Consider the following 111,750-nt stretch of genomic DNA (forward strand, 5'->3'; position numbering starts at 1 on the left):
CCCTTCCTCCCAACTTAAAGTGCTTTACAATCCGAAGACCTTCTTCACACACGCGGCATGGCTGGATCAGGCTTTCGCCCATTGTCCAATATTCCCCACTGCTGCCTCCCGTAGGAGTCTGGACCGTGTCTCAGTTCCAGTGTGACTGATCATCCTCTCAGACCAGTTACGGATCGTCGCCTTGGTGAGCCATTACCTCACCAACTAGCTAATCCGACCTAGGCTCATCTGATAGCGCAAGGCCCGAAGGTCCCCTGCTTTCTCCCGTAGGACGTATGCGGTATTAGCGTTCCTTTCGAAACGTTGTCCCCCACTACCAGGCAGATTCCTAGGCATTACTCACCCGTCCGCCGCTGAATTCAGGAGCAAGCTCCTGTCATCCGCTCGACTTGCATGTGTTAGGCCTGCCGCCAGCGTTCAATCTGAGCCATGATCAAACTCTTCAGTTCAAACATCTTTGGGTTTTGAGAAAACCCTAAACTTGGCTCAGCAATCGTTGGTTACATCTTTGATTTCTCGCGGAGTAACTTGTGATGCTGATAATCTGTTGACTAGCAGTCTGACTCCACAAGCACCCACACGAATTGCTTGATTCAGTTGTTAAAGAGCGGTTGGTTAAGATCTTTCGTCTCAACCGAGGCGCGCATTCTACAGCAGCCTCATTTGCTGTCAAGTGATTATTTTCAGAAGCTTTCAAAGTTTCCTTTGTAACTTCAACCACTTGCGCTTCAGATCTCTCATCAGCGGGAGGCGAATTCTACAGCGTTACACGCTGCTGTCAACACCTCTTTTTCAACTCCCTTTGCGCTTCGATGAACTGAAGCAACCTGCTGCCGAAAACTGCGTAACTCTTTGTTTACCAAGGAGTTTTCCGTTTCGACTGCGCCGGAAGTGGGGCGAATTATAGACACCTGGAATCTGCCGTCAAGCACTGATTTAGGTTTTCTATCAATAAGCTGCAGAAAGCAGCAAAACGCCCTAAAGGGCGCCTATATAGAGGAGCCGAAACACCCTCTATATAGAAGAGACCTATCAGAGAACGCCAGAAGCCTTGAATGCGGACACCGCCCCGGCATCCAGACCCAACACACGCTGCAAAACTTCAAGCGTGTGCTCACCCAGCAGAGGAGGTGCAAAACGATACTCCACCGGCGTCTCCGACAGTCGAATCGGGCTCGCCACCTGAGGCACCATCCCGGCCAGCGCATGCGGCAGCTCGATAGCCAGCCCACGCGCCTTGACCTGAGGATCGGCAAACATCTGGGCTACGTCATTGATAGGCCCGCATGGCACGCCAGCCTGTTCCAGTTGCGCCACCCATTCAGCGGTAGTCTTGAACACCGTCGCCTGGCGGATCAGCGGAATCAGTAATGCCCTGTTTGCCACCCGCAGCTTGTTAGTGGCAAAACGCGGATCGTCCGCCCACTGCGGCTGCCCGGCCACTTCCGCAAACTTGCGGAACTGACCATCGTTCCCGACGGTAAGGATGAAATCGCCATCCGCCGTAGGAAAATCCTGATAAGGCACGATGTTCGGGTGAGCATTACCCAAGCGTTTAGGCGCATTGCCTGTCGTCAGGTAGTTCATTGCCTGATTGGCCAGACAAGCCACCTGTACGTCCAACAGTGCCATATCGATATGCTGACCACCGCCGTCGTGATCCCGATGCGCAAGCGCAGCCAGGATCGCGACAGTCGAATACAGCCCGGTCAGGATGTCCGTCAGCGCCACGCCAACCTTCACCGGCCCCGCACCCTCTTCGCCTTCAGGTCGCCCCGTCAGACTCATGAGGCCGCCGAGCCCCTGGATCATGAAGTCATAACCCGCACGCTTGGCATAAGGACCGGTCTGGCCGAACCCGGTGATCGAGCAATAGATCAGATCCGGATTGATCGTCTTCAGCGTTTCATAGTCCAGGCCATAAGCCGCCAGACCGCCGACCTTGAAGTTCTCGATCAAGATGTCCGACTTGGCCGCCAGTTCACGCACCAGCTTCTGCCCTTCAGGGCGAGTGAAGTCGATGGTGACAGATTGCTTGTTGCGATTGGCCGACAAGTAATAAGCAGCCTCGCTGGTATTCTCGCCATAAGCGTCTTTAAGGAACGGCGGTCCCCAGGCGCGCGTGTCATCGCCGTTACCCGGACGCTCGACCTTGATCACTTCAGCGCCAAGGTCGGCCAGGATCTGCCCGGCCCAAGGCCCGGCCAGCACCCGCGATAAATCCAGTACCCGTAGATGCGATAGCGCGCCCATGGACGTTCTCCTTAATAGAACGCCTGGAGGCCGGTTTGCGCACGACCGAGGATCAGTGCATGGACGTCGTGAGTACCTTCATAGGTGTTCACCACTTCCAGGTTGACCAGGTGACGCGCCACACCGAATTCATCGGAGATGCCGTTGCCGCCCAACATATCGCGAGCCATGCGCGCGATGTCCAGGGACTTGCCGCAAGAGTTGCGCTTCATCATCGAGGTAATTTCGACCGCAGCGGTACCTTCGTCCTTCATACGACCCAGACGCAGGCAGCCTTGCAGCGCCATAGTGATTTCAGTCTGCATGTCGGCCAGCTTCTTCTGGATCAACTGGGTAGCGGCCAGTGGGCGACCGAACTGTTGACGATCCAGGGTGTACTGGCGAGCGGTGTGCCAGCAGAACTCGGCTGCACCCAGCGCACCCCAGGAGATGCCGTAACGTGCCGAGTTGAGGCAAGTGAAAGGACCTTTCAGACCACGGACGTCCGGGAAGATGTTCTCTTCCGGAACGAACACGTTGTCCATCACGATTTCACCGGTGATCGATGCCCGCAGGCCCACCTTGCCATGAATCGCTGGAGCGCTCAGACCTTTCCAGCCTTTCTCCAGAACGAAGCCGCGAATGTCACCGGCATCGTCCTTGGCCCAGACCACGAACACATCGGCGATCGGGCTGTTGGTGATCCACATCTTGCTGCCGGTAAGGCTGTAGCCGCCTTCCACTTTGCGCGCACGACTGATCATCGCGCCCGGGTCGGAGCCGTGGTTAGGCTCGGTCAGGCCGAAGCAGCCGATCCACTCTCCCGACGCCAGTTTCGGCAGGTACTTCTGCTTCTGCGCTTCGGTACCGAATTCATTGATTGGCACCATCACCAGCGAGGACTGCACGCTCATCATCGAGCGATAGCCGGAGTCGATGCGCTCGACTTCACGGGCGATCAGGCCATAGCTGACATAGTTCAGGCCGCTGCCACCGTATTGCTCGGGGATGGTTGCGCCCAACAGGCCGACTTCGCCCATTTCGCGGAAGATCGCCGGATCGGTCTTCTCATGACGGAAAGCTTCGAGGATGCGCGGCGCAAGGCTTTGCTGAGCGAATTGCGCAGCCGTGTCGCGAATCATTCGTTCTTCTTCAGTGAGCTGTTGATCCAGCAGCAGGGGATCGATCCAGTTGAAGCTAGCTTTACCGCCCATGAGTGTGTCCTCTCGAATCGGGTCAAATAACGTAGGCTGATCCTAGGCCCGGATCGGCGCGACGGCAAACGAGGATTTTGCATACTGTTGTGCTAATTTCTCACTCCGAAACGTCGCAAAAGAGCTTTTATGCGATGTATTAGTGAGGTTGACGTACATGCGCAGAAAGATACCCAGCACCACCGCCCTGATCAGCTTCGAGGCCGCGGCGCGCCACGAGAGCTTCACCAAGGCCGCCCAGGAGCTTTCGCTGACCCAGGGAGCGATTTGCCGACAGATTGCCAGCCTTGAAGAGTTCCTCAGTGTGGAACTGTTCCGACGCTCGCGGCGCGGGGTCAAGCTGACGGAAGCCGGACTCTCCTACAGCCGTCGGGTGGCCACTCAGCTCGATGCCGTTGAGCGCGACACCTTGTCCGTGATGGGCCAGCAGGGCACCAACGTGATCGAACTGGCCGTAGTTCCGACCTTCGGCACCCAATGGCTGCTGCCGCGACTCAAGGATTTCCAGCAGAAACACCCGGAAGTGACGGTCAACCTGACCAACCGCACGCGGCCGTTCCTGTTCGCCGACACGGATTTTGATGCCGCCATCTACTTCGGCGACGCGGATTGGTCGGGTACAGAATCCCACAGGCTGATGGGTGAAAATCCGATGCCCGTTTGCAGCCCCAACCTGCTCGGAAACAAGACCAGTCTGACGCCCGGGGAAATCGCCGACTTGCCTCTTCTGCAACAAACCACTCGCCCCTATGCCTGGCGCCAATGGTTCGACTCCCAACACCTGAATGTCCCGCGAGACATGACGGGCCCCCGCTACGAGCTATTCTCCATGCTCGCCCAGGCAGCCATGCACGACATGGGCATTGCCCTGATTCCACCGTTCCTGATTCAAAGGGAGCTGAAAGAGAAACGCCTGGTGATCGCCAACCCCCAAGCACTGTCCAGTATCAAGGCTTACTACCTGATGATTCCTGAGCGAAAGGTCGAATCCGCGTCTTTAAAGGCATTTCGTGACTGGCTGGTAAATCAGGCGTACAGCTACAGCCTAGAGGGATAAAGGCTCTACGAGGTTACTTGACCCCGTAGTCAGCAAAACAAAAGCCCTACAGATATACGTATTTGTCGCATGACAGCAAACTGTATCGACAAGTCGTACAAACGTCCCACAAGCGCCTGATGACGCGGCTTTGCGCCACTATTTCGAGGCAATGCCGCATCATTCATACGGCCGATGTGTAAATTCTTCAATTTCGGCCAGAATCCTTGAAAAGCACGGTCTGCAAGGGATTGAGCCGGTTGGTTGCGACATTCGGTCACGGGGTGACTTGTAGTTAATTTTCCGTCACCCGTCATAATCCCTTGAAGGGCACAAAGTTCGCCTGCAAAATGCCGCGCCCCGCCCTGATTTGGCGGGATCGTGCTGATCGGCCGCCCCAGCCGCACCATCCGTAGTGCATGGGTTTACTCAATAAGATCACGCAGGAGATTTGACGTGCACATTGGTGTTCCTCTCGAAACCCAGACCGGTGAAACACGGGTTGCTGCAACCCCGGAAACCATCAAGAAGCTGATCGGCCAGGGCCATAAGGTCACTGTACAAAGCGGCGCCGGCATTAACGCCAGCGTTGTCGACAGTGCCTATGAAGCGGCAGGCGCAAGCATTGGCAGCGCCAACGATGCGTTTGCTGCCGAGCTGATTCTGAAGGTGGTCGCGCCCAGCGACAGCGAGCTCGCCCTGATCAAGAGCGGCACCGTAGTGGTGGGCATGCTCAATCCGTTCAGCAATGAAACCATCGCCAAAATGGCCGAATGCGGCATTACCGCCTTTGCCCTGGAAGCCGCGCCGCGCACCTCCCGCGCCCAGAGCCTGGACGTACTGTCGTCGCAAGCCAACATCGCCGGCTATAAAGCCGTGTTGCTGGCCGCGCACTACTACCCGCGTTTCATGCCGATGCTGATGACCGCTGCGGGCACCGTGAAAGCGGCGCGCGTGCTGATTCTGGGTGCCGGTGTGGCCGGTTTGCAGGCCATCGCTACCGCCAAGCGCCTGGGGGCGGTGATCGAAGCGTCTGACGTGCGTCCTGCGGTAAAAGAGCAGATCGAATCCCTCGGCGCCAAGTTCGTCGACGTGCCCTACGAGACCGATGAAGAGCGCGAATGCGCCGTCGGTGTCGGCGGTTACGCTCGCCCGATGCCGGCCAGCTGGATGCAGCGCCAGGCCGCGGCCGTGCACGAACGCGCCAAGCAGGCGGACATCGTTATCACCACCGCGCTGATTCCCGGCCGCAAGGCACCGACGCTGCTCAGCGCGCAAACCGTGGCCCAGATGAAACCGGGTTCGGTGGTCATCGATCTCGCGGCCGCCCAGGGCGGCAACTGCCCGCTGACCGTGGCCGACCAGGTGGTCGTCGAAAATGGCGTGACCATCGTGGGCCCGACCAACCTGGCCAGCGCCGTGGCGGCTGACGCTTCGGCGCTGTACGCCCGCAACCTGCTGGACTTCATGAAACTGTTGTTCGATAAAGAAGGACAACTGGTGATCAACCTTGAAGACGATATCGTCGCCGCGTGCCTGATGTGCCGCGACGGCCAGATCGTGCGCAAGAACGGCTGAGGATAAAAACAATGGAAGACATGCTGATCTCTGACGGTATCTACAACCTGATCATCTTCGTGCTGGCGATCTATGTCGGTTACCACGTGGTCTGGAACGTCACGCCTGCGCTGCACACCCCGTTGATGGCGGTGACCAACGCGATCTCGGCAATCGTGATCGTCGGTGCCATGCTGGCAGCGGCCCTCACCGTGACGCCACTGGGCAAGACCATGGGCACCCTGGCCGTGGCCCTGGCCGCGGTCAACGTATTCGGTGGCTTTTTGGTCACCCGCCGCATGCTGGAAATGTTCAAGAAGAAAGCGCCGGCAAAAGCTCCGGCCGCCAAAGCTGAAGCAGTCAAGGCCGAGGTGCAGCAAGCATGAGCATGAACCTGGTTACTTCCCTGTATTTGATCGCCTCGGTCTGCTTCATCCAGGCGCTCAAGGGCCTCTCGCACCCCACCACGTCGCGCCGCGGCAACCTGTTCGGCATGCTCGGCATGGGCCTGGCGATCCTCACCACGGTCGGCCTGATCTATAAGTTGGGCTCCGAACTGGCCCAGGACGGTATCGTCTACGTGATCGTCGGCCTGCTGATCGGCGGCACCGCCGGTTCGATCATGGCCAAACGCGTTGAAATGACCAAGATGCCGGAGCTGGTCGCCTTCATGCACAGCATGATCGGCCTGGCCGCGGTGTTCATCGCCGTGGCTGCCGTGGTCGAGCCGCAGTCGCTGGGCATCGTCAAGCAACTCGGTGACGCGATCCCGGCCGGCAACCGCCTGGAACTGTTCCTCGGTGCCGCCATCGGTGCAATCACCTTCTCCGGCTCGGTGATCGCCTTCGGCAAGCTGTCCGGCAAGTACAAGTTCCGCCTGTTCCAGGGCGCACCGGTACAGTTCAGTGGCCAGCACAAGCTGAACCTGCTGCTGGGCCTGGCCACACTGGGCCTGGGCGTGACGTTCATGCTCACCGGCGACTACACCGCTTTCGGCGTGATGCTGGCGTTGGCCTTCGTGCTCGGCGTGCTGATCATCATCCCGATCGGCGGCGCGGACATGCCCGTGGTCGTGTCGATGCTCAACAGCTACTCCGGCTGGGCAGCGGCGGGCATCGGCTTCTCGCTGAACAACTCGATGCTGATCATCGCCGGTTCGCTGGTAGGTTCGTCCGGTGCAATCCTCTCGTACATCATGTGCAAGGCGATGAACCGCTCCTTCTTTAATGTGCTGCTCGGGGGCTTCGGCAATACGGCGGACGCGGCCGGCCCGGCGGGTTCGAAGGAAGCCCGTCCGGTGAAGTCCGGTTCGGCCGACGACGCGACCTTCCTGCTGACCAACGCCGACACCGTGATCATCGTGCCGGGCTACGGTCTGGCGGTGGCACGTGCGCAGCACGCGCTGAAAGAGCTGACCGAGAAGCTGACCCATCGCGGCGTGACCGTGAAGTATGCGATCCACCCGGTTGCCGGTCGTATGCCCGGCCACATGAACGTGTTGCTGGCCGAGGCCGAAGTGCCTTACGACCAGGTGTTCGAGATGGACGACATCAACTCCGAGTTCGGCCAGGCCGACGTGGTACTGGTGTTGGGCGCCAACGACGTGGTCAACCCGGCCGCGAAGAACGATCCGAAATCGCCGATTGCCGGCATGCCGATCCTCGAAGCGTTCAAGGCCAAGACCATCATCGTCAACAAGCGCTCGATGGCCAGCGGCTACGCCGGCCTGGACAACGAACTGTTCTACCTGGACAAGACCATGATGGTGTTCGGCGACGCTAAAAAGGTCATCGAAGACATGGTCAAAGCCGTCGAGTAACCCTCTGCGGCAAACAAAAACGCCCCGACTCGTCGGGGCGTTTTTGTTTGCGCAAATCGTCGGACAAACTATCCTTTTGTTACCGATCCGGTAACGGTGTTTTGCTTGAAAGGCCCGGAATAGACGCCTTGATTGCGACCTTGGTAGCGGGACAGAAGCCGGCACAATTCACTAGACTGCACGTCCTGCTACCTGTTGCCCGAGATAACAATCCATGTACCGTGACCGTATTCGCCTGCCTTCGTTGTTGGACAAAGTGATGAGCGCTGCCGACGCTGCCGCTCTGATTGAGGACGGCATGACCGTCGGCATGAGTGGCTTTACTCGCGCAGGCGAAGCCAAGGCCGTCCCCCAGGCGTTGGCCGAGCGTGCCAAGGTCACGCCGCTCAAGATCAGCCTGATGACCGGCGCAAGCCTGGGCAACGACCTCGACAAGCAGTTGACCGAAGCTGGCGTGCTGTCGCGACGCATGCCGTTTCAGGTCGACAGCACTCTGCGCAAGGCGATCAATGCCGGCGAAGTCATGTTCATCGACCAGCACTTGTCGGAAACCGTGGAGCAATTGCGCAACCAGCAATTGAAGCTGCCGGACATTGCCGTGATTGAAGCCGTGGCGATCACCGAGCAAGGGCATATCGTGCCAACCACCTCGGTCGGCAACTCGGCCAGCTTCGCGATTTTCGCCAAGCACGTGATCGTCGAAATCAACATGGCGCACAACCCGAATCTCGAAGGTCTGCACGACATCTACATTCCGACCTACCGTCCGACCCGTACACCGATTCCGCTGGTCAAGGTCGACGATCGCATTGGCAGCACCGCCATCCCGATTCCACCGGAAAAAATCGTCGCCATCGTGGTCACCAACCAGGCTGACTCGCCCTCCACTGTGCTGGCGCCGGACGTCGAGACCCAAGCCATTGCCGACCACCTGATCGACTTCTTCAAACAGGAAGTGGCAGCCGGGCGCATGACCAACAAGCTCGGCCCGCTACAAGCCGGTATCGGCACCATCGCCAACTCGGTGATGTGTGGCCTGATCGACTCGCCGTTCGAAGACCTGACAATGTATTCCGAGGTGCTGCAGGACTCGACCTTCGACCTGATCGACGCGGGCAAGCTGAGTTTTGCCTCGGGCAGTTCGATCACCCTGTCGAGCCGGCGCAATGCCGACGTGTTCGGCAATCTGGAGCGCTACAAGGACAAACTGGTTCTGCGTCCGCAGGAGATCTCCAACCACCCTGAAGTCGTGCGTCGCCTTGGCATCATCGGCATCAACACGGCACTGGAGTTCGACATCTATGGCAACGTCAACTCCACTCACGTCTGCGGCACGCGGATGATGAACGGCATCGGCGGCTCGGGCGACTTCGCGCGCAACGCGCACCTGTCCGTGTTCGTGACCAAGTCGATCGCCAAGGGCGGTGCGATCTCCAGCGTGGTGCCGATGGTCAGCCATGTTGACCACACCGAACATGACGTCGACATCCTCGTGACCGAAGTGGGCCTGGCAGACTTGCGAGGCCTGGCGCCTCGGGAGCGTGCCCGGGTCATCATCGACAAGTGCGTGCACCCGGATTACCGCCAGGCGCTGAATGATTACTTCACCACCGCGTGCGGCATCGGCGGGCACACCCCGCACATCCTGCGTGATGCCCTGAGCTGGCACATCAACCTGGAAGAAACCGGGCAAATGCTGAAGAAGTAATTGGTACAGATAGCAGCTGGCGCAAACACAGTTTCGTCAGCTTGCTCTTACTACTTCACACTCTGAAAAAAACTGTACTACTGTACCGGTAATTTCCTAGGGGAAATTCCTACCTTATCGAGTCAAAACAGCAATTTTGCACCTTAACAGTGCAGATAGGTACAGTTGCCTCAAATTCGACCAGTACACCCCCTATAAACAGTTAACTGAGCTCGCACAATACAGATGAACTGTATCTACAGAGACTAGGCAAACGAGAGGATCATGGGCACCAGTTAAGCCACTACCTAATCCCGCCATAAGCGGAAGGATGAAAACCATGGAACGTACACTCAGTTCCGAACTGTTCTTCGAAGACACCGCTGCAAAAACCCAGGCTTCCCTGCCTCTGCGCGTTATCGCCAACTTGATGCTGTGGCAGCGCCGCATCACCAGCCGCCATCAACTGGCTCGTCTGGATTCGCGCCTGCTGGCTGACGCCGGGATTAGCGAAGCACAACGCTACGAAGAGCTGAGCAAGCCGTTCTGGCGCTAAGTTAGCGTCGCTGGCTCTGACCTGAAGGTCCACCGCCAGCAACCCGAATTGAAAAAACAAAACCCGTCGTGGGAAGCCACGACGGGTTTTGTCGTTTTGGCCTGTCAAATCCGCTTTTACAGTAGGGAACCCTGAACACCAGTACAGTTTGCAAAAACTACAAACTGAATGAGTACAATATCGTCGCAGTGTGTCTGCAACGGAGATTCGACCGGTGTCAGCATGGAGCCCTCCACTTATCAGGACAGGGAACGCGCCATGAGTTCTTTACAGGATGTTTCGACCCCATCATTTCGATCAAGACCTTGCCTGCACTGGGTCAGAGATCTGCTGACAGGATTCTTCGCTAGCCTGGAAAGGGCGAGAACACGACGTTTACTGGCTCAACTCGATGATCGTCAGCTATCGGATCTTGGCATCAGCGACGCTGAGCGCATCAATGAACTGGATAAACCGTTCTGGCGCTGACTGCCTGTTTGCATGACGGGCTGTTCGAACTGACACACTCAGGCCTAATATCAAGTCAGAACGTGGCGAGCGCCAAGCGCCTGGCGTCTGACTTTGCAGACACTGCGCCATTTTTCAACTGGTTTACCCAAAGGAGTTACCCATGTCCCGTCTCCGCCTGCTCAGCGCTGCAGCCCTGTTTGCCGTGGCAGCCAATGCCAGCGCAACCAGCTTCATCGTGACCACCGACGCTGTAGTTAACGCGCTCAAAGCCACATCCGATGCGACCTCCGACGTCATATCGTCGTCCTTCAAGGATGACAAGATCGTCCTCGCGGCCCGTGATGACGCCGCCAGTTTCGTCGCCAGCGAAGGTTCCATTCGCGGAGTGAAACTGGAAAGCGCCATCGACCACATTCACCGCCAGGCGCCACAGCTGAACGCAACCGACGCACAACTGGCGCAGGCGATCCTGACGATCTAAACGACTGCACAAGGCATGGGGCACGCCCGACGTGCCCCAATGTTTCGGCGCTGGCTCTAGAACGGGCCTTGCGCTAGCCTTGGGACTCACTCTCAACTGTCGAGTCTCATGCGTTTTCCTTCAAGTTTCTTGATCGCTCCAGCCTTTCTTACCCTTGGTTACTGCGGATCGGCCCACGCTTATGACGCCTTCAACCTGTCCACCCAAGGCATCGTCGCCAGCGGTTACGCCACAAGTTTGGTGACCTCCGCCCCCTTCGACCATAAACTGCTGCTCGCTGCCCATGATGACGCCGCGGCATTCATTGCCAGTGACGGCCAACTGAGAGGCGCACGACTGGAGTCTGCCTTGCGGTATCTGCGTCGGACCCAGGCAAAACTTCGTGCCAACGACCTTGAACTGGCACAAGCAATTCTCGTCCAATAGTTATCCCTGTTTTTTCTGGAGTCATTCCATGCGTAACCCGCTGATTGCTGCCACCTTAGGTCTGCTGCTGTTGGCCGATGTGGCCCAGGCACATACTCTGGTTGCCACGAGTAATATTCTGATCCGTGCTACCCAGCGCACCCTCGATTTCACCTCCGACACCACTACGTCCATTCGCGATTCGAAAATCGTGCGCGAAGCCCAGGACGATGCCGCCAGTTTCGTTGCCAGCAATGGCGACATTCGTGGCGCTCACTTGGAATCCGCCTTCGATTTACTGCGTACCCGTGTGCCGGAAGCTCGTGACGCCAGTGACCAGGATCTCGCCGAAGCCATCCTCGCACTGTGAAGCGTCAAGGTGCCTGGCTGCTGGCCGGGGCCATGTTGCTGCTCGGCAACACGGCCCACGCTGGCCTTCAATTACAGCTCAAGACCGAAGGTCTGACTCCCGCGCAACAGCAAGCCAGCCAGGCGTTGCTCGATGAAGCCATGCAGGCACTGCCGCCACGCTTTATCGAGCAACTCGATCGACGCATCGACGTCGACTGGACGGATGACATGCCGGGCAACGCCTACGGTCAGGCGTCACTGGTGTCCGAACTCGATCTGAACCGCAACCTGCTGGCCAGCCTCACCGATGGCAGCGCCGCGACCAAGAAAACCCTTCGCCCCCATGGCACCGTGCGCCGGGAAATGCTGGCCACGGTGGTGCACGAGCTGACTCACATCTACGATCGCTCGCGCCTGTGGTCGGATGCCGAACGCAAGCTGATTCAGCGCTGCACCCAGCGCAACAACAGCTCAGGGCTGGTTGGCATTCCCGACCAGTGCCGGGGCCAGTCCGATCGGCGTTTTACCCTCAGTGACGATCCGCGTCTGCTCGACCTCGCCGGCTGGCAGCAATACGTAGGCCGTCGCGGTGAACGCGAACAGCACAATCGCCAGATTGCCCGCAGCCCGGACATCTACGAGACCAGCAGTCCAAAGGAGTTCGTCGCGGTCAACATGGAGTATTTCCTCCTCGACCCGAGCTACGCCTGCCGCCGTCCCTCGCTGTATCGCTACTACCAGGAACATTTCGGCTGGGCGCCTGCCGCCAAAGACACCTGTAGCAAGACCTTCGCGTTCCTCAATGCCGGCAGCGACTTCGCCAAGACACCTTTGGGCCAGGTCGATCCGGAGCGAGTCTATGCCGTTGACTATCTGCTGGCCGAGGCCAACCAGAACCTGTTCAGCCGCTGGGGTCACAGCATGTTGCGCCTGGTGATCTGCGCGCCAGGCCGACCACGCGGACCGGATTGCCGATTGGATCTGGACCAGCATCTGGTGCTGTCTTACCGCGCCTTCGTCGGCGACGTGCAGCTGTCGAGCTGGGATGGCCTGGTCGGTAAATACCCGTCGCGACTGTTTATCCTGCCGCTATCCCAGGTCATCGACGAATACACCAAGACCGAACTGCGCAGCCTGGCCTCCGTGCCCCTGAACCTGTCGCGCAGAGAGATTGAAGACGTGGTCGGACGTGCCGCCGAGATGCACTGGAGCTACGACGGCAACTACTTCTTCCTGTCGAACAACTGCGCGGTGGAAGAGCTGAAGTTACTGCGTGGCGGCACCAATAACCCGCAATTGGTGGGACTCGACAACATCATGCCCAACGGTTTGCTCGAAGTGCTGAAGGGCCGCGGACTGGCGGACGCCAGTGTGCTGGACGACCCACGAGAAGCCTTGCGCCTGGGTTATCGTTTCGACTCCTTTCGCGAGCGTTATCAGGCGATGTTCGAGATCCTGAAAAAGCACTTGCCGATCAAACAGGAAACCGTCGAAGACTGGCTCGAATTGAAAGCGGCAGAGCGTCGGCAATGGTTCGAGCAGGCCGATTTGCGCACCAGCGCGGCGTTGTTGCTATTGGAACAAGCCAGCTTCCGTCAGCAGTTGCTGCTGGCCCAGGATGAAGTGAAGCAGCGCTATCTTGGCGCCCGAGAACTAAAGAATGGCGGCATGGACAAGGCCAACGAGACGCTCAAGGACATTCTGGCCAACAGTGGTTTCCTCAGCCGACCGGCAGAACTGCTGGGCACCAAGGGTTATGGCCTGCCGCAACCGAGCGAGTGGGAGCATCTGGAATCGGAAAGCAGCCAGCGCCAGAAGCAGCTCCTGGCGCTGTCCGGGGATCTGGACAAGGAAGTGAGGGCATTGCTTGAACCAGGCCGCGCCGCCGAAATGGCCGCCAACGAGGCCAACGTGAAGCAGATTGGTGAACACCTGCGCAAACTGCACAAGGCATCAGGCGGGATAGAGTTGCCTTGATACCGCAACCTGTGGGAACGGGCTCGCTCCCACAAGATTTACAGCGTTTAGCCACACATAGCAAAAAGGGCTTCAGAACTCAGTCCTGAAGCCCTTTTTGCTGTTCAGCCTGTGCCGCGCGGCTCTAATTCCACTGTCTCAGGCACTTTACCCTCAGCTGACGCGAGCTTTACGCACGCCGTCCGCCAGTGCCGAGCACAGGCTCAGCACGCCATCCACGGCTTGTTCCGGGGAGGTGGCATTGGCGATGTGATCGATCAACGCCGAGCCCACCACAACACCGTCGGCCAGACGCGCGATGGACGCCGCCTGTTCCGGAGTCCGGATACCGAAACCGATGCTGATCGGCAGGTCGGTATGGCGACGCAGACGGGCGACCGCTTCCTCGACGTGTTCCAGCGTGGCAGCGCCGGCGCCGGTCACACCGGCCACCGATACGTAGTAGACGAAGCCGGAGCTGCCGTTGAGAACGGTCGGCAGGCGCACATCGTCGGTGGTTGGCGTGGTCAGGCGAATGAAGTCCAGGCCCGCGGCCTGCGCCGGGTCGCACAGTTCGCCATTATGCTCTGGCGGCAGGTCGACCACGATCAGGCCGTCAACGCCGGCTTCCTTGGCTTCGGCGATGAAGCGCGGTACGCCGTACATGTGGATCGGGTTGAAGTACCCCATCAGCACCAGCGGTGTTTCGTTGTTGTCCTGGCGGAACTCGCGAACCATTTGCAGAGTTTTCGCCAGATTCTGCTTGGCACCCAACGCACGGATGTTGGCGAGCTGGATTGCCGGGCCGTCAGCCATCGGATCGGTGAAGGGCATGCCCAGCTCGATCACATCGGCGCCAGCCGCCGGCAAGCCCTTGAGGATAGCCAGGGACGTGTCATAGCCCGGGTCACCGGCGGTCACGAAGGTCACCAGGGCGGCACGGTTTTGTTCCTTGAGTTCGGCAAAACGCGTTTGCAGGCGGCTCATCAGTGTTTCTCCTGCTTGGATTGTTCCATGTGGTGCATCACGGTCTGCATGTCTTTATCGCCACGGCCGGACAGGTTGACCACCATCAGGTGATCCTTTGGCAGGGTCGGGGCGCGCTTGAATACTTCAGCCAGGGCATGGGCGCTTTCCAGGGCAGGGATGATCCCTTCCAGGCGGCAGCACTGGTGGAACGCAGCGAGGGCTTCGTCGTCGGTCACCGAGGTGTACTGAACGCGGCCGATGTCATGCAACCAGGCGTGTTCCGGGCCGATGCCCGGGTAGTCCAGGCCGGCGGAGATCGAGTGGGCATCGATGATCTGGCCATCGTCGTCCTGCAGCAGGAAGGTGCGGTTGCCGTGCAACACACCGGGTACGCCGCCGTTCAGACTGGCCGCATGCTTGCCGGTCTCGATGCCATAGCCGGCGGCTTCAACGCCGATGATCTCGACACTCTTGTCGTCGAGGAACGGGTGGAACAGGCCCATGGCGTTGGAACCACCGCCGATGCACGCCACCAGGCTGTCCGGCAGGCGACCTTCCTGGGCTTGCAGCTGCTCGCGGGTTTCCTTGCCGATCACGGCCTGGAAGTCGCGAACCATCGCCGGGTAAGGGTGCGGACCAGCCACGGTGCCGATCAGGTAGAAGGTGCTGTCGACGTTGGTCACCCAGTCACGCAGGGCTTCGTTCATCGCGTCTTTCAGCGTGCCGGTACCGGCTACCACCGGGATCACTTCGGCACCCAGCAGCTTCATGCGGAACACGTTGGCCTGCTGACGCTCGATGTCAGTGGTGCCCATGTAGATCACGCAATCCAGACCGAAACGCGCAGCAACAGTGGCCGTGGCCACACCATGCATGCCGGCGCCAGTCTCGGCGATGATGCGCTTCTTGCCCATGCGCCGCGCCAGCAGGATCTGGCCGATGCAGTTGTTGATCTTGTGCGCGCCGGTGTGGTTCAGCTCTTCACGCTTGAGGTAGATCTTCGCGCCGCCGCAGAACTCGGTCAGACGCTCGGCGAAGTACAGCGGGCTTGGACGTCCGACGTAGTCGCGCTGGAAGTAGGCCAGTTCTTCCTTGAATGCAGGATCTTCCTTGGCCAACTCATATTCGCGGGCCAGGTCGAGGATCAACGGCATCAGGGTTTCGGCAACGTAGCGGCCGCCGAACGCGCCAAACAGGCCGTTGGCATCAGGGCCGTTGCGCAGATTAGTCTGGGTCATGGGGCGCTCCAGTTGAATGCATGAAGTGATGCATAAAGAGATAGTGGGCTTCACTCTACCCCTGACGCCCCGGCCTGAAAACCGATAAGATCGCCACAACCTGTCAGGAAAACTCACAGATCAAATGAGCCATGACCTTCCTCCGCTGAACGCGCTTCGCGCCTTCGAAGCCACCGCCCGCTTGAACAGCGTCAGTCAGGCGGCCGAACAGCTGCACGTCACCCACGGCGCAGTCAGTCGGCAACTCAAGTTACTTGAAGAACACCTCGGCGTAAGCCTGTTCATCAAGGACGGTCGCGGCCTGAAACTCACAGATGCCGGGTTACGCCTGCGTGACGCCAGCAGCGAAGCCTTCGAGCGCCTGCGCGGCGTCTGCGCCGAACTCACACAAAGCTCCGCCGATGCGCCATTCGTGCTCGGTTGCTCTGGAAGTCTGCTGGCGCGCTGGTTTATTCCAAGACTGGGGAGACTCAATGCCGACCTGCCGGACTTGCGCTTGCACCTGTCGGCCGGAGAAGGCGATCTGGATCCGCGAAGACCGGGGCTGGATGCCTTGCTCGTATTTGCCGAGCCACCCTGGCCGGCGGACATGCAGGTTTTTGAGCTGGCCAGCGAACGTATCGGCCCGGTCATGAGCCCGCGGTTCGCCGGCTATGAACGGCTCAAGAAGGCGCCGGAAACTGCACTGCTGAACGAACCCTTGCTGCACACCACGTCACGCCCGCAAGCCTGGCCGAACTGGGCGCAACCACGCGGGCTCGACGCCAGGGCGCTGAAGTACGGTCAGGGATTTGAACATTTGTATTACTTGCTGGAAGCCGCCGTCGCAGGTCTGGGCGTGGCGATTGCCCCCGAACCCTTGGTGACGGAGGACTTGAAGGCCGGCCGCCTGGTTGCGCCTTGGGGCTTCAGTGAAACCCCGGCGCAACTGGCGTTGTGGCTACCCAAGCGCGCCGCGGACGGACGCGCCCGGCAACTGGCGCAGTGGCTCAAGAACGAGCTGCGTCGCGCGGATTAATCACGCTTGCACAACAGATAAGCGGCCAGCAAGCCTAATGCACCCACGGCGACACCAGCTGTTGTCCAAGGATGTTCCTGGGCGTAGTCCCGGGTGGCAATCCCGGTTTCACGGGTTTTGACCTTGACCTCTTCATAGGCATCGCCAAGCAAATGGCGCGAGTGCTTCAAGGCATTCTCGGCGTTGCTTTTCAAGGTCTTGAGGGTTTTACGCGACTCGTCCGAGGCGTCGTCCTTCAGGCTTTCCAAAGACTTGAGCAGACTCTCGATCTCGGCTTCCATGCTTTGCAATGAGGCTTTGCGTAACGAGGTGTTGGCCATGGTGGCTCTCCTGCATTGGTGATGAGTGGCGTGTGTTGGTTGGGACTTCATGGGTTCGAGAAAGTGCAGAAAATCTGAACTTCACCCTCAGAGCGACCAACAGAAGAAATAGGAAAAATCACTGCTAGTCTGTAATTCACACGCCGAGGAGAACGCCATGTCTGACCATCACACCTACAAGAAAATCGAGCTGATCGGCTCGTCCACCAGCAGTATCGAAGATGCGATCAACAACGCGCTGGCCGAAGCCAGCAAAAGCATCAAGTACATGGAATGGTTTGAAGTGACCGAGACCCGTGGGCACATAAGGGACGGCAAGGCTGCGCACTTTCAAGTGACCTTGAAAGTCGGGTTCCGGATTGCCAGCAGCTGACTTTGGGCTAGTCTTCTGAACTTGCACGCCGGTCGAATGCCATAGGGAATGGCAAAGCACTACATGAGTGCGTCCGGCTGACGGCTGGTTACCCCCTATGATCCGACCAGGGAATGCAACCGATGAAGAAGTTTATGTTGGCAGTAGGTTTGTTGAGCCTTGCGGGGAGCGCGTTGGCGGGCGGCAAGCCATGCGAAGAACTGAAAGCCGAAATCGCAGCGAAACTTGATGCCAAGGGCGTTTCCGGTTACTCGCTGGAGATTGTCGACAAAGGTGCCGCTGCCGGCGGGAAAGTTGTTGGCAAATGCGAAGCGGGTGCCAAAGTGATCGTCTATAAAAAGTAGGCAGAATTCCGCCTGAAAAAAAGCCGACACCACGGTGTCGGCTTTTTTACGCCTGCCGTTTGAGTATCAGCCTCGCATGACCTGCGCAAGCAACTCGTAGGAATGCACGCGATCAGCATGTTCGTACAGGTCACAGGTGAAAATCAGCTCGTCAGCCTGGGTCTGTTCGATCAGGACCTCGAGTTTGGCGCGGATTTTCTGCGGGCTGCCGATCATCGCCAGGCCAAGGAAATCGTGCACGGCATCTTTCTCATGGGGCAGCCACAGGCCGTCCATGGTCTTCACCGGCGGACGCTGTACCAGGCTTTGGCCACGCATCAGGGCGAGAATCCGCTGGAACACCGAGGTCGCCAGGTAATCGGCCTGCTCGTCGGTATCGGCTGCCACCAATGGTACGCCGAGCATCACGTAGGGCTTGTCTAAAACGGCTGACGGCTTGAAGTGATTGCGGTAGACCCGAATCGCTTCATGCATGTAGCGCGGTGCGAAATGCGATGCGAAGGCGTAGGGCAAACCGCGCTCACCGGCCAGTTGCGCACTGAACAGGCTCGATCCCAACAACCAGACCGGTACATTGGTCCCGGTCCCCGGCATGGCGATGATGCGTTGGTCCGGGGTACGTGGCCCAAGGTAGCGCACCAGTTCCGCCACGTCTTCCGGGAAATCGTCGGCGCTGCCGGAGCGTTCGCGGCGCAGCGCACGTGCGGTCATCTGGTCGGAACCGGGAGCACGCCCCAGGCCCAGATCGATCCGGCCCGGATAAAGGCTTTCCAGGGTGCCGAACTGTTCGGCGATCACCAACGGTGCGTGGTTGGGCAACATTACCCCGCCCGAACCGACTCGAATGGTCGACGTGCCACCAGCCAGGTACCCAAGTAGCACCGAAGTCGCGGAGCTGGCGATGCCATCCATGTTGTGGTGCTCAGCCACCCAGAAGCGGTTGTAACCGAACTTCTCGACATGCTGCGCCAGGTCCAGCGAGTTGCGCAGCGATTGGGCCGCGCTGCCGTTCTCGCGCACGGGCACCAGATCGAGGGTCGAGAACTTGATATCGGACAGTCGTTTCATAAACCTGCTTCTCCAATTGAGGGCGCAGGTTCGTTCTTGCGAACGCAAACCTGCCGAATCCAAAAGCGTATTCATGCAATGTGGGCATATACCCGAGTTTCAATAGCCCGGTAAAAAATCCCGCGAAAAAAGCAGACTGATCGGGCGAGATGAACTTTGCGCCACTGTCTATCCTCACAACCCTGGCAAGTGAAAACCACGAAGGCGCGACGTTTCGCGCCAATCTTGAGGAGACAGGCATGGCTATCGTTAAGAAAGCATCGGCCCATTGGGAAGGTGATCTGAAAACCGGCATCGGCTCGATTTCCACAGAAACCGGCGTGCTCCGGGAAGCTCCCTATGGCTTCAAGGCGCGTTTCGAGGGCGGTCGGGGCACCAACCCGGAAGAGTTGATCGGCGCGGCCCACGCCGGCTGTTTCTCCATGGCGTTTTCCATGATTCTCGGTGATGCCGGCCTGAAGGCCGATAGCATCGACACCCAGGCAGAAGTCACTCTGGATCAAGTGGACGGCGGTTTTGCGATCACCGCAGTGAAATTGATTCTGAAAGCGAAAATCCCCGGGGCGACGCAGGCGCAGTTCGAAGAACTCAGCAACAAGGCCAAAGAGGGCTGCCCGGTATCCAAAGTGCTGAATGCGAAGATCAGCCTGGAGGCAACATTGGTCGGCTAGATTTTAATTGAAACGAAAAGATCGCAGCCTTGCGCAACCTGCCGGGATTATTTGGCAAAAGGTGCTCAAGGCTGCGATCTTTTTTGCGTCGCGACAGACTCGCCCGCTAAAACTGTGGTCGAATAAATGACAGCAGCGAAAACCACGATTGTGCGTGCTGCCTCAAAGGAGCTTCAACCATGAAACGTTTTGCCTTGGCGGTTATCTGTTGCGCACTGGCCACTTCGGCCTTGGCGGCACCGAAACCCTGCGAAGAGCTCAAGACCGAGATCGAAGCCAAGATCCAGGCCAGCGGCGTATCTTCCTACACGCTTGAAATCGTCACCAACGACGAGGTCCATGACCAGAACATGGTTGTGGGTTCGTGCGAAAACGGCACCAAGAAAATCATCTACCAGAAAAACGACCGCTGACCGCTCACATCAGGCAGTAGGATTCCCGGTCTTCAGCAACGATTTCGCGCTTGGCATTGTACAGCCGGGCACCGGGGGTAAAGGCGATGGAACGGCCTTCGAGCACATAACGCTGACCGGCTTCGAAATGATCGTAATTGATGGTCAGGTAGCACAGCCGTTCCGAGGGGCCGCCCATCATCCCCAATCCGCCACCGGGTACTTCAAAGTCGAAACGCACGATCAGTTCATGGCTTCCCGGCGTGACCTCGAAAAAACGCCCGTCGCGCAGGCGTTGTTTATCCAGTCGTTCGGCCATCAACAACTTGTCGTTAGGGAAGGGCGTCGAGAATTCGACCCAGGCCATCTGTGGATTGGGTGTCGGCATCGGGCTTTGGCAGCCCGCGACAACACCGACGGCGAGTAACAGCATCAACCTGCGCATGATGGATGTCCCAAGGGATATGCATCCAGCATAACGCCGATCAGGTGTGTTGACAGCCTGCCGGTGTGCCTTGGCCAATCACTTTGCGCTGTTGATCGTAGAGTTTCGCCCAAGGCCGAAAACCGATGTTCCCCGCCTGTAGTTGATAACGCTCACCCGCGTTGAAGTCGCTGAATTTCACGCTCAACTGACAATCGCGCCACAACGGCTCGGCGTCCGGGCCGATATTGGTGGGCTGGACTGCGAATTGGTAGCGGACCGTCAACTCATGGCTACCGGGATGAACCTGGAAATAGCGTTTATCGTCAGTGATTTTGTCATCGACCTCCAGCGCCTGCAGCGCCGTATCTTCCTGCTTCGAATCAAGGTCGATCCAGGCTTGCGCAGGATCATGGCGGGGTATTCCGAAACCAGCACAGCCGGCCAGCATCAGCAGGCCTCCTGACAGTATCAACATGCGCATAGCGGAGCTCCAGTCTGGCGGGATAGTCTTGTGGAAAGACTCTCCAAGGAAGAATTATTGTGATCAGGCCGCTTCCTAGCCTTGGGTTACTTGATCGCGTTTTTCGCGTTTTGTTTCCGAGCCTGCTGTTTTTGTTGCTCAACGGTTGCACCAGCACCAGCTATTACAGCCAACTGGCCAGCGGCCAACTGCAGTTGCTGCGGGCGAGGGAGCCTGTTTCCAGCGTGATTGCCGACCCGGCGCGCGATCAAAAACTGCGTACACACCTGGAGCAATCGCAAAAGGCCCGAACCTTCGCCAGCCAGCAATTGCACCTGCCGGACAACCAGAGCTACCGCCTGTACGCGGACATTGGGCGTCCCTTCGTCGTCTGGAATGTCTTCGCCACACCGGAATTTTCCCTCAAGCCCGTAAACCACTGCTTCCCCATCGCCGGTTGTGTTGCTTATCGCGGTTACTACAGCCAGAGCGCAGCCCGCGGTGCAGCGGCTTTGCAACGCTTGCAAGGCATGGACGTGTCGATTGGCGGCGTCGAGGCCTATTCGACACTTGGCTGGTTCAACGACCCGATCATCAGTTCGATGATGGGCTGGGGGGATGAGCGACTGGCCACGCTGATCTTTCACGAGCTCGCCCATCAGCGCTTCTATGTGAAGGACGACACGGAGTTCAACGAATCCTTCGCCACCTTCGTCGAGCAGGAAGGTACTCGCCAATGGCGCGCCTACCGCCACATGCCACCGGATAACAATGCGCAGGCACGTCAGCGCGACCAGTTCACTGAGTTGGTACTCAAGACCCGCACCCGACTGGAAAAGCTCTACACCTTGCCGTTGCCAACCGAACAAATGCGCCAGCGCAAGGCGGCCGAGTTCGAACGCTTGCGCAGCGAATACCGGCAATTGCGTGACAGTCAGTGGGCCGCAGACAAACGCTACGACGCGTGGATCCATGCCCCCATGAACAACGCCCGGTTATTGCCGTTTGGTTTGTACGACCAATGGGTGCCGGCTTTTGCCGCGCTGTTCCATCAGGAGGGTGGCGACTGGCTCAAATTTTACACCGCCGTGGAAAAGCTAGGCGCCTTGCCGACGGGCGAGCGCAAGGCCGCGCTGAAAGTGTTGGCTGGCGGGGCCGATCAACCAAAGAACCAGTAGCAAACCCCGATAGCCCCCAGCACCCCGGCAAGCTCCGCCAGCAATGCGCAGCCAACCGCATGGCGTGCGCGCTGGATGCCCACGGCACCGAAGTACACCGCCAGCACATAGAACGTCGTTTCGGTACTGCCCTGGATTGTTGCTGCCACCAGCGCCGGGAAGCTGTCCACGCCCGAGGTCTTCATGGTTTCAATCAGCATCGCCCGGGCGGCGCTTCCCGAGAAGGGTTTGACCATCGCCGTCGGCAGCGCATCGACGAAACGCGTGTCCCAACCGGCCCATTCCACCAGATGACGGATCCCGTCCAGACCGAAGTCCAGTGCCCCGGATGCCCGCAGGACACCCACCGCGCAGAGCATCGCCACCAGGTAGGGCAGCAAGTTCTTGGCGACATCGAAACCCTCTTTGGCACCTTCAACGAAGGCCTCGTAGACCTTCACTTGGCGCAGCGCGCCGATCACTAAAAACAGCATGATCAGGCCAAACAGCGTCAGGTTGCCGAGGATCGATGACAGGCCGGCCAGAGCGGTCGCCGAAAGGGTCGCCAGCAACGCCATGAAGCCACCGAGGGCGAGGGCGCCGGGGATCAGGTAGGCCAGCACCACGGGGTCCCAGACGCGCAGGCGCTGCATGAACGCCACCGACAGGAAGCCGACAATGGTCGAGCAACTGGTCGCCAGCAGGATCGGCAGGAACACCAGCGTCGGGTCCGGCGCACCTTGCTGGGCGCGATACATGAAGATGGTCACCGGCAGCAGGGTCAGCGAGGAGGCGTTGAGCACCAGGAACAGGATCTGTGCATTGCTGGCGACGGTAGCGCTGGGATTGAGTTCCTGCAGTGCCTTCATGGCCTTGAGGCCGATCGGCGTGGCGGCGTTGTCCAGGCCCAAGCCGTTGGCCGCGAAGTTAAGGGTGATCAGGCCGATGGCTGGATGACCCGGCGGGACTTCAGGCATCAGGCGCAAAAACAGTGGCCCCAGGGCCCTTGCCAGCCATTCGACGATCCCGGCTTTCTCGGCGATGCGCAGAAAACCCAGCCAGAGGGTGAGGGTGCCGAACAGCAGCACCATGACTTCGACCGACAGCTTGGCCATGGCAAAAATGCTTTCCACCATCGCCGCGAATATCCCGGCGTTGCCACCGATCAGCCACTGGGCCAGCGCCGATACAGCTGCCACGATGAAGAAGCCAAGCCACAGGCCATTGAGCATCAGTCAAATCCCCCCAAAAGATCCGCGAATGATAGCGGGGTAGCCAGAAACGACAAACCCCGGATTTCTCCGGGGTTTGTTGTAGGAGCGAGCTTGCTCGCGATGGACGTCAATGATGATGCGGGCATTCTGGATAAGCCCGGTGCTCCTGCCACCATCGCGAGCAGGCTCGCTCCCACAGGTTTTGCATCAATTGCTGGAGGTTTCACCCGCCGGCAGTTTTTCCTTGCTGCGCCAGTGCGGCAGGGAGTTCCAGTAGCGCTGGCCCTTGGCGTCGTCGTACATGCCTTCCCAACGAGCGATAACCAGAACGGCCAGGGCGTTGCCGATCACGTTCAGTGCGGTACGAGCCATGTCCATGACGCGGTCGACACCAGCGATGAACGCCAGGCCTTCCAGTGGAATACCGACGCTGCCCAAGGTGGCCAGCAGTACCACGAAGGACACGCCCGGTACGCCGGCGATGCCTTTGGAGGTGACCATCAACGTCAGTACCAGCAGCAGTTGCTGGCTGATCGACAGGTCGATGCCATACAGCTGGGCAATGAAGATCGCCGCGATGCTTTGGTACAGGGTCGAACCGTCGAGGTTGAACGAGTAACCGGTCGGCACCACGAAACTGCAAATGGCTTTCGGCGCGCCGTAGGCTTCCATCTTCTCGATCACGCGCGGCAGCACGGTTTCGGAGCTCGCGGTGGAGTAGGCCAGTACCAGCTCATCCTTGAAGATGCGCATCAGCTTGATCACCGAGAAGCCGAACAGGCGAGCGATCAGGCCCAGGATCACGAAAGCGAAGAAGGCGATGGCGACGTAAACCAGGATCACCAGTTTGGCCAGCGGTATCAGCGACGCGAAGCCGAAGTTGGCAACGGTCACCGCGATCAGTGCGAACACGCCGATCGGGGCGTAGTTCATGATCATGTGAGTGACCTTGAACATGCTTTCCGATACGCCCTGGAACATCTTCACCAGCGGCTCGCGCAGGTCCGCCTGCAGGCTCGACAAACCGAGACCGAACAATACAGAGAAGAAGATGATCGGCAGCATTTCGCCGCGAACCATGGCCGCGAAGATGTTCGACGGGATCAGGTTGAGGATGGTTTCGATGAACGCATGTTCATGCTGAACCTCGGCCGCCGTGGCCTGGTACTTGGAAATGTCCACAGTGCCCAGGGTGCTCATGTCGATGCCGGCACCCGGATGGAACAGGTTGGCCAGCAGCAGACCGACCACGATGGCGATGGTGGTGACGATTTCGAAGTAGATGATGGTCTTGAAGCCGATGCGCCCCAGCTTCTTGGCGTCACCGACGCCGGCAATGCCGACGATCAAAGAGGAAATGACGATCGGGATCACGATCATCTTGATCAGACGGATAAAGATATCGCCTGCCGGTTGCAGGACGTTGCTGATCCACCAGGCTTTTTCGGCACTGAAATGGTTGAGCAGCGCACCGATTGCAATCCCCAATACCAGACCGATGAGGATCTGCCAGGCGAGGCTAAGCTTTGCCTTCTTCATATCTTTACCCTTACTTGTTGTTTGACTCAGGGAGATGCGCGAACTGGAACGCTTGTGGCGAAAAAGTCCAGTGCATCTGCCCCCCGTATAAGGTGCCCCGGAGCGCGTGTTTACGGCTCTCTGGCAGGCGAAAAAAGGCGCAACTATTCCGATGCAAGGAAGCGCCGTCTAATGCCGTAAACGCCTACCCTATGCCGAATCGGCATGAGGTTTTTTTACCGAAACGCGCGTCCCAACCGGTTCGAATACGACATTTCGGCAGGCATAAGTGCCGTGAACCGGCCATCACAGAGCAGATTGAGTATTTTTCGAGCAGTGGCCGAGCGTTGATTTTTCAGCAAAATCCCGCAGGACGAAGGGAAAAATCGCGGCCAAAGAAAGGTGATTTTTCTCGATATACGGTCGCAGATGAAACACCGGGAAAAGTATTTTCCGACGTAACACGGACAAGGACGGGATAACACTGATGAAATCGAGACGAGCGCTCTATTTCAATGTGTTGCTTGATCAAGCCCTTGGCAAGTCCGTCGAGCCTTGGCGGTCCGACGAACTTGCGCAGCAGCTTTTCCTGACCCGGCCCTTGCGCAGGTACTCCCTGTACCCGTAGGTCACTCCGCCCCTGAAACAGGCAGAACGTCCCGACCCCTTGGTCATGCGCCGGCCTTCCTCAGGTGGCGCAGGTAGAAAGAGGCGCTGGCCTCCTTCGTGTACAAATTCTGTTCTATCGGCAGGCCCTGAATGGGCCTCAGGCATGTCGGGAAAACGCCAGCCCGCATGCCATGGCACTACCGCCCAACAGCAGGGCGGCTGCCAGTGCCTTGAACAACGCTCTCATATCAACCTCGACCGCGACGGCCCAAGAAGAAGGAGACAATGAACATCACCAGGAACACGACAAACAAAATCTTGGCGATACCCGTGGCGGTGCCCGCGATACCACCGAAGCCCAGTACAGCAGCGATGATGGCGATGATCAGGAATGTGATTGCCCAGCTCAACATGGTGATTCTCCTTACGCTTCTGTTTAAAGGTGCTGCGTTTCCCGGCGCATGGGGTGCGGCGGAAGTTTTGCCTAGAACACCCAACGCTCTTGATGACGTATCTCACCCACAGGCCCGGCCTGGTCGACATCCATCATGCGCATCGGGGGGCTATCGGCCTGACCGCTGCTGACAGCGCTGAAATGGGTTTGGGTCGGATGCGGAATCGACAAACGTGGCGCTTCCGGCTGCTGGCTCTGCTCCCAGCGCAGAAACTGCTGGCCGCCGATCAGGGTGATCAACAGTGCCAGAACGGCAAACAACCCTTGCTGGATAGACACAGGCGAGAGGTGCAGGTGGGCGGCACGTTGACGGTTCATCCTGGAGCTCCTACCACTGGGGTCGGTATTCGATTGCGGGCGTTTGTTTTTGAATGCCCTGGTTAACCAGACAATTGCAGCCTGCATGCCAGCTTTTATTTTGAATAATTTCTTTTTATATCAATGCTTTACGAACATAAAAAAATTAACTTCGCACGCATCCTGCACGATGCCTCTTGTTCAGTCGTGCGTATTGCACGATTGGTTTGAAGGAAGACGTAAATTTTTTGAATTGAGAGAAGGGCGCGGATGTCAGAAATACACGCTGGCCTTTGCAGGAAACCGGGCATCCATTTAAGACCCACGAAATTAGCCGGCTAAGCGATACATGGGATGAAAGCTACCCTGCCATGACAGGAATGGCTCAGAATCAATCATGCAACTTGCCCGATTTCTCCGAGACTAAATAACGATCATTCATTAAGGAGCGTAGGAAAATGGAGTCCGCCACTGAGCATCAAGGCCGCATTCTGCTGGTGGATGACGAATCCGCCATCCTGCGTACTTTCCGTTATTGCCTCGAAGACGAAGGCTACAGCGTGGCCACCGCCACCAGCGCCGCGCAGGCAGAAGCCCTGTTGCAACGGCAGGTTTTCGACCTGTGCTTCCTCGACTTGCGCCTGGGTGAAGACAACGGCCTCGATGTGCTGGCCCAGATGCGTATCCAGGCGCCCTGGATGCGGGTGGTGATCGTCACTGCGCACTCTGCCGTCGACACGGCGGTGGATGCGATTCAGGCTGGCGCCGCCGACTATCTGGTCAAACCGTGCAGCCCCGATCAATTGCGGCTGGCAACCGCCAAGCAACTGGAGGTGCGGCAATTGTCGGCGCGACTGGAAGCCCTGGAAGGCGAGGTACGCAAGCCCATGGATGGTCTGGACTCCCACAGCCCGGCCATGAAAGTGGTACTCGAAACCGCCCGCCAGGTTGCCACGACCGATGCCAATATCCTGATTCTGGGTGAATCCGGTACCGGCAAGGGCGAACTGTCCCAAGCCATTCACGGCTGGAGCAAACGCGCGAAGAAATCCTGCGTCACGATCAACTGCCCGTCGCTGACCGCCGAGCTCATGGAAAGCGAACTCTTCGGCCACAGCCGCGGCGCCTTCACCGGCGCCAGCGAAAGCACCTTGGGCCGAGTCAACCAAGCTGACGGCGGAACGCTGTTTCTCGACGAGATCGGCGACTTTCCCCTGACATTGCAGCCGAAGTTGCTGCGTTTTATTCAGGACAAGGAATATGAGCGCGTCGGTGATCCGGTGACCCGCCGTGCCGATGTGCGCATCCTTGCGGCCACCAACCTCAACCTTGAGGACATGGTGCGCGACGGTCGTTTCCGTGAAGACCTGCTCTATCGCCTGAATGTCATTACCTTGCACCTGCCACCGCTACGCGAACGCCGCGAAGATATTCTCAACCTGGCCGACCGTTTCCTGGCACGCTTCGTCAAGGAGTACGCCCGTCCCGCGCGCGTCTTCAGCGACGAGGCCCGGGAAGCACTGCTGGGCTATCGCTGGCCGGGCAACATCCGTGAACTGCGCAACGTGATCGAACGGGCGAGCATCATCTGTCCGCAGGAGCGGGTCGAGATCAGTCATCTGGGCATGGCTGAAACCCCGGTCAACAATGCACCGCGCATCGGCGCGGCACTGAGCCTGGATGAGCTGGAGAAGGCCCACATCGGCGCGGTCCTCGCCACCGCCGATACCCTGGATCAAGCGGCGAAAACCCTGGGCATCGACGCCTCGACGCTGTACCGCAAACGCAAGCAGTACAACTTGTGAGCAATCGCCGATGAAACTGGCGATGAAATTGCGGACCCGGCTTTTCCTGAGCATCTCCGCACTGATCACCGTCGCGTTGCTCGGGCTCTTGCTCGGGCTGGTCAGCGTGATGCAGATGGCCGGCAGCCAGGAAGCACTGATTCGCAGTAACTTCATCACCCTGGACCTGGGGCTCAAGCTGCGTCAGACCCTGGGTGATCAACTGATCATCATGCTCAGCGAGAAGCCTGACTCCGCCGCTTTCGCTGCCTCGAAGCAGCGTTACTTCGAACTGCTGGAGGAGGGCATCGCCCAGGAACCGGAGGAAACTGGAAGCGAGCACGGTTTCAGAAAAGCCAAGGCCGACTACGAGCGTTTTATCCAGGCTTATGAAGCGTCCCCGGACCCTTCGAAGGTGCTCAGCAGCCACGACAACCTGACGGAAAAATTCAATGCGCTACGCAATGGCCTGATCGCCGAGCACAAGCGCGCGCTTGATAACATCAGCGATACCGAGCGCCAGGCCCGGGAGCAGGCGCTGCTGTTTGCCGGGTTGCTTGGCCTGGTGGGGCTGGCGGTGCTGATCATCGGCTTCGTGACCGCACAAGCCATCGCCCGGCGTTTCGGGGAGCCCATCGAGGCCTTGGCCAAGGCGGCGGACAATATCGGCCAAGGCAATTTCGATGTCACCCTGCCGATTTCTTCGGCGGTGGAACTGAACCAGCTGACCCGGCGTTTCGGGATCATGGCCCAGGCGCTGCGTGAACATCAGGCCACCAACGTAGATGAGCTGCTGGCCGGTCAGCAGCGCTTGCAGGCCGTGCTCGACAGCATCGACGACGGACTGCTGATGATCGACCGTCAGGGCCATCTGGAACACCTTAACCCTGTAGCCCAGCGTCAGTTGGGCTGGGAGTCCGATCGTCTGGGTCAGGGGCTGGGTACGGCGCTGGAGCGCCCCGAGCTCGATGAGCAGCTGCAACTGGTGCTGCGCGGCGGCACGCTGGAGCGGGCTCCGGAAGACTTGAGTGTCGAAGTCGATGGCGAGTCGAGACTGCTCACCTACAGCCTGACCCCGGTCAGCCATACCCAGGGCCATATTCTGGGTGCCGTGATGGTGCTGCATGACGTCACGGAGCAACGAGCGTTCGAACGGGTACGCAGCGAATTCGTATTGCGAGCCTCCCATGAATTGCGCACACCGGTCACCGGCATGCACATGGCCTTCGGATTGTTCCGTGAGCGCGCTCACTTTGCCCCGGATTCCCGGGAAGCCGACCTGCTCGATACCGTTAACGAAGAGATGCAGCGGCTGATGCAGTTGATCAATGACCTGCTGAATTTCTCCCGTTACCAGAACGGTTTGCAGAAACTCACCCTGACGCTGTGTTCCATCGAGGCGTTGCTGGAACAGGCTCGGTCACGTTTTGCCACATCGGCCGAAGAGAAGGAAATCAATCTGCTCGTGGAAGTGCAGGGGCCTTTGCCGCGGTTGCAGGCCGACCAGCCACAACTGGAGCGGGTACTCGACAATTTGCTCGACAACGCCTTGCGTCACACCGGCTCCGGCGGGCGGATACGCTTGCAGGCCCGGCGTCACGGTGACCGGGTCATCATCAGTGTCGAAGACAACGGCGAAGGTATTGCCTACGGTCAGCAGGGGCGGATCTTCGAGCCCTTCGTGCAGGTTGGACGCAAGAAGGGCGGGGCCGGGCTCGGACTGGCCTTGTGCAAGGAAATCGTGCAATTGCATGGCGGACGGATGGGTGTCTATTCACGGCCGGGGCAAGGTACTCAGTTCTACATGACGCTGACCGTTTAGGTCACCCTCACGCTTCGTCATCCAGGCGCCGGCCGGCCCGACGCCGGCCCCGGGTAATCAATTCCGTGAACTGCACTGCGCTCAACGCGCGGGCGAACAGCCAGCCCTGGCCGAACTTCACGCCTTCACTGCACAGGAACGCGGCCTGGGCCTCATGTTCGATGCCCTCGGCAATCACCTTCAGGTGCAGCGACTGGGCCATGTGAATGATATGCGGGGCCACGCCGCTGCTGGCGGCGTCATGGCCCAGCGCATCAATGAACGCCTTGTCGATTTTCAGGCAATCGACCGGCAGGGTTTGCAAATAGGCGAGGCTGCAATAACCCGTGCCAAAATCATCGATCAACACCTGATGCCCGACATCCCGTAGCGCTTGCAGGTTTTCCCGGGCCACCACCACATCGACCAGCCCGCGCTCGGTGACTTCAAAAGCAATTTGCCGCGCAGCGACGCGATGCAGGGTCAGCAGCCGCGCCATCACCTGACCAATCCGCGGAACCATCACATCACACGCCGCGAGATTGACCGAGATGTACAGTTGCGGGTTCGCACGCAGCAACTGGCCGAGTTGCTCGAGCAGGCGCTGCAAGACGAAGTCCGTCATCTGGCGAATCTGCCCGGTGTTTTCCGCCATCGGAATGAACAGATCGGGACTGGTCAGGGTACCGTCCGGCCTGCGCCAGCGCAGCAGCGCTTCAGCCCCGACACAGTTGCGGCTATCGAGGTCGAAGATCGGTTGGTACAGCACCTGCAACTCGCCACGGCGAATCGCGCCGGCCAGTTCGGCGTCCAGCGACTGCCGTTGGCGCACCAGCAGAAACACCAGGAACCCAACGCATATGCCCAGCGCGAGGCTGGCCGGCAGCAACCACCACCAGACCGCCGGAATATGCATGCCGGTGCGTGGGCTGATCAACACCAATTGATATTCCGGGTTGTCGGTGGGCATCCGGTATATCAGGCGTGCCTGGGTGATCTGCAGCGCATCACGGTTTTTCGGTGGCCAGGCCTCGGCCGGCGGCCAGACCTGAGAAGCGCCCAGCACCGGAATCGCGCGCGCGCCATGGTCCAGAACTACCAGCAGGCTGCTGCCCGGCGACAGGTCGACCATATCGGTCAAATGCCCGCGAGAGGTCGCCACCCGGAAATTCCCGCGCCCGAGCATCAGCGCGGCGCGGTTTTCATCGGGTTCGGTGGTGGTGTTGAGCCAATAGCTGTAGGTCGGGCCTTTGATGTCTGGCGATCGACTCAGCGACAGCCCTTCCTGACGAGGGCGATTGGAGCAGATTCGCGAGGAGTCCATGTAGGCGGCTTCGTAGACGAAGCGATAATTGAACGTAACCTGTTGCAAGGTCGCGATCATTTCAGCATCGCAGCCGCGCAACGGTTGCGCTTCAAGGTCATCAAGGCTTTCACGCAGTTGCCCGAAGAGCTGTTCGAGGCGGGCGAGGAAGCGTTCGCCCTGAGCATTCATTTCTTCGCTTTCGCTTTGCTCGACCTGGTGTATGGCGACGAACAGGCTGCCGGCCATCAATAACGTTGCGCTCAAGACAGTAGACATCAGCCCCAGGAACCAGGGGCGATGGAACCAACTACGGAAGGTCTCTCGAGCAGCAGTCATTGTGCAATATCCGATGTATTACCAATGAGTTATAGCTGCTGATTGGAAAAAAGCCCTGACCGTCGGGCGGGCGTCATTATTTTGTCTGGTTCAACACCCACAGTAGCGCGGCGGTTTGCGCATCCGGAGTGCCATCGAAACGCGCCGGACGGAAATGCATCTGAAATGCCGCTATCACATGTCGTGTCGCGACATCGAGCTCGCCGGTCTGTGGCGAGGCATAACCCAGGCGGGCCAACTGCGCCTGAAACCAACTGATGCTCGGCAACTGCTCGGCGAACAACATTTGCTGGCGCGCCACCGACTGTTCATTCGGCCAGATGCCCAAGCCTTCGGCGGCCAGACGCTTCCAGGGGAACAGCGGCCCCGGGTCCAGCTTGCGCAAGGGTGCAATATCACTATGGCCAATGATCTCGCGAGGTTTTATGCCGTGACGTTTGCTAATGTCCTTGAGCAATACGATCAGCGACTGGACCTGGTCTTCGGTGTAGGGATACCACACGCGTCCGGTCGGGGTGTCCTCGAAGCCCGGGTTGACGATTTCGATACCGATGGAACTGGAATTCAGCCAGGTGCGGCCATTCCACTCACTCTCCCCGGCGTGCCAGGCCCGCACATTTTCATCCATCAGCTTGTAGATGGTGGCACCCTTGTCGTCGCCGATCAGGTAATGGCTGCTGACCTCACCGTGGGTCAGCAATTGCAACGAACGCTCCAGCGAGGCATTGGTGTAATGCACCACCACAAATTGCACGCGGCTGTCGTAATTGGCCGAAGAGTGGCTGGTGTTGAAACGGGGGCCGCTGGCACAGCCGGCAAGCACAATCAGCGATAAGATCAGAGCAAAATATTTCATGGCGAAAGGCAGTACACGCAAGACAATAATGCAACAGTGTAACGTAATGCCTTGCGGGCGAACGGCAATCCCATCGAATTAAACAAAATGGAACAGATCACCGTCAGCTCGGTTCCACTCGGTTGCGGCCGGCATTTTTTGCGCGATACAGCGCCTGATCGGCTCTTTTAAGTACCTGATCGCTATGTTCACCCGGCCTGAACGCCGTCATTCCGATAGACACGGTGATGGTCACCGGCTCTCCCTTGAAGTGGAACGGACAGGCTTCAATGGAGGCCCGCAAGTTTTCCAGCATCTTCAGCCCCGCCGCCGGCACCGTGGATGGCATTAACAGCACAAACTCCTCGCCGCCGAACCGGGCAATGAAATCCGTTCCGCGCAGCCGCTTGCGCAACACGCTGGCGATGATTTTCAGCACTTTGTCACCGGCCAGGTGCCCGTAGTTGTCATTGATGCGCTTGAAATGATCGAGGTCGAGCATGGCCAGCAACAGCGTGTTGCCATGTTGTTGCCATTGTGTGACTTCATGACCCAGGCGCTCGCTCCAGGCCGCGCGGTTGGGCAGCCCGGTCAACGGGTCGACCAATGCCTTCTGTCGTTGCTCTTCAAGGTGCTCGCGGTAACCCTGGGCCTCCTGCTCCATATGGGCGACCCGCTCGGCCAGGCTGTGCAGGCGCGCAGCGACCTCCTGCTCGCGCTCATCGCGCTGTTTCTGGTGCTGGTCCATGGTGCCCAGCAAGCCTTCGAGATGGTTTTCCAGTACGTGCTTGAGATCTTCCAGGTCCGCGGCTTCCTGCATGCTGCTTTGCAGGCCATCGACCTGTTCGCGGATCTGCGTGTCCATCTGTCGCGCAGCCGAACGGTTGTCGGCGTGTCCCGCGGTGGCGGCCTGCAAGTTGCTCTGGAACGATTCGAGACGCTCGTTCAGTCGTTGCAGATAGGCTTCGAACTCATGCTGGCCGCTGTCGGTAATGGCCAGCATCAATGTGGCGAAGTCGTCGAGAATCGGCAGCAATTCGTACCAGTTCAGACCGTTTTTCAGACGATCGCGCATGGATTCCGCTTGCGGACGATGACGCTCGGGCAGTGTCAGGTCGTCGAGCAGCCCCAGCAACGTGTCTTCGATGTGGCTGGCCACCGAGCTGTAGGAGGGCTCGGGGGAATCCGGAAGTGCGTAGAGAATGTCGTGTTCGGATGGCGTCTGATCGGCGACGGCCACGTCCTGCATCGGAATCGGAGGTAAGGGCAAGCTATCGGGCGATGCTTGCGCGGTCAGCTCGTCGGGGTTCGCTTGCGACTCAGGAGATGTCGCGATGGTTTCCGGGATCGGTTTCTCGGCCGATTCGATTTCCGCCGCGGCTGCACTGGCTGGTTGAGGCTCCGCAGCCGGAGGTGCAAAAGCCACGGCTGGCTCGGTTGGCGCGAACTCGTCTTCGACTCGCTCAACAGCGGGTACCTCGCAGCTTGCCGCAGGGCTCTCGGCTACAGGGGCAGCCAGCGCAGGAGCAGCGGCCGTTGATGCCTCCGTCTCCTGCGCTTCACGACCGCCGAACAACCGCTGTAGCAAGCCCGGCCGGCCGTTCTCCGCTGGGGTCTCCAGCTGGCTCAGGGCCTTGCCCTGCAAGCCACTCAGCTCGCTGAGCAGCAAGGGCATCTCGCGCGCCTGACTGACCCGCGCATCCAGGTGCTTGGCGAAATTCTTGAGTGGCCGACTCACATCCCGTGGCAATGGCAATGTTTGCAGTTGCGTGACCAGCGCAGTCAAGGCGGCACTGGTCTGGTTGACTCGGGTTTCCCGACGCTGTTCGGAGTCGAGCACGGCTTTTTCCAGGCGTGGAATCAGCGCAGCCAGGCCGGCGTCCATGTCATCGGTACGCACGACTTCGCGCATTTCCTTCATGCATTGGTCAACGGCGCGGTCCGTACCTTCCGCTGCCAGGGTGCTGCGCACCAGCCCGCGACGCAGCAAGTCGAGCCGCGCGTCCCAGCGACGTTCGAGCTTTTCCTGTTGTTCGATGCTTTTGAGGTATTTCTCTTTCCAGCGCTGTGCTTCGTCGCTCATTCATGGGATCCGCGAGGGGCAGGACTCAACGCGGGCAATGCATCGGCCGTGAGCGAACCCGGCAAACGAATCTCTACCGCGACCGGCAGGTGATCGGAAATGGGCTGTGCCAGCACCTCAACCTTTTCCAGGGTCAGGCTCGGGCTCAGCAGGATATGGTCCAGGCAGCGCTGTGGGCGCCAGCTGGGAAACGTCGCTTCCAGTTGCGGCGCAAGCAGGCCGAGATCGCGCAACGGGGAATGTTGCAGCAGGTCACTGGCATGGGTGTTCATGTCGCCCATCAGCACCTGATGCTTGTAGTCGCCGATCAACTCGCGGATGTAGGCCAATTGCAGACTGCGTGCCCGGGCGCCCAACGCCAGGTGCATCATGACCACCACCAGCGCTTCCGGGCCTTCGCCGAACCGTACCAGAATGGCTCCGCGACCCTTTGGTCCCGGCAACGGATGATCCTCAATTGCCCACGGACGCAATCGGCTGAGCACGCCATTGCTGTGCTGGGCCAGGCGACCGAGATTACGATTGAGTTGTTGATACCAGTAGGGAAAGGCGCCGAGCTGGGCCAGGTGTTCGACCTGATTGACGTAGCCTGATCGCAGGCTGCCGCCATCGGCCTCTTGCAAGGCGACCAGATCGAAGTCGCCTAGCAGATTGCCGATTTTCTGCAGGTTATCGGCACGCCCCGTGTGCGGCAGCAAGTGCTGCCAGCCCCGGGTCAGGTAATGCCGATAGCGCTCGGTACTGATGCCGACCTGGATATTGAAACTGAGCAAGCGCAGACGACTGTCTGCGGGCAGGCCCGTGGACTCCAGATGATGCTCGTTGACCCGCGGATCATGCAGGCCAACGATGCGTTCAGTACCCCATCGGCGCATGGCAGTGACTGCCCTTAGTTGGCGGCAGCCTTGTTAGCCGCTCGCTCTTTGTCGATCAGTTTGTCGGCCAGTTGCAGGGCCTGTTCGGCACCGCCGGCAGAACCCACGTCGAAGCGATACTTGCCGTTGACGACCAGGGTTGGAACGCCGGAGATTTCATACTTCTTGGCCAGCTCACGGGCTTGAACAACCTGGCCCTTGATAGCAAAGGAGTCGAAGGTGGCCAGGAATTTATCCTTGTCTACGCCCTGGGTAGCCAGGAAGTCAGCCATGTCATTCTTGTCGATCAGCTTCATTTTTTTGTTCTGGATCGCGTCGAATACCGCGGCATGAACCTTTTGCTCAACCCCCATGGACTCAAGGGTCAAGAACATTTGGCCATGAGCATCCCAAGCTCCGCCGAACATGGCTGGAATACGCTTGAAATTCACATCGGATGGCAGTTTTTCAGCCCAAGGATTGATTGTCGGTTCAAAATGATAGCAATGCGGGCAGCCGTACCAGAACAGCTCCACCACTTCGATCTTGCCAGGCACGGCAACCGGAACCGGATTGGTCAGCTCGACATAAGGGGCGGCTGGGGCGTCGGCGGCCTGGGCAGTCATGCCAAACAGGCTGGCAGCGGCAAAAACGGCACTGATGATCAGATTACGCATGCTTTACTCCTGGACAAATTTTTTCGCCGCGCGCGATTGTTTTCAGACAGATCCTGGCGGGCTTGAGTTCTGTAGTGTAACGGCAGCGGCCACAAAAAAGGGCGGCCAAGGCCACCCTTTTTATACTTGCCGAGACGGATTAATCGAGCGTTAACGTTGCAGGCGATCAGCACGCCGTTCAACGCCCGATCCACCGGCCTTAGTGCAGGCCTTGAATGTAGCTGGACACCGCGGCGATGTCTTCGTCGCTCAGCTTCTTGGCAATGCTCTGCATCGGTTTGGTATCGCCGTCGTTGGTGCGGCCACCTTCTTCCTTGCGGAAATCGACCAGTTGCTTGCCGACGTATTGAGCGTGCTGGCCACCCAGGTGCGGGAAACCGGCAGCCGCGTTACCTGCGCCATTTGGCGAATGGCAACCGGTGCAGGCTGGCAGGCCCTTGGCCAGGTCACCACCACGGAACAGGGCCTCACCGCGAGCGACGATCTTCGGATCGGCGGCACCGACGCTGCCTTTCTGGCTGGCGAAGTAGGCAGAGATGTCCGCCAGGTCCTGATCGCTCAGGTTGGTCAGCAGGCCGGTCATTTCCAGAACGGTGCGCTTGCCCGACTTGATGTCGTGCAATTGCTTGGTCAGGTAGCGTTCACCCTGACCTGCCAGTTTCGGAAAGTTTGGCGCCATGCTGTTGCCATCCGGGCCGTGGCAGGCGCCACAGACGGCGGCTTTGGCCTGGCCGGCTTTTGCATCACCCGGTTGTACTGCCTCACCTGCAGCATGGGCCATGCCGGAGATGCCCACGGTCAACAGCAGACTCACGATCAATTTCTTCATCAGCTAATCCAACTACGGCTAAGGGTTAAGAGTTATGGACCGGGCTTACTCGCTCATCCAAAGGATGATGGCTTGGTAATCCTCGGCACTGCAGTCCATGCACAAACCACGCGGCGGCATCGCCTTGAAACCCTGGGTCACGTGTTGCACCAGCGTCTCCATACCTTTCGCCAACCTCGGCGTCCAAGCTTCCTGATCGCCTTTTTTCGGCGCCATGGGGAGTTGGCCGGAATGACAGGCACCACAAACACGGTTGTACACAGCTTCCGGATCCTGTGTAGCCTGAGCGCTGTAAAGCGGCATCAATACACCGGCAGCTAGCAGCCATTTCGTCATAAAACGACCTTTTCAGGGTTGAGAGCGAGCTGCGTTCTAGTGCGCAATCAAGGTCTGTCGCTCTCGTGAACTTCGTCCTACGCTGGGACAAAGCGCACACAAAATCTGCGGCATTATATACTGGCGTCACTGAAACGGAAGCGACACTGCTTGCCGCACCCATTCCTGGCGCCGCCCACATCGGAAATCCCATGCAACTCAAGAATCCCATCCTCGGTCTGTGCCAACAGTCCACCTTCATGCTCAGCGCCGCCAAAGTCGATCAATGTCCGGATGACGAGGGCTTCGAAGTCGCCTTCGCCGGGCGTTCCAACGCCGGCAAGTCGAGTGCCTTGAACACCCTGACCCACGCCAGCCTGGCGCGCACCTCGAAAACCCCGGGACGCACGCAGCTGTTGAACTTCTTCAAGCTAGACGATGAACGCCGTCTGGTCGACCTGCCGGGCTACGGTTATGCAAAAGTACCGATCCCGCTCAAGCAACACTGGCAGCGTCACCTGGAGGCATATCTGGGTGGTCGCGAGAGTTTGAAGGGTCTGATCCTGATGATGGACATCCGCCATCCGATGACCGATTTCGACCTGCTGATGCTCGACTGGGCCGTGGCTGCCGGGATGCCGATGCACATTCTGCTGACCAAAGCGGACAAGCTGACCTATGGCGCGGCCAAGAACACCCTGCTCAAGGTTCAGGCGGAAATCCGCAAGGGTTGGGGCGATCTGGTGACAATCCAGCTGTTTTCGGCCCCCAAACGCATGGGCCTGGAAGATGCCTACACCGTACTGGCTGGCTGGATGGAGCTGGCGGACAAGGGTGCTGAAGCAGAAGCTCAGTAAGTGCCGAAAACTGCCTGCGGCGCACGCAGGCAGTTTTCTCGGGGCAAAAAAAACCCCGGGCTTCATATGGGGAGGGAGAAGTTCCGGGGTTGAAGCTCTAGACCGCTAGGGCGGGGTCCAGATATCTGCCAACACTTAACACAACATAGGAGCATCGAAGGGCTTCACCAGCCATTCAGTAACTCTGAGTGGTGGTGTGCAAGATTAGTTCAGATTTTTTTCAGAGAGCTTTGAAATAACTCTGATAGCCCTCCGGCCCAAGCTGTTTTTTTACGCCCTTCTGCCGCGGCACTATGCCGCAGCAGAACTCGACAATTTTCTGTAGGAGCGAGCTTGCTCGCGATGGAGTGTCAGACACATCGATTTCGACTGAAATTCCATCGCGAGCAAGCTCGCTCCTACAAGAAGGCTCAGTGAGCCTCATCCCAGTTATTTCCAACACCCACTTCGACCAGCAACGGCACATCCAGCTTCGCCGCCTCGCTCATGTGTACGCGAATTTCATCGCGAACCTGGTCGACCAGGTCTTCACGCACCTCGAGCACCAGTTCATCGTGCACCTGCAGGATGACTTTGGCGTCGAGGCCCGACGCGGTCAGCCAGTTATCCACCGCGACCATGGCTTTCTTGATGATGTCCGCAGCGGTGCCTTGCATCGGTGCGTTGATTGCCGTGCGTTCGGCAGCGGCGCGCTCTTGCGGCTTGTTGGAGTTGATGTCCGGCAGGTACAGGCGACGGCCGAAGAACGTCTCGACATAACCTTGCTCGGCGGCCTGGGCACGCGTGCGGTCCATGTACTGGCGAACGCCGGGGTACCGGGCGAAGTAGGTATCGATGTAGGCCTTGGCAGTCTTGGTGTCGACGCCGATGTCCTTGCCGAGCTTCTGCGCGCCCATGCCGTAGATCAGGCCGAAATTGATCGCCTTGGCACTGCGGCGCTGGTCGGAGGTCACTTCGGCCAGTTCGACCTTGAACACTTCGGCGGCGGTCGCGGTGTGTACGTCCAGATTGTGGCGGAAGGCGTTCATCAGCCCTTCATCCCGGGACAGGTGCGCCATGATCCGCAGTTCGATCTGCGAATAGTCCGCAGCCAGCAGCTTGTAACCGACCGGGGCCACGAAGGCCTGGCGGATGCGACGCCCTTCGGCGGTGCGCACCGGGATGTTCTGCAGGTTCGGATCGCTGGAGGACAGCCGCCCGGTGGACGCCACCGCCTGGTGATACGAGGTATGGATCCGCCCGGTACGCGGGTTGATCTGCTCCGGCAGACGGTCGGTATAGGTGCTTTTCAGCTTGCTCATGGAGCGATATTCCATGAGCACTTTCGGCAATCGATAGTCGTCTTCTGCCAGTTTGGCCAGCACTTCTTCGGCGGTCGATGGCTGGCCCTTGGCGGTTTTCTTCAGTACCGGCAGGCCGAGCTTCTCGTATAGGATCACACCAAGTTGCTTGGGCGAACCGAGGTTGAATTCCTCGCCGGCAATCTCGAAGGCTTCACGCTCCAGCGCCACCATCTTGTCGCCCAGTTCGATGCTTTGCACGCCCAGCAAGGCGGCGTCGACCAATGCGCCCTGGCGCTCGATACGCGCCAATACCGGCACCAACGGGATTTCGATGTCGGTCAGTACGCTGGCCAGGCTCGGAATAGCCGAGAGTTTTTCGAACAGGGCATGGTGCAGACGCAAGGTGATATCTGCATCTTCGGCGGCGTAAGGCCCGGCCTGCTCCAGGGCGATCTGGTCGAACGTCAGCTGTTTCACGCCTTTGCCGGCGATGTCTTGGAAACTTACCGTGGTGTGGTCCAGATACTTCTGCGCCAGGCTGTCCATGTCATGGCGGGTGGCCGTGGAGTTGAGCACGTAGGACTCAAGCATGGTGTCGAAGGCGATGCCACGCACGGTAATGCCGTTGTCCTGATCGCCGCCGATGGCGCAGTTGGCCAGGATGTTCATGTCGAACTTGGCGTGTTGGCCGACCTTGAGCTTGTTCGGATCTTCCAGAATCGGCTTGAGCGCGCGCAGGACCGTGTCACGATCCAGCTGCTGTGGCACGCCGATGTAGGAATGAGTCAACGGGATGTAGGCCGCTTCGTTAGCCTGAACCGCGAACGACAGGCCCACCAGTTGCGCCTGCTGCGCATCGATGCCGGTGGTTTCGGTGTCGAAGGCAAACAGTCTGGCGTTGTTCAGTTTTTCCAGCCAGGCATCGAACCGCGCTTGATCGAGGATGGTTTCATAGGCGGCTTCAGCAGCGACGACCGGTGCTTCGGCCTCTGGTTCGCTGAACAGGTCGGCGGCCGGTGCTGGCTCGGTAGCAGCGCTCAGTTCCAGGCGTTTGGCGTCGCGATCAAGGTCGTTCAGCCAGCTCTTGAACTCCAGCAGGGAGTACAACTCGTAGAGTTTCGCAGGATCTTCCGCGCCCATTTTCAGGTCGTCGAGGCCAACGTCCAGTGGCACGTCAACCTTGATGGTCGCCAGCTGATAGGACAGGAAGGCCATTTCCTTGTGCTCTTCGAGCTTGGCCGGCAGGGTCTTGGCGCCGCGAATCGGCAGGGTCGGCACGATGTCGAGTTGCGCATAGAGCTCGGTCAGACCGCCGTTCACACCGACCAGCAGGCCGGAAGCCGTCTTCGGACCGATGCCTGGAACACCCGGAATGTTGTCGGAAGAATCGCCCATGAGCGCCAGATAATCGATGATCTGCTCCGGAGCGACGCCGAATTTCTCCTTCACGCCCTCCACGTCCATGCTGCTACCGGTCATGGTGTTGACCAAGGTAATGTGACCGTCGACCAGTTGCGCCATGTCCTTGTCACCGGTGGAGATGATCACCGGACGATCCGCCGCCGCGCTGCTGCGGGCCAGGGTGCCGATCACGTCATCGGCCTCGACGCCTTCGACGCACAGCAGCGGGAAGCCCAGGGCGATCACGCTCTGGTGCAGCGGCTCGATCTGCACGCGCATATCGTCGGGCATGCTCGGACGGTTGGCCTTGTATTCGGCGAACATCTCATCGCGAAAAGTCCCACCCTTGGCGTCGAACACCACGGCGAACGGACTGTCCGGATATTGCTTGCGCAGGCTCTTGAGCATGTTGAGCACGCCCTTGACCGCGCCGGTCGGCAGGCCTTTGGACGTGGTCAGCGGTGGCAGCGCGTGAAAGGCGCGGTACAGGTAAGACGAACCGTCCACCAGGACGAGGGGGGCTTGGCTCATGAGCAGGATCAACCTTTTCGGCGGGTCCGGCGCTAGAATAGCGGGACCGTTGACGACAAAGGGACAAGGTTATCATGCGCACACTAAATCGCCTGTTGCTGGCTGGCTTGTTTGCAATCGCACCATCGGCCGTGATGGCGGCGGACGATGCGCCATCGGCGGACCCGGATGTCACCATTCGCACGGAAGGCGATAAACTCATTCAGGAATACCGGCAAAACGGCTTTTTGTACGCCATCAAGGTCACCCCAAAGGTTGGCAAACCGTATTTCCTGGTGCGCGCGGATGGCTCGGAGGGAAACTTCGTCCGTTCCGACTACCCGGATATGCTGATTCCGGCGTGGGAAATTTTTAAGTGGTAAGTCGTCCTTAACTTTAATCGGCGCCGGCTCAACAGCGGCGCCCGTACTGGCAGCTTAAACATGTCTGTGTTCACCCCCCTGGCTCGGCCCGAGCTGGAAGCTTTTCTCGCCCCTTATGGCCTCGGCCGCCTGCTTGATTTCCAGGGGATTGCCGCCGGTAGCGAAAATACCAATTTCTTTATCAGCCTGGAGCAGGGCGAATTTGTCCTGACCTTGGTCGAGCGCGGTCCGGTTCAGGAGATGCCATTCTTCATTGAACTGCTCGACGTACTGCACGGCGCCGACCTGCCGGTGCCTTATGCCTTGCGCACCACAGACGGCGTGGCCTTGCGCGAACTGGCGGGCAAACCTGCGTTGCTGCAACCGCGCCTGGCCGGCAAGCACATCAAGCAAGCCAACGCGCAACATTGCGCGCAGGTGGGTGAATTGCTCGGCCATCTGCACCTGGCAACCCAGGCCAATATGATCAAGCGCAAAACCGATCGCGGCCTGGACTGGATGCTGGAGGAGGGCACGCAATTCCTGTCGCACCTCGGTGCCGAACAGAAAGACCTGCTGCAACGGGCGCTGGAAGAAATCACCCGGCAGAAAGAAAAAATCCTGGCACTGCCGCGGGCGAATATTCACGCCGACCTGTTCCGCGACAACGCGATGTTCGAAGGCACGCACCTGACCGGGCTGATCGACTTCTACAACGCCTGCTCCGGGCCGATGCTCTACGACGTGGCGATTGCCTTGAACGACTGGTGCTCGGACGACGTTGGCGTAATCGATGGACCGCGAGCGCGGGCCTTGCTGGGCGCTTACGCGGCCTTGCGACCGTTCACCGCCGCCGAAGCCGAGTTGTGGCCAACCATGCTGCGGGTGGCTTGCGTACGGTTCTGGTTGTCACGCCTGATCGCAGCGGAGTCGTTTGCCGGACAGGATGTGTTGATTCACGATCCGATGGAATTTCAATTGCGATTGGCACAGCGACAGACAGTCAACACGCCTTTGCCTTTCGCCCTTTAAAGGCTTTGACCTGTGGGAGCGAGCTTGCTCGCGATAGCGTCGGGTCAGTCAACATTGATGTTGATGTAATGCCGCCTTCGCGAGCAAGCTCGCTCCCACAGGGTCTGGTGTCGGTTACAGTGACTCCAGGCACCCCGCCAGATCATTCCCCAATTTCTCCAACACCTGCTCATAGCCCTGGCCAGTCGCCGGCGTGTACCCGCCCAGCGCATCCAGTTCAGCCAGTTTCACCGGCAAACCCGCCACCAGTGTTTCCGCCAGACGGGGCCGCAGCGGCGGTTCGCTGAACACGCAGGTCTTGCCGACTTCCTGCAATCGCGCGCGCATCGCCGCGACATGCTGGGCACCGGGTTGCACTTCGGCCGCGACGCTGAACACACCCACGTGCTTGAGGCCGTAGGCGTCTTCGAAGTAGTCGAAGGCTTCGTGGAAAACGAAGTAGGGCTTGCCCTGAACATCGGCCAGGCGCTTCTTCAGGCGCGCATCCAGTGCATCGAGACGCTCGTCGAAGGCTTTCAGATTGCTCTGATAGCGCGCGGCATTTGCAGGATCGGCGGCACTCAGGTCAGCCGCCATTTTCGTGGCGATGACCCGGGCATTGACCGGCGACAGCCACAAGTGCGCATCCAGGCTGCCCGGACGGTGATCGTGGTCGTGTTCGTCGGCTTCTTCAGCGTGGGAGTGGTTATCTTCGGCAAAGTGACGCAGTTTCATGCCCGGCAAATCCTGCACGGCGACGTTGGGCAACGTACGACCATTGAGCACCCGTGGCAGGAAGCCCTCCATGTCCGGGCCGATCCAGTACAGCAGGTCCACCGATTGCACCTTGCGTACGTCGGAAGGACGCAACGCATAGTTATGTGGTGAGGCACCCGGTGGCAGCAAAACCTCGGGGATCGCCACGCCATCCTGCACCGCCGCGGCGATCAGTTGCAGAGGCTTGATGCTGGTAAGGACCTTGACCTCGGCCTGCGCCGAACCGATCAGCAGAAAACTTGCGATAAATGCGACAAAAACAGAAAAAAGTCGGGACACGATGACCACTCGAAGAGGCGAGAACGGGTAACATAATAACGTCTCTCACAAACCTCGTCGCCGCTCATGCTAAAAACACCGATCGCCAGCCGTCCCCACGACCACTCACATTGCGTTCACAGCGCTTTGTCCGAGGCCGATGCCCTGTGCGCACGTCAAGGTCTGCGCCTGACCGCGTTGCGCCGGCGAGTGCTGGAGCTGGTGTGGCAAAGCCACAAGCCTTTGGGTGCCTACGACATTCTCGCGGTCCTCAGCGAACAGGACGGTCGTCGCGCCGCACCGCCGACGGTGTACCGCGCGCTGGATTTCCTGCTGGAAAACGGCCTGGTCCATCGGATTTCCTCGCTCAACGCCTTCATCGGCTGCAACCACCCGGAACATGCTCACCAGGGTCAGTTCCTGATCTGCCGTGTGTGCCACGCCGCGATCGAACTTGAGCAAAAATCCATCAGCGACGCGATCATCGCCAGCGCCAGGGATGTCGGGTTTGTCGTCGAAGGCCAGACCGTTGAAGTGGTCGGTCTCTGCTCCGGTTGCCAGGGGGCTTGATGAGCAACGCGCTGATCCGTCTTGAGCAGGTTGCCGTCACGTTCGCCGGGCAACCGGTGCTGGACAACATCGAACTGAGCGTCGAGCCGGGGCAGATCGTTACCCTGATCGGCCCCAACGGCGCAGGCAAAACCACCCTGGTGCGTGCCGTGCTCGGCCTGTTGAAACCGGACAGCGGCAGCGTCTGGCGCAAGCCGAAATTGCGGGTCGGTTACATGCCGCAAAAACTCCATGTCGATCCGACCCTCCCGCTGTCGGTCCTGCGTTTCCTGCGCCTGGTACCGGGGGTGGACCGTGCGATGGCCTTGGCTGCACTCAAGGAAGTCGGCGCCGAACAGGTGATCGACAGCCCGGTGCAAAGCGTTTCCGGTGGCGAAATGCAACGTGTGTTACTGGCCCGTGCCTTGTTGCGCGAACCGGAACTGCTGGTACTCGACGAACCGGTACAGGGCGTCGACGTGGCCGGCCAGGCCGAGCTGTACAGCCTGATCACCCGCCTGCGTGACCGTCATGGTTGCGGTGTGCTGATGGTCTCCCACGATTTGCATCTGGTGATGAGCACCACGGACCAGGTGGTTTGCCTCAATCGTCACGTATGCTGTTCCGGCCATCCCGAGCAGGTCAGCGGCGATCCGGCTTTCGTCGAGCTGTTCGGAAAGAACGCACAAAGCCTGGCGATTTATCACCACCATCACGACCACGCCCACGACTTGCATGGCTCGGTGGTCAAGGCGCCCGCGTCGGGCCAACCCCATGTTCACGGAGATAGCTGCAAGCATGGCTGATTTTCTGCTCTACGCCCTGCTTGCAGGCCTGGCCCTGGCCGTCGTCGCAGGCCCGCTGGGGTCTTTCGTGGTCTGGCGGCGCATGGCCTATTTCGGCGACACCCTGTCCCACGCGGCATTGCTCGGCGTGGCCCTGGGCTTTTTGCTGGATGTCAGCCCGACCGTTGCCGTCACTGTTGGCTGCTTGCTGTTGGCGGTGATGCTGGTGACGTTGCAACAACGCCAGCCGCTGGCATCCGACACACTTTTGGGAATTCTCGCACCCAGCACGCTCTCTCTGGGCCTGGTGGTACTAAGCTTCATGCACGAAGTGCGGATCGACCTGATGGCTTATCTGTTCGGTGACCTGCTGGCGATCAGCCCGACCGATCTGGCCTGGATTCTTGGCGGCAGCGCGGCGGTACTGGTCTTGCTGGTTACGTTGTGGCGCCCATTGCTGGCGATCACGGTGCATGAAGAACTGGCCAGGGTCGAAGGTTTGCCCGTGGCGGGATTGCGCCTGGCGTTAATGCTGTTGATCGCCGTGGTAATTGCCGTGGCGATGAAAATCGTCGGCGTGTTGCTGATCACTTCGTTGCTGATCATCCCGGCGGCTGCGGCACAACGTCATGCTCGCTCGCCGGAACAGATGGCACTGGGCGCGAGCCTGCTGGGCATACTCGCCGTGTGTGGCGGGCTGGCGCTGTCCTGGTTCAAGGACACCCCGGCTGGCCCGTCGATTGTGGTGACGGCCGCCGCGCTATTTCTGCTGAGTTTTGTTCTGCCCCGTCGAGGGGTGTAGACTTGCTCGTTTTTTGCGCAAATAGAGAGTCGCAGGAATGAAGTCGTTCGCCTCCCGTTATCTGCTCCTTGTCGCATTTTCTTTGCTGCTGGGCGCCTGCCAAAGCACGCCACCGGCGGCCACCGAGGCCGCCGATGCGCGGGCCGCGGCCATCGTACAACTGGAACAAAACATCGCCAGCGATGAACTGGCCATCGCCGAAGACCAATTGGCAGCCTTGCAGGCCGAATCGCCCAACGATGCTTCCCTTGAGCAATACCAGCGGCAGCTGGCCGAAGCCTATCTGCGCCGCAGCCAGATCGTGCTGCAAAAGGGTGACGTGGATGCCGCAGCAACTGCCCTGAGCCGTGCCCGCGCGTTGATGCCCAAGGCTCCGGCACTGACCGGCGGAGTCAACGGCTCGATTGCCCAGGCGCGCAAGGCCGAACTGGAAAGAGCCGAAGCCGCCCTCAAGGCTGCCGAAGCCAAGCCAAAAGCCAAGGTTATCGACCTGACGGCTGAAAGCACCACGGTCGTGCTCAATATCAACGATATGGGCAAACTGCGTCGCCAACTGGATGCCATTGCCGCCGATGTGGTGAATTTTCAGTGCGACGTGAGCATTCAGGCTCCACGCACTAATGATTACCCTTGGCTGGCCAACTTGCTGACCAAACGGGTGAAGAAACTCGATCCTGAGTTTGATCTGAAGCTGGAGCGGCAGATTTTGCGCAGTGTCCCGGCGCAGATGGTTCTAACACCTCGTAAATCTTAAAAGCATCGCGAGTACGCTCGCTCCCACAGGGTTTCGGGTTGCCCACACATTTTGTGACCAACACATCTCTACTGTAGGAGCGAGCTTGCTCGCGATGGCGGTCTCCCTGGCTTCGCAGATCTTCAGGCCGGAATCGCCTTGGCCTTCGCCTCCCTGTCCCAAACCCGATGCTGCCCACCATGTCGAAGTTGCCTTCGGCCTTGGGTGAGTTTCTTCAGCCGTTCCTTTTTTCTGACCTTTGATCGCGTTATTGCCAAATGACAGGACAAATACGAAATAAATGCTAAGAACCTCTATACGGACAGGCTAAAATGCGCGCCCGGCTAACCGCTGATCCTTTTCTAACGCGCCCCACAAGGTTCGCTACGTGATCGAGTTTCAAAACGTCCATAAAACCTACCGCGTCGCCGGTAAGGAAATCCCCGCCCTGCATCCGACCAGTCTGACGATTGAGAACGGGCAGGTTTACGGCTTGATCGGTCATTCCGGCGCAGGAAAAAGTACCCTGCTGCGTCTGATCAATCGCCTGGAAAACGCCAGTGGCGGCAAAATCACCGTCGACGGTGAAGAAGTCACTGCACTCGACGCCAACGGCCTGCGCCGCTTCCGTCAGCAGGTCGGGATGATTTTCCAGCACTTCAACCTGCTGGCCTCCAAGACTGTCGCCGACAATGTCGCGCTGCCTCTGACCCTGGCCGGCGAATTGTCGCGCAGCGAGATCGATTCGCGCGTGGCCGAGTTGCTGGCGCGGGTCGGCTTGTCCGACCACGCGAAAAAGTACCCGGCGCAATTGTCCGGCGGGCAGAAGCAGCGTGTCGGCATTGCCCGTGCGCTGGCGACCAAGCCAAAAATCCTGCTGTGCGACGAAGCCACCAGCGCCCTCGACCCGCAAACCACCGCATCGGTCCTGCAATTGCTGGCCGAGATCAATCGCGAGCTGAAACTGACCATCGTGTTGATCACCCACGAGATGGACGTGATCCGCCGGGTCTGCGACCAGGTAGCCGTGATGGACGCCGGCGTGATCGTCGAGCAAGGCTCGGTGGCCGAAGTGTTCCTGCATCCGAAGCACCCGACCACCAAGCGCTTCGTGCAGGAAGACGAGCAGATCGACGAAAGCGAACAGCGTGACGACTTCGCTCACGTACCAGGCCGCATCGTGCGTCTGACCTTCCAGGGCGACGCGACCTACGCGCCGTTGCTGGGCACCGTCGCCCGGGAAACCGGTGTGGACTACAGCATCCTGGCCGGTCGCATCGACCGCATCAAAGACATCCCCTACGGGCAACTGACCCTGGCCGTGACCGGCGGTGACATGGAAGCAGCCTTCGCCCGCTTCACCGCAGCCGACGTCCACATGGAGGTGCTGCGCTAATGGAAGCCCTGACAAGTTTCTTCGCCAATATCGACTGGTTCGAAATCTGGCTGGCCACCGGTGACACCTTGCTGATGCTGGGTGGTTCGCTGTTATTCACCGTACTGCTTGGCCTGCCGCTGGGTGTGCTGCTGTTCCTGTGCAGCCCGCGCCAGTTGCTGGAAGCCAAAGGCATCTACGCGATGTTGTCGCTGGTGGTGAACATCCTGCGCTCGCTGCCGTTCATCATCCTGCTGATCGTGATGATTCCGTTCACCGTGTTGATCACCGGTACCTCCCTTGGTGTCGCCGGTGCAATTCCGCCGCTGGTAGTGGGTGCCACGCCGTTTTTCGCGCGCCTGGTGGAAACCGCCCTGCGTGAAGTGGATCGCGGCATCATCGAAGCGACCCAGGCCATGGGCGCGACTACACGACAGATCATCACCAATGCCTTGCTGCCTGAGGCTCGTCCGGGCATCTTCGCGGCGATTACGGTGACCGCCATTACACTGGTGTCCTACACGGCGATGGCCGGTGTCGTTGGCGCTGGTGGTCTGGGTGACCTGGCGATCCGTTTCGGTTACCAGCGTTTCCAGACCGATGTGATGGTGGTGACAGTGGTGTTGCTGCTGGTACTGGTCCAGGTACTGCAAACCGTTGGCGACAAATTGGTCGTCCACTTTTCCCGTAAGTAAGACATGAGCCGGCCATTCGCTGGCAGGCGCCAAACGGGCGCCTCACATGGAGTTAGCTGAATGAAAAAACTACTCGTGGCCTTCGCGGCCGTTGCGGCATTCTCTGCCCACGCTGAAACCCTGACCGTCGCGGCCACTCCGGTTCCGCACGCCGAGATCCTCGAATTCGTGAAGCCGGCCCTGGCCAAAGAAGGCGTGGACCTGAAGGTCAAGGTATTTACCGACTACATCCAGCCAAACGTGCAGGTCGCGGAAAAACGCCTGGACGCCAACTTCTTCCAGCACCAGCCGTACCTGGATGAGTTCAACAAGGCCAAGGGCACCCATCTGGTTTCTGTGGCTGGCGTGCATCTGGAGCCCCTGGGCGCTTACTCCAGCAAGTACAAGACCATCGCTGAACTGCCTGGCGGTGCCAACGTGGTCATCCCGAACGACGCTACCAACGGCGGCCGTGCGCTGTTGCTGATGGCCAAGGCCGGCCTGATCAAGTTGAAGGATTCGAACAACATCCTGTCGACCGTCAAGGACATCACCGAGAACACCAAGGATCTGAAAATCCGCGAACTGGAAGCCGCGACCATCCCGCGCGTGCTGACTCAGGTCGACCTGGCGCTGATCAACACCAACTACGCGCTGGAAGCCAAGCTTGATCCGGCCAAGGACGCGCTGTTCATCGAAGGCAGTGACTCGCCTTACGTGAACATCCTCGTTGCCCGTCCAGACGACAAGGACACCGATGCGATGAAGAAACTGGTGGCTGCCCTGCACAGCCCGGAAGTGAAGGCCTTCATTCTCGAGAAGTACAAAGGCGCGGTGGTGCCGGCGTTCTGATCGAACTGCTGCAATGCAAAAGGGGATGCCAAGTGCATCCCCTTTTTTGTGCCTGGAAATACGGCCCCAGTGGGAGCGAGCTTGCTCGCGATGGGGCCATAACATTCAACATCCAAGCTGACTGATACACCGCCATCGCGAGCAAGCTCGCTCCCACAGGGTTTGGTGGTGTTTTCAGTTGCGCTTGAGCATCACCGGCAACTGCGCCACCAGCTTCGCATTGTTCAACGGCGCCCGAATGAACCCACGCTGTGTCCCATCCGGCCCGATCACCGCGAGGTTGCCGCTGTGATCAACGGTGTAGTTCGGCTTGCTCGTGTCCGCCGGAATGAACGGAATGCTCACCGCGTTGGCGATCGTTTGCAGTTCATCGGTCGACGCCGGGGTCAGGCCGATGAACTGCGGGTCGAAGTAGCCCAGGTACTGCTTGAGCTGCTTGGGCGTATCGCGGTTCGGGTCGACGCTGACCAGCACAATCTGCAATTTATCCACAGCCTCGGGTGGCAATTCGCTCTTGATCTGCCGCAACTGGGCGAGGGTGGTCGGGCAGATGTCCGGGCAGAAGGTGTAGCCGAAGAACAGCAGGCTCCACTTGCCTTTCAATTCATTGATCGCGACCGGCTGGCCGTCCTGATTGGTCATCATCACGTCCGGCAGATTACGGCTCTGCGGCAGCAAGATGATGCCGGCGTCGATCAGTGCCGTCGGATCGCCCTGGTTTTTCCCGGACAGCACCTTGTTGACGGTCAGGCCCAGGATCAGTGCGACCAGGGCGACAAGTATGAAGACGGTTTTCTGGGTTCGAGTCATAGGTTCAACAATAGGTAGTGGTCTACGAGCAGGGCGATAAACAGCAGGAACAAGTAGTAGATAGAGTACTTGAACGTGTTGATCGCCGCGTGCGGCCGAGTGCCACGGTACAGCACCACGGCCCATTGCAGAAACCGCGCGCCCAGCCCGAGCGCACAGACCAGGTAGAGCGTGCCGCTCATGTGGATCACATAAGGCATCAGGCTGACGGCAAGCAATGCGAAGGTATAAAGCAGGATGTGAATCTTGGTGTAGTGCTCGCCATGGGTGACCGGCAACATCGGGATGTCGGCCTTGGCGTATTCCTCCTTGCGATGGATCGCCAGCGCCCAGAAGTGCGGCGGGGTCCAGGCGAAGATGATCAGCACCAGCAGCAGCGGTTCGGCGCTGACGTGACCGGTGGCGGCGGTCCAGCCGAGCAATGGCGGCGCGGCACCGGCCAGACCACCGATGACGATGTTCTGCGGGGTCGCGCGCTTGAGGAATCCGGTGTAGACCACCGCGTAGCCGAGCAACGAGGCGAGGGTCAGCCACGCGGTCAGCGGGTTGGTGAACGCCAGCAGCATGGCTTGCCCGAGGACCGCCAATACCAGCGCGAACGTCAGCGCGGCGGTCGGCGAAACCCGGCCTTCGGCGAGCGGCCGCTTGTGGGTGCGCGCCATCACCGCGTCGATGCGCCGGTCCACCACATGATTGACCGCCGCCGCGCCACCGGCACACAGGGCGATGCCCAGATTGCCGAAAATCAGCACCGTCCACGGCACCCCGGCGCGGGTCGCGAGGAACATCCCCACCAGCGAAGTGATGAGCATCAGCACCACGACTTTGGGCTTGGTCAGTTCCAGGTAGTCACGCCAGATCGCCTGACTGGGACGTTCGCCGATCAGAATCGCCATGGCATTTCTCCTTTTATTGTTATGGGCCCGGCTGAGTGTTTACGTGGGCTGAAGTGCCAGCGCGCTTGCTTGACCCGAACCAGACTGGTTCGGGCGTGGTAATTGACCAGCACCATGGTCAGCAACAGCGCCGCGCCGCCCGCGTTATGCGCGACGGCCACCGGCAGCGGCAGATGGAACAGCACGTTGCTGATGCCCAGGGTGATTTGTGCGCCGAGGGCGATCAGCACCAGGCCTGCCAGGCGCGTCATGCCAACCGCCTTCAGTTGCCAGGCGAGACCGAGCAATACCAGGGTGACCAGTAACGCGCCGATGCGATGAGTCAGGTGAATGGCCGTACGGGCATCGCTGTCCAGTTGCCCGCCGAGGTAGTTCGGGCCGATGTGCTGGGTCAGGTGAAAGCCGTTGGCGAAGTCCGCCGCTGGCAACCACTGGCCGTGGCAGGTCGGAAAGTCGATGCAGGCCACGGCGGCGTAATTGGAACTGACCCAGCCCCCGAGGGCGATTTGCCCGATCACCAGCAACAGCCCTGCCGTCGCCCAGTGCTGTAAACGTCGTGGCACCGTCAACGCCGGCAGTACGCCGGACAGGCGCAAGGTCAGCAGAAACAACAGGCTCAAGGTCGCGAAGCCGCCCAGCAGATGCCCGGTGACCACCTGCGGCCAGAGCTTGAGCGTTACCGTCCACATGCCGAACGCGGCCTGACCAAAAACCACCGCCAACAGGAACAACGGCAGCTTCACCGGCTGTCCGGGATGGCGGCGATGCACCCACGCACGACCCGCCAACACCGCGATTAACAGCCCCAGCGTGCCGGCGGAGTAGCGGTGGATCATCTCGTTCCAGCCCTTATGGGCCTCGACCGGAGCGTCCGGGAAATGCAATTCGGCATGGGCCAGTTGGGCTTCGCTTTTCGGCACGCTGATGAAGCCATAGCAGCCGGGCCAGTCCGGGCAGCCGAGGCCGGCGTGGGTCAGGCGGGTGTAGGCGCCGAGCAACACCACAATCAGTGCCAGCAAGGTGGCAAACAACGCGAGGCGAAATCCAGGCTTGGCCATGACGATGCCCTTATCCGATGTTCGACAGTTTCAGCAGGTGGCGCAGATCGTTGAGCAAGTCCTTGCCCTTCACCGACGGGTCGTAGCGCAGCACCAGATTGCCGTGGGGGTCGATGATCCACAGGTGCGGCACGTCATTGCTCTGAGCGCCTTTTGTGTAGGCAGGCAAGTCCAGTGAATAATGTTGCAACTGCGGGTACTCGCGTTGAAGTTTAGTCTCGTAATCACTGTTCAGCGTCTGCGCGGTGGCCAATGCATGGCTGGCGCGGGACGCATCGCGGCCCAGGCCGATCTGGATTTGCCGCGCCAGATACACCAGTTGCTGGCAGTCCACCGCGCAATCCTTGGGCGCGGTCACCAGTATCTGCCAACGCTCTTCCTGGGCCTGCACGCCGATGTCCGCCCGGGTCTGACCGTTACCGATCAGCTCGCCGTGATAACTGCGGCCCTCGGGCACCCAGAAATTCAGCTTGTACATGCCGGTGGCAAGGATCATCGGACCGATCACCCCGAGCAGGATCAGCAGCAGTTGCATACGGCCCTTGCGCCGGTTCACCAACGGTTTCGCCTCAGACATGCTGGGTGGATTCATGGCCGCTCCCATGGTGTTTCTCCTTTGCGTTGTGCCAGCCGAGATAGAGATAAAGACCGAACAGGACGATCGCCATGGCGAACCACTGCACGGCATAAGCGATGTGTTTTTCCGGGCCCATGGCGACTACGGGCCAGTCGGCCTGGTAGATGGCGGGTCCGGGTTCGGCACGTAGTTCGTAGGCAAAGCCTTCGCGATTCAGTGCTGTCCAGAGCTTGTCTGGCTCAACGGCCGTAATCAGCTTCGGCCATGTCAACGTTGTGGGATCTGCGTGCAATTGGAACGTCGCCCCAGGGGAGACGTAGACCCACGCGTCAAGGCTTACCGCCTCGGTGGGTGTCTTGAATTGCGGTGGTGTGCGGCGCTCCGGCCAAGGCAACCAGCCGCGATTGACCAGCAGCCAAAGCCCGGTGGCCTGATCGTGAAAGGGTTGCAACAGCTCGACGCCAACCCTGCCGTTGCGTTGACTGTTATCCAGCAGCAGGCTGTGTTCGGCATCGAACCGGCCGTACAGGTGAACCCGACGGAAGGCCGGGTCTGTCGTGTGTTGCAGTTCGGTGCTGGCCATCGGCTCGGCGGCCCGCCGCTCGGTGTAGCTTTGCAGCAGCGCGCTTTTCTCCGCGCCCCGACTCAACTGCCAGAACCCCAGGGACACCAGTAGCGGCAGCAGCAGCGCCACCACCAGCGTTGGCACGATACCTGGCCGAAAGCACTTCATGGCATTGCCAGAAAATCGGTCATCGCGATAGCTATACTCAAGTACATCGCTTGTCCCCCCGGAGTCTCACCATGCTCAAAGCAGCCATCGTCCTGATGCTGATTGCCACGGTTGTCAGCCTGTTCAGCGGCCTGTTTTTTCTGGTCAAGGACGACAGCCGCTCAAACCGCCTCGTCATTGCCTTGAGTGTTCGTGTGACCCTGGCCGCCCTTACCCTTGGCTTGATTGCCTGGGGCTTTTTCAGCGGCCAGCTGGTTTCCAATGCCCCCTGGTAACTGCTGCTTTAAAGCACATAGACGAAAACAAACAGCCCGATCCACACCACATCCACGAAGTGCCAGTACCAGGTCGCCGCTTCGAAACCGAACTGGTGCTCGTTGTCGAAGTGCCCGCGCATGATCCGCATCAGCATCACGAACAGGATGATGGTGCCGATGGTGACGTGGGCGCCATGGAACCCGGTGAGCATGAAGAAGGTCGCGCCGTAGATGCCCGAGCCCAGGGTCAGGCCCAGTTCGCGGTAGGCGTGCATGTACTCTTCGGCCTGGAAGATGAGGAACGCACTGCCGAGCAATACAGTGAGCGCCAGCCAGAGTTTCAGTGCGCCGCGATGGCCCTTTTTCAAGGCATGGTGGGCGATGGTCACGGTCACGCTGGAACTGACCAGCAACACGGTATTGAGCAGCGGCAGGCCCCAGGGGCTAATGACTTCCTTGGGCGGCGGAAACAGTTTCGAGTCGGGGTTGCTCAGCAGCGGCCAGGTGAACTGGAAGTTCGGCCACAGCATGTGCGCCATGCCTTTGGCGCCTTCACCACCGAGCGCCGGTCCGGAGATTTGACGCACATAAAACAGCGCGCCAAAAAAGGCGATGAAGAACATCACCTCCGAGAAAATGAACCAGCTCATGCCCCAGCGGAACGAGCGATCCATCTGTGCGCTGTACAAGCCGCCGCGACTTTCCTTGATCACCGTGCCGAACCAGCCAAACAGCATGTAGGCCAGCAACAGCCCACCGACGAAAAAGATCAGCGGCCCGTGGGATTCCGGACGCGCTGCTTTCAGATCATTGAACCAGGTGGCCAGGCCAAACACCGTGACGAACATCCCGACCGTGGCGATGATCGGCCATTTGCTCTGGGCCGGGACGTAATAATGTTCATGAGTTGCCATTTATTGTTCTCCTTATCGGGCACGCTCAGCCGCCAGTGTTTACAGCTACCGGTGGATGTCGGGCGGTGATATCGAACAGCGTGTAGGACAGCGTCAGGTGCTTCACATCCTTGGGCATGTCACGATCAACGATGAAACGTACCGGCATTTCGATCCGCTGACCGGGCTGCAGCACTTGCTGGGTAAAGCAGAAACATTCGGTCTTGTGGAAGTACGCCGCCGCATTGCTGGGCGCGATACTCGGCACGGCTTGGGCGCTCATCGGCTTATCGGTGGGGTTGTGGGCGATGAAGATCATCTCGTTCACCGCCCCCGGGTTCGCGGTCAATTCGTCATGTTTGGGATAAAAGTCCCACGGCATGTCGGCGGTGTTGGTCGACAGAAACTGCACGCGTACCTGCCGCGAGGTGTCGACCGTTTGCTCACCCTCGTACTGCCCGCCGGTCTTGCCATTAATGCCGAAGGCCTTGCACATCACGTCGTAGATCGGCACCAGGGCAAAGCCGAACACAAACATTGCCACCACCACGGTCAGCAGGCGCGTGACCAGTTTCTTCATCGAAATCGAGTCAGCCATGATTTCCGCACAACCCTGCAGGAGCGAGCTTGCTCGCGAAAAACTTGAGAGCGCCGTGGTGTGTCAGGCTTCCAGCGTCATCGTTGACGACCATCGCGAGCGAGCTCGCTCCTACAAAGGGCCAGGCGTTCATTTCACTTCCGGCGGCGTGGTGAAGGTGTGATACGGCGCCGGCGACGGGATGCTCCACTCCAGACCTTCAGCCCCATCCCACGGCTTGGCCGGTGCCGGCGCGCCGCCGCGAATGGTCTTGATCACGATGAACAGGAAAAAGATCTGCGTGGCGCCGAACATGAATGCGCCGATCGACGACACCATGTTGAAGTCGGCGAACTGCAGGTTGTAGTCCGGAATCCGTCGTGGCATGCCCGCCAGCCCCACAAAGTGCATCGGGAAGAAGGCCAGGTTCATGCCGATGAACGACAGCCAGAAATGCAGCTTGCCGAGGGTTTCGTCATACATGTGGCCGGTCCATTTCGGCAGCCAGTAGTAGGCCGAGGCGAAGATCCCGAAGATCGCCCCCGGCACCAGCACGTAATGGAAGTGCGCGACCACGAAGTAGGTGTCCTGGTACTGGAAGTCCGCCGGGGCGATGGCCAGCATCAACCCGGAGAAACCGCCGATGGAGAACAGGATCACGAACGCCACGGCAAACAGCATCGGCGTCTCGAACGTCAGCGAGCCCTGCCACATGGTGCTGGCCCAGTTGAACACCTTCACGCCCGTCGGCACCGCAATCAGCAACGTGGCGTACATGAAGAACAACTCGCCCACCAGCGGAATGCCGACCACGAACATGTGGTGCGCCCAGACGATGAACGACAGGAACGCGATACTCGCCGTGGCGTAGACCATCGAGGTGTAGCCGAACAGTGGCTTGCGCGAAAAGGCCGGAATGATCGAGCTGACGGCGCCGAAGGCCGGCAGGATCATGATGTACACCTCGGGGTGACCGAAGAACCAGAACACATGCTGGAACAGCACCGGGTCTCCGCCACCGGCGGCACTGAAGAAACTGGTGCCGAAGTGGATGTCCATCAGCATCATCGTCACGCAACCGGCCAGTACCGGCATCACCGCAATCAACAGGAACGCGGTGATCAGCCAGGTCCAGACGAACAACGGCATTTTCATCAGCGTCATGCCGGGGGCGCGCAGGTTGAGGATGGTGGCGATCACGTTGATCGCGCCCATGATCGAACTGATCCCCATCAAGTGGATGGCGAAAATGAAGAAAGTCACGCTTTCCGGTGCGTAGGTCGTCGACAGCGGCGCATAGAACGTCCAGCCGAAGTTCGGCCCGCCACCGGCAGTGAACAGGGTCGACACCAGCATCAGGAACGCCGCCGGCAACAGCCAGAAGCTGAAGTTGTTCATGCGCGGCAGAGCCATGTCCGGCGCGCCGATCATCAGCGGGATCATCCAGTTGGCGAGGCCGACGAAGGCCGGCATCACCGCACCGAAGACCATCACCAGACCGTGCATGGTGGTCATCTGGTTGAAAAATTCCGGCTGGACGATCTGCAGCCCTGGCTGGAACAGCTCGGCGCGAATCACCATCGCGAACGAACCGCCAAGCAGGAACATGGAGAACGCAAACCACAGGTACAACGTACCGATGTCCTTGTGGTTGGTGGTCAGCACCCAGCGCATCAGGCCTTTTGCGGGGCCATGGGCGTGGTCGGTGGCGGTATGAACATGCTCATCGATTACAGCAGTCATGTCCTGTCTCCTGCAAACAGATGGACTGGGCAGGCCGGGGTGCGTAGCCCCGACCGGTTCCTTACGTGCGCAATAGACCGGGTCATTTGCTTTCCGCCTGTTTCAGCTCCAGCACTTCTTTAGGCGTGACCATGTCGCCCTTGTTGTTGCCCCAAGCGTTACGTTCATAGGTCACGACCGCCGCGATATCGACCTCCGAGAGTTGCTTGCCGAATGCGGCCATGGAAGTGCCAGGCTTGCCGTGGAAAACAATGCTCAGGTGAGCGTCTTTCGGTCCGGTGGCGATTTTCGAGCCCTTGAGTGCCGGGAACATCGGCGGCAGACCCTGGCCTTCGGCCTGGTGACAGGCCACGCAGGTGGTGTGATAGACCTTGTCGCCGCGCTCCTTGAGCTCCTCGAGCGTCCATTCCTTGCTGGTCAGCTCTTTGAGCTGCGCGGCCTCGGCCTTGCGATCGGCCAGCCACTTTTCGTAATCGGCCTTTTCCTTGACCTCGACCACGGTCGGCATGAAGCCGTGATCCTTGCCGCACAACTCGGCGCACTGGCCACGGTAGATGCCGGGCTTGTCGATACGGGTCCAGGCTTCATTGACGAACCCGGGAATCGCATCGCGCTTGACCGCGAAAGCCGGCACCCACCAGGAGTGGATCACGTCGGCGGAGGTCACAAGGAAGCGCACCTTGGCACCGACCGGCAGCACCAATGGCTTGTCGACTTCGAGCAGATAGTGCTCGCCCTTGGCTTCCTTGTTGTGGATCTGATCCTGGGGGGTGGTCAGGTTGCTGAAAAACTCGACGTCCTGGCCCAGGTATTTGTAGTGCCACTTCCACTGGTAACCGGTGATCTGGATGTCGATATCCGGCTCACTGGCGTCGTACATCTTGATCAGGGTCGCGGTAGCGGGAACCGCCATGGCCACCAGGATCAGGAAGGGCACGATGGTCCAGAGGATTTCGACGGTGGTGCTTTCATGAAATTTGGCGGCCACCTGCCCGGTCGAGCGGCGGTGGAGAATCATCGACCAGAACATGGCACCAAATACGATGATGCCGATCACCACACAGATCCAGAAAATGATCATGTGCAGGTCGAATACTGCGTGACTGATTTCAGTCGCTCCAGGCGCCATATTCACAGTCCAGGCCGCTTGCGCCTGACTGAAAATCGACCACAACAGGAGGCCCATCCAGACATGTGGATGTCGCATCATTGCGGGTTCCCCTTATCGTTCTTGTTATCCCGCCGGCTTTCACCTGCGGCAAGGGAGCGGCTGCATCAGACTACGAACTTGAGCACCGGGCCTTGCTGCATATGCAGTCGGGCGTCATCAGCTAACTCCATTCCACCCCGAGTATAGACAGCGACTCTCACCTCGCAATGCGAAGGCGTAAATGATCTGAAACAGCATTAACTTGCGTTGCAGGGCACGAATGGAGAAGGATGCAGACGAGTGGTGGCAAATCGATATAACGGGACCGTCTCAAGGATGAAATAATTATGACAAATGCGTCTTAGCATTTTTCGTAAGCCAGCTAAGTTATGTCTTCCCTATTTCATTGCCTTGTTTCCTGGAGTTTTCATGAACACCGCCGCATTGCGCGAGCAGATCCAAACAGCCCAACAACACGAAGCAGAGACCGGTCTGCTGACGCGTCAACTGGAAAGCAAACTGGCTCATCTGCACCCGGCGATCCAATTGCCGGAGGCCGATACCAAAGGCGTACTGACGCGATTTGTCGCCGCCTACATCGAAGAAGTGCCTGATCTGCTGGATGCAGCCAATGAAGTCGCCAGGGAAGCGGGCATTGAGTCACAGATCAAACCGGTGCTGAAAATCGCCGAGCAGTACTTCCTCCAGCCGCCAGCCATCATGGCCGGCCATGCCGGGCTCGACAGTCTGCTGGATGAAGCCTATCTGGCGCATCGGTTTGTCGAAGAGGTCAACGACCTGTACATCAAGCATCTTGGCCAGCCACTGATCCCCTTGGACATGACTGTTGCCAACCTGATTGCTCACCAATTGATCGGTGAGACGTTCGCCAACCAACTGGACGAAGTGGTGCATCACGCCATCGACGAGATGCTCAACGACGAAACCTTCGCACTGGAGTCCGTGGAAGCCTACCGCGAGAAGCTCAACAGCCCGGACACCGGCGCCGCGTGGAAACGCTGGCCGTGCATGTCCCGCCGTTTGGGCGTAGGCCTGGAACTGGATCAACCGGCGGCTTGATTCACCGGTAAACACAATCCCCTGTGGGAGCGAGCTTGCTCGCGATGAGGCTATGTCATTCAACATCAAAGTTGACTGATCTACCGCCATCGCGAGCAAGCTCGCTCCCACATCGGGCCTCAGCCAGCCGCACCTATGCCCGTGTTGGTACGAACCCTGCCTTCAAGTCTGCGCTTCAGCCCCCGCGATTCAATCAACAGCTTCGAACCCTTGGCCGCATTCGCCCGGCCCCACTCCTCCAGAAGCTCCAGACACGAGTGATCGATGTAGCTCAGGTTGTTAAGCGGCACATGCACCGTCGCGCCTGGTGGAATACTACCCAGCACCTGGGTCAGCGCCGGCACTTTGAGGAAGGTCGCCGCGCCCACCAGGCGCAATTCCATTTCCCCTTCCTGAGGCAGGTCGATCAGGCTGATTTTCAACCGCGAAGCTTTCAGCGCCAGTTTCACCAGCGTCAGGCCGAAGCCAATCAATACGCCAGTCAGCAGGTCCGTGAAAACGATGGCGAGCGCGGTTGCCGCATAGGTGAACATCGGCGCCCGACCATACCGGCCCAAACCACGGAATACCTTGAGATCCACCAGCTTGAAACCGGTGTACACCAGCACGCCCGCCAGGCTCGCCACCGGAATGCTTTGCAGCACGCTGGACAGCAACAGTACGAACGCCAACAACCACAGGCCGTGGAAAATGGTCGAAAACCGCGTGGTTGCGCCAGCCTGAACATTCGCCGAACTGCGTACGATAACGCCGGTCATCGGCAACGCTCCAAGCAGGCCACACAGCATGTTGCCGATACCTTGCGCCGACAATTCCCGGTCGAAGTCCGAGCGCTGACCACTGTGCATGCGATCAACCGCGGCGGCTGAGAGCAAGGTTTCGGCGCTCGCGATGAAAGCCACGGCAAACGCCGCGATCAGCAAGGTCGGATCAGCCAGGTTGAGCAGATCCTCTGGCTTGAGCCAGTCGATGGCCTCCGTCAGGTTGGCCGGAACCTCAACCCGTTTGACCTGCAACGCCAGCATCAGGCTGGCAAGCGTGGCCAGACCGACCCCAAGTAGCGCGCCAGGAACGAAGCGCAGGGATTGCGGACGGAATTTATCCCACAGCCACATGACGGCGATTGTCGACAAACCGAGCAACCCGGCTTGCCAGCCAAACGTGGGCAACGCCAGAGACAGCGCCGCCGGGAAGGCCGCCAGGTTATCCAGACCCGAAGGTTTGGGCACGGCATCCAGCATCACATGCACCTGAGACAGGATTATCAGCACGCCAATCCCGGCCAGCATGCCGTACACCACCGCGGGTGCCGTCACTCGAAACCAGCAGCCCAGCTTCAATCGGCCAGCCACCAGTTGCAGCAAACCCGCCAACAACAGTATCGGCCCGAGCATGGCGATGCCGTGCTGGCGGACCAACTCGAACACCAGAACGGCCAGGCCCGCCGCCGGGCCGCTGACTTGCAGTGGCGAACCGGCCAACCAGCCGACCACCAGACCACCGATGATGCCGGTGATCAGGCCTTTGGCCGGCGGCAGCCCCGAAGCAATCGCGATGCCCATGCACAGAGGCAGGGCGACCAGAAACACAACCACCGAAGCCAGCAGCTCCCGTGGCAGAACAGCTTTGAGTCGAGCAGCACGCATGGTGAGTCTCCCGAAATTTTTCTTCAGGCATGGCAAAGCCAGGCTGCCTGAACGGCAGCCTCGGCTGAACCACACAACGATTTAGGAGGATTTAGAAGCGCGCTTTGGGCGTCGCCACGGGAATTGGCAGGCTGCCATTGAGCGGCAGGAAACAGCCTTGATCTGCGTCGTACGCTTTGATTTCGCTGGTTTCGATGTTGTAGACCCAGCCGTGAATAAATAGCTGACCGTTGGCCATGCGCGAAGCCACCGACGGATGGGTGCGCAGATGCTGCAACTGGGCGATCACATTCTCTTCAGTGAGGATGTGCATGCTTTCGCTTTCGCTGGAGCAGTTGCAGTTCTCTTGCACCATGGTTTTGGCCACTTCGGCATGACGCAGCCAGGCTTTGACCGTGGGCATTTTTTCCAGACTGTCCGGGTTGAGCACCGCGCGCATGGCGCCGCAGTCGGAATGCCCGCAAATGATGATGTGATGCACCCCAAGAGCCAGTACGGCGTACTCGATGGCCGTGGAAACACCACCGTTCATTTGCCCGTAAGGCGGCACGACGTTGCCGACGTTACGGGTCACGAACAGGTCGCCGGGGGAGCTCTGGGTAATCAGCTCGGGAACGATGCGCGAATCGGCGCAGGCGATGAACATCGCTCGTGGCCGCTGGGCCGTGGCGAGTTTCTTGAAGAGCTCTTCCTGTTGAGGAAAGATCTCATGATGAAAATGCAAAAAGCCGTCAACGATATGCTGCAACGCTGCATCGGCGGTTTCGGCCTCGGGTTGGGCTGAAGCCGACGCAGCCAACGACTGTTTATCCTTGTCACTCATCAATTCATCCTCATTGGCGGGCTCAGGGAGTCATCCCGTGTGGTCCGGTGTGAAGCCAGTGGCTGGTTAAAAAACATCCAGGCCAAACATCTCGACCCATCAGTCACTCGATGAACAAGGTAGCGGCCGAATCTTAATTGAAACTGAATAAAACGCTCTAGAATGCGTGTTACAGGTCACAAAAAACGTGACCAGCCTAAGACGCGAGCGCGATCTTCAGTACTCAACCATAGGCCAATTGTCCTCAAATCAACGACATTTGGCGACCAGGCGGACAAAAGGCATTGCAGTCCAGGTCAAAGCCTTCCCGGCGATTGAGCCCCAGGCGCTTGATGGCTTTGGCAAAACGCTGTGCCAGCAGGTCGGCGAAGGGACCTTCGCCGCGCATTCGAGCACCAAAGCGGCTGTCGTAGAGTTCACCGCCACGGCTCTGGCGAATCAGGCTCAGCACATGCGCCGCCCGTTGCGGATAGTGGGCGCCCAGCCATTCTTCGAACAGCGGCGCCACTTCCAGCGGCAGACGCAGCATCATGTAGGCGGCGCTTTGTGCTCCGGCGCCGTGAGCCTCGGCGAGCAGGCTTTCGAGTTCGCTGTCGTTGATCATCGGAATCATCGGTGAACACAGGACGCCCACCGGAATGCCCGCCTCGCGCATGACCCTGATCGCCCGCAACCGGGCCTTGGGCGCTGCGGCGCGGGGTTCAAGGATGCGTTTGAGATCGTCGTCCAGGGTGGTCAGGCTGATCATCACCGCCACCAGGTTTTGCTGTGCAAGTTCGGTCAGCAGGTCCAAATCGCGAAGGATCAGCGAGCCTTTGGTGACGATGGTCACGGGATGGCGATATCGCAGCAGTACTTCGAGGGTATGCCGGGTGATCCTGTATTCACGCTCGATCGGCTGATAGGGGTCGGTGTTGGAGCCGAGGTTGATCGGCGCACATTGATAGCCGCGTTTGGACAGTTGTTGCTCCAACACATCCACAGCGTTGATCTTGGCGATCAGCTTTGTCTCGAAATCCAGCCCGGGCGACATGTCCCAATAGGCATGGCTTGGCCTCGCGTAGCAGTAGATGCAGCCATGCTCGCAACCGCGATAGGGATTGATCGATCGATCGAAGGGCAAGTCCGGCGACGTATTGCGGGTAATGATGGTTTTCGCCGTTTCAATGCTCACCTCGGTGCCCTGGGTGAGCGGTACTTCCTGATACCAGCCGTCGTCCTCAACCACCGAATGGCTGGGGGCAAAGCGGTTGTGCGGGTTGGTTGCGGTGCCGCGGCCGCGGGGAGGCAGAGAGCTAACCATCAGCGGACTCCTTGATCTGTATATCCATACAGTAACCGACTCACTGCCTGTCGACCAGTACCGCTCAGCCCTTCATCTGACAAAGGGGCATCATGATGCTTACTTGTTCATTGATAATCAGAAAACTCAGGAAACATATAGTCAGTGGTTAGATTCAATACCCAACCGTATATTCAACCCAACAGGCAATACCCTCAACAGCAATCAAATAAAAGGATTTATTAATGTCTTTCTTTAATCAACGCGGTATTTTCCTTCAACTCATGAAACCAGGCCCTTCGGAACCCAACACCTTGGTTTCTTTGCAACTGGCTCGCAAAGAGTTGAGTTGGGATGCGGAAAATGAAATGCAAGTTGAAAAGCTGGTCGACTCAACTTACTACACCGCCACTTCCACCGACCTTGGCAACTCTTTCAGCATCCGGACCGTGGGCAAGGATGTCGATGGAGACGGGACCATCGATGCCGACGACAAAGCCAAGTTACAGGCGCTGGCAAAGGCTTATGCCAGTATCGTCAATCCCTGAGCCCTGACTTTCCGATCACTGGAAAGTGCTATTGCCGAATGCATGCGGGCTCCCGCATGCATTCCAGACAGCCTGGAGGATAAAAATGTCAATGCTCATAAAAACTGGTGCTTATCTACAACAAAAAGAAACGACGAAAGGTGTGCAGGTAATTATCAAGCTAATAAGGGCAGGCGAGTATCCGAACAAAACAATGGAGCAATTCGCTGATATTCTCGCAAGCGCTCCCTCAGTGACACTCCATATAAAAGACGAAGGCAAGACTTCAAAGCTCGATTTTGATCCTTGGTCCGATATCAATGTCACTCCAGACAATAGCATCGACGAAAAGGACATTGCCGCCCTTACACAACTTGCACTCGCTTTTTATCATCAACAAATAATTGCCCCAGAGGGCATAGCGTACCTTTATCGTCTTCCCGCTGAATCACCCGAGCTTCGAGTAGACGTTGAGGAATTTGAAATTGACGAAGATGATCATCAACTGTATAGCCTCGGTGTGTACGAAACCAAATCTGCGAATGCCGGCTCGTCTTTTGAAGGCCGCAAGCGCAACCCTTTAACTGGACAGGTGTTTAACTATGGGGGCGGACTGAACGAGCTGCTCAAATCCTTCATCAAACTGAAACTATAACCTGAGCGCGGACTTCACGATTCTTTGACAGTCAGCTCACAGGCCTTTGACCGTGCATGGCTGATCCTTGCCACCATCTTCCCGTCCCTTTCTGAACGGTCGCTCAAGCATGCTTTTTCCACGTTTTTTATCTGCAATATGCTTGTCGCTGGTTGTGTTCGCTAACCTGACACCGGCACTTGCTGACGACAGTGTGATGCAGCGTCCAGCAGACTGGGCTCAACAGATAGAGAAGCAATACAACCTCTTCCAGATGTCGCCGACGCTCTATCGCAGCGCCTTGCCGGACAAGGGCGCGGTGCCGCTGCTGGAGAAACTCAAGGTGGGTACTGTGATCAATTTCCTGCCCGAAGCAGACTCCAGTTGGTTGTCCGCGCCAGGCATCACGCAAGTACAACTGCCTTATCGCACCAACCATGTGGATGACGCCGATGTGCTCAAGGCCTTGCGCGCCATTCGGTCCGCCGAAGCCAAAGGCCCGGTGCTGATGCACTGCAAACACGGTTCCGACCGTACCGGCCTGATGGCCGCCATGTACCGGGCTGTCATCCAGGGCTGGACCAAGGAGGAGGCCCTGAACGAAATGACCCAGGGCGGCTTTGGCGACAGCACCCACTTCAAGGACGGAATTCGCTACATGATGCAGGCCGACGTGGAAAAACTGCGCACGGCCCTGGCCAATGGCGATTGCAGTACCAGCCCGTTCGCTGCATGTTCAATGAAGAGCTGGTTCAAGTCCGCTCATATCGAGTAAAAAAGCCCCCGTTGCATTGCGCAACGGGGGCTTTTTTCACTCAGTTTTGTTCGTCAGGCTTTTTCTTCAGCTTCGGATTCGGGAAGAACTGAACCGGCTGAACCTTGGTGTCGGCAGGTTTGGGGGCGCTGGTGTTCACCCGCGTACCCAACTCCTTGGGCACCGACAGCCCTTGCTCATTGAGTGTGTCGGAGTAACCGCAGGCCACGCACTCTCGGTGCGGGACCTGGTCTTCATTCCACATCATCAATTTATCCGGCTCGCTGCATGCCGGGCAGACCGCCCCGGCGATAAAGCGTTTTTTCGTAATCACAGGTCCCTCACTCATGCTGCCGCGCCCTCACTCAGGCCGCTGTGGCGCAAGAGTGCGTCAATTGATGGCTCACGACCACGGAAGTCGACGAACAGCACCATCGGCTCCTGGGAGCCGCCACGGGCCAGGATTGCTTCGCGGAACGCACGACCGGTGTCGGCGTTGAGCACGCCTTCTTCTTCGAACTTCGAGAACGCATCGGCCGACAGCACTTCAGCCCACTTATAGCTGTAGTAACCCGCGGCGTAACCGCCAGCGAAGATGTGCGCAAAGCTGTTGGGGAAGCGGTTGTAGGCCGGCGGACGCATCACCGAAACCTCGTCACGCACGCCTTCAAGCACTTGCAGCACGCTGCGGCCGTCGCCATGGGTGGCGTGCAGTTCGAAGTCGAACAGCGAGAACTCCAGTTGGCGCACCATCATCAGGCCGGACTGGAAGTTTTTCGCCGCAAGCATCTTCCCAAGCAGGTCCTGAGGCAGCGGTTCGCCGGTTTCATAATGACCGGAAATCAGCGCCAGGCCTTCCGGCTCCCAGCACCAGTTTTCCATGAACTGGCTCGGCAGCTCGACCGCATCCCAAGCCACGCCGTTGATGCCGGACACGCCAGCATGCTCGACGCGGGTCAGCAGGTGATGCAGGCCGTGACCGAACTCGTGGAACAGGGTGGTGACTTCGTCGTGGGTGAGCAGCGCAGGCTTGCCGCTGTCGGCCGGGGTGAAGTTGCACACCAGGTTGGCTACCGGGCTTTGCAATACACCACCAGCGGTGCGACGACGGTCGCGGGCGCCATCCATCCAGGCGCCGCCACGCTTGTTGGCGCGAGCATAGAGGTCGAAGAAGAAGCGGCCGACGTGCTGGCCGTGTTCCTTGATTTCAAACAGGCGGACATCCGGGTGCCAGGTGTCGAAGCCTTTCTGCTCGGCAATCTCGATGCCGTACAGGCGCTGGACGATGGCGAACAGGCCGCTGAGTACCTTGTCGATCGGGAAGTAGGCGCGCAGGGCTTCCTGGGCGACGCTGTAACGCTGTTCACGGAGTTTTTCGCCGTAGAAACCGCTGTCCCAGCTTTGCAGATCCGGGCAGCCCTGTTCGGCGGCATAAGCCTTGAGCTGTTCCAGATCCTGGGCAGCGAACGGTTTGCTGCGCTTGGCCAGGTCGCGCAGGAAACTCAGCACCTGATCGCTGGACTCGGCCATTTTGGTCGCCAGGCTCAACTCGGAGAAACTGCTGAACCCCAAGAGTTTTGCCAGTTCCTGACGCAGGTCGAGGATTTCTTCCATGACCGGGCCGTTGTCGTTCTGGCCGGCATTCGGCCCCTGGTCCGACGCCCGGGTGCAGTACGCGGCGTAGACTTCTTCACGCAGCGCGCGGTCCTGGGCGTAGGTCATCACCGCGTAATAGCTCGGGAATTCCAGAGTGATCAGCCAGCCGTCCAGATCCTTGGCCTGAGCCGCGGCGGCCATTTGCGCTTTGGCCGAATCAGTCAGGCCGGCGAGGGCGGCTTCATCGGTGATGTGCTTGGTCCAGGCCTGAGTGGCATCGAGCAACTGGTTGGAAAAACGGCTGCCCAATTCGGACAGCTTGCTCTGCACTTCGGCGTAACGCTTTTGTTCGGCTTCCGGCAGGTCGATACCCGACAGACGGAAGTCACGCAGGGAGTGTTCCAGGATAGTTTTCTGCGCCACGTCGAAGCCGGCGGCCTCCGGGCTGCTGGCCAGGGCTTCGAAAGCCTGGAACAGTTCGCGGTTCTGACCCATTTCAGTGGAATAGGCGCTCAAGGCAGGCAGGCACGACTCGTAGGCTTCACGCAGTTCGGCGCTGTTGCACACGGCATTGAGGTGGCTGACCGGGCTCCAGGCGGCGCCCAGACGGTCGTTGAGTTCGTCCATCGCCAGCACCAGGCCAGCCCACGTTGGCTGTTTGACCTGGGTCTTGAGGATCTCGACGATAGCGGCACGGTTGTCAGCCAGGATCTGTTCAATGGCCGGTTGTACGTGTTCGGCGCGGATGGCGGAGAACGGCGGCAGGTCATAGGACTGCAAAAGAGGGTTGTTCACGCTCACGGTTGATACCTTGGCTGGAGAAACATGCAGCCATCTTAATTACAATCGACGTTCACCGCAGCTATCAGCAACAGAGAGAAACCCTATCGTGAACCTTCGCAAGTATCAGAACCACACGCCGCTGCTGGGTAAAGGCGCTTTTGTCGACGGCTCGGCAGTGGTGATCGGCGACGTTGAAATCGGCGAAGACAGCTCGGTCTGGCCGCTGACAGTGATCCGTGGCGACATGCATCGAATCCGCATCGGCGCGCGCACCAGCGTGCAGGATGGCTGCGTGTTGCACATCACCCACGCCGGGCCGTTCAACCCGGATGGCTTCCCGCTGCTGATCGGCGATGACGTGACTATCGCCCACAAGGTCATGCTGCATGGCTGTTCGGTGGGCAGCCGGGTGTTGATCGGCATGGGCAGCATCGTCATGGACGGTGCGGTGGTCGACGATGAGGTGATCATCGGTGCCGGCAGCCTGGTACCGCCGGGCAAGCATCTGCAAAGCGGCTTCCTGTATGTGGGCAGCCCGGTGAAGCAGATCCGCCCGCTGACCGACAAGGAACGCGCGTTTTTCACCTACAGCGCGGCGAACTACGTGAAGCTCAAGGACCTGCATCTGGCCGAAGGCTACGACCAGCTTTGACCCGGCCCCTTAATCAGGATTCGACATGCATTACCAAACCGTTTTGTTCGACCTCGATGGCACCCTGACCGACCCACGCGAGGGCATTACTCGTTCGATCCAGTTCGCCCTGAGCAAACTGGGTATCGATGAGCCGGACCTGGCCAGACTCGAACACTTCATCGGCCCGCCGTTGTTGCAGGCATTCATGCAGTTCTACGACTTCGATGAAGCCAAGGCCTGGGAAGCGGTGAATTTCTACCGCGAGCGCTTCAAGGTCACCGGCCTCTACGAAAACCGGGTGTTCGATGGTGTCACGCCACTACTGGAAACCCTGAGCGGGCAAGGCCGACAGCTGTACATCGCGACCTCGAAACCGTGGGTGTTCGCCCGGGAAATCGCCCGGCATTTCGATTTTGCCAAACACTTCAAGGTGATTTACGGCAGCGAACTGGACGGCACCCGGACCAACAAGGTCGAGCTGATCGCTCACCTGATGGCCGAAGAAAACCTGGACCCGGCCAACACTTTGATGATCGGCGACCGCAAGCACGACCTGATCGGCGCACGCAGCAATGGCCTGGACGCGGCGGCGGTAGGTTACGGGTTCGGCAGCCATGAAGAGTTGAGCGCCGAAGCGCCGGCGTATCACTTTGAGACGCTGGAAGAGTTGCATCAGGCGTTTTTGCCGAGCTGATCAGGCCGACACAAGTCAACTGTGGGAGCGAGCTTGCTCGCGATAGCGGTGTGTCAGGCACATTGATTGTGAAGGTGCCTCAGTCATCGCGAGCAAGCTCGCTCCCACAGGACTGCGCAAGTCCTCAAGGTCTGGGCGGCGGGGCGAGTTTCTGTCCTTGCTCAACCGCCCAGTTCACCACCTGCGCGGTCAACTGATCGTTCGCCTGACCAAACCCCGCCACCACCGCCGGGACTTGCACATTGCTCAACGGCTGGCGCACTTCAAAGCGGCGGCTGGCGAGGATGCGCTGGTCGTAACTGCGCACCAGCAATGCATCCAGACGCACGACCGCGCTGGCATTCGTGCCCTGGTATTCAGTCTGGAACGCCTGCAGGCTACCGCCCAATTCAAGATCAGTCTGGAAAATGCTGTCATCGGTGCTCAGCAGCGGCACCCGCCCGTCATGCTGGAAACCTTCCAGCAGGCGATTGCGCACCAGCACCGGCGCCGGGTCGCTCCAGCGTGAACTCTTGTAGTGGCTGATCACATCGCCCTGGGGAATTACGGCAATGTTCGGACTGTTCAACGCTTCGCTGGACTGGAATTTGCTCAGGCGCAGCGACCAGCGCTGCGGCGTGCCATGGCTGGCCGATGCGCTCTGGGCCGACGGCAATCGATAGACCTCGAAGGGCTCGGGCTTGGGCAGGATCGAGCACGAACTGATCAATGTGAAGCCAGCGAGGAGGGCAATCCGAATCAGCTTCATGGCGTAAATTCCTTGGTCTTGTCACTGCCCAGCAGGTAACCGCTGGGGTTGGCTTCCAGGCGTGTGGTGATGGTGCGCAACGAACTCAGGGTTTCGCGCATCTCACGGACCGCCGGGCCCAGGCCATTAAGGCCTTGCATGCCGCTGTTGAGCGAATCCTGATTGGCGGTGATCAGTTTGTTGAGGGTGGCGCTGCTCTCCTGCAGCGACTTCATCGCCTGCTCGGCACTGCCCAGCGCTTCCTTGCCATGCTCGTTGAGCAGCCCGTTGGCATTGCGCATCAACGCCGTCGTCTGCTCCAGCATGGTGTTGGCCTGCTTACCCACCGAGGCCAGTTGCTGCATGGTCTGGCGGATATCGCCGCGCTGATCGGCAATGGCCCCGGTGGTTTGCTCCAGGTGCTCCAGGGTGTTGCTGATGCGCTCGATGTTTTCCGCGGAGAACATCAGGTTGGCGTTATGCATCAGCGTACTCACCCCGGCCATCAGGTCTTCGCTGTCATTGAGCAGCCGGGCGATGGGCGAGGGCGAGGCGACGATGGTCGGCAGGTTGCCGTCCTTGCCCTTGAGCGTCGGACTCTGTGGTGTGCCGCCGCTGAGTTGGATGATCGAAGTCCCGGTGACGCCGGTCAGGGCCAGTTTGGCCTGGGTGTCCTCCTTGACCGGGGTATCGCCGGCCAAGCGAATTCGCGCCAGCACCCGGCGCGGGTCTTTCGGGTCCAGGCGCAGCGAGATCACGTCGCCGACCTTGATCCCGCTGTACTGTACCGAGCTACCTTGGGACAAACCGCTGACCGCCTCGTTGAACACGACTTCGTAGTCCTTGAACTCGGTGTCGACACTGGACTTGGCCAGCCACAGGCCGAACAGCAGCGCGGCCGTCACCACAATCACGGTGAACAGGCCGATCAATACATGATGGGCTCGGGTTTCCATGTCAGACCTCGTTGAGCTGTTGGGCGGCCGTCAATGCCGCGCGGCCACGAGGGCCATGGAAGTATTCGTGAATCCACGCATCGTTGGTTTCCGAAACCTTGTCGATGGCGTCCGCCACCAGCACTTTTTTCTGCGCCAGCACCGCCACCCGGTCAGTGATGGTGTAGAGCGTGTCGAGGTCGTGGGTCACCAGAAAGACACTCAGGCCCAAAGCATCGCGCAGGGTCAGGATCAATTGGTCGAACGCGGCGGCGCCGATCGGGTCGAGACCGGCGGTGGGTTCGTCGAGAAACAGGATGTCAGGGTCCAGCGCCAATGCCCGGGCCAGCGCGGCGCGCTTGATCATGCCGCCGGACAGCGACGAGGGGTACTTCTCTGCGGCCGACAGCGGTAACCCGGCCAAGGCCATTTTCACCGCCGCCAGGTGCTCGGCGTCGTTGCGGCTCAAGCCGGCGTGTTCGATCAGCGGCAGGGCGACATTCTCGGTCACCGTCAGTGAAGAGAACAGCGCGCCTTTCTGGAACAGCACGCCGAATCGCCGCTCCACCAGCGAACGCTCGTGCTCGGACAAGGTCGGCAGGTTTTTCCCGAAAACTTTCACCACGCCTTCGCTGGGCTGGCGCAACCCGACAATGCTGCGCAGCAGCACCGACTTGCCGCTGCCGGAGCCGCCGACCACGGCGAGGATCTCGCCCTTGTACAAGTCCAGGTCGAGGTTCTCGTGCACGCTCTGGCTTCCAAAACGGTTGCACAACCCACGGACTTCAATCACCGCCTCGGAGGGCGCTCTGGGGATACGACTCACCAACCCATCTCCATGAAAAACATCGCGGCGATCGCATCCATCACGATCACCACGAAAATCGACTGCACCACACTCGACGTGGTGTGCGCGCCCACAGACTCAGCGCTGCCACTGACCTTGAAGCCTTCGAGGCAACCGATGGCGGCGATGAGGAAGGCGAACACCGGCGCTTTGACGATCCCCACCAGAAAGTGCTGAACGCCGATGTCCGTTTGCAGCAGCGACAGGAACATCGCTGGCGAGATATCCAGCGCCACCGCGCAGACCACGGCACCGCCGATAATCCCTGACAGCATCGCCAGGAAGGTCAGCATCGGAAGGGCGATCAGCAACGCCAGGACCCGCGGCACCACCAGCAACTCCACGGGATCGAGGCCCAGCGTGCGGATGGCGTCGATTTCTTCGTTGGCCTTCATCGAACCGATTTGCGCCGTGAACGCACTGGCGGTGCGCCCGGCCATCAGGATCGCGGTCAGCAGCACACCGAATTCGCGCAGGAAGGCAAACCCCACCAGGTCCACGGTGAAGACGGTGGCGCCGAAAGTGGCCAGCACCGTTGACCCGAGAAACGCCACCACGGCGCCCACCAGAAAAGTCAGCAACGCAACGATGGGGGCGGCGTCGAGACCGGTCTGTTCGATATGGGCGATCATCGGCGTGACGCGCCAGCGCTTGGGACGGAACAGGCCGCGGACGATGGTTTCGATGATCAGTCCGACGAAACCCAGCAGTTGCAGGGTGTCCTGCCAGACAGTGTCCACCGCGCGGCCAATGCGGGTCAGCAACTGAATGGAAACGCTGACTTCCGGCTCCTTGATCGGTACGCAGAAATCGGTCAACGAGCAGTAGACGGTTTGCAGCAACGCCCGATCAGCGGCAGAGAGTGTGCAATCAGGATGTTCGGCAGAACGACCGAGGCGCTCGGAGCCGAGCAGCTCGACCAACAGCGAGGCACCGGCGGTGTCGAGGGCGCCGAGACCATTGAGGTCGATGGGGGTGTTGGCGTCGTACTGGCCGTGGAGTTTTTCGCTCAACAGCTTGAGGTCAGCGTAATGGGCAAGCGTCCAGTCGCCCGTCACCCGCAACCGCGCAGGGGTAATCGAGGAGTCCAATCGGGCGTTGCCGGCCATCGTGCTGCTGATCATAAGCTCCGTGCTTGTTCAGTGATTACGCAGCTCTACGTAATAGCACGAACCGGACTACTTTTCTTTGATCGCTGTGCTGTCCGTGACTTTGAAGCGCAGCACGCCAATGACCTGGCCATCTTCGGTCAGGACCCGAACCTGCCATTTGCCGGCCGGGTTGCCCGGGAAGTTCTGCTTGTGGGTCCAGGCCCGGTAACCTTCCTTGCGCCCGCCACGAATATCCAGGGGGATGCGGTCGACCTCTTTACCGTTGAACTGCCAGACGTGATAAATCCGCTCGTCCAGGCCACGCGGGGCGTTGATCGCGGTGTACGCGTAAAGCCCGCCATTACGGATCTGTTCGGCGCTGACTTCGTCGAGGCTGGCGCCAGGTGTGCGATCCTGCATTTGCGTACTGATGGCCACGTCGGTCATCCACAGCGTCGCCGGCGGCACCCACGAGCGCAGCTCCCAACCAACGGCGCCGATGCCCAGGGTGATACTCAAGATCGCCAGCGCATTGCGCAGGGTACGAATCGGGAAGATCGACGCCAGGCTCGGGAACGACAGCAGCACCGAGATACCCAGTGCCCATTTGAAACTTTGCGCGGTGGTCAGGTGCATGATCACCGGCAATGCGGTGAGCAGCGCGGCGAACAGGGTCAGGGTGTGCAGGGCCAGAAACGCCCAGCGCCGTGGAGCCAGCCACTTGTAGTAGAGCGGGTCGACGATCGAAATCAGCGCCGCGACGCCCAGCAACCCGGTGAAAAACAACTGACCGCTGTTCCACGTCGTGGTGATGAAGAAGAACGGCAGGACAAAGAACAGGCTTTCCTGATGGATCATCTGCGTTGCGTAACGCAACAACGGTTCCGGTATTTCGCGCTTGAAGATGCGCGTGAACAGCTTGGTCAGGCTGTTTTCCAGCATCAGCCAGATCCAGCTGATCAGCATGATGGTGGTGATCCAGCTCGCCAGGCCTTGCTGGCGATCGACCAGAATGAAACTGCCCACCCCGGAGATGAAACCAAAGAGCGCAATGACCCCAGGGTACCGCTTCATCAAATCAAGGATGCGCTGTACGAAAAGGGATAGGTTTTGCATTCGGTGGTTTCACAGTCGTCGTAGGAAAAAACCTCGACAGGGTACCGCTGGTGCGGCGCTGTGGCGAGGGTTCACGATCAGTTACACCACGCAACCTGTAGGAGCGAGCCTGCTCGCGATGAGGCCGGCACATCCAACATTTTCGGCGGCTGACAATCCGCTATCGCGAGCAAGCTCGCTCCCACAGGGAACCGGCAAGGCCTCTCAGTCCGTTGTCACATGGAATGGTTACTTCCTGCGGTGCAAACGCCAGCCCACCAACATCAACACGATCAAGCCCACCCCACCGACCACCAGCCACATCAACTGGTCATAACTGAACAAAGGCTTCTCGATCCGCAAATACCCCGGTTGCAGGAGCAATTCACGCACGGCCTTGTTCGCTTCTTCCAGGCTCACCCCTTGCAGCTCCCGGGCCGGGTTGGTGAAGTGACCGTCCTCGTAGTTACCGATGGCGCTCCAGTAGTAGTCGGCCAACGCGCTGTTGCCTTGTACGGCCCAGGCCTGGCGGGCAATCGCGGCCTGCTTGAGGCGGTTGAAGGTGTCGGCATTGAGGCCGTCCTTGAGCAGGCCGGCCTTCAGTTCCTCGAGTACTTGTTCGGCATCGGCCACGGCGTCGCGCTCAAGGTCGGCGTTGAGGCTCATGAAACCTACGCCGCCGAACACCTCGCGCTCCGCCCACGGGCCGTAGGACAAACCGTGAGCCAGGCGTAACTGGCGATAAAGCGCCCAATCCAGATAGTCCTTGAGCAAATCGAAGGTTTCATCGTGCCCATCCTCCAGTACCGGCTCCGGCACCAGCCAGTGCAACTTGGCGCCGTTGCCGACCAGACTGTGGGTCAAGGTGCGCTCATGGGTGGCGCTGGCCTGGATTTGCGGCAGCGGCGGATGCTCGCCAGGGGTGATCGCTTCCAGCGCGCCATACTCCCGTTCCAGATAGGCTGGCAGCAACTTGTCGAGGTCGCCGACCACGATCAGGGTCATGTTGTTCGGCGCATACCAGTCCTTGCGCACCTGCTCCAATTGTTCACGGGTCAGGTCATCGACCTGCGCACGCTCCGGGCATTTGAGGCCCAACTCCACGGCCAGTTGGTTGCTGGCCGTGTGGCCGAGGTCCTGACGATCGAGCCAGCGCTGCAGGTGCGAGTAGTGGCCGCCGTCTTCACGCTCGACCACTTGCTTGGCCGCTTTGATGGCGCTGTCGTCGAAGCGGGTCTGGGTCAGCAGCGCCAGCAACAGGTCGAGCACCTTGCGCTGGTTTTTTGCCGGGGCTTCGATGACGAAAGTCGTATCGGCATTACTGGTGAACGCGTTCCACTCGCCGCCCAGAGCCTGCATGCTTTCTTCCAGGCCGCCTTCGCCGCTGGCGTCAATACCGCTGAACAACAAGTGTTCCAGCAGATGCGGCAACTCCTTTTCTTCGCACTTGAAATCGTCCAGGCCAACGCCGACCACCAGCCGGATCGCCACATGCCCGTGGTCAGTGCCGGGCTTGAGCAGCAACTGCAAACCGTTGCGCAGGGTGTAACCCTCGACCTGGAAGCGATCCAGGGCGAATGACGGGAGTGAACCTAGCAACAGGCAGGCGAACAACAGACAACGCATAACGAGCTTCCGTACGGCTAGCGTAAGTTCAACAGACTTCAGGCAACTGTGGACGTTCAGGGTGAATGAGTGATGTCACTCAAATCGTCGACCACCAGCGCACCTGTGTCCGATGTTTCCAGCACCACGTAGGCACTGCTGCAAAACAGCGAATTAAGACGCTTCATGTCGGCGATCAGCTCCAGGTGCAACGAACTGGTTTCGATACTTTGCACGATTTTACGTTGCAAGCGGCTGACATGAGCGTGAGCCAGGCGCCGTTCCTGTGCGCGGAAACGACGTTTTTCACGCACCAGCTGGCGGGCACTTTCCGGGTCGCCACTGAGAAACACCGACATCCCGAGCCGCAGGTTGGAAATCAACTGAGTTTGCAGCCCGGTCAATTCGTCCAGCCCCACTTCGGAAAACGACCGGCGCTGCGAGGTTTTCTGCTGCTGGACCTTGCGCAGCATGCGTTCGATCAAGTCGCTGGCCAGTTTCAGGTTGATCGCCAGTTCGATGATTTCCGCCCAACGCCGGCTGTCCTGATCGCTGAGATCTTCCCGGGGCATTTGCGCCAGATACAACTTGATCGCGCTGTAGAGCGCTTCGACATCGTCGGTCAGGCGCCGCATTTCCTGGGTGACGGCGGTTTGCTTTCCGCGCAACACGTCGAGCATGGCTTCGAGCATGTTGTCGATCAGGTCGCCCATGCGCAGGGTTTCCCGGGCTGCGTTGGCCAGCGCCAAACCGGGGGTAACCAACGCCGTGGGGTCAAGGTGTCGGGGCTTGGCCGTACCGTTGGCTAGCGGGCGCTCCGGCAGCACCCAGGCACAAAACCTGGCCATCGGCCCAACACTGGGCAGCAAGATCAGGCAACGCGCGATGTTGTAGAGCAGGTGAAAGCCAATGACCATTTCCTGAGGGCTGAAATCCAGGCCATCGAGCCAGTGCACCAGCGGATCGAGCACTGGAATGATCAGTAAAAGACCAATCAGTTTGTACAGCAGGCTGCCCAGCGCCACTTGGCGCCCCGCGGCGTTCTGCATGCTGGTGCTGAGGAACGCGAGTACGCCGCTGCCGATATTGGCGCCGATCACGAGCCCGATGGCCACCGGCAGGCTGATCACGTTGGCGCCCGCCAGGGTCGCGGTGAGCAATACAGCGGCCAGGCTGGAATAGGAAAGCATCGCGAACAGCGCGCCGACCAGGGCGTCGAGCAGGATATCGCCGGTGAGCGAGGCGAAAATCACCTTCACCCCTTTGGCATGGGTAATCGGGTGCGCGGCCTCAACAATCAGTTGCAGCGCCAGAATGATCAACCCCAAGCCAATGGCGACACGGCCCATCTGCCCGAGTCGGGTCTGCTTGCGCGACAGAAAGAAAATCACCCCGGCAAAAATCAGCAACGGCGACAACCACGACAGATCGAACGTCAGCACCCGCGCCATCAGGGCCGTACCGACATCGGCACCGAGCATGGTGACCAACGCTGGCGTAAGCGCCATCAGGCCCTGGCCGACAAAGGAGGTGACCAGCATCGCGGTGGCGTTGCTGCTCTGGACCATCGCCGTCACGGCGATCCCGGAGAGGAAAGCCAGCCAGCGGTTGGACATGTTATGGCTGATGACATGGCGCAAGTTGGTGCCGTAGACCCGCAGGATGCCGGTTCGGACGATGTGCGTGCCCCAGATCAGCAGGGCCACGGCAGAAAGCAAATTGAGCAGGGTGAGCATAATGACCCCCTGTGGTGTAGCGCCCCAAAGGAGCAAGTTGACGGTACCGCGCGACGTTCTACGTTCTGTACTTAAGCTGTAGTTGGCTAACGGTCTGCGCGCCAGCATCGCATAGCCAAAGACGCGATTGAAACAAAACTGTCATGAAAAGAGCGATCTTCCAGCCACACAAAACACTGTGGGAGCGAGCTTGCTCGCGATGAGGCCATCAGATTCAACTTTGACGTTGACTGACAGACCACCATCGCAAGCAAGTTCGCTCCCACAGGTTTTGCGTATTGACCGCTACCGGGTTACTGGCCCGGAATGTCCTTGCGCAGCTTTACCGGATCCTGCTGTTTCTTCTTTTTCGCGATGGCAGTGCGCATCCTGATGTTGATCGCTTCCACCGCCAGCGAGAACGCCATGGCGAAGTAGACGTAGCCTTTTGGCACGTGCACGTCCAGGGATTCGGCAATCAGCACCGTACCGACGATCAGCAGGAACGACAGCGCCAGCATCTTCAGCGATGGGTGCTTGTCGATGAACTCACTGATGGTGCCAGATGCCCACATCATCACCAGTACGGCCACGATGATTGCCGCGACCATGACCGGTACGTGGGACACCATGCCGACCGCAGTGATCACCGAGTCCAGGGAGAATACGATGTCGATGATCGCAATCTGGACGATGGTGTAGAGGAAGTTGCCGCCCTTGCCCGAAGGCTCTTCGTTGGTTTCGTCTTCACCTTCCAGCGCGTGGTACATCTCTTGCGAGCTCTTCCACAGCAGGAACAGACCACCGAAGAACAGGATCAGGTCGCGTCCGGAAATACCCTGGCCGAATACTACGAACAGGTCCGCCGTCAGGCGCATGACCCAGGTGATCGACAGCAGAAGCAGGATTCGCGTGATCATGGCCAGCGCCAGACCGAAAATCCGGGTGCGCGCCTGCATGTGTTTGGGCATGCGGCTGACCAGGATCGAAATCATGATGATGTTATCGATACCCAGGACGATTTCCAGGGCGGTCAGGGTGAAGAAGGCAACCCAGATTTCAGGGTTGGTCAGCCATTCCATGTGTATTCCTTTGAGCGATTGTTAAACCAAAACGGGCCCGGGCTTCAAACAGCGAAGCCTGGACCCGAAGTGGTGAGTCTTGGGCTTATAGAGTGCTGAACACCGGGAAAGTCCCCAACAGCAGTGCAGCAATCAGTATGCAGATACAAACCAGCACTGCCCACTTGAGAGTGAAGCGCTGGTGGTCACCGAAGTCGATGCCGGCCAGGGCCACCAACAGGTAGGTCGATGGAACCAGCGGGCTCAACAGGTGGACGGGCTGACCGACGATCGAGGCACGTGCCATTTCCACTGCGGTTATACCGTAATGGCTGGCGGCTTCGGCAAGTACCGGTAACACGCCGTAATAAAATGCATCGTTCGACATGAAGAAAGTGAACGGCATGCTTACCAACGCCGTGATCACTGCCAGGTACGGGCCGAGGAAGTCCGGAATCACCGCCAACAGGCTCTTCGACATGGCGTCGACCATCCCGGTGCCGGTCAGGATACCGGTGAAGATACCGGCCGCAAAGATCAACCCGACCACCGCCAGTACGCTACCGGCGTGAGCCGCGACGCGATCCTTCTGCTGTTGCAGGCAAGGGTAGTTGACGATCATGGCGATACTGAACGCCACCATGAACAGTACCGGCAACGGCAGCAGGCCGGCGATCAGGGTGCACATCAGGGCCAGGGTCAGGGCGCCATTGAACCAGATCAGCTTCGGACGACGGGCATCCGGGAACTGCGAAACGCTGATTTCACTGTGGTCGATTTCATCGCCCACCAGGTGCAGTTCACCCAGACGCGCACGTTCACGCTTGCCGTAGAAGTAGGCAATGACCAGGATCGCCACCACACCAGCCAGCATCGCAGGAATCATCGGTACGAAGATGTCGGACGGATCCACATGCAACGCACTGGCGGCGCGAGCGGTCGGGCCACCCCATGGGGTCATGTTCATCACGCCACCGGCGAGGATGATCAGGCCGGCCATGATTCGCGGGCTCATGCCGATACGGCTGTAGAGCGGCAGCATGGCGGCCACGCAGATCATGTAAGTGGTCGCGCCGTCACCATCGAGGGAGACAACGAGCGCCAGAACGGCGGTGCCGACCGAAACTTTCAGCGGGTCGCCCTTGACCAGTTTGAGGATCTTGCGCACGGCCGGGTCGAACAGGCCGGAGTCGATCATCAGGGCGAAGTACAAGATAGCGAACATCAGCATCACGCCGGTTGGCGCAAGCTTGGTAATGCCTTCGAGCATCATCGGACCGATCTTCGGCGAAAAACCGCCGAACAGGGCAAAGATGATTGGAATGATGATCAGGGCGATCAGCGCGGACAGGCGCTTGGTCATGATCAGGAACATGAACGTGATGACCATGGCGAAGCCAAGGAAAGTCAGCATGGGAATACTCCAGGCGTAGCGCGGCTAGGGAATGGGCGGATCAGGCGGGATCAGCGCAGAACGGGAAGCACGGGACGTACGGGCGGAGTTGCAGCGAAGCGGCGGATGGAAGAGGACATCAGAATCACCATTGTTGTTGTTAAATGGGCTGTGCGAGCGATAAAACGCTGGCATTGGCCAACCGGTCTGTTGCCGGTAGTGGGGGCGATCCTAATCGGGGAAGCTTTCAGCCAGCTTTCGCCAATGAAAGCAAGGACCGGATGTGCAACCGATCGTCGGATTGGGTTTCAAGTCCCTGAACACAGGGCGGGAGGTTGAACATGGGCGAGCTTCACACCGGCGGCTGCCATTGCGGGCAACTGCGCTATCAATTCAGCGGGCCGCTGCACGATATCGCCCACTGTCATTGTTCGATTTGCCGACGGGTCAGCGGCGGCATCGTGACTACCTGGATAACCGTGCCGGCATCCGCCTTTCAATGGCTGGCCGGGACGCCGTCGCGGTACGAATCTTCATCCACCTGTGCGCGATATTTCTGCGGCCACTGTGGGGCGCAACTGGCACTAGCGACGCAACTAAGCCCGGAAAGCATCGACTTGACCATCGCCACCCTCGACCATCCTGAGCAAGCACCAGCCGAGCGGCACATCTGGACCGACAGCCGCTTGCCGTGGCTGCATCTGGACGAACATTTGCCCGGCGAGGCTGAAGAAACACTCTGATCAAAAAACAGACAGGTTCAGCGGCCGAATCGCGCCCATCCAGATCGCGTGCTCGGTGTGGTCAAGCAAATCGTCGCCGGTGTCCGGGTGCAGGAACACCACCAGCCCCTTGCGGTTCAGCGCCAGCCACGGCAGAACGTCGCCCAGCACCTGCGGTTCGAACGCCAACTGGCAGCTCCAGTCCGGGTGTGGACCGACCGGGCGCTCGTGCACGCGGCCCATTTTCAATGGAAACAATTGCGCCGCCCGTTCACATAAGGCTCGCGCCTGCGAGATCGTGTTGGCATCGAAATAAACGTGGGCGTGGTAGCCCGTTATCTGCTGCATCTGAATCCCTCTGAAAGTTGTTCGAACCCTCGCCGTTTCCTGCGGGTCAAACGTTATACAGACGCTGGAAAACAGGAAGCCCAGCCATGAAAAATGCCGAAACCCCCGTCGTGAAAGTGGTGCTTTATGGTGCCATGAGTAGCCTGGGCAGTGCGCTGATGGCTGAAATGCTGCGACGCCAGCATGAAGTGATCGCGATTCTCGATGACCTGACGGCGCTGGCACCCCGTCCGGGGCTGCGCACCAAGACTGGCGACCTGTTCGACGCCCAACGGGTCAAGCAGAGTGTGGCCGGCAGTTCAGTGGTTATCTGCTTACTGGACGCACCAGGGTTACCGTTCAATAGCGAACACGTGGAAAAAACCATCGTGCCCGGCCCGGTCGAGCAGGTGCTGGCAGTGGATGCGCTCATCGACGGCATGCAGGCAGCAAACATCGCCCGATTGTTTCTGGTAGGTGATTTCGACGTGCTGGACGACCCGGAAACCGAGGATAGCTTGCAACGTCACGCCGCCGAGGAAATCCGCGAGGCACTGCAAAGCAGTCCTTTGAAGTGGACGCTGGTTAACGAACCGCGCGGGGTACCAGGGCTGACCATCGAACACTTTGCCAACATCGGTGGCAACCCCGAACCGGGGTTGGCTGAACCGCTCAAACGGCTGGCCCGCACTGCCGTGGGCATTGCCGATGAATTGCACCTGAACCTGCACATCGGCGAGCACGTCAACTTCATCGCAACCGACAGTTAAACCGCAATGGACGGCAGCGTCAGGCCGTTGAGCGATTGCGCACTGCAGGCCTGTTCCGCCATCAACCAATCCACAAACTGCTGGATCAATGCTCCGCGTCTTTTGCGCTGGGGCAGAACCACGTAGTAACCCAGCCTCGACATCACCGTTTCGCCGATCGGTCGACACAACAATCCTTGCGCCAGCAAGTTATCCACAAGGTGGCGCCAGCCGATGGCCACGCCCTGGCCGCCAATCGCCGCCTGAATCAGCAAGGTGTAATTATCGAAGCGCAACTGCCCGGGCGCCGGGGGCGAGGTAATGCCCAGCTCGCGGAACACACCACTCCAGTCGAACCAGTTACTGCTGTGTTCCCCACGCAGGTGCAACAAAGGAAACTCCAGCAATGCCTGGGCTGGCAAGGGCAGTGGACGCTCGCTCAACAACTGCGGGCTGCACACCGGAAACACTTCCTCGCTGAACAGCCAATGGCTTTCACCCTGCTTGAAGCGGCCATCGCCGAACAGCACCGCCACATCGATATCGGTACGTAGCATGTTATGGCTGCGTTCACTGGTGACCAGGCTGACATCCACCTGCGGATTGGCCGCGTGAAAGCGGTGCAGACGCGGCATCAACCAATAGGCGGCGAAGGCAAAATCCGTGGCCACCTGCAGCACTTCATGCTGTTGCTGTGCGCTGATTGCGCTCAATCCTGCGTCGATATTCTGCAAACCGAGCTGAACCTGCTCAAAAAGAATCTGCCCAGCCTCTGTCAGTTCGATTCCGCGATAAATGCGGTCGAATAGCCGTGTTGCCAGTTGTTCTTCCAGGCGCTTGATCTGCTGGCTGATGGCCGGTTGCGTGGTGCCCAGTTCAACCGCCGCCGCTGTGAAGCTGCGCTGACGGGCCGCCGCTTCGAAGGCGCGAAGCAGATCCAGTGACAGGTCACCAAGGGCGTCATACATAAGCTGTGCTTATCCTAGTCATTGCCGCGTATGGGCTTTACCACAAGGTGCGAGGGTTTCATTCTCAAAGCCAGCACTCTCGCATAAACATCCACTATGGAATGCCGCGATCACATGAAGCGCAAGAACATTCTTTTCATCATGGCCGATCAAATGGCCGCGCCAATGTTGCCGTTCTACGGCCCATCGCCCATCAAATTGCCCAATCTCAGTCGCCTCGCCGCACAAGGCGTGGTGTTTGACTCCGCCTATTGCAACAGCCCATTGTGCGCGCCATCGCGTTTCACACTGGTCAGCGGCCAATTGCCGAGCAAGATCGGCGCCTACGACAACGCCGCCGATTTCCCCGCTGACGTACCGACCTACGCCCACTACTTGCGCCGCCTCGGCTACCGCACCGCCCTGTCGGGCAAGATGCATTTCTGCGGGCCAGACCAGTTGCACGGATACGAAGAACGCCTGACCAGTGACATTTACCCGGCCGACTACGGCTGGGCGGTAAACTGGGATGAACCGGACGTGCGCCCGACCTGGTATCACAACATGTCATCGGTGCTGCAAGCCGGCCCGTGCGTACGCACCAATCAACTGGATTTCGACGAAGAGGTGGTGTTCAAGGCCCAGCAGTACCTGTTCGACCATATCCGCGAGGATGGCGACCAGCCGTTCTGCCTGACCGTTTCGATGACTCACCCGCACGATCCGTACACCATTCCCAAGGCTTTCTGGGATTTGTACGACGATGCCGATATCCCGCTGCCTACAACCCCGGACCCGCATGACCTCGATCCGCACTCGCAACGTTTGCTCAAGGTCTACGACCTGTGGGACAAGCCGCTGCCTGTGGATAAGATCCGCGATGCCCGTCGCGCCTATTTCGGCGCGTGCAGCTATATCGACAGCAATGTCGGCAAGCTCCTGCAAACCCTCGAAGATACCGGGCTGATCGATGACACCATCATCGTGTTTTCCGGTGACCACGGCGACATGCTCGGCGAGCGCGGCCTCTGGTACAAAATGCACTGGTATGAGATGGCCGCACGGGTGCCGCTGTTGGTCAGCGCACCGGGGCAGTTCGGCGCCCGCCGGGTCAGCGCCAGTGTATCCACGGCAGACCTGTTGCCGACATTCGTCGAACTGGCCGGCGGCTCGCTGGAACCGGGCTTGCCGCTGGACGGCCGCTCGCTGGTCCCGCACCTGCAAGGGCAGGGCGGCCACGATGAAGTATTCGGTGAATACATGGCCGAAGGCACCGTCAGCCCGTTGATGATGATCCGTCGCGGTGCCTACAAATTCATCTACAGCGAAGACGACCCTTGCCTACTCTTCGACGTACGGAATGACCCTCGCGAACTGGAAGAACTCAGTCATTCGCCGCAACATCGCCGGTTGTTCGACGATTTTCTCGCCGAAGCGCGGGCCAAATGGAACATTCCGGCGATTCACCAGCAGGTGCTCGCCAGCCAACGGCGCCGACGCTTCGTGGCCGAGGCGCTGACCCTCGGCAAGCTGAAGAGCTGGGATCACCAGCCGCTGGTGGACGCCAGTCAGCAGTACATGCGCAACCACATCGACCTCGACGATCTGGAACGTAAAGCACGTTATCCACAACCCTGCCAAAACCAATAATGTTAAGGGGAAGTCCATGCAAAGGTTATCCACAGTACTGACGGTCGGGCTCCTGGCTCTGGGCAGTGCCTCGGCGTTTGCCGATCAGAGTTGCGAGACGGTGAAAATGGCCGACCCGGGCTGGAGCGACATCGCCGCGACCAACGCCATCACCGGGTTTCTGCTGGACGGCATGGGCTACAAGGCCAAGGTCGACACCCTCGCGGTGCCGATCACCTTTGGCGGGCTCAAGGATGGCCAGGTCGATGTGTTCCTGGGTAACTGGATGCCGGCGCAGCAGGGCTTCTACGACAAATTCGTCGCAAGCGGCGATGTCACGCAACTGGCAAAGAACCTCGACGGCACCGAATTCACCCTCGCTGTCCCGGACTACGTGTGGGACGCGGGTGTGCATAACTTTGCCGACCTGAACAAATACGCCGACAAGTTCGACCACAAGATCTATGGCATCGGCTCCGGTGCACCGGCGAATATCTCGCTGCAAGAGATCATCAAGAAAAACGATTTCGACATGGGCCAGTGGAAACTGGTCGAGTCCAGCGAGCAGGCGATGCTGGCGGAAGTGTCCCGCGCGGTGAAAAAACAGAAATTCGTGACCTTCCTCGGCTGGACCCCGCACCCGATGAACGTGCAGTTGAAAATGCATTATCTGAAGGGTGGCGAGAAATACTTCGGTGACACCGGCAGCGTGCATACCCTGACCCGAAAAGGTTATGCACAGGCCTGCCCAAACGTCGGCAAACTGCTGACCAACCTGAGTTTCACTCAGGAGATGGAAAACAGCATCATGGCCGAGGTGGTGAACAAGAAGGTCAGCAATACCGACGCGGCCAAGGCGTGGATCAAGGCCAACCCGGCAGTGCTGGATAAATGGCTCGATGGGGTGAAGACAGTGGATGGCAAGGATGCTTTGCCAGCGGTCAAAGCCAAACTCTAAACCAGAGGCGATATGGTCTTTGTGGCGAGGGGGCTTGTCGGACCGCCGCACCGCCCCGTTCGATGGCGAAGCGATCGTAAAACCATTGAATGCGGTCTACCTGATAAACCACATTCAATGGTTTTGGGACGGCTGCGCCGTCCAACGGGGGCAAGCCCCCTCGCCACAATGATCGCCTTGTCCTGCTACCCTTGCGCAAAATCCCCACCCGAGAGGACCCATGGCCCTTCCCAGCCGCCATTCACTCTTCCCTTTCCTCACCTGGCTACCCCGGCAAACCCGCGCCAGTGTCGGGCGCGACCTGATTGTCGGCCTCAGCGGCGCGATCCTCGCGTTGCCGCAATCCATTGCCTACGCACTGATCGCCGGCCTACCACCGGAATACGGCCTGTACGCTGCAATCATCCCCGTTCTGATCGCCTGCCTCTGGGGTTCGTCGTGGCATTTGATCTGCGGTCCTACGGCCGCCATCTCCATTGTCCTGTATGCCAGCGTCAGTCCTCTGGCCGTTCCAGCGTCGCAGGACTACGTCATGCTGATCCTGTTGCTGACGTTTCTTGCCGGTATCTTTCAGTGGCTGCTGGGTTTGCTGCGGTTCGGCGCGCTGGTGAATTTCGTCTCGCACTCGGTGGTACTCGGCTTCACCCTGGGTGCTGCCGTGGTGATTGCCATCGGTCAATTGCCTAACCTGCTGGGGCTGGACTTGCCCAGCCAGGCCACCGCGCTGGATAGTTTCATCACGTTGTTGCGCCATCTCGGCGAAATGGACAAACCTTCGCTGGCGCTGGGTCTGGCGACCGTGGTGGTCGGCGTGATCCTCAAACTGCTGCTGCCACGCTGGCCGACGCTCTTGATCACCCTGATTCTCGGCGGCTTGCTGGTTTGGCTCTGGCCATCAATGTTCGGCCATGTGCAACTGGTAAGCGCCTTCACCGGCAAACTGCCGCCCTTCAGCCCGTTGCCCCTGGACCTGGATCTGATCCTGCGCCTGCTGCCCAGCGCGGTGGCGGTCGGTATGCTCGGGCTAGTAACCAGCCTGTCGATCGCCCGCTCGATCTCCGCACGTTCGCAGCAATTACTCGACGCGAATCAGGAAGTCCGCGCCCAGGGCTTGTCGAATATCGTCGGTGCGTTTTTTTCCGGATCGTTGTCTGCCGGCTCCTTCACTCGCTCAGGCCTGAGCTACGAAGCGGGGGCCTGTTCGCCGCTGGCCGGGATTTTTTCGGCATTGTGGGTGGCGCTGTTTGCGATCTTCGGCGCGAGCCTGATCGCGCACATCCCGATTCCAGCCATGGCTGGCAGCATTCTGTTGATCGCCTGGGGACTGGTGGACCATCGCGGCATTCGCGCGTTGTTGCGGGTCAGCCGCGCCGAATTTGTGGTCATGGCGCTGACCTGCGTCGCCACGCTGCTGCTGGAGTTGCAGACGGCGATCTACGCCGGCGTGTTGGCCTCGCTTTTTTTCTACCTCAAACGCACATCGCAACCACGGGTGCAGCATGTGCGAGATGGCGAGGAAGACATTCTGCGGGTGGGGGGCTCGATTTTTTTCGGCGCCAGCCATTACCTGCAAGTACGCCTGCAACGCATGCACGGCGCGCGCGTGGTGATCGAGGCGCAGCAGATCAACTTCATCGACTACTCAGGGGTGGAAATGCTGCACCAGGAAGCGCGGCGGCTACTGCGTCAAGATCGCAGCCTCACCTTGCGCCGGGCCCGACCGCAGGTGGTGGAAGAGTTGAGGAAGCTGGAAGGGGCGGAGAAATGCCCGATCCGGTTTGAGGACTGAAACACCGCTCACTGTAGGAGCGAGCTAGCTCGCGAAGGTCGTGAACGATTACGCGCAAAACCAGATGCCCTCAGGTTTTTCGCGAGCAAGCTCGCTCCTACAGTAGGTTACAAGGCCAACTGTCGACGCAACTCAGCCAGCACCGGCGCCGTATCCGGGCGCACGCCGCGCCACAGGAAGAACGCTTCCGCCGCTTGCTCGGCCAGCATGCCCAAGCCATCCATCGATACCGCCGCCCCGTGTTCGCTGGCCCAGCGGCAGAACGAGGTCGGTTCCTTGCCGTACATCATGTCGTAGCACACCGTTTTGCCAGGCTCAATCAAGCTGGGGGCAATAGGCGGCACATCACCGGTCAGGCTCGCCGAGGTCGCGTTGATGATCAAGTCCACCGACTCCTGCAACCAGTCGTAACCGCTGGCCGAGATCGGCCCCAGATCGCAGAACAGTTCCGCCAGCAGCTCGGCCTTGTCCACCGTGCGGTTGGCGATGATCACCGAGGCCGGTTGCTCGGCCAGCAATGGCTCCAAAGCACCGCGCACCGCACCGCCAGCACCGAGCAGCAGGATGCGTTTGCCCTTGAGGCTGAACCCGGCGTTGACCGTCAGGTCCCGCACCAGCCCGGCACCGTCGGTGTTGTCGCCCAGCAGACTGCCATCGGCCAGTTTGCTCAGGGTGTTCACCGCTCCGGCCCGTTGCGCCCGCGCCGTCAGGCTGTTCGCCAGCCGATAGGCTTCTTCCTTGAACGGCACCGTCACGTTGGCGCCGCGTCCTTCGAGGAAAAACCTCCGGGCACAGGTGGAAAAGTCGTCGAGTGGCGCCAGCAGCGTGTTGTAATCCAGTTTCTGCGCGGTCTGCTCGGCGAACAGGCGATGGATCAGCGGCGACTTGCTGTGACCAATCGGGTTACCGAATACGACATAACGGTCCATCAGGATTCCTCGTTCAGGCTTCGGCCAACCAATCGCGGTCTTGCAGGAAGTACTCGGTCAGACGCGCTTCTTCACTGCCAGGCTCGGCTTTCCAGTCGTAGCCCCAGCGCACTTGCGGCGGCAGCGACATCAAGATCGACTCGGTACGCCCACCCGATTGCAGGCCGAACAACGTGCCACGGTCGTAGACCAGGTTGAATTCAACGTAGCGGCCACGGCGGAACTCCTGGAACTCACGCTGCTTGGCGGTGAACGCATCGTTCTTGCGGCGCTGCACGATGGGCAGGTAAGCGTCGATGTACGCATCACCGATGGCGCGCATGAAGGCGAAGCTGGTGTCGAAGTCCCACTCGTTCAGGTCGTCGAAAAACAGGCCGCCGATGCCACGCGGCTCGTGACGATGCTTGATGTGGAAGTAGCTGTCGCACCAGGCCTTGTAACGCGGGTAGACGTCCGGACCGAACGGCGCGCAGGCCTGCTCGGCCACGCGGTGCCAGTGGATGCAGTCTTCTTCGTTGCCGTAATACGGGGTCAGGTCGAAGCCGCCACCGAACCACCAGACCGGCTCTTCACCTTCTTTTTCGGCGATGAAAAAACGCACGTTGGCGTGGGAAGTCGGCACATGCGGATTGTGCGGGTGGATGACCAGCGACACGCCGAGGGCTTCGAAGCCGCGGCCGGCCAGCTCCGGTCGATGGGCGCTGGCAGACGGTGGAAGACCACTGCCGAAGACATGGGAAAAGTTGACGCCACCCTTTTCAATCACCGCGCCGTTTTCTATCACACGGGTGCGACCGCCACCGCCCGCCGGCCTGGTCCAGGCGTCTTCGACGAATTGCGTGCCACCGTCTTCGGCTTCCAGGGCGGCGCAAATACGGTCTTGCAGGTCGAGCAGGTAGGCTTTTACGGCCTCGGTGCGGGTCGTCATGTCATCACCTTGAATCGGGCAAAACAACGCGGCGCTCCATTGGAGCTCAGCCTGCGCAAATGGGCGCGTAGCATACCATCGCAAGTCACCCCGCCGCAGTTGACGAAGATCAAGCTTAGGAGTCCGATAGGGAGCTTGGTAAAACGACCTATGGAGAGTTCTGATGGCAAAGCGTATCCAGTTCCGCGCCCATGGCGGCCCCGAAGTGCTCGAATATGTGGATTACCAACCCGCCGAGCCAGGTCCGAAGGAAGTACGCGTGACCAACAAGGCCATCGGCCTGAACTTCATCGATACCTACTACCGCAGCGGTTTGTATCCACCGCCGTCCCTGCCGTCGGGTGTCGGTTCAGAGGGTGCGGGCGTGGTCGAGGCAGTGGGCAGCGACGTGACCCGCTTCAAGATCGGCGATCGCGTGGCCTATGGCAGCGGGCCGCTGGGCGCCTACAGCGATGTTCACGTCTTACCCGAAGCCAATCTGGTGAAACTGCCGGACGCCATCAGCTTCGAACAGGCCGCTGGCGTCATGCTCAAGGGCCTGACCGTGCAATATCTGCTGCGTCAGACTTATGAACTCAAGGGTGGCGAAACCATCCTGTTCCATGCCGCGGCCGGTGGGGTCGGTTCCCTGGCCTGCCAATGGGCCAAGGCCTTGGGCGTGAAGCTGATCGGCACTGTCAGCTCGGCGGAGAAAGCCGCGCTGGCCAAGGCCAACGGCGCCTGGGCGACCATCGATTACAGCCATGAAAATGTCGCGCAACGTGTGCTGGAATTGACCGACGGCAAAAAAGTCCCGGTGGTGTACGACGGCGTTGGCAAGGACACCTGGCTGACTTCACTCGACAGCGTCGCGCCGCGTGGGCTGGTGGTGAGTTTTGGCAATGCGTCCGGCGCGGTCGACGGCGTGAACCTGGGGATCCTGGCGGGGAAAGGCTCGTTGTACGTGACCCGGCCAACCCTGGGCACTTATGCGAACAACGCCGAAAACCTGCAACGCATGGCCGACGAGTTGTTCGAGATGATCATCGGCGGCAAGCTGACGGTGGACATCAGCCAGCGTTATCCACTGGCTGACGCGGCGAAGGCGCAGACCGAGTTGTCGGCGCGGCGCACGACAGGTTCGGTTGTCCTGTTGCCCTGACTGACGCCATCGCGAGCAAGCTCGCTCCCACAAGGTTTCTGTGTCGAATACAAATCCCCTGTGGGAGCGAGCTTGCTCGCGATGGGCGCTCCTGGGTATCAGTCCGGGCGCACAACCCTGCCGGTCGCCAGATCGCGAATCACGCTCGGGTTCTTGCGTCCGCCCAGGTTTCCGCCCAGCACCAGATCCACCTGGCCACGGAAATACTGTTCGACGCGAATCCGCGTACGTGCCGCCGGGCGCCCCTGCGGATTGGCCGACGTCGACACCAGCGGCCCGACCAGCGCGCACAAATCCCGCACCAGCGGGTGATCGCTGACCCGCAGCGCCACGGTTTCATGCACGCCGGTAATCCACTCCGGCAGCAGGTTCTGGTGCGGCACCAACCAGGTGTTCGGACCCGGCCAGGTACTGGCCATGCGGTCCATCCACAACTCGGGGAAGTCTTCGAAGAGGAAATCGAACTGACGGATGTTGTCGGCGACCAGAATCAGCCCCTTTTCCACAGACCGGCCCTTGATCAGCAGCAGACGCTCCACCGCATCGATGTCCCACGGGTCGCAACCCAGGCCCCAGACTGCTTCGGTTGGGTAGGCAATCACCGCCCCGGCGCGAATTGCTTGCGCGGCTTGTTGCACACGCCAACTGTTGACCATGAAAAACACTCCAGACTAAGGCTCTGCGCAGTTTACCGATCTTGTTTATAAAACCTAGCTCACCCGTGCAAACCAGCGCCCGTTTTCGCACACGGCGCGGCCATCCATTTCCAGTTCCGTCAACGCCGCCAGCACTTTCGGCAAGGCCCAGCCGCTTGCGTCGGCCAGCGCTTCACTGGTGTGAGGCGCGGCATGCAGCAGTTTCAGCAGTGGGTGAGTCGTCGCAGGGGTGCAGGTTTCTGTGGATAACGACAGTCGTTGCCAACCGCGCAAGGCTTCGAGGATATGTTCGATGGTTTCCACCAGCACCGCACCGTCCCGAATCAACTGATGACAGCCGCGGGCGCCGGGGTGATGGATCGACCCGGGCATCGCAAACACCTCGCGCCCCTGTTCCGCCGCCAGCCTCGCGGTGATCAGTGAACCGCTGGCGACACTGGCTTCTACCACCAGCACTCCGAGGGACAAACCACTGATAATGCGATTGCGCCGTGGGAAGTTGCTGGCGCTGGGACCTGCATCCAGCGGAAACTCCGAAAGCACTGCGCTGCCCGAAGCGATCATGGCGTCCGCCAGGCGTCTATTTCGCTGTGGATAAAACTTCTCGAGCCCCGTGCCGAGCACACCGACCGTTTGCCCGCCGACGTCGAGCGCGGCCTGGTGCGCGGCGGCGTCAATACCCAGGGCCAGGCCGCTGGTAATGACAAAACCGGCACCCGCCAGGCTGCGGGAAAACGCGGCAGCGGTGTCCATTCCTGGCCGGGAAGCGCGACGGCTGCCGACCATCGCCAGTTGTGGTTTTTCCAGAATGCCCGGATCGCCCGCGACAAATAACAGCGGTGGTGCATCGCTGATTTGTGCCAGCAGTGCCGGGTAGTCCGGTTGGTCCCACATCAGTAAATGCTGGGCCGGGCGCTCCAGCCAGGCCAATGCATGACTGGCGCCGTCACGGATCTCAGTGCTACGCCTGGCCTCGGAACAGGCCAGTGGCAAACCCAGCGCGCGCCAGGCGCTGGCTGGCGCACTGATGGCTTTGGATGCCGAGCCGAAGGCTTCGAGCAATTTCTTGAAACGCGCCGGGCCGAGTTCCGGCAAACGGTGCAGACGTAAACGAGCTTCCAGTTCCGCGGGGGAAACCGGTGTAACGGCAGACAGCGACATGGATCATCCTTGATCGTTATGAGCACCCGTACAAACGGGAATAAGCTGTGGATAACTCTGTTGGTAACTTGTGAAGCACTTTTACGGATTTCGTACCTTGTCCATCACCGACAGCGAGCGCGAGGCGCTGAGCACCAGCCCGTAACTGAGCTTGTCGTAGGTACGGAAAACCATCAGCAAACCGGCGCGCTCATCGGGAATTTTCAATGGCTGGCCAGTGATCCGGTCCCTTACGGTTTCACCGGTTTTCATTACCGCCAGCAGATTGCCTTCGGCCAGACCGTCGCGCTGACCCTTGTTCAGCGTTACCACGTCCAACTCGCCAATCTGCGTGACCCCACGCGGCACATCGATGATCAAACCGTTGATTTCGTGGCTCGGTGCGCTGGGCGTGAAGGTCGAGTTGATCGCGCGCTCTTCACCGCTGAACAAGCGATCGCCGAGGCGGACCTCCTGAGTCGTGCGCAGCAACTCCAGGGTGGCAACATCACCTTCAATGGCCACGACATCGCCGCCGCCGATATCGTCGGCGTTGATCCCCAGGATTTCCTTGCTCTGCGGATCGGTGTAGACCTTGCCTTGGCGGAAGATACCGTACGCCGGTTGTGCCGGATCGAAATGGCCACGGGCAAAGATGCGGTCACCCGCGCCGCTGAGCACCCGTTCGGAATCACCAGCGACGATGTAAGGCGCCTTGTCGAATTCCTCGGCCTTGTCGACGATGCGGTTGCTCAGCAGAAAGCTGTTGATCGACTTCAGAGCAATGCTGGGGATAGCCTCGGTCACCGGGCTGCTGCGAACCTGAGGCGACAGCTTTATGGTGGGAATCTCTTCCCGAAGCTGCCCTTGCCCGTACGCCCAACCTGCCGAAGCCAGGAGCAGCAGGGCGAGTAGTGATTTCCTCATGCGGTGAATCCCTTTATTATGTGCATTCGCGTGAAACGCCAGAGCCGTCAGTGGCTCGCTCCCGCTTGCTTGTCAACAAAAGGGAGCTACGTTTTACAACGGTAGCCTGCATCTTCGGACCGCCAGGCCATCGACCCGACCTTACTTCACACGTGCACTTATCAAGCTTATGGCCATTTTAAACATCCTCGAATTCCCTGATCCGCGTCTGCGCACTATCGCCAAGCCAGTGGCCGTAGTGGACGACGAAGTGCGTCAGTTGGTCGACGACATGTTTGAAACAATGTATGAAGCGCCTGGCATCGGCCTCGCCGCTACCCAGGTCAACGTGCACAAACGTATCGTCGTGATGGACCTCTCCGAAGACCGCACCGAACCGCGAGTTTTCATCAACCCCGAGTTCGAACCCCTGACCGACGAGATGGAGCAATACCAGGAAGGCTGCCTTTCGGTACCCGGCTTCTATGAAAACGTCGATCGCCCGCAAAGGGTCAAGGTCAAGGCGCTGGACCGCGATGGCCAACCCTACGAACTGATCGCCGAAGGCCTGCTCGCGGTGTGCATCCAACATGAATGCGACCACCTCAACGGCAAATTGTTCGTTGATTACCTGTCGACGCTCAAACGCGACCGCATCAAGAAGAAGCTGGAAAAACAGCATCGCCAAAACGCTTGATGCCCTCCTTCAAAGGCTTGCCGCGGCAAGCCTTTTTCTTTTCAAGATGCTTTGCAATAGAGAACACCCATGACTGAGCCACTGCGCATCGTCTTTGCCGGCACCCCGGAATTCGCCGCCGAACACCTCAAGGCCCTGCTGAGCAGCCCTTACGAGATCGTCGCGGTCTACACCCAACCGGATCGTCCGGCCGGTCGCGGGCAAAAACTGATGCCGAGCCCGGTCAAACAGCTTGCTCTGGAGAACAATATCCCGGTGCTGCAACCGCCCACTCTGCGCAACGAAGATGCTCAGACTGAACTGGCTGCACTGAAGCCGGACTTGATGGTGGTGGTCGCCTATGGCCTGATCCTGCCGCAAGTGGTGCTGGATATTCCGCTTCTGGGTTGCATCAACAGTCACGCCTCGCTGCTGCCACGCTGGCGGGGCGCGGCGCCGATCCAGCGCGCCGTGGAGGCGGGCGACGCCGAAAGTGGCGTGACCGTGATGCGCATGGAAGCCGGCCTCGACACCGGGCCGATGTTGCTGAAAGTCGCCACGCCGATCAGCGCCGAAGATACCGGCGGCAGCCTGCACGATCGCCTGGCCGAAATGGGCCCGCCGGCCGTGGTCCAGGCGATTGCCGGCCTCGCCGCCGGAACCCTGGAGGGCGAAGTGCAGGACGACAGCCTCGCTACCTATGCGCACAAATTGAACAAGGACGAAGCACGCATCGACTGGAGTCGCCCGGCGGTTGAGCTGGAGCGTCTGGTCCGTGCCTTCAACCCGTGGCCGATTACCCACAGCACCTTGAACGGCGAAGCCCTGAAAGTACTGGCCGCAAACCTCGCCGAAGGCAAAGGCACCCCGGGTGAAATCCTCGGCGCCAGCAAAGACGGTCTTATCGTCGCGTGCGGCGAGCAGGCCTTGTGCCTGACCCGTCTGCAATTGCCCGGCGGCAAGGCGCTGAACTTCAGCGATCTGTTCAACAGCCGTCGCGAGAAATTCGCCACCGGCACTGTCCTCGGCCAAGTGGCGGACGCTCAATGAATCCGCGTCTGGCCGCCGCCAAGGCACTCGCTGCCGTCCTGAACGGAAAAGCCTCGCTCAACAGTTCGCTGCCTACGCAGTTGGACAAGGTCGAGGACCGTGATCGCGGCTTTACCCAAGACCTGGCGTTCGGCACCGCGCGCTGGCAGCCACGTTTGTCGGCGTTGGCGGCCAAGCTGCTGCAGAAGCCGTTCAAGGCTGCCGACGCCGATGTCGAGGCGCTGTTGCTGGTCGGTCTCTATCAGTTGCTCTACACCCGTGTCCCGGCCCATGCCGCCATTGGTGAAACCGTCGGTTGCGCCGACAAGCTGAAAAAACCCTGGGCCAAGGCGCTGCTCAACGCTGTGCTGCGTAATGCTCAGCGCGAAAGCGAAACGATTTTCGCCGAGTTGGAACGTGATCCGGTGGTGCGCACCGCTCACCCACGCTGGCTGCAGAAATCTTTGAAAGCGTTCTGGCCAGATCAATGGGAAGCCATTTGTGCGGCGAACAATGCGCATCCGCCTATGATCCTGCGGGTCAACCGTCGCCATCACACCCGTGATGCCTACCTCGGTTTGCTGACTGACGCGGGAATTGCCGCCACGCCGTGTGTCTACAGCCGCGACGGCATCGTGCTCGACGCCGCCGCCGATGTGCGCAGCCTGCCGGGTTTCGCCGACGGCTGGATCAGCGTGCAGGACGAAGCCGCGCAACTGGCTGCCGATCTGCTCGACCTCGCGCCGGGCCAACGGGTGCTCGACGCTTGCTGTGCACCAGGTGGCAAGACCTGCCACATCCTCGAAGCCGAGCCAAAACTGGCCGGCGTCGTGGCGGTAGACCTGGAAGCCAAGCGGCTGGTGCGGGTGCGGGAAAACCTCGAACGCCTGAAACTGAGCGCCGAACTGATTGCCGCCGACGGCCGCGACACTCAGGCGTGGTGGGACGGCAAGCCGTTCCAGCGCATCCTGCTGGACGCGCCATGTTCGGCCACCGGTGTGATTCGTCGTCACCCGGATATCAAACTGACCCGCCAACCCGACGACATCGCCGCGCTGGCGCTGCTGCAGGGCGAGTTGCTCGATGCCATGTGGAAAACCCTGGAGGTCGGCGGCATCCTGCTGTACGCCACCTGTTCCACGCTGCCGACCGAGAACACCGAGGTCATCGAAGCCTTCCTCGCCCGCACGTCGGGTGCTCGTGAACTGGACCTCGCCACGGCGGCCGGCATCAAGCAGCCCCATGGTCGCCAGTTGCTGGCCCAGGAAGGTGGCCACGATGGCTTCTACTACGCCAAGCTGATCAAGATCGCCGCCGCGCGCGGTTAAATGGATTCAATGGAGTGACTGGATGAAAATCATCATCCTTGGTGCAGGGCAGGTCGGCGGTTCGCTGGCGGAACACCTGGCCAGCGAAGCCAACGATATTACTGTGGTCGACACCGATGGCGAGCGCCTGCGCGACCTTGGTGACCGCCTGGACATCCGCACGGTACAAGGTCGTGGCTCGTTCCCGACCGTGTTGCGCCAGGCTGGAGCCGATGACGCCGACATGCTGGTCGCGGTGACCAACAGCGACGAAACCAACATGGTCGCCTGTCAGGTCGCCCATACCCTGTTCCACACCCCGACCAAGATCGCCCGGGTTCGCGAAGCCGCGTACCTGACCCGCGAAGAGCAGTTGTTCCAGAACGAAGCGATTCCGGTGGACGTGCTGATCAGCCCGGAACAAGTGGTCACCAACTACATCAAGCGCCTGATCCAGCACCCCGGTGCCTTGCAGGTGATCGACTTCGCCGAAGGCAAGGCGCAATTGGTGGCGGTGCGGGCGTACTACGGCGGGCCGCTGGTGGGCCAGCAACTGCGGCAGTTGCGTGAACACATGCCGAACGTGGAAACCCGCGTTGCGGCGATTTTCCGTCGTGACCGGCCGATCCTGCCCCAGGGCGACACGGTGATCGAAGCCGACGACGAAGTATTTTTTATCGCCGCCAAGGCGAACATTCGTGCGGTGATGAGCGAAATGCGCCGTCTCGACGAAACCTATAAACGCATCGTCATCGCCGGTGGCGGGCAGATTGGCGAGCGTCTGGCCGAGGCCATCGAAAGCCGTTATCAGGTGAAAATCATCGAGATGAACCCTGTACGCTGCCGTCATCTCTCCGACACACTGGACAGCACGGTGGTGTTGCAGGGCAGCGCTTCGGACCGCGACCTGCTGATGGAAGAGAACATCGCCGACGCTGACCTTTTCCTGGCCCTGACCAACGACGACGAAGCCAACATCATGTCGTCGTTGCTGGCCAAGCGCCTGGGCGCGAAGAAGGTGATGTCCATCATCAACAACCCGGCTTATGTCGATCTGATCCAGGGCGGCGACATCGACATCGCCATCAGCCCGCAACTGGCGACCATCGGCACATTGCTGGCCCACGTGCGCCGGGGCGACATCGTCAGCGTGCATTCACTGCGCCGAGGTGCGGCGGAGGCCATCGAGGCGATTGCCCATGGCGATGCGAAATCGAGCAAGGTGATCGGCAAGGCCATCGAGAACATTGGCCTGCCGCCGGGCACCACCATCGGTGCGATTATCCGCGACGAAGAGGTGATCATCGCCCACGACGACACCGTGATCGAAGCGGGGGACCATGTGATTCTGTTCCTTGTGGATAAAAAGCATATTCGCGATGTAGAGAAGTTGTTCCATGTGGGGCTGAGCTTCTTCTGATACGGGGCCTGCCTTTGCAGGAGCGGGCCCTGCTCGCGATGGTCGTCAACGATAATGCTGGAAACCAGACACCCGCGTCGCTTTCAGGTTTATCGCGAGCAAGCTCGCCCCTACAGTAAATCAACCCATGACATGCCTCAGGCAAGGAATCCACCGATGATCGAATCCCTGGAAAAAATGCTCGCCAAGGGTGTGGATAACGCTTTGCTGCGCTTCGGCCTGGGCAAGGGCTATCTGGATCTGGGGGAAAACGCCAAGGCTGCGGAGCATTTCCAACGCTGCGTGGAGTTCGATCCGAAGTATTCGGCGGCGTGGAAACTACTGGGCAAGGCCCATCTGGCGCTGGCGGACTTTGCGGCCGCGCGGCAGGCTTGGGAGCAAGGCCTGGAAGCTGCTCGCGGCCATGGCGACAAGCAGGCGGAGAAGGAAATGACGGTGTTCCTGAAGAAGCTCGAGCGTCAGGCGCACTGACTCAGAGATAACGCAAACCGATGCCCTCGGCGTCCACCTGCACCACTTCCATGCGCACGCGAGGCGCGCCTGTGGGTAAGTCCTGCACCTGTCCGTAAACCACCGCCCCCCGGGGCAGCGCCGACAGTTTCGGATGCTTCACGTAGACGCCGGTGGTCGACAGGTTGCGCGTCTGGCCCAGGCAATCGCCAATGCTTTCGTGACTGATCTTGATGCGAAATGATTTGCGGTGTTCGGACATCTTTTTGCGCCCTGATGAACGGTTGTGGATACGTGTATGAGCGAGCTTGCTCGCGATGGATGCCAGGGCACCGCGTTCAACCTGGCAGCCCACCTCATCGTTAACGTCCATCGCGAGCAAGCTCGCTCCTACAGGTTATCCACAGAGTGTGCCAAGTAAGTCAGTACCAACGCTCTTCACCCGGTGGGCGCTTCTTGAAGCGCTTCATGCTCCACATGTACTGGCTCGGGTACGCCCGCACATAGCGCTCGACCACTTGGCTCATGGCCGCACAGGACTCTGCCGTATCGGTGCTGTACATGGCCTCTGGCGCGGCTTCAAGGATCACTTTGTAGCCCGAACCGTCCGGCAGGCGCAGGGCGTGCAGGAACACGCCGACCGCTTTGCCGCCGGCCAGCATGTTCGGCACGAACTTGCTGGTCAGCGCCTGAGTGGCGAAGAACGGCACGAAGATCCCGGCGGATTCGGACGGTTCCGGGTCAGCGGGAATGCCCACTGCACCACCTTTGCGCACTTCCTTGATGACACTGAGGATGCCTTCCTTGGTGGAAGCCGCGACCTTGTTACCCAACTGCACCCGCTGCTTTTGCAGCAATTCATCCACTGCCTTCAATTTCGGCGGACGGTAGAAAATGATCGGTTTGCACTGGCTGCAATAGAAGTGATTGAGCACTTCCCAGTTGCCCAGGTGGCTGGTGATGCCGACCACGCCTTTGCCGGAGGCAAGGGCGTCCTTCAATACGTCGAGGCCTTCGACTTCGCGCACCAGGTCGATGGAGCGCTGGGCCGGCCAGATCCAGGCGCAGGCACTCTCGGTCAGGGACTTGCCGATGTCTTTCAGGCTCTGGCCCACCAGGCGTTCACGCTCGGCGGGGTCCATGTCCGGAAAGCACTTGGACAGATTGATCCGTACCACGTCGCGGGAACGGTTCGGGGTTTTCCACATAACCCAGCCAATCGCCGAGCCCACGGCCTGCACGGCCCACCACGGAAGCAGGGCAAACAGCCGCAGAGCGCCTACCAGCAAGGCGCCTTTAAACTTATCCACAGGTCACTCCTGATCTTGTGCTGTGCGCGAGGCGGCCATTCTAACCGCCGTTCGCCAGCTGCGCGTAGCGGTCGCAATCGCGGGTGTGATCCATGACCATGCCCGAGGCCTGCATCAGCGCGTAGCAGATGGTCGGCCCGACGAACGTGAAACCGGCCTTTTTCAAGCCTTTGCTCATTTCCACGGCAGTCGGCGTCACGGCCGGGACCTCGCTGCGATCCTTGAAATGATTGATCACAGGCGTGCCGCCGACGAATGACCACAGAAACGCCACCGGATCCTCCAGCGCCAGCCAGGCCTGGGCATTGCGCCGAGCCGCGTTGAGCTTGAGTCGGTTGCGGATGATGCCGGGATCGAGCATCAGCTCGTCGATTTCGGCATCGCTCATCTGCGCCACGCGCTGCACGTCGAAGCCGAACAAAACTTCGCGATAACGCTCGCGCTTGCGCAGCACGGTGATCCAGGAGAGCCCGGCCTGGAACCCTTCGAGCAAAAGCAACTCGAACAATCCCTGCGCATCCCGTAGCGGCGTGCCCCACTCCTGATCGTGATAAGCCATGTACAGCGGATCTTCGGAACACCAAAAGCAGCGTGGCATAAGGCTCCAGGGGGCGTGCGCAGCAATGAATCGGGTATACTCCCGCTCTTTAAATCGCAGCCCAAGAAACAGGTGAATTTCGTGAGCCAGCCTACGCCAGCCGTGCGTACCTTCCAAGACTTGATCCTCGCCCTCCAGCAATACTGGGCCGAGCAAGGTTGTGTGGTACTTCAGCCCTACGATATGGAAGTAGGCGCCGGCACTTTCCACACCGCAACATTCCTGCGCGCCATCGGCCCGGAAACCTGGAACGCCGCCTACGTGCAGCCAAGCCGCCGTCCGACTGATGGCCGTTACGGTGAAAACCCGAACCGTCTGCAGCACTACTACCAGTTCCAGGTGGTCCTGAAGCCGAACCCGGACAACTTCCAGGAACTGTACCTGGGCTCTCTCAAGCACGTTGGCCTGGACCCGCTGGTCCACGACATTCGCTTCGTCGAAGACAACTGGGAATCGCCGACCCTCGGCGCCTGGGGTCTGGGCTGGGAAGTCTGGCTCAACGGCATGGAAGTGACCCAGTTTACCTACTTCCAGCAAGCGGGCGGCATCGAGTGCTACCCAGTGACCGGCGAGATCACCTACGGTCTCGAACGTCTGGCCATGTACCTGCAAGGCGTGGACTCGGTCTACGACCTGGTGTGGGCTGACGGTCCGTTCGGCAAAGTGACCTACGGCGACGTGTTCCACCAGAACGAAGTGGAGCAGTCCACTTACAACTTCGAACACGCCAATGTCGACAAGCTGTTCGAACTGTTCGATTTCTACGAAAGCGAAGCCAAGCGCCTGATCGAACTCGACCAGCCGCTGCCGTTGCCGAGCTACGAAATGGTGTTGAAGGCTTCCCACACCTTCAACCTGCTGGATGCGCGCCGGGCGATCTCGGTGACCGCGCGTCAGCAATACATCCTGCGTGTACGCACCCTGGCGCGTTCCGTTGCGCAAGCCTACCTGCTGGCTCGCGCCAAGCTGGGCTTCCCGATGGCGACCCCGGACCTGCGTGATGAAGTACTGGCCAAGCTGGAGGCTGCACAATGAGTGCTCTGGATTTTCTGGTTGAACTGGGCACTGAAGAACTGCCACCCAAAGCCCTGAACACCCTGGCCGAGGCGTTCCTCGCCGGTATCGACAAGGGCCTGCAAGCTGCCGGCCTGAACTACGAGAGCAAAACCGTTTATGCCGCTCCGCGCCGCCTGGCCGTGCTGATCACCGCACTGGCCACCCAGCAGCCGGATCGCAGCATCAACCTCGACGGCCCGCCGCGTCAGGCCGCGTTCGATGCTGAAGGCAACCCGACCCAGGCAGCATTGGGCTTCGCCAAGAAGTGCGGCGTCGAGCTGAGCGAAATCGATCAGAGCGGCCCGAAACTTCGCTACAGCCAGAGCATCGCCGGCAAGGCGACTGCGAGCCTGCTGCCGACCATCGTCGAAGATTCGCTGAACGACCTGCCGATCCCGAAACGCATGCGTTGGGGCGCGCGCAAGGAAGAATTCGTTCGTCCAACCCAGTGGCTGGTGATGCTGCTCGGTGACCAGGTCATCGACTGCACCATCCTCGCCCAAAAGGCCGGCCGCGACTCCCGTGGCCACCGCTTCCACCACCCTGAAAACGTGCGCATCGGTTCGCCGTCCAGCTACCTGGCCGACCTGCGTGCCGCCTACGTTTTGGCCGACGCCAACGAGCGTCGCGAGATCATCAGCAAGCGCACCGAAGAACTGGCCACCCGCCAGGAAGGCACGGCAATCGTTCCTCCAGCGCTGCTCGATGAAGTGACCGCGCTGGTCGAATGGCCGGTGCCGCTGGTGTGCTCGTTCGAGGAGCGCTTCCTCGACGTGCCGCAGGAAGCCCTGATCACCACCATGCAGGACAACCAGAAGTACTTCTGCCTGCTGGACGCCGACGGCAAGTTGCTGCCACGTTTCATTACCGTGGCCAACATCGAGAGCAAGGACCCACAGCAGATCATCGCCGGTAACGAGAAAGTGGTTCGCCCACGCCTGACCGACGCCGAGTTCTTCTTCAAGCAAGACAAGAAGCAAAAGCTCGAAGACTTCAACCTGCGTCTGCAAAACGTGGTGTTCCAGGAAAAACTCGGCAGCGTCTACGACAAGGCCGAACGCGTTTCCAGACTCGCCGCCTACATCGCGGCGCGCATTGGCGGCAACGCTTCGTGGGCTGCTCGTGCAGGCCTGCTGTCCAAGTGTGACCTGTCGACCGAGATGGTCGGCGAGTTCCCGGAGATGCAAGGTGTCGCCGGTTACTACTACGCCCTCAACGATGGCGAGCCGGAAGATGTCGCACTGGCGCTGAACGAACAGTACATGCCGCGCGGTGCCGGCGCTGAACTGCCAAGCACCCTGACCGGTGCGGCCGTGGCCATTGCCGACAAGCTCGACACCCTCGTGGGAATCTTCGGTATCGGCATGCTGCCGACCGGCAGCAAAGACCCGTACGCCCTGCGCCGTGCTGCACTGGGCGTGTTGCGTATCCTGATCGAGAAGCAACTGGATCTGGACCTGAACGACGCCGTGGCCTTCGCTGTGAATGCGTTCGGTACCAAGGTCAAGGCTGCGGGCCTGAACGATTCGGTGCTGGAATTCATCTTCGACCGCCTGCGTGCCCGTTACGAAGACGAAGGCGTCGATGTGGCGACCTACCTGTCGGTACGTGCCCTGAAGCCCGGTTCGGCCCTGGACTTCGACCAGCGCGTGCAAGCGGTACAGGCTTTCCGCAAACTGCCGGAAGCTGCCGCCCTGGCCGCCGTGAACAAGCGCGTGTCGAACTTGCTGAGCAAGGTTGAAGGCTCCGTTCCGACAGTCGTGGAAGCCAAATACTTCGACAACGCCAACGAGTTCTCCCTGTACTCGGCGATCCAGCAGGCTGACCAGGCTGTACAGCCAATGGCCGCCTCGCGTCAGTACAGCGAATCACTGGCACGCCTGGCTGCACTGCGCGAACCGGTGGATGCGTTCTTCGAAGCCGTGATGGTCAATGCGGAGGACGCAAAGGTCCGCGCCAACCGTTATGCGTTGCTGGCACGTCTGCGTGGGCTGTTCCTCGGCGTCGCCGACATTTCGCTGCTGGGTTGAGGGACTGCTGTTGAAACTGCTGATTCTCGATCGGGACGGAGTGATCAATTACGACTCCGACGCTTACATCAAGTCGGTGGAGGAGTGGATTCCACTCCCCGGATCGATCGAAGCCATCGCGCAGTTGAGCAAGGCTGGCTGGACGGTAGCCGTCGCTACCAACCAGTCGGGCATCGCTCGCGGCTATTACGACCTTGCCACCCTCAATGCCATGCACGAGCGCTTGCGCGCGTTGGTGGCGGAGCAGGGTGGTGAAGTCGGCCTGATCGTCTACTGCCCGCATGGGCCGGACGAAGGCTGCGATTGCCGCAAGCCGAAACCCGGGATGTTGAAAACCATCGCCGCTCATTACAACGTGTCGCTGACCGATCTCTGGTTCGTTGGCGACAGCCTTGGTGACCTGGAAGCCGCCAAAGCCGTCGATTCACAGCCAGTTTTGGTAAAGACCGGGAAAGGCGAAAAGACTTTGGGCAAGACCCTTCCGGTTGGCACATTGATTTTTGACGATCTGGCGGCGATTGCCGCAGAACTTATCCACAATTAGAGTGCTTCTGAAATTCCTGATAAAGGACCCATCAGGAGTGCGCTTTATACAGGCGGGCAATTCCCGCAACGGTAAACGTCACCATGTCGATATTGCAGGCCATCAGAACCTTCCTCTTTTACCTGCTGCTGGGCACCAGCTCCTTGCTGTGGTGCAGCCTGAGTTTTTTTATCGCGCCGTTTCTGCCCTTCAAGGCACGTTATCGCTTCATCAACGTGTATTGGTGCCGTTGTGCCCTGTGGCTGAGCAAAGTGTTCCTTGGTATTCGCTACGAAGTGAAGGGTGCCGAGAACGTACCTGAACGGCCGTGCGTGATTCAATCGAACCATCAGAGTACCTGGGAGACGTTTTTTCTCTCCGCCTACTTCTCACCGCTGAGCCAGGTGCTCAAACGTGAGTTGCTCTATGTGCCGTTCTTCGGTTGGGCCATGGCCATGCTGCGACCGATCGCCATCGATCGCGACAACCCGAAAGCAGCACTCAAGCATGTGGCTCAAAAAGGTGATGAGTTGCTCAAGGACAATGTCTGGGTGCTGATCTTCCCCGAAGGCACGCGCGTTCCTTTCGGCACCGTCGGAAAGTTCTCGCGCGGTGGCAGTGCCTTGGCGGTCAACGCCGAATTGCCGGTGCTGCCGATTGCGCACAACGCAGGCAAGTTCTGGCCGAAAACCGGTTGGGCGAAGAAGCAGGGCGTCATCACTGTGATTATTGGCGAGCCGATGTATGCCGCAGGCACCGGACCACGAGCCATTGCTGAATTGAACGACCGGGTCCAGGCGTGGAACGAGCAGATGCAACGGGAAATGGGCTCACTGCCACCGGCTCCGCAAGCGCCGGTTTCAAACGATCAGGTGGTTGTCTGAGATTCTGTGGATAACCTGTGTACCGTTTCATTGAAAAGCGTCGTTTTTTGTACGTAACATTATGATTTTTTTACATATTTCTTAGAATGATAAAAACCATAAAAACGTGCATAAGTTTTTTTTGGACGTAAAAAAACCGGCGGATATAGCCGGTTTTTTTATGCCCATCCACAACGGCTTTGACCATCGATAATCCCAACCCCACGCCATCGATACCTTGGGCGGAAGAAAAGCGTCGGTATTGGCTGAACAGTTCGATCTTCAGCTGCGCGATGGGCAGCGCCTGGTCGCGGGATTACCTGTACGAACGATTCTGGCCCGATGAAGAAGTGTCCTCGTCCCGGCTGCTCGATACTCACGTCTATCGCCTGCGCAACAAGCTTGGGCTGACGGCGGATCGCGGTTGGCAGTTGCTGACGATTTATGGGTATCGGTTGGAGAGTGTGGTACCGGCGAGCGAGTAAAACGCGGGCAAAAAAAGGCCAATGCAAATGCATTGGCCTTTTCGTTGGTGTCGACCGGGATCAGAAGTCCAGGTTGGACACCGCCAGGGCATTACTTTCGATGAAGTCACGACGTGGTTCGACCGCATCACCCATCAGGGTGTTGAAGATCTGGTCAGCGCCAATGGCGTCTTCGATGGTCACTTTCAGCATGCGACGCACGCTTGGGTCCATGGTGGTTTCCCACAGCTGGTCTGGGTTCATCTCGCCCAGACCTTTGTATCGCTGAATGGTGTGGCGTTTGGTGCTTTCAGCCATCAGCCAGTCCAGGGCTTCCTTGAACTCGGTGACCGATTTACGGCGTTCGCCACGCTGGATGTACGCGCCATCATCGAGCAGGGTGCTCAGTTGAGCGCCCAGGGAAACAACGGTCTTGTAGTCGTTGCTGCCGAAGAAGTCGCGGTTGAACGTGACGTAGTTCGACAGGCCGTGGGAGATCAGTTCGACCTCTGGCAGCCACACGCCACGCTCACGGTCTTCACGCAGGCTTGCCTTGTAGACCAGACCCGACTTCTCGACGGTGCGCAGGCGCACTTCGTACTGGGCCAGCCAGTCCTGCATCGCTGCATGATCGGACAACTGATCCATGCTGACAGCCGGCAGGTAGATGAAGTGCTCGGTCAGTTCCTGTGGGTACAGGCGCGACAGACGCTTGAGGGTCTTCATCACCAGACGGAAGTCATTCACCAGACGCTCGAGGGCTTCGCCGGAGATACCCGGTGCATCCTCGTTCAAGTGCAGGCTCGCATCTTCCAGGGCCGACTGCGTCATGTACTCTTCCATGGCGTCGTCGTCTTTGATGTATTGCTCTTGCTTGCCTTTCTTCACTTTGTACAGCGGCGGCTGAGCGATGTAGATGTAGCCACGCTCGATCAGCTCCGGCAGCTGACGGAAGAAGAAGGTCAACAGCAGGGTACGGATGTGCGAACCGTCGACGTCAGCATCGGTCATGATGATGATGTTGTGATAGCGCAGCTTGTCGATGTTGTACTCTTCGCGACCGATGCCGCAGCCCAGCGCGGTGATCAAGGTGCCCACTTCCTGGGAAGAGATCATCTTGTCGAAGCGGGCCTTCTCGACGTTCAGGATTTTACCCTTGAGGGGCAGAATCGCCTGGGTCTTGCGGTTACGTCCCTGCTTGGCAGAGCCGCCCGCGGAGTCACCTTCCACGAGGTACAGTTCGGACAGGGCAGGGTCTTTTTCCTGGCAGTCGGCCAGTTTGCCCGGCAGGCCTGCGATGTCCAGCGCGCCTTTGCGACGGGTCATCTCGCGGGCTTTACGTGCCGCTTCACGGGCACGGGCCGCGTCGATCATCTTGCCGACGACCAGCTTGGCTTCGTTCGGGTTTTCCAGCAGGAAGTCGGAGAAGTACTTGCCCATTTCCTGTTCGACCGCGGTCTTCACTTCGGAAGACACCAACTTGTCTTTGGTCTGGGAGCTGAACTTCGGATCCGGCACCTTCACCGAAATGATCGCGGTGAGGCCTTCACGGGCATCGTCACCGGTGGTGGCGACTTTGTGCTTCTTCGCCAGGCCTTCTGCTTCGATGTAGGTATTCAGGTTACGCGTCAGTGCGGAACGGAAACCCACCAGGTGAGTACCGCCGTCGCGCTGTGGAATGTTGTTGGTGAAGCACAACAGGTTCTCGTTGAAGCTGTCGTTCCACTGCAGGGCAATTTCCACACCGATGCCGTCTTCACGCTGGACGTTGAAGTGGAACACCTGGTTGACCGGGGTCTTGTTGGTGTTCAGGTATTCAACGAACGCACGCAGGCCGCCTTCGTATTTGAACAGTTCTTCCTTGCCGCTGCGCTCGTCCTTGAGGACGATACCGACACCGGAGTTGAGGAAGGACAGTTCACGAATCCGCTTGGCCAGGATGTCCCAGCTGAAGTGGATGTTCTTGAAGGTTTCGCTGGAAGCCTTGAAGTGGATCTGTGTACCGGTGGTTTCGCTGTCGCCAACGATTTTCATCGGCTCTTGCGGAACACCGTGGACGTAAGTCTGTTCCCAGATCTTGCCGCTACGGCGAACGGTCAGGACCAGCTCTTCCGACAGGGCGTTAACTACCGACACACCCACACCGTGCAGACCGCCGGAAACCTTGTAGGAGTTGTCGTCGAATTTACCGCCGGCGTGCAGCACGGTCATGATGACCTCGGCTGCTGAAACGCCTTCTTCTTTGTGTACGTCTACCGGGATGCCACGGCCGTTGTCGCGAACGGTGATGGACTCATCCGGGTGGATGATGATGCTGATGTCGTCGCAGTAGCCGGCGAGCGCTTCGTCGATCGAGTTGTCGACCACCTCGAACACCATGTGGTGCAGACCGCTGCCATCGTCGGTGTCGCCAATATACATACCGGGACGTTTGCGTACGGCATCCAGGCCTTTCAGCACTTTAATGCTCGTTGAGTCGTACGTATTTTCTTCGCTCAATGCCTTCACTCCCGATGGTCGTGGGTCTGGGTGATACGGCCCTGTTCCACGTGGAACAGAGCGACTGGCGTTTCCGTCTGCCAGCCTTCCCTCAATAATTCGTGATCTACACAGGTGATAAATACCTGGCAGCGTAAGTCTTCCAACAAGCGGCAAAGCGCGCGACGGTGGTGCTCGTCCAGTTCGGACGGCAAGTCATCCACCAGATAAATACACTGACCGCGTCGAGCCTGGCTGACCAAGTGCCCTTGGGCAATCCGTAATGCGCAAACCACCAACTTCTGCTGGCCTCGGGACAAGATGTCCGCGGCGTTGTGCGCACCCAGTCTGAGCCGCAAATCAGCGCGTTGTGGTCCGGCCTGGGTATGTCCCATTTGCTGGTCCCGCTGAAGAGACCCGGCGAGCACAGCACTCAGTTCACGGTCCTTGTCCCAGCCGCGGTAATAGCTGAGCGTCAAGCCTTCAAGCTCAACCAGTTCGCTCAAGGTTTGTTCAAAGACTGGTTTCAAGGCTTTGATATAAGCGCGGCGGTATTCATCGATTTCAGCGCTGGCCTGGCACAGTTCCCTGTCCCAAACCGCTTGCGAAACGGCGTCAAGTGTACCATGCCGCAGCCAAGAGTTTCTCTGGCGCAGGGCCTTCTGCAAGCGCTGCCAGGTTGACATGAAGCGCGGTTCCACGTGGAACACACCCCAGTCGAGAAACTGTCGGCGAATCTTCGGCGCGCCTTCCAGCAATCGAAAGCTATCCGGATTGATCAGTTGCAGTGGCAAGATCTCGGCCAGTTGCGCGGCGCTGCGAGCATTCTGCCCATCGATACGGATCTGGAATTCCCCTTGGCGATCCCGTGAGATGCCCAAGGCGCTATGCCCACCCTCCGCCAGTTCAACCTGGCCAAAAACCGTACAGGCAAGCTGTTCGTATTGAATGACCGGCAACAGACGGGTGCTGCGAAACGAACGGGCAAGCCCCAGCAGATGGATGGCTTCCAGAACACTGGTTTTGCCGCTGCCGTTGGCGCCGTAAAGAATATTGATGCGGGGGGAGGGGGAGAAGGTCACCGGGTGCAGATTGCGCACCGCGGTGACCGAGACGCGACTTAAGGACATCTAGCTTCTGCTGAACATGATTACAGACGCATCGGCATGACAACGTAGGCCGAGTCGTCGTTATCCGATTCCTGCACCAGCGCGCTGCTGTTGGAGTCGGAAAGGATCAGACGAACCTGCTCGGTGGTCATCACGCCCAGTACGTCGAGCAGGTAGCTCACGTTGAAGCCGATTTCCAGAGAGCCGCCGTTGTATTCAACGCCCACTTCTTCTTCCGCTTCTTCCTGCTCCGGGTTGTTCGCCTGGATCTTCAGCTGACCGCTGGCCAGTTGCAGACGGATACCACGGTACTTCTCGTTGGACAGAATGGCGGTACGGCTGAACGCTTCGCGCAGAGCCTGACGATCACCAAGAACCAGCTTGTCGCCACCTTTAGGCAGAACTCGCTCGTAGTCCGGGAATTTTCCGTCAACCAGCTTCGAGGTGAAGGTGAACTCACCGGTGGTGGCGCGAATGTGATGCTGACCCAGCACGATGCTGACATTGCCGTCCGGCTCGGTGAGCAGGCGAGCCAGTTCGAGGATACCTTTGCGCGGCACGATGACCTGGTGACGATCCGGCTGGCCGATGTCGGCCTGCATCGAGCACATGGCCAGACGGTGGCCGTCGGTGGCTACCGCGCGGATCACACCCGCGGAAACTTCCAGCAGCATGCCGTTGAGGTAGTAACGCACGTCCTGCTGGGCCATGGCGAAGCTGGTGCGTTCGATCAGACGACGCAGCTTGCTTTGCTCCAGGCTGCAGGTCAGCGAACCCGGGCCTTCTTCCACGGTAGGGAAGTCGTTGGCCGGCAGTGTCGACAGGGTGAAGCGGCTACGGCCAGCCTTGACCACAAGCTTCTGCTCGTCGACCTTGATGTCGATCAGCGCATCGTTCGGCAGGCTTTTGCAGATGTCCATCAGCTTGCGCGCCGGCACGGTGATGGAACCCGGATCCGCCGGCTCTTCGAGTTGAACACGACCGACCAGCTCGACTTCCAGGTCGGTACCGGTCAGCGACAATTGCTGGCCTTCGACAACCAGCAGCACGTTGGAAAGTACCGGCAAGGTCTGTCGGCGTTCGACGACGCCTGCGACCAGTTGCAGGGGTTTCAACAGGGCTTCGCGTTGAATGGTGAAATGCATGGTCTAGTCCCTTGCCTTAATTAGCTGCGCTGGTGTTCATCAAGTGGTCAGTGTACGCAGCAGGTTCTTGTAGTCCTCGCGGATGTCCGCGTCGGATTCCTTAAGTTCGTTGATCTTGCGGCACGCGTGCAAGACCGTCGTATGGTCGCGGCCGCCAAACACATCGCCGATTTCCGGCAGGCTGTGGTTGGTCAGTTCCTTGGACAACGCCATGGCGACCTGACGCGGACGAGCGACCGAACGCGAACGGCGTTTGGACAGCAAGTCGGAGATCTTGATCTTGTAGTACTCGGCGACAGTGCGCTGAATGTTATCCACAGAGACCAGTTTATCCTGCAACGCCAACAAGTCCTTAAGGGATTCGCGAATCAGCTCGATGGTGATATCGCGGCCCATGAAGTGCGAGTGGGCGATCACGCGCTTGAGCGCGCCTTCCAGCTCACGGACGTTGGAGCGAATGCGTTGGGCAATGAAGAACGCGGCGTCGTGAGGCAACTCGACTTTGGCCTGATCGGCCTTCTTCATCAGGATCGCCACGCGGGTTTCCAGCTCCGGCGGCTCGACCGCTACGGTCAGGCCCCAGCCAAAACGGGATTTGAGGCGTTCTTCAAGGCCTTCGATTTCCTTCGGGTAGCGGTCACTGGTGAGAATGACCTGCTGCCCACCTTCGAGCAAGGCGTTGAAGGTGTGGAAAAACTCTTCCTGGGAACGCTCCTTGCGGGCGAAGAACTGAATGTCATCGATCAGCAACGCATCCACCGAACGGTAGAAGCGTTTGAACTCGTTAATCGCGTTCAGTTGCAGGGCCTTGACCATGTCCGCCACGAAACGCTCGGAATGCAGGTACACCACCTTGGCATTCGGGTTCTTCTTTAATAGATGGTTACCCACAGCATGCATCAAGTGGGTTTTACCCAGGCCGACACCACCATAAAGGAAGAGTGGGTTGTAACCGTGCTTGGGGTTGTCTGCCACCTGCCAGGCAGCGGCGCGCGCCAGCTGGTTGGATTTACCTTCAACGAAATTCTCGAAGGTAAAGGTGCGGTTCAGGTAACTGGTGTGCTTGAGCGCACCTTCGACCTGCACGGTACGTTGCTCGGCACGAACCGGAGCCTGTTGCGAACTGGCACCGGCCATCGGGTCGAAGCTGTCACGGGAAGGTTCTTCCTCGGAGACTTCAGCCACTTTTTGCGTCGCACGCTTGGTCGACACGGCGGTAGGTGCCGGCGGCGGACTGACGGGTGCTTGAGCAGCCTGGGCCTGGGAAGCCGCGGCAGCCAGGGGAGCATTGGGCGCAGCACGGGGTGCCGAACTGCGTTTGCTGCCTATTAATAAGGAAAGCGCAGGCGCCATGCCATTGCCGTGCTCATCGAGCAATTCGAGAACACGCCCCAGGTACTTTTCGTTAACCCAGTCCAGAACAAAACGATTGGGTGCATAGACACGCAACTCGTCGCCTTCGGCTTCGACCTGTAGTGGACGGATCCAAGTGTTGAATTGTTGGGCAGGCAGCTCATCGCGCAGAAGCTCCACGCACTGCTGCCAAAGTTCCACTGACACGGATATCCCCTAAGTTGAAAGCCGGTGAGGCAAAAACAAGCGGCCATTGTAGCGACCAGACGCCGACTTATCCACACGAAGGTGGTTCATCGACCAAGAAGAATCACCGTTTCATACGCAAAAAAGGCGACCAGTGGTCTGTGCATAAGCTCTGTGGATAACCGGGGTTAAGGTCATTGCACAAGTGGGGGCGAAACTCGGTGGATAACCGGCCTGTGGATAAAGCGACCTTTCACACACAGGTTATCCGACAGCGCAGCACAGGCTGAACACTGTTTTCCACCGTAGTTGTCATTCTCTGTACAGCAGGTAAAACAAGGGCTGAATCGAGTTATCCACAGAAGATGGCGACCCTAGCTTTTATAAGCTTTACAGAAAAGCTTTAAATACTTTCCTTTCTTATTTTTATATCTACCCAAGGTGCAAGTGCTGAAAAACCTCTGGAGATCTATTTATAAGGAAACGTTGGTTGGAAATTGACCTGAAGGCTTGCTTTCTCTAGAATCCCCGGTCTCTTAAAACGGGGGCCATTCCGGCCCGTTGTGGACGAACCAGGTAACACGACAATGAAACGTACTTTCCAACCAAGCACTATCAAACGCGCTCGTACCCACGGTTTCCGTGCTCGCATGGCTACCAAGAACGGTCGTGCCGTCCTGTCGCGTCGTCGCGCCAAAGGTCGTGCGCGTCTGGCAGTTTGATAATCCGGCACTGGAGGTGAGTCAGGACTTCAGTCGGGAAAAGCGTCTGCTTACCCCCCGGCAATTCAAGGCAGTCTTTGACTCCCCTACCGGCAAGGTTCCGGGGAAAAATCTCCTGCTCCTTGCGCGCAACAACGATCTTGATCACCCCCGTCTCGGGTTGGTAATCGGGAAAAAGAGCGTAAAGCTCTCCGTCGAGCGCAATCGCCTCAAACGTCTGATGCGCGAATCGTTTCGCCTGAACCAGGATTCTCTGGTCGGCTGGGACATTGTTATCGTCGCGCGCAAAGGTTTGGGCGACGTAGAAAACCCCGAATTGATTCAGCATTTCGGCAAACTCTGGAAACGACTGGCTCGCAGTTCGCCAGTACCAGCAGTCAAAACCGAAACTGTAGGGGTAGACAGTCCAGATGCGTAAACTGGCACTCGTTCCGATCCAGTTTTATCGCTATGCCATTAGTCCCCTGATGGCCAGTCACTGTCGTTTCTACCCCAGTTGTTCCTGCTACGCGTTAGAAGCCATCGAAAATCATGGCCTTCTTCGCGGTGGCTGGCTGACCTTTCGTCGTTTAGGTCGCTGTCATCCGTGGAATCCCGGTGGTTATGACCCGGTTCCACCTATCCCTACCTCCCGTTCTTCTTCGATGGCCGAGTAATCATGGATATCAAACGCACGATCCTGATCGTCGCCCTGGCAATCGTGTCCTACGTTATGGTTCTTAAATGGAACCAGGACTATGGCCAGGCTGCCCTGCCGACTCAGAATGTTGCCACCAATACGACTGCATCGGGCCTGCCGGATACGGCATCTGGCTCCAACGCTTCTGCCAGTGACGACATTCCACGTGCTGCAAGCGACACCAGCGCACCTGCCGAAACGCCGGTGGCTGTGAGCAAGGACCTCATCCAGATCAAAACGGATGTACTGGACCTGGCTGTCGACCCACAAGGTGGCGATGTTGCCCAGTTGACCCTGCCGCTGTATCCGCGTCGTCAGGATCACCCGGAAATTCCGTTCCAGCTGTTCGATAACGGCGGCGAACGTACTTATCTGGCGCAAAGCGGTCTGATCGGCACCAACGGTCCGGATGCAAATCCGGCCGGTCGTCCGGTTTATTCCTCGGAGAAGAAGATTTATCAGCTGGCTGACGGTCAGGACCAATTGGTCGTAGACCTGAAGTTCAGCAAAGACGGCGTCAACTACATCAAGCGTTTCACCCTGAAACGCGGCCTGTATGACGTAACCGTTTCCTACCTGGTCGACAACCAGAG

112 protein-coding genes, 1 rRNA gene and 3 pseudogenes (1 of these 116 only partly in view) are annotated in these 111,750 nt (G+C 59.4%); 56 read left to right on the forward strand and 60 right to left on the reverse strand.

The genetic code is table 11. The features are described 5' to 3' along the window. From AC1RP7_RS03160 to AC1RP7_RS03170, 3 genes are all read right to left on the reverse strand, one after another. Nucleotides 1-449: ribosomal RNA gene (locus AC1RP7_RS03160) — 16S ribosomal RNA — on the reverse strand; the annotation flags it as partial. A gap of 583 nt (nt 450-1,032) precedes the next feature. Then, a complete protein-coding gene (locus AC1RP7_RS03165; protein ID WP_493183440.1) occupies nt 1,033-2,253 on the reverse strand; it encodes a CaiB/BaiF CoA transferase family protein in 1,221 nt (406 codons plus the stop codon). 11 nt (nt 2,254-2,264) lie between these two features. Then, nucleotides 2,265-3,446, reverse strand: a complete 1,182-nt coding sequence (locus tag AC1RP7_RS03170) for an acyl-CoA dehydrogenase (protein WP_008053124.1) — start codon at nt 3,444-3,446, stop codon at nt 2,265-2,267. A gap of 157 nt (nt 3,447-3,603) precedes the next feature. Here AC1RP7_RS03170 and AC1RP7_RS03175 point away from each other — a divergent pair, with 157 nt between their 5' ends. From AC1RP7_RS03175 to AC1RP7_RS03225, 11 genes are all read left to right on the forward strand, one after another. Then, a complete protein-coding gene (locus AC1RP7_RS03175; protein ID WP_218494514.1) occupies nt 3,604-4,503 on the forward strand; it encodes a LysR family transcriptional regulator in 900 nt (299 codons plus the stop codon). A gap of 435 nt (nt 4,504-4,938) precedes the next feature. Next, nucleotides 4,939-6,060, forward strand: coding sequence for a Re/Si-specific NAD(P)(+) transhydrogenase subunit alpha (locus tag AC1RP7_RS03180; protein ID WP_102685615.1), 1,122 nt, complete (start codon nt 4,939-4,941; stop codon nt 6,058-6,060). Between the two features lie 11 nt (nt 6,061-6,071). Then, a complete protein-coding gene (locus AC1RP7_RS03185) occupies nt 6,072-6,425 on the forward strand; it encodes an NAD(P) transhydrogenase subunit alpha part 2 (protein WP_057712569.1) in 354 nt (117 codons plus the stop codon). Next, nucleotides 6,422-7,858, forward strand: coding sequence for an NAD(P)(+) transhydrogenase (Re/Si-specific) subunit beta (locus AC1RP7_RS03190; RefSeq protein ID WP_057714257.1), 1,437 nt, complete (start codon nt 6,422-6,424; stop codon nt 7,856-7,858). Before AC1RP7_RS03185 ends, AC1RP7_RS03190 begins: the two co-directional genes overlap by 4 nt. 214 nt (nt 7,859-8,072) lie before the next feature. Further along, nucleotides 8,073-9,566 carry a succinyl-CoA:acetate CoA-transferase ScpC gene (gene scpC / locus AC1RP7_RS03195; protein ID WP_090452357.1) on the forward strand — a complete coding sequence of 498 codons (1,494 nt, stop codon included), beginning with the start codon at nt 8,073-8,075 and terminating at the stop codon, nt 9,564-9,566. Nucleotides 9,567-9,885: 319 nt separating this feature from the next. Next, nucleotides 9,886-10,101, forward strand: a complete 216-nt coding sequence (locus AC1RP7_RS03200; protein WP_008018491.1) for a DUF1127 domain-containing protein — start codon at nt 9,886-9,888, stop codon at nt 10,099-10,101. A gap of 258 nt (nt 10,102-10,359) precedes the next feature. Further along, nucleotides 10,360-10,569 carry a DUF1127 domain-containing protein gene (locus tag AC1RP7_RS03205; RefSeq protein WP_079246815.1) on the forward strand — a complete coding sequence of 70 codons (210 nt, stop codon included), beginning with the start codon at nt 10,360-10,362 and terminating at the stop codon, nt 10,567-10,569. A gap of 142 nt (nt 10,570-10,711) precedes the next feature. Further along, a complete protein-coding gene (locus tag AC1RP7_RS03210; RefSeq protein ID WP_057712572.1) occupies nt 10,712-11,032 on the forward strand; it encodes a DUF2388 domain-containing protein in 321 nt (106 codons plus the stop codon). Between the two features lie 108 nt (nt 11,033-11,140). After that, entirely contained in the window at nt 11,141-11,458 is a 318-nt protein-coding gene (locus AC1RP7_RS03215; protein WP_057712573.1) for a DUF2388 domain-containing protein, read from the forward strand. A 28-nt stretch (nt 11,459-11,486) separates the two neighbouring features. Further along, complete coding sequence (locus AC1RP7_RS03220) at nt 11,487-11,807, forward strand: DUF2388 domain-containing protein (protein WP_057712574.1); 321 nt, start codon at nt 11,487-11,489, stop codon at nt 11,805-11,807. Then, complete coding sequence (locus AC1RP7_RS03225; RefSeq protein WP_218494517.1) at nt 11,804-13,765, forward strand: DUF7844 domain-containing protein; 1,962 nt, start codon at nt 11,804-11,806, stop codon at nt 13,763-13,765. Before AC1RP7_RS03220 ends, AC1RP7_RS03225 begins: the two co-directional genes overlap by 4 nt. 153 nt (nt 13,766-13,918) lie before the next feature. On the opposite strand, the gene trpA is transcribed toward AC1RP7_RS03225, so the two are convergent. Further along, a complete protein-coding gene (trpA, locus tag AC1RP7_RS03230) occupies nt 13,919-14,731 on the reverse strand; it encodes a tryptophan synthase subunit alpha (RefSeq protein WP_090452353.1) in 813 nt (270 codons plus the stop codon). Further along, nucleotides 14,731-15,951 (reverse strand): tryptophan synthase subunit beta, encoded by a 1,221-nt coding sequence (trpB, locus tag AC1RP7_RS03235; RefSeq protein WP_008002146.1) that lies wholly within the window; start codon nt 15,949-15,951, stop codon nt 14,731-14,733. The genes trpA and trpB overlap by 1 nt, the downstream gene beginning before the upstream one ends. A gap of 124 nt (nt 15,952-16,075) precedes the next feature. Here trpB and AC1RP7_RS03240 point away from each other — a divergent pair, with 124 nt between their 5' ends. After that, entirely contained in the window at nt 16,076-16,969 is an 894-nt protein-coding gene (locus AC1RP7_RS03240) for a LysR family transcriptional regulator (RefSeq protein ID WP_429521669.1), read from the forward strand. Here AC1RP7_RS03240 and AC1RP7_RS03245 read toward each other — a convergent pair. Then, nucleotides 16,966-17,289, reverse strand: coding sequence for an ElaB/YgaM/YqjD family protein (locus AC1RP7_RS03245; RefSeq protein WP_057712578.1), 324 nt, complete (start codon nt 17,287-17,289; stop codon nt 16,966-16,968). The two genes, AC1RP7_RS03240 and AC1RP7_RS03245, sit on opposite strands and share 4 nt — an antisense overlap. A gap of 157 nt (nt 17,290-17,446) precedes the next feature. Between AC1RP7_RS03245 and AC1RP7_RS03250 the strand changes: the two genes are divergently transcribed. Further along, on the forward strand, nt 17,447-17,662 hold the full coding sequence (locus AC1RP7_RS03250; protein ID WP_057712579.1) for a dodecin: 216 nt from the start codon (nt 17,447-17,449) through the stop codon (nt 17,660-17,662). Nucleotides 17,663-17,784: 122 nt separating this feature from the next. Further along, nucleotides 17,785-18,006 (forward strand): DUF1161 domain-containing protein, encoded by a 222-nt coding sequence (locus AC1RP7_RS03255; protein WP_008045869.1) that lies wholly within the window; start codon nt 17,785-17,787, stop codon nt 18,004-18,006. 66 nt (nt 18,007-18,072) lie between these two features. Here AC1RP7_RS03255 and AC1RP7_RS03260 read toward each other — a convergent pair whose 3' ends face one another. Beyond that, nucleotides 18,073-19,074, reverse strand: coding sequence for an LLM class flavin-dependent oxidoreductase (locus tag AC1RP7_RS03260; protein ID WP_008045867.1), 1,002 nt, complete (start codon nt 19,072-19,074; stop codon nt 18,073-18,075). Nucleotides 19,075-19,313: 239 nt separating this feature from the next. Between AC1RP7_RS03260 and AC1RP7_RS03265 the strand changes: the two genes are divergently transcribed. Further along, the gene (locus AC1RP7_RS03265) at nt 19,314-19,745 is read left to right on the forward strand and encodes an OsmC family protein (protein WP_090452349.1); all 432 of its coding nucleotides are present in this window, start codon (nt 19,314-19,316) and stop codon (nt 19,743-19,745) included. 179 nt (nt 19,746-19,924) lie between these two features. Then, nucleotides 19,925-20,158, forward strand: a complete 234-nt coding sequence (locus AC1RP7_RS03270) for a DUF1161 domain-containing protein (protein ID WP_349735894.1) — start codon at nt 19,925-19,927, stop codon at nt 20,156-20,158. Between the two features lie 4 nt (nt 20,159-20,162). Here the strand turns inward: AC1RP7_RS03270 and AC1RP7_RS03275 are convergent, their stop codons facing one another. Continuing rightward, complete coding sequence (locus AC1RP7_RS03275; RefSeq protein ID WP_057712582.1) at nt 20,163-20,582, reverse strand: PA0061/PA0062 family lipoprotein; 420 nt, start codon at nt 20,580-20,582, stop codon at nt 20,163-20,165. A 40-nt stretch (nt 20,583-20,622) separates the two neighbouring features. Continuing rightward, complete coding sequence (locus AC1RP7_RS03280; RefSeq protein ID WP_090452343.1) at nt 20,623-21,045, reverse strand: PA0061/PA0062 family lipoprotein; 423 nt, start codon at nt 21,043-21,045, stop codon at nt 20,623-20,625. 59 nt (nt 21,046-21,104) lie between these two features. Here AC1RP7_RS03280 and AC1RP7_RS03285 point away from each other — a divergent pair, with 59 nt between their 5' ends. Next, the gene (locus AC1RP7_RS03285; protein WP_429521670.1) at nt 21,105-22,202 is read left to right on the forward strand and encodes an aminopeptidase; all 1,098 of its coding nucleotides are present in this window, start codon (nt 21,105-21,107) and stop codon (nt 22,200-22,202) included. Here AC1RP7_RS03285 and AC1RP7_RS03290 read toward each other — a convergent pair. The 4 genes from AC1RP7_RS03290 to AC1RP7_RS03305 all read right to left on the reverse strand — a co-directional run bounded on the left by AC1RP7_RS03290 (nt 22,184) and on the right by AC1RP7_RS03305 (nt 26,294). Beyond that, entirely contained in the window at nt 22,184-23,413 is a 1,230-nt protein-coding gene (locus AC1RP7_RS03290; protein ID WP_057712585.1) for a nucleoside recognition domain-containing protein, read from the reverse strand. The genes AC1RP7_RS03285 and AC1RP7_RS03290 overlap by 19 nt on opposite strands. A gap of 189 nt (nt 23,414-23,602) precedes the next feature. Next, the gene (gene gltP, locus AC1RP7_RS03295) at nt 23,603-24,934 is read right to left on the reverse strand and encodes a glutamate/aspartate:proton symporter GltP (RefSeq protein WP_057712586.1); all 1,332 of its coding nucleotides are present in this window, start codon (nt 24,932-24,934) and stop codon (nt 23,603-23,605) included. An 836-nt stretch (nt 24,935-25,770) separates the two neighbouring features. Continuing rightward, nucleotides 25,771-25,935, reverse strand: a complete 165-nt coding sequence (locus AC1RP7_RS03300; RefSeq protein WP_090452337.1) for a DUF1328 domain-containing protein — start codon at nt 25,933-25,935, stop codon at nt 25,771-25,773. A 71-nt stretch (nt 25,936-26,006) separates the two neighbouring features. Next, nucleotides 26,007-26,294 (reverse strand): hypothetical protein, encoded by a 288-nt coding sequence (locus tag AC1RP7_RS03305; protein WP_057712587.1) that lies wholly within the window; start codon nt 26,292-26,294, stop codon nt 26,007-26,009. Nucleotides 26,295-26,731: 437 nt separating this feature from the next. On the opposite strand from AC1RP7_RS03305, the gene algB reads away from it, so the two are divergent. Both algB and AC1RP7_RS03315 read left to right on the forward strand, forming a co-directional pair. Beyond that, the gene (gene algB / locus AC1RP7_RS03310; RefSeq protein WP_057712588.1) at nt 26,732-28,078 is read left to right on the forward strand and encodes a sigma-54-dependent response regulator transcription factor AlgB; all 1,347 of its coding nucleotides are present in this window, start codon (nt 26,732-26,734) and stop codon (nt 28,076-28,078) included. 10 nt (nt 28,079-28,088) lie between these two features. Beyond that, nucleotides 28,089-29,879, forward strand: coding sequence for a KinB sensor domain-containing domain (locus AC1RP7_RS03315; protein WP_493181455.1), 1,791 nt, complete (start codon nt 28,089-28,091; stop codon nt 29,877-29,879). Between the two features lie 7 nt (nt 29,880-29,886). Here AC1RP7_RS03315 and AC1RP7_RS03320 read toward each other — a convergent pair whose 3' ends face one another. The 7 genes from AC1RP7_RS03320 to AC1RP7_RS03350 form a co-directional block, all read right to left on the reverse strand. Next, nucleotides 29,887-31,500 carry an EAL domain-containing protein gene (locus AC1RP7_RS03320; protein WP_057712590.1) on the reverse strand — a complete coding sequence of 538 codons (1,614 nt, stop codon included), beginning with the start codon at nt 31,498-31,500 and terminating at the stop codon, nt 29,887-29,889. Between the two features lie 76 nt (nt 31,501-31,576). Continuing rightward, nucleotides 31,577-32,356, reverse strand: a complete 780-nt coding sequence (locus tag AC1RP7_RS03325) for an N-acetylmuramoyl-L-alanine amidase (protein ID WP_057716533.1) — start codon at nt 32,354-32,356, stop codon at nt 31,577-31,579. Nucleotides 32,357-32,459: 103 nt separating this feature from the next. Continuing rightward, nucleotides 32,460-34,418 carry a GGDEF domain-containing protein gene (locus AC1RP7_RS03330; RefSeq protein ID WP_493181454.1) on the reverse strand — a complete coding sequence of 653 codons (1,959 nt, stop codon included), beginning with the start codon at nt 34,416-34,418 and terminating at the stop codon, nt 32,460-32,462. Further along, nucleotides 34,415-35,293, reverse strand: a complete 879-nt coding sequence (locus tag AC1RP7_RS03335) for an endonuclease/exonuclease/phosphatase family protein (protein ID WP_057712592.1) — start codon at nt 35,291-35,293, stop codon at nt 34,415-34,417. Before AC1RP7_RS03335 ends, AC1RP7_RS03330 begins: the two co-directional genes overlap by 4 nt. Nucleotides 35,294-35,307: 14 nt before the next feature. Then, nucleotides 35,308-35,949: a thiol:disulfide interchange protein DsbA gene (dsbA, locus tag AC1RP7_RS03340; RefSeq protein WP_057712593.1), complete on the reverse strand. Its 642-nt coding sequence runs from the start codon at nt 35,947-35,949 to the stop codon at nt 35,308-35,310. Nucleotides 35,950-36,148: 199 nt separating this feature from the next. Continuing rightward, nucleotides 36,149-36,778 carry a c-type cytochrome gene (locus AC1RP7_RS03345; protein WP_057712594.1) on the reverse strand — a complete coding sequence of 210 codons (630 nt, stop codon included), beginning with the start codon at nt 36,776-36,778 and terminating at the stop codon, nt 36,149-36,151. A gap of 45 nt (nt 36,779-36,823) precedes the next feature. After that, nucleotides 36,824-37,114 (reverse strand): c-type cytochrome, encoded by a 291-nt coding sequence (locus AC1RP7_RS03350; protein ID WP_008002190.1) that lies wholly within the window; start codon nt 37,112-37,114, stop codon nt 36,824-36,826. Between the two features lie 191 nt (nt 37,115-37,305). Between AC1RP7_RS03350 and yihA the strand changes: the two genes are divergently transcribed. Beyond that, complete coding sequence (yihA, locus tag AC1RP7_RS03355; protein WP_046042671.1) at nt 37,306-37,950, forward strand: ribosome biogenesis GTP-binding protein YihA/YsxC; 645 nt, start codon at nt 37,306-37,308, stop codon at nt 37,948-37,950. Between the two features lie 410 nt (nt 37,951-38,360). Here yihA and polA read toward each other — a convergent pair whose 3' ends face one another. Next, on the reverse strand, nt 38,361-41,165 hold the full coding sequence (gene polA, locus AC1RP7_RS03360; protein WP_493181453.1) for a DNA polymerase I: 2,805 nt from the start codon (nt 41,163-41,165) through the stop codon (nt 38,361-38,363). A gap of 74 nt (nt 41,166-41,239) precedes the next feature. Here polA and AC1RP7_RS03365 point away from each other — a divergent pair, with 74 nt between their 5' ends. Next, nucleotides 41,240-41,527 carry a DUF2782 domain-containing protein gene (locus tag AC1RP7_RS03365; RefSeq protein WP_057712597.1) on the forward strand — a complete coding sequence of 96 codons (288 nt, stop codon included), beginning with the start codon at nt 41,240-41,242 and terminating at the stop codon, nt 41,525-41,527. Between the two features lie 60 nt (nt 41,528-41,587). Then, a complete protein-coding gene (locus tag AC1RP7_RS03370) occupies nt 41,588-42,538 on the forward strand; it encodes a homoserine kinase (protein ID WP_493181452.1) in 951 nt (316 codons plus the stop codon). A gap of 114 nt (nt 42,539-42,652) precedes the next feature. Here AC1RP7_RS03370 and znuA read toward each other — a convergent pair whose 3' ends face one another. Continuing rightward, nucleotides 42,653-43,573 (reverse strand): zinc ABC transporter substrate-binding protein ZnuA, encoded by a 921-nt coding sequence (gene znuA, locus AC1RP7_RS03375; protein WP_174245497.1) that lies wholly within the window; start codon nt 43,571-43,573, stop codon nt 42,653-42,655. A 66-nt stretch (nt 43,574-43,639) separates the two neighbouring features. Here znuA and zur point away from each other — a divergent pair, with 66 nt between their 5' ends. From zur to AC1RP7_RS03410, 7 genes are all read left to right on the forward strand, one after another. Continuing rightward, a complete protein-coding gene (gene zur / locus AC1RP7_RS03380) occupies nt 43,640-44,122 on the forward strand; it encodes a zinc uptake transcriptional repressor Zur (protein ID WP_008045818.1) in 483 nt (160 codons plus the stop codon). Then, complete coding sequence (znuC, locus tag AC1RP7_RS03385) at nt 44,122-44,907, forward strand: zinc ABC transporter ATP-binding protein ZnuC (protein WP_007989407.1); 786 nt, start codon at nt 44,122-44,124, stop codon at nt 44,905-44,907. The genes zur and znuC overlap by 1 nt, the downstream gene beginning before the upstream one ends. Next, nucleotides 44,900-45,688, forward strand: a complete 789-nt coding sequence (gene znuB, locus AC1RP7_RS03390) for a zinc ABC transporter permease subunit ZnuB (protein WP_057712600.1) — start codon at nt 44,900-44,902, stop codon at nt 45,686-45,688. The genes znuC and znuB overlap by 8 nt, the downstream gene beginning before the upstream one ends. 37 nt (nt 45,689-45,725) lie before the next feature. After that, nucleotides 45,726-46,442: a PA5502 family lipoprotein gene (locus AC1RP7_RS03395; RefSeq protein WP_057712601.1), complete on the forward strand. Its 717-nt coding sequence runs from the start codon at nt 45,726-45,728 to the stop codon at nt 46,440-46,442. Between the two features lie 367 nt (nt 46,443-46,809). Further along, on the forward strand, nt 46,810-47,817 hold the full coding sequence (locus tag AC1RP7_RS03400; RefSeq protein WP_057712602.1) for a methionine ABC transporter ATP-binding protein: 1,008 nt from the start codon (nt 46,810-46,812) through the stop codon (nt 47,815-47,817). Further along, the gene (locus AC1RP7_RS03405) at nt 47,817-48,491 is read left to right on the forward strand and encodes a methionine ABC transporter permease (protein ID WP_057712603.1); all 675 of its coding nucleotides are present in this window, start codon (nt 47,817-47,819) and stop codon (nt 48,489-48,491) included. The genes AC1RP7_RS03400 and AC1RP7_RS03405 overlap by 1 nt, the downstream gene beginning before the upstream one ends. 60 nt (nt 48,492-48,551) lie before the next feature. Then, nucleotides 48,552-49,322, forward strand: a complete 771-nt coding sequence (locus AC1RP7_RS03410; protein WP_223501678.1) for a MetQ/NlpA family ABC transporter substrate-binding protein — start codon at nt 48,552-48,554, stop codon at nt 49,320-49,322. Between the two features lie 174 nt (nt 49,323-49,496). On the opposite strand, the gene AC1RP7_RS03415 is transcribed toward AC1RP7_RS03410, so the two are convergent. Genes AC1RP7_RS03415 through AC1RP7_RS03435 form a run of 5 tightly spaced genes read right to left on the reverse strand, consistent with a single transcriptional unit; the run spans nt 49,497 to nt 53,396 of the window. Continuing rightward, complete coding sequence (locus tag AC1RP7_RS03415; RefSeq protein ID WP_057712605.1) at nt 49,497-50,132, reverse strand: SCO family protein; 636 nt, start codon at nt 50,130-50,132, stop codon at nt 49,497-49,499. Then, nucleotides 50,129-51,028, reverse strand: a complete 900-nt coding sequence (gene cyoE, locus AC1RP7_RS03420; RefSeq protein WP_008045805.1) for a heme o synthase — start codon at nt 51,026-51,028, stop codon at nt 50,129-50,131. The genes AC1RP7_RS03415 and cyoE overlap by 4 nt, the downstream gene beginning before the upstream one ends. Beyond that, a complete protein-coding gene (locus AC1RP7_RS03425; protein WP_150812643.1) occupies nt 51,016-52,086 on the reverse strand; it encodes a COX15/CtaA family protein in 1,071 nt (356 codons plus the stop codon). Before AC1RP7_RS03425 ends, cyoE begins: the two co-directional genes overlap by 13 nt. Before the next feature lie 10 nt (nt 52,087-52,096). Further along, nucleotides 52,097-52,690 carry a PA_0111/PP_0108 family redox-active disulfide protein gene (locus AC1RP7_RS03430; protein ID WP_493181451.1) on the reverse strand — a complete coding sequence of 198 codons (594 nt, stop codon included), beginning with the start codon at nt 52,688-52,690 and terminating at the stop codon, nt 52,097-52,099. Beyond that, a complete protein-coding gene (locus AC1RP7_RS03435) occupies nt 52,656-53,396 on the reverse strand; it encodes an SURF1 family protein (RefSeq protein WP_493181450.1) in 741 nt (246 codons plus the stop codon). The genes AC1RP7_RS03430 and AC1RP7_RS03435 overlap by 35 nt, the downstream gene beginning before the upstream one ends. A gap of 71 nt (nt 53,397-53,467) precedes the next feature. On the opposite strand from AC1RP7_RS03435, the gene AC1RP7_RS03440 reads away from it, so the two are divergent. After that, the gene (locus tag AC1RP7_RS03440; protein WP_057712609.1) at nt 53,468-53,671 is read left to right on the forward strand and encodes a twin transmembrane helix small protein; all 204 of its coding nucleotides are present in this window, start codon (nt 53,468-53,470) and stop codon (nt 53,669-53,671) included. Between the two features lie 8 nt (nt 53,672-53,679). On the opposite strand, the gene AC1RP7_RS03445 is transcribed toward AC1RP7_RS03440, so the two are convergent. From AC1RP7_RS03445 to coxB, 5 genes and pseudogenes are all read right to left on the reverse strand, one after another. Beyond that, on the reverse strand, nt 53,680-54,567 hold the full coding sequence (locus AC1RP7_RS03445; RefSeq protein WP_057712610.1) for a cytochrome c oxidase subunit 3: 888 nt from the start codon (nt 54,565-54,567) through the stop codon (nt 53,680-53,682). 25 nt (nt 54,568-54,592) lie between these two features. After that, the gene (locus AC1RP7_RS03450; protein ID WP_056726726.1) at nt 54,593-55,144 is read right to left on the reverse strand and encodes a cytochrome c oxidase assembly protein; all 552 of its coding nucleotides are present in this window, start codon (nt 55,142-55,144) and stop codon (nt 54,593-54,595) included. Between the two features lie 7 nt (nt 55,145-55,151). Next, nucleotides 55,152-55,277: pseudogene (locus tag AC1RP7_RS03455) on the reverse strand (outer membrane lipoprotein carrier protein LolA); the annotation flags it as partial. Next, nucleotides 55,274-56,866, reverse strand: coding sequence for a cytochrome c oxidase subunit I (ctaD, locus tag AC1RP7_RS03460; protein WP_057712611.1), 1,593 nt, complete (start codon nt 56,864-56,866; stop codon nt 55,274-55,276). The pseudogene AC1RP7_RS03455 and the gene ctaD, both read right to left, overlap by 4 nt. A gap of 82 nt (nt 56,867-56,948) precedes the next feature. After that, the gene (gene coxB, locus AC1RP7_RS03465) at nt 56,949-58,076 is read right to left on the reverse strand and encodes a cytochrome c oxidase subunit II (RefSeq protein ID WP_223501673.1); all 1,128 of its coding nucleotides are present in this window, start codon (nt 58,074-58,076) and stop codon (nt 56,949-56,951) included. A 369-nt stretch (nt 58,077-58,445) separates the two neighbouring features. On the opposite strand from coxB, the gene AC1RP7_RS03470 reads away from it, so the two are divergent. Then, nucleotides 58,446-59,096 (forward strand): hypothetical protein, encoded by a 651-nt coding sequence (locus AC1RP7_RS03470; protein WP_057712613.1) that lies wholly within the window; start codon nt 58,446-58,448, stop codon nt 59,094-59,096. A gap of 119 nt (nt 59,097-59,215) precedes the next feature. On the opposite strand, the gene AC1RP7_RS03475 is transcribed toward AC1RP7_RS03470, so the two are convergent. The 3 genes from AC1RP7_RS03475 to AC1RP7_RS03485 all read right to left on the reverse strand — a co-directional run bounded on the left by AC1RP7_RS03475 (nt 59,216) and on the right by AC1RP7_RS03485 (nt 62,868). Further along, on the reverse strand, nt 59,216-60,742 hold the full coding sequence (locus AC1RP7_RS03475) for a SulP family inorganic anion transporter (RefSeq protein ID WP_090452320.1): 1,527 nt from the start codon (nt 60,740-60,742) through the stop codon (nt 59,216-59,218). 91 nt (nt 60,743-60,833) lie between these two features. Further along, nucleotides 60,834-61,565: a carbonic anhydrase gene (locus AC1RP7_RS03480; RefSeq protein ID WP_218494534.1), complete on the reverse strand. Its 732-nt coding sequence runs from the start codon at nt 61,563-61,565 to the stop codon at nt 60,834-60,836. 244 nt (nt 61,566-61,809) lie between these two features. Next, the gene (locus tag AC1RP7_RS03485; RefSeq protein ID WP_218494535.1) at nt 61,810-62,868 is read right to left on the reverse strand and encodes a PA0069 family radical SAM protein; all 1,059 of its coding nucleotides are present in this window, start codon (nt 62,866-62,868) and stop codon (nt 61,810-61,812) included. Between the two features lie 224 nt (nt 62,869-63,092). Here AC1RP7_RS03485 and AC1RP7_RS03490 point away from each other — a divergent pair, with 224 nt between their 5' ends. The 3 genes from AC1RP7_RS03490 to AC1RP7_RS03500 all read left to right on the forward strand — a co-directional run bounded on the left by AC1RP7_RS03490 (nt 63,093) and on the right by AC1RP7_RS03500 (nt 64,783). Further along, the gene (locus AC1RP7_RS03490; RefSeq protein ID WP_057712616.1) at nt 63,093-63,395 is read left to right on the forward strand and encodes a hypothetical protein; all 303 of its coding nucleotides are present in this window, start codon (nt 63,093-63,095) and stop codon (nt 63,393-63,395) included. Nucleotides 63,396-63,480: 85 nt separating this feature from the next. After that, a complete protein-coding gene (locus AC1RP7_RS03495; RefSeq protein WP_493181449.1) occupies nt 63,481-64,029 on the forward strand; it encodes a hypothetical protein in 549 nt (182 codons plus the stop codon). Nucleotides 64,030-64,138: 109 nt separating this feature from the next. After that, nucleotides 64,139-64,783, forward strand: coding sequence for a phosphatase domain-containing protein (locus AC1RP7_RS03500; protein ID WP_349735883.1), 645 nt, complete (start codon nt 64,139-64,141; stop codon nt 64,781-64,783). A gap of 40 nt (nt 64,784-64,823) precedes the next feature. Here AC1RP7_RS03500 and AC1RP7_RS03505 read toward each other — a convergent pair whose 3' ends face one another. Both AC1RP7_RS03505 and prlC read right to left on the reverse strand, forming a co-directional pair. Further along, the gene (locus tag AC1RP7_RS03505) at nt 64,824-65,111 is read right to left on the reverse strand and encodes a YheV family putative zinc ribbon protein (protein ID WP_057712619.1); all 288 of its coding nucleotides are present in this window, start codon (nt 65,109-65,111) and stop codon (nt 64,824-64,826) included. Further along, nucleotides 65,108-67,159 (reverse strand): oligopeptidase A, encoded by a 2,052-nt coding sequence (gene prlC / locus AC1RP7_RS03510; protein ID WP_057712620.1) that lies wholly within the window; start codon nt 67,157-67,159, stop codon nt 65,108-65,110. The genes AC1RP7_RS03505 and prlC overlap by 4 nt, the downstream gene beginning before the upstream one ends. Nucleotides 67,160-67,247: 88 nt before the next feature. Here prlC and AC1RP7_RS03515 point away from each other — a divergent pair, with 88 nt between their 5' ends. After that, a complete protein-coding gene (locus AC1RP7_RS03515; RefSeq protein ID WP_150812651.1) occupies nt 67,248-67,793 on the forward strand; it encodes a gamma carbonic anhydrase family protein in 546 nt (181 codons plus the stop codon). Between the two features lie 25 nt (nt 67,794-67,818). Beyond that, entirely contained in the window at nt 67,819-68,469 is a 651-nt protein-coding gene (locus AC1RP7_RS03520) for an HAD family hydrolase (RefSeq protein ID WP_349735882.1), read from the forward strand. A gap of 124 nt (nt 68,470-68,593) precedes the next feature. Here the strand turns inward: AC1RP7_RS03520 and AC1RP7_RS03525 are convergent, their stop codons facing one another. The 9 genes from AC1RP7_RS03525 to AC1RP7_RS03565 form a co-directional block, all read right to left on the reverse strand. Continuing rightward, nucleotides 68,594-69,217, reverse strand: a complete 624-nt coding sequence (locus tag AC1RP7_RS03525; protein ID WP_493181448.1) for an ABC-type transport auxiliary lipoprotein family protein — start codon at nt 69,215-69,217, stop codon at nt 68,594-68,596. Then, complete coding sequence (locus tag AC1RP7_RS03530) at nt 69,214-70,152, reverse strand: MlaD family protein (protein WP_493181447.1); 939 nt, start codon at nt 70,150-70,152, stop codon at nt 69,214-69,216. The genes AC1RP7_RS03525 and AC1RP7_RS03530 overlap by 4 nt, the downstream gene beginning before the upstream one ends. Nucleotide 70,153: 1 nt before the next feature. After that, on the reverse strand, nt 70,154-70,957 hold the full coding sequence (locus tag AC1RP7_RS03535; RefSeq protein WP_057712625.1) for an ABC transporter ATP-binding protein: 804 nt from the start codon (nt 70,955-70,957) through the stop codon (nt 70,154-70,156). After that, complete coding sequence (locus AC1RP7_RS03540) at nt 70,954-72,102, reverse strand: ABC transporter permease (RefSeq protein WP_150812654.1); 1,149 nt, start codon at nt 72,100-72,102, stop codon at nt 70,954-70,956. The genes AC1RP7_RS03535 and AC1RP7_RS03540 overlap by 4 nt, the downstream gene beginning before the upstream one ends. A gap of 54 nt (nt 72,103-72,156) precedes the next feature. Beyond that, complete coding sequence (locus AC1RP7_RS03545) at nt 72,157-73,185, reverse strand: DUF5924 family protein (RefSeq protein ID WP_057712627.1); 1,029 nt, start codon at nt 73,183-73,185, stop codon at nt 72,157-72,159. A gap of 228 nt (nt 73,186-73,413) precedes the next feature. Continuing rightward, nucleotides 73,414-74,790, reverse strand: a complete 1,377-nt coding sequence (locus AC1RP7_RS03550) for a M16 family metallopeptidase (RefSeq protein ID WP_493181446.1) — start codon at nt 74,788-74,790, stop codon at nt 73,414-73,416. A 56-nt stretch (nt 74,791-74,846) separates the two neighbouring features. Continuing rightward, the gene (locus AC1RP7_RS03555) at nt 74,847-76,505 is read right to left on the reverse strand and encodes a Na/Pi cotransporter family protein (protein WP_090452300.1); all 1,659 of its coding nucleotides are present in this window, start codon (nt 76,503-76,505) and stop codon (nt 74,847-74,849) included. A gap of 293 nt (nt 76,506-76,798) precedes the next feature. Next, entirely contained in the window at nt 76,799-77,566 is a 768-nt protein-coding gene (locus AC1RP7_RS03560) for a TerC family protein (RefSeq protein WP_218494541.1), read from the reverse strand. Between the two features lie 85 nt (nt 77,567-77,651). After that, a complete protein-coding gene (locus AC1RP7_RS03565) occupies nt 77,652-78,959 on the reverse strand; it encodes a CitMHS family transporter (RefSeq protein WP_008045759.1) in 1,308 nt (435 codons plus the stop codon). A gap of 320 nt (nt 78,960-79,279) precedes the next feature. Here AC1RP7_RS03565 and AC1RP7_RS03570 point away from each other — a divergent pair, with 320 nt between their 5' ends. Continuing rightward, nucleotides 79,280-79,681 (forward strand): GFA family protein, encoded by a 402-nt coding sequence (locus AC1RP7_RS03570; RefSeq protein WP_349735879.1) that lies wholly within the window; start codon nt 79,280-79,282, stop codon nt 79,679-79,681. Here the strand turns inward: AC1RP7_RS03570 and AC1RP7_RS03575 are convergent, their stop codons facing one another. Next, nucleotides 79,682-80,008, reverse strand: coding sequence for a DOPA 4,5-dioxygenase family protein (locus tag AC1RP7_RS03575; RefSeq protein ID WP_154860835.1), 327 nt, complete (start codon nt 80,006-80,008; stop codon nt 79,682-79,684). Between the two features lie 86 nt (nt 80,009-80,094). Here AC1RP7_RS03575 and AC1RP7_RS03580 point away from each other — a divergent pair, with 86 nt between their 5' ends. Further along, on the forward strand, nt 80,095-80,757 hold the full coding sequence (locus tag AC1RP7_RS03580) for an NAD(P)-dependent oxidoreductase (protein ID WP_090452294.1): 663 nt from the start codon (nt 80,095-80,097) through the stop codon (nt 80,755-80,757). Here AC1RP7_RS03580 and AC1RP7_RS03585 read toward each other — a convergent pair. Then, nucleotides 80,754-81,704 carry a choline sulfate utilization transcriptional regulator gene (locus AC1RP7_RS03585; RefSeq protein WP_057712634.1) on the reverse strand — a complete coding sequence of 317 codons (951 nt, stop codon included), beginning with the start codon at nt 81,702-81,704 and terminating at the stop codon, nt 80,754-80,756. The two genes, AC1RP7_RS03580 and AC1RP7_RS03585, sit on opposite strands and share 4 nt — an antisense overlap. Before the next feature lie 114 nt (nt 81,705-81,818). Between AC1RP7_RS03585 and betC the strand changes: the two genes are divergently transcribed. From betC to AC1RP7_RS03600, 3 genes are all read left to right on the forward strand, one after another. Continuing rightward, nucleotides 81,819-83,333: a choline-sulfatase gene (gene betC / locus AC1RP7_RS03590; protein ID WP_493181445.1), complete on the forward strand. Its 1,515-nt coding sequence runs from the start codon at nt 81,819-81,821 to the stop codon at nt 83,331-83,333. Between the two features lie 16 nt (nt 83,334-83,349). Beyond that, nucleotides 83,350-84,270 (forward strand): choline ABC transporter substrate-binding protein, encoded by a 921-nt coding sequence (choX, locus tag AC1RP7_RS03595; protein ID WP_057712636.1) that lies wholly within the window; start codon nt 83,350-83,352, stop codon nt 84,268-84,270. Nucleotides 84,271-84,490: 220 nt separating this feature from the next. Further along, nucleotides 84,491-86,059 carry a SulP family inorganic anion transporter gene (locus AC1RP7_RS03600; RefSeq protein ID WP_057712637.1) on the forward strand — a complete coding sequence of 523 codons (1,569 nt, stop codon included), beginning with the start codon at nt 84,491-84,493 and terminating at the stop codon, nt 86,057-86,059. Nucleotides 86,060-86,166: 107 nt separating this feature from the next. Here AC1RP7_RS03600 and aroE read toward each other — a convergent pair whose 3' ends face one another. Both aroE and hemF read right to left on the reverse strand, forming a co-directional pair. Then, the gene (gene aroE, locus AC1RP7_RS03605; protein WP_090452288.1) at nt 86,167-86,988 is read right to left on the reverse strand and encodes a shikimate dehydrogenase; all 822 of its coding nucleotides are present in this window, start codon (nt 86,986-86,988) and stop codon (nt 86,167-86,169) included. 13 nt (nt 86,989-87,001) lie between these two features. Further along, nucleotides 87,002-87,916: an oxygen-dependent coproporphyrinogen oxidase gene (gene hemF, locus AC1RP7_RS03610; protein WP_057716534.1), complete on the reverse strand. Its 915-nt coding sequence runs from the start codon at nt 87,914-87,916 to the stop codon at nt 87,002-87,004. 163 nt (nt 87,917-88,079) lie between these two features. On the opposite strand from hemF, the gene AC1RP7_RS03615 reads away from it, so the two are divergent. Continuing rightward, entirely contained in the window at nt 88,080-89,057 is a 978-nt protein-coding gene (locus tag AC1RP7_RS03615) for an NADPH:quinone reductase (RefSeq protein ID WP_102669495.1), read from the forward strand. Nucleotides 89,058-89,155: 98 nt separating this feature from the next. On the opposite strand, the gene tsaC is transcribed toward AC1RP7_RS03615, so the two are convergent. The 3 genes and pseudogenes from tsaC to AC1RP7_RS03630 form a co-directional block, all read right to left on the reverse strand. Next, nucleotides 89,156-89,713: an L-threonylcarbamoyladenylate synthase type 1 TsaC gene (tsaC, locus tag AC1RP7_RS03620; protein ID WP_057712640.1), complete on the reverse strand. Its 558-nt coding sequence runs from the start codon at nt 89,711-89,713 to the stop codon at nt 89,156-89,158. 54 nt (nt 89,714-89,767) lie between these two features. After that, nucleotides 89,768-90,874: a DNA-processing protein DprA gene (dprA, locus tag AC1RP7_RS03625; protein ID WP_407515803.1), complete on the reverse strand. Its 1,107-nt coding sequence runs from the start codon at nt 90,872-90,874 to the stop codon at nt 89,768-89,770. 81 nt (nt 90,875-90,955) lie between these two features. Beyond that, nucleotides 90,956-91,708: pseudogene (locus AC1RP7_RS03630) on the reverse strand (peptidoglycan-binding protein); the annotation flags it as partial. A gap of 241 nt (nt 91,709-91,949) precedes the next feature. Here AC1RP7_RS03630 and def point away from each other — a divergent pair. The 5 genes from def (at nt 91,950) to AC1RP7_RS03655 (ending at nt 96,662) form a co-directional block, all read left to right on the forward strand. After that, nucleotides 91,950-92,456, forward strand: a complete 507-nt coding sequence (def, locus tag AC1RP7_RS03635; protein WP_150812665.1) for a peptide deformylase — start codon at nt 91,950-91,952, stop codon at nt 92,454-92,456. Nucleotides 92,457-92,525: 69 nt separating this feature from the next. After that, entirely contained in the window at nt 92,526-93,485 is a 960-nt protein-coding gene (fmt, locus tag AC1RP7_RS03640; RefSeq protein ID WP_218494548.1) for a methionyl-tRNA formyltransferase, read from the forward strand. Next, nucleotides 93,482-94,792: a 16S rRNA (cytosine(967)-C(5))-methyltransferase RsmB gene (rsmB, locus tag AC1RP7_RS03645; protein WP_218494549.1), complete on the forward strand. Its 1,311-nt coding sequence runs from the start codon at nt 93,482-93,484 to the stop codon at nt 94,790-94,792. The genes fmt and rsmB overlap by 4 nt, the downstream gene beginning before the upstream one ends. Before the next feature lie 22 nt (nt 94,793-94,814). Continuing rightward, a complete protein-coding gene (trkA, locus tag AC1RP7_RS03650) occupies nt 94,815-96,191 on the forward strand; it encodes a Trk system potassium transporter TrkA (protein WP_057712646.1) in 1,377 nt (458 codons plus the stop codon). Between the two features lie 156 nt (nt 96,192-96,347). Beyond that, a complete protein-coding gene (locus AC1RP7_RS03655) occupies nt 96,348-96,662 on the forward strand; it encodes a tetratricopeptide repeat protein (protein ID WP_057397334.1) in 315 nt (104 codons plus the stop codon). Nucleotide 96,663: 1 nt separating this feature from the next. On the opposite strand, the gene AC1RP7_RS03660 is transcribed toward AC1RP7_RS03655, so the two are convergent. From AC1RP7_RS03660 to tag, 3 genes are all read right to left on the reverse strand, one after another. After that, nucleotides 96,664-96,903, reverse strand: coding sequence for a PilZ domain-containing protein (locus AC1RP7_RS03660; RefSeq protein ID WP_057712647.1), 240 nt, complete (start codon nt 96,901-96,903; stop codon nt 96,664-96,666). A gap of 160 nt (nt 96,904-97,063) precedes the next feature. Then, nucleotides 97,064-97,951: a lysophospholipid acyltransferase gene (locus AC1RP7_RS03665; RefSeq protein ID WP_057712648.1), complete on the reverse strand. Its 888-nt coding sequence runs from the start codon at nt 97,949-97,951 to the stop codon at nt 97,064-97,066. A 40-nt stretch (nt 97,952-97,991) separates the two neighbouring features. Continuing rightward, nucleotides 97,992-98,549 carry a DNA-3-methyladenine glycosylase I gene (gene tag, locus AC1RP7_RS03670; RefSeq protein WP_057712649.1) on the reverse strand — a complete coding sequence of 186 codons (558 nt, stop codon included), beginning with the start codon at nt 98,547-98,549 and terminating at the stop codon, nt 97,992-97,994. A gap of 81 nt (nt 98,550-98,630) precedes the next feature. Here tag and glyQ point away from each other — a divergent pair, with 81 nt between their 5' ends. The 5 genes and pseudogenes from glyQ to AC1RP7_RS03695 all read left to right on the forward strand — a co-directional run. Continuing rightward, nucleotides 98,631-99,584 carry a glycine--tRNA ligase subunit alpha gene (gene glyQ, locus AC1RP7_RS03675; RefSeq protein ID WP_003187265.1) on the forward strand — a complete coding sequence of 318 codons (954 nt, stop codon included), beginning with the start codon at nt 98,631-98,633 and terminating at the stop codon, nt 99,582-99,584. After that, nucleotides 99,581-101,635, forward strand: a complete 2,055-nt coding sequence (gene glyS / locus AC1RP7_RS03680; protein ID WP_489339492.1) for a glycine--tRNA ligase subunit beta — start codon at nt 99,581-99,583, stop codon at nt 101,633-101,635. The genes glyQ and glyS overlap by 4 nt, the downstream gene beginning before the upstream one ends. A gap of 4 nt (nt 101,636-101,639) precedes the next feature. Then, nucleotides 101,640-102,179: a D-glycero-beta-D-manno-heptose 1,7-bisphosphate 7-phosphatase gene (gene gmhB / locus AC1RP7_RS03685; RefSeq protein ID WP_167362881.1), complete on the forward strand. Its 540-nt coding sequence runs from the start codon at nt 101,640-101,642 to the stop codon at nt 102,177-102,179. 83 nt (nt 102,180-102,262) lie between these two features. Next, a complete protein-coding gene (locus AC1RP7_RS03690; protein ID WP_057712652.1) occupies nt 102,263-103,042 on the forward strand; it encodes a lysophospholipid acyltransferase family protein in 780 nt (259 codons plus the stop codon). Between the two features lie 281 nt (nt 103,043-103,323). Beyond that, nucleotides 103,324-103,506 (forward strand): annotated as a pseudogene (locus tag AC1RP7_RS03695) (winged helix-turn-helix domain-containing protein); the annotation flags it as partial. Nucleotides 103,507-103,566: 60 nt separating this feature from the next. On the opposite strand, the gene gyrB reads toward AC1RP7_RS03695, so the two are convergent. From gyrB to dnaA, 4 genes are read right to left on the reverse strand one after another with little or no spacing between them, the layout of a single operon-like run. After that, the gene (gene gyrB, locus AC1RP7_RS03700) at nt 103,567-105,984 is read right to left on the reverse strand and encodes a DNA topoisomerase (ATP-hydrolyzing) subunit B (protein ID WP_057716535.1); all 2,418 of its coding nucleotides are present in this window, start codon (nt 105,982-105,984) and stop codon (nt 103,567-103,569) included. Nucleotides 105,985-105,989: 5 nt separating this feature from the next. Next, nucleotides 105,990-107,093, reverse strand: a complete 1,104-nt coding sequence (gene recF / locus AC1RP7_RS03705) for a DNA replication/repair protein RecF (RefSeq protein WP_007969883.1) — start codon at nt 107,091-107,093, stop codon at nt 105,990-105,992. A gap of 20 nt (nt 107,094-107,113) precedes the next feature. After that, on the reverse strand, nt 107,114-108,217 hold the full coding sequence (dnaN, locus tag AC1RP7_RS03710) for a DNA polymerase III subunit beta (protein WP_007969885.1): 1,104 nt from the start codon (nt 108,215-108,217) through the stop codon (nt 107,114-107,116). Nucleotides 108,218-108,256: 39 nt separating this feature from the next. Next, complete coding sequence (gene dnaA / locus AC1RP7_RS03715; RefSeq protein ID WP_493181444.1) at nt 108,257-109,777, reverse strand: chromosomal replication initiator protein DnaA; 1,521 nt, start codon at nt 109,775-109,777, stop codon at nt 108,257-108,259. 566 nt (nt 109,778-110,343) lie between these two features. On the opposite strand from dnaA, the gene rpmH reads away from it, so the two are divergent. The 4 genes in view from rpmH to yidC are tightly spaced (at most 16 nt apart) and all read left to right on the forward strand, a layout consistent with a single transcriptional unit that may run on beyond the window. Further along, nucleotides 110,344-110,478: a 50S ribosomal protein L34 gene (gene rpmH, locus AC1RP7_RS03720; protein ID WP_003213577.1), complete on the forward strand. Its 135-nt coding sequence runs from the start codon at nt 110,344-110,346 to the stop codon at nt 110,476-110,478. Between the two features lie 16 nt (nt 110,479-110,494). Further along, on the forward strand, nt 110,495-110,896 hold the full coding sequence (gene rnpA, locus AC1RP7_RS03725; protein WP_056727027.1) for a ribonuclease P protein component: 402 nt from the start codon (nt 110,495-110,497) through the stop codon (nt 110,894-110,896). Beyond that, a complete protein-coding gene (yidD, locus tag AC1RP7_RS03730) occupies nt 110,889-111,134 on the forward strand; it encodes a membrane protein insertion efficiency factor YidD (RefSeq protein ID WP_010207715.1) in 246 nt (81 codons plus the stop codon). Before rnpA ends, yidD begins: the two co-directional genes overlap by 8 nt. A 2-nt stretch (nt 111,135-111,136) precedes the next feature. Beyond that, nucleotides 111,137-111,750, forward strand: partial view of a membrane protein insertase YidC gene (gene yidC / locus AC1RP7_RS03735; protein ID WP_057712656.1) — the start only. 1,066 nt of this gene lie beyond the right edge of the window; only the first 614 of its 1,680 coding nucleotides appear in the window; its start codon is at nt 111,137-111,139; its stop codon lies off the right edge, out of view.

The organism is Pseudomonas sp. GW822-FHT01E03 (genome assembly GCF_058802985.1).

What these genes read in the sequence shown, in the direction of transcription:
- AC1RP7_RS03165 (WP_493183440.1), bottom strand. Translation starts at nt 2,253, where the DNA reads ATGGGCGCGCTATCGCATCTACGGGTACTGGATTTATCGCGGGTGCTG.
- AC1RP7_RS03170 (WP_008053124.1), bottom strand. Translation starts at nt 3,446, where the DNA reads ATGGGCGGTAAAGCTAGCTTCAACTGGATCGATCCCCTGCTGCTGGAT.
- AC1RP7_RS03175 (WP_218494514.1), top strand. Translation starts at nt 3,604, where the DNA reads ATGCGCAGAAAGATACCCAGCACCACCGCCCTGATCAGCTTCGAGGCC.
- AC1RP7_RS03185 (WP_057712569.1), top strand. Translation starts at nt 6,072, where the DNA reads ATGGAAGACATGCTGATCTCTGACGGTATCTACAACCTGATCATCTTC.
- AC1RP7_RS03190 (WP_057714257.1), top strand. Translation starts at nt 6,422, where the DNA reads ATGAGCATGAACCTGGTTACTTCCCTGTATTTGATCGCCTCGGTCTGC.
- scpC (WP_090452357.1), top strand. Translation starts at nt 8,073, where the DNA reads ATGTACCGTGACCGTATTCGCCTGCCTTCGTTGTTGGACAAAGTGATG.
- AC1RP7_RS03200 (WP_008018491.1), top strand. Translation starts at nt 9,886, where the DNA reads ATGGAACGTACACTCAGTTCCGAACTGTTCTTCGAAGACACCGCTGCA.
- AC1RP7_RS03205 (WP_079246815.1), top strand. Translation starts at nt 10,360, where the DNA reads ATGAGTTCTTTACAGGATGTTTCGACCCCATCATTTCGATCAAGACCT.
- AC1RP7_RS03210 (WP_057712572.1), top strand. Translation starts at nt 10,712, where the DNA reads ATGTCCCGTCTCCGCCTGCTCAGCGCTGCAGCCCTGTTTGCCGTGGCA.
- AC1RP7_RS03215 (WP_057712573.1), top strand. Translation starts at nt 11,141, where the DNA reads ATGCGTTTTCCTTCAAGTTTCTTGATCGCTCCAGCCTTTCTTACCCTT.
- AC1RP7_RS03220 (WP_057712574.1), top strand. Translation starts at nt 11,487, where the DNA reads ATGCGTAACCCGCTGATTGCTGCCACCTTAGGTCTGCTGCTGTTGGCC.
- trpA (WP_090452353.1), bottom strand. Translation starts at nt 14,731, where the DNA reads ATGAGCCGCCTGCAAACGCGTTTTGCCGAACTCAAGGAACAAAACCGT.
- trpB (WP_008002146.1), bottom strand. Translation starts at nt 15,951, where the DNA reads ATGACCCAGACTAATCTGCGCAACGGCCCTGATGCCAACGGCCTGTTT.
- AC1RP7_RS03240 (WP_429521669.1), top strand. Translation starts at nt 16,076, where the DNA reads ATGAGCCATGACCTTCCTCCGCTGAACGCGCTTCGCGCCTTCGAAGCC.
- AC1RP7_RS03245 (WP_057712578.1), bottom strand. Translation starts at nt 17,289, where the DNA reads ATGGCCAACACCTCGTTACGCAAAGCCTCATTGCAAAGCATGGAAGCC.
- AC1RP7_RS03250 (WP_057712579.1), top strand. Translation starts at nt 17,447, where the DNA reads ATGTCTGACCATCACACCTACAAGAAAATCGAGCTGATCGGCTCGTCC.
- AC1RP7_RS03255 (WP_008045869.1), top strand. Translation starts at nt 17,785, where the DNA reads ATGAAGAAGTTTATGTTGGCAGTAGGTTTGTTGAGCCTTGCGGGGAGC.
- AC1RP7_RS03260 (WP_008045867.1), bottom strand. Translation starts at nt 19,074, where the DNA reads ATGAAACGACTGTCCGATATCAAGTTCTCGACCCTCGATCTGGTGCCC.
- AC1RP7_RS03265 (WP_090452349.1), top strand. Translation starts at nt 19,314, where the DNA reads ATGGCTATCGTTAAGAAAGCATCGGCCCATTGGGAAGGTGATCTGAAA.
- AC1RP7_RS03270 (WP_349735894.1), top strand. Translation starts at nt 19,925, where the DNA reads ATGAAACGTTTTGCCTTGGCGGTTATCTGTTGCGCACTGGCCACTTCG.
- AC1RP7_RS03275 (WP_057712582.1), bottom strand. Translation starts at nt 20,582, where the DNA reads ATGCGCAGGTTGATGCTGTTACTCGCCGTCGGTGTTGTCGCGGGCTGC.
- AC1RP7_RS03280 (WP_090452343.1), bottom strand. Translation starts at nt 21,045, where the DNA reads ATGCGCATGTTGATACTGTCAGGAGGCCTGCTGATGCTGGCCGGCTGT.
- AC1RP7_RS03290 (WP_057712585.1), bottom strand. Translation starts at nt 23,413, where the DNA reads ATGCTCAATGGCCTGTGGCTTGGCTTCTTCATCGTGGCAGCTGTATCG.
- gltP (WP_057712586.1), bottom strand. Translation starts at nt 24,934, where the DNA reads ATGAAGAAGGCAAAGCTTAGCCTCGCCTGGCAGATCCTCATCGGTCTG.
- AC1RP7_RS03300 (WP_090452337.1), bottom strand. Translation starts at nt 25,935, where the DNA reads ATGTTGAGCTGGGCAATCACATTCCTGATCATCGCCATCATCGCTGCT.
- AC1RP7_RS03305 (WP_057712587.1), bottom strand. Translation starts at nt 26,294, where the DNA reads ATGAACCGTCAACGTGCCGCCCACCTGCACCTCTCGCCTGTGTCTATC.
- algB (WP_057712588.1), top strand. Translation starts at nt 26,732, where the DNA reads ATGGAGTCCGCCACTGAGCATCAAGGCCGCATTCTGCTGGTGGATGAC.
- AC1RP7_RS03315 (WP_493181455.1), top strand. Translation starts at nt 28,089, where the DNA reads ATGAAACTGGCGATGAAATTGCGGACCCGGCTTTTCCTGAGCATCTCC.
- AC1RP7_RS03320 (WP_057712590.1), bottom strand. Translation starts at nt 31,500, where the DNA reads ATGACTGCTGCTCGAGAGACCTTCCGTAGTTGGTTCCATCGCCCCTGG.
- AC1RP7_RS03325 (WP_057716533.1), bottom strand. Translation starts at nt 32,356, where the DNA reads ATGAAATATTTTGCTCTGATCTTATCGCTGATTGTGCTTGCCGGCTGT.
- AC1RP7_RS03330 (WP_493181454.1), bottom strand. Translation starts at nt 34,418, where the DNA reads ATGAGCGACGAAGCACAGCGCTGGAAAGAGAAATACCTCAAAAGCATC.
- AC1RP7_RS03335 (WP_057712592.1), bottom strand. Translation starts at nt 35,293, where the DNA reads ATGCGCCGATGGGGTACTGAACGCATCGTTGGCCTGCATGATCCGCGG.
- dsbA (WP_057712593.1), bottom strand. Translation starts at nt 35,949, where the DNA reads ATGCGTAATCTGATCATCAGTGCCGTTTTTGCCGCTGCCAGCCTGTTT.
- AC1RP7_RS03345 (WP_057712594.1), bottom strand. Translation starts at nt 36,778, where the DNA reads ATGAAGAAATTGATCGTGAGTCTGCTGTTGACCGTGGGCATCTCCGGC.
- AC1RP7_RS03350 (WP_008002190.1), bottom strand. Translation starts at nt 37,114, where the DNA reads ATGACGAAATGGCTGCTAGCTGCCGGTGTATTGATGCCGCTTTACAGC.
- yihA (WP_046042671.1), top strand. Translation starts at nt 37,306, where the DNA reads ATGCAACTCAAGAATCCCATCCTCGGTCTGTGCCAACAGTCCACCTTC.
- polA (WP_493181453.1), bottom strand. Translation starts at nt 41,165, where the DNA reads ATGAGCCAAGCCCCCCTCGTCCTGGTGGACGGTTCGTCTTACCTGTAC.
- AC1RP7_RS03365 (WP_057712597.1), top strand. Translation starts at nt 41,240, where the DNA reads ATGCGCACACTAAATCGCCTGTTGCTGGCTGGCTTGTTTGCAATCGCA.
- AC1RP7_RS03370 (WP_493181452.1), top strand. Translation starts at nt 41,588, where the DNA reads ATGTCTGTGTTCACCCCCCTGGCTCGGCCCGAGCTGGAAGCTTTTCTC.
- zur (WP_008045818.1), top strand. Translation starts at nt 43,640, where the DNA reads ATGCTAAAAACACCGATCGCCAGCCGTCCCCACGACCACTCACATTGC.
- znuC (WP_007989407.1), top strand. Translation starts at nt 44,122, where the DNA reads ATGAGCAACGCGCTGATCCGTCTTGAGCAGGTTGCCGTCACGTTCGCC.
- znuB (WP_057712600.1), top strand. Translation starts at nt 44,900, where the DNA reads ATGGCTGATTTTCTGCTCTACGCCCTGCTTGCAGGCCTGGCCCTGGCC.
- AC1RP7_RS03395 (WP_057712601.1), top strand. Translation starts at nt 45,726, where the DNA reads ATGAAGTCGTTCGCCTCCCGTTATCTGCTCCTTGTCGCATTTTCTTTG.
- AC1RP7_RS03405 (WP_057712603.1), top strand. Translation starts at nt 47,817, where the DNA reads ATGGAAGCCCTGACAAGTTTCTTCGCCAATATCGACTGGTTCGAAATC.
- AC1RP7_RS03410 (WP_223501678.1), top strand. Translation starts at nt 48,552, where the DNA reads ATGAAAAAACTACTCGTGGCCTTCGCGGCCGTTGCGGCATTCTCTGCC.
- AC1RP7_RS03415 (WP_057712605.1), bottom strand. Translation starts at nt 50,132, where the DNA reads ATGACTCGAACCCAGAAAACCGTCTTCATACTTGTCGCCCTGGTCGCA.
- cyoE (WP_008045805.1), bottom strand. Translation starts at nt 51,028, where the DNA reads ATGGCGATTCTGATCGGCGAACGTCCCAGTCAGGCGATCTGGCGTGAC.
- AC1RP7_RS03425 (WP_150812643.1), bottom strand. Translation starts at nt 52,086, where the DNA reads ATGGCCAAGCCTGGATTTCGCCTCGCGTTGTTTGCCACCTTGCTGGCA.
- AC1RP7_RS03430 (WP_493181451.1), bottom strand. Translation starts at nt 52,690, where the DNA reads ATGGGAGCGGCCATGAATCCACCCAGCATGTCTGAGGCGAAACCGTTG.
- AC1RP7_RS03435 (WP_493181450.1), bottom strand. Translation starts at nt 53,396, where the DNA reads ATGAAGTGCTTTCGGCCAGGTATCGTGCCAACGCTGGTGGTGGCGCTG.
- AC1RP7_RS03440 (WP_057712609.1), top strand. Translation starts at nt 53,468, where the DNA reads ATGCTCAAAGCAGCCATCGTCCTGATGCTGATTGCCACGGTTGTCAGC.
- AC1RP7_RS03445 (WP_057712610.1), bottom strand. Translation starts at nt 54,567, where the DNA reads ATGGCAACTCATGAACATTATTACGTCCCGGCCCAGAGCAAATGGCCG.
- AC1RP7_RS03450 (WP_056726726.1), bottom strand. Translation starts at nt 55,144, where the DNA reads ATGGCTGACTCGATTTCGATGAAGAAACTGGTCACGCGCCTGCTGACC.
- ctaD (WP_057712611.1), bottom strand. Translation starts at nt 56,866, where the DNA reads ATGACTGCTGTAATCGATGAGCATGTTCATACCGCCACCGACCACGCC.
- coxB (WP_223501673.1), bottom strand. Translation starts at nt 58,076, where the DNA reads ATGATGCGACATCCACATGTCTGGATGGGCCTCCTGTTGTGGTCGATT.
- AC1RP7_RS03470 (WP_057712613.1), top strand. Translation starts at nt 58,446, where the DNA reads ATGAACACCGCCGCATTGCGCGAGCAGATCCAAACAGCCCAACAACAC.
- AC1RP7_RS03475 (WP_090452320.1), bottom strand. Translation starts at nt 60,742, where the DNA reads ATGCGTGCTGCTCGACTCAAAGCTGTTCTGCCACGGGAGCTGCTGGCT.
- AC1RP7_RS03480 (WP_218494534.1), bottom strand. Translation starts at nt 61,565, where the DNA reads ATGAGTGACAAGGATAAACAGTCGTTGGCTGCGTCGGCTTCAGCCCAA.
- AC1RP7_RS03485 (WP_218494535.1), bottom strand. Translation starts at nt 62,868, where the DNA reads ATGGTTAGCTCTCTGCCTCCCCGCGGCCGCGGCACCGCAACCAACCCG.
- AC1RP7_RS03490 (WP_057712616.1), top strand. Translation starts at nt 63,093, where the DNA reads ATGTCTTTCTTTAATCAACGCGGTATTTTCCTTCAACTCATGAAACCA.
- AC1RP7_RS03495 (WP_493181449.1), top strand. Translation starts at nt 63,481, where the DNA reads ATGTCAATGCTCATAAAAACTGGTGCTTATCTACAACAAAAAGAAACG.
- AC1RP7_RS03500 (WP_349735883.1), top strand. Translation starts at nt 64,139, where the DNA reads ATGCTTTTTCCACGTTTTTTATCTGCAATATGCTTGTCGCTGGTTGTG.
- AC1RP7_RS03505 (WP_057712619.1), bottom strand. Translation starts at nt 65,111, where the DNA reads ATGAGTGAGGGACCTGTGATTACGAAAAAACGCTTTATCGCCGGGGCG.
- AC1RP7_RS03520 (WP_349735882.1), top strand. Translation starts at nt 67,819, where the DNA reads ATGCATTACCAAACCGTTTTGTTCGACCTCGATGGCACCCTGACCGAC.
- AC1RP7_RS03525 (WP_493181448.1), bottom strand. Translation starts at nt 69,217, where the DNA reads ATGAAGCTGATTCGGATTGCCCTCCTCGCTGGCTTCACATTGATCAGT.
- AC1RP7_RS03530 (WP_493181447.1), bottom strand. Translation starts at nt 70,152, where the DNA reads ATGGAAACCCGAGCCCATCATGTATTGATCGGCCTGTTCACCGTGATT.
- AC1RP7_RS03540 (WP_150812654.1), bottom strand. Translation starts at nt 72,102, where the DNA reads ATGATCAGCAGCACGATGGCCGGCAACGCCCGATTGGACTCCTCGATT.
- AC1RP7_RS03545 (WP_057712627.1), bottom strand. Translation starts at nt 73,185, where the DNA reads ATGCAAAACCTATCCCTTTTCGTACAGCGCATCCTTGATTTGATGAAG.
- AC1RP7_RS03550 (WP_493181446.1), bottom strand. Translation starts at nt 74,790, where the DNA reads ATGCGTTGTCTGTTGTTCGCCTGCCTGTTGCTAGGTTCACTCCCGTCA.
- AC1RP7_RS03555 (WP_090452300.1), bottom strand. Translation starts at nt 76,505, where the DNA reads ATGCTCACCCTGCTCAATTTGCTTTCTGCCGTGGCCCTGCTGATCTGG.
- AC1RP7_RS03560 (WP_218494541.1), bottom strand. Translation starts at nt 77,566, where the DNA reads ATGGAATGGCTGACCAACCCTGAAATCTGGGTTGCCTTCTTCACCCTG.
- AC1RP7_RS03565 (WP_008045759.1), bottom strand. Translation starts at nt 78,959, where the DNA reads ATGCTGACTTTCCTTGGCTTCGCCATGGTCATCACGTTCATGTTCCTG.
- AC1RP7_RS03570 (WP_349735879.1), top strand. Translation starts at nt 79,280, where the DNA reads ATGGGCGAGCTTCACACCGGCGGCTGCCATTGCGGGCAACTGCGCTAT.
- AC1RP7_RS03575 (WP_154860835.1), bottom strand. Translation starts at nt 80,008, where the DNA reads ATGCAGCAGATAACGGGCTACCACGCCCACGTTTATTTCGATGCCAAC.
- AC1RP7_RS03580 (WP_090452294.1), top strand. Translation starts at nt 80,095, where the DNA reads ATGAAAAATGCCGAAACCCCCGTCGTGAAAGTGGTGCTTTATGGTGCC.
- AC1RP7_RS03585 (WP_057712634.1), bottom strand. Translation starts at nt 81,704, where the DNA reads ATGTATGACGCCCTTGGTGACCTGTCACTGGATCTGCTTCGCGCCTTC.
- betC (WP_493181445.1), top strand. Translation starts at nt 81,819, where the DNA reads ATGAAGCGCAAGAACATTCTTTTCATCATGGCCGATCAAATGGCCGCG.
- choX (WP_057712636.1), top strand. Translation starts at nt 83,350, where the DNA reads ATGCAAAGGTTATCCACAGTACTGACGGTCGGGCTCCTGGCTCTGGGC.
- AC1RP7_RS03600 (WP_057712637.1), top strand. Translation starts at nt 84,491, where the DNA reads ATGGCCCTTCCCAGCCGCCATTCACTCTTCCCTTTCCTCACCTGGCTA.
- aroE (WP_090452288.1), bottom strand. Translation starts at nt 86,988, where the DNA reads ATGGACCGTTATGTCGTATTCGGTAACCCGATTGGTCACAGCAAGTCG.
- hemF (WP_057716534.1), bottom strand. Translation starts at nt 87,916, where the DNA reads ATGACGACCCGCACCGAGGCCGTAAAAGCCTACCTGCTCGACCTGCAA.
- AC1RP7_RS03615 (WP_102669495.1), top strand. Translation starts at nt 88,080, where the DNA reads ATGGCAAAGCGTATCCAGTTCCGCGCCCATGGCGGCCCCGAAGTGCTC.
- tsaC (WP_057712640.1), bottom strand. Translation starts at nt 89,713, where the DNA reads ATGGTCAACAGTTGGCGTGTGCAACAAGCCGCGCAAGCAATTCGCGCC.
- dprA (WP_407515803.1), bottom strand. Translation starts at nt 90,874, where the DNA reads ATGTCGCTGTCTGCCGTTACACCGGTTTCCCCCGCGGAACTGGAAGCT.
- def (WP_150812665.1), top strand. Translation starts at nt 91,950, where the DNA reads ATGGCCATTTTAAACATCCTCGAATTCCCTGATCCGCGTCTGCGCACT.
- fmt (WP_218494548.1), top strand. Translation starts at nt 92,526, where the DNA reads ATGACTGAGCCACTGCGCATCGTCTTTGCCGGCACCCCGGAATTCGCC.
- rsmB (WP_218494549.1), top strand. Translation starts at nt 93,482, where the DNA reads ATGAATCCGCGTCTGGCCGCCGCCAAGGCACTCGCTGCCGTCCTGAAC.
- trkA (WP_057712646.1), top strand. Translation starts at nt 94,815, where the DNA reads ATGAAAATCATCATCCTTGGTGCAGGGCAGGTCGGCGGTTCGCTGGCG.
- AC1RP7_RS03655 (WP_057397334.1), top strand. Translation starts at nt 96,348, where the DNA reads ATGATCGAATCCCTGGAAAAAATGCTCGCCAAGGGTGTGGATAACGCT.
- AC1RP7_RS03660 (WP_057712647.1), bottom strand. Translation starts at nt 96,903, where the DNA reads ATGTCCGAACACCGCAAATCATTTCGCATCAAGATCAGTCACGAAAGC.
- tag (WP_057712649.1), bottom strand. Translation starts at nt 98,549, where the DNA reads ATGCCACGCTGCTTTTGGTGTTCCGAAGATCCGCTGTACATGGCTTAT.
- glyS (WP_489339492.1), top strand. Translation starts at nt 99,581, where the DNA reads ATGAGTGCTCTGGATTTTCTGGTTGAACTGGGCACTGAAGAACTGCCA.
- AC1RP7_RS03690 (WP_057712652.1), top strand. Translation starts at nt 102,263, where the DNA reads ATGTCGATATTGCAGGCCATCAGAACCTTCCTCTTTTACCTGCTGCTG.
- recF (WP_007969883.1), bottom strand. Translation starts at nt 107,093, where the DNA reads ATGTCCTTAAGTCGCGTCTCGGTCACCGCGGTGCGCAATCTGCACCCG.
- dnaN (WP_007969885.1), bottom strand. Translation starts at nt 108,217, where the DNA reads ATGCATTTCACCATTCAACGCGAAGCCCTGTTGAAACCCCTGCAACTG.
- rpmH (WP_003213577.1), top strand. Translation starts at nt 110,344, where the DNA reads ATGAAACGTACTTTCCAACCAAGCACTATCAAACGCGCTCGTACCCAC.
- yidD (WP_010207715.1), top strand. Translation starts at nt 110,889, where the DNA reads ATGCGTAAACTGGCACTCGTTCCGATCCAGTTTTATCGCTATGCCATT.